This window comes from Aliiglaciecola sp. CAU 1673 (genome assembly GCF_029223185.1).
Classification (GTDB): Bacteria; Pseudomonadota; Gammaproteobacteria; order Enterobacterales; family Alteromonadaceae; genus Bowmanella.
The window spans coordinates 115,344-230,686 of the sequence record NZ_JARHUG010000001.1; the positions used below are offsets into that span (position 1 = coordinate 115,344).

The 115,343-nt window shown below is 50.8% G+C and carries 95 protein-coding genes (2 of these 95 cut by a window edge); 51 read left to right on the forward strand and 44 right to left on the reverse strand.

From position 1 onward, the window contains the following. The 4 genes from P2G88_RS00485 to P2G88_RS00500 form a co-directional block, all read right to left on the reverse strand. On the reverse strand, window positions 1–3,902 hold the 5' portion of the coding sequence (locus tag P2G88_RS00485) for a response regulator (protein WP_275793609.1). 568 nt of this gene lie to the left of the window's left edge; 3,902 of the gene's 4,470 nt are visible here — the first part of the coding sequence; it begins with the start codon at window positions 3,900–3,902; its stop codon lies off the left edge, out of view. 116 nt (window positions 3,903–4,018) lie between these two features. Continuing rightward, the gene (cydB, locus tag P2G88_RS00490) at window positions 4,019–5,017 is read right to left on the reverse strand and encodes a cytochrome d ubiquinol oxidase subunit II (protein ID WP_275793611.1); all 999 of its coding nucleotides are present in this window, start codon (window positions 5,015–5,017) and stop codon (window positions 4,019–4,021) included. Next, on the reverse strand, window positions 5,014–6,369 hold the full coding sequence (locus P2G88_RS00495; RefSeq protein WP_275793612.1) for a cytochrome ubiquinol oxidase subunit I: 1,356 nt from the start codon (window positions 6,367–6,369) through the stop codon (window positions 5,014–5,016). The genes cydB and P2G88_RS00495 overlap by 4 nt, the downstream gene beginning before the upstream one ends. A gap of 100 nt (window positions 6,370–6,469) precedes the next feature. Further along, a complete protein-coding gene (locus P2G88_RS00500; RefSeq protein WP_275793613.1) occupies window positions 6,470–7,027 on the reverse strand; it encodes a GbsR/MarR family transcriptional regulator in 558 nt (185 codons plus the stop codon). A 453-nt stretch (window positions 7,028–7,480) separates the two neighbouring features. On the opposite strand from P2G88_RS00500, the gene P2G88_RS00505 reads away from it, so the two are divergent. Next, window positions 7,481–7,900, forward strand: a complete 420-nt coding sequence (locus P2G88_RS00505; RefSeq protein WP_275793614.1) for a hypothetical protein — start codon at window positions 7,481–7,483, stop codon at window positions 7,898–7,900. A gap of 91 nt (window positions 7,901–7,991) precedes the next feature. On the opposite strand, the gene P2G88_RS00510 is transcribed toward P2G88_RS00505, so the two are convergent. Then, window positions 7,992–8,318, reverse strand: coding sequence for a gamma-glutamylcyclotransferase family protein (locus P2G88_RS00510; RefSeq protein ID WP_275793615.1), 327 nt, complete (start codon window positions 8,316–8,318; stop codon window positions 7,992–7,994). Window positions 8,319–8,355: 37 nt separating this feature from the next. Next, the gene (locus P2G88_RS00515; RefSeq protein WP_275793616.1) at window positions 8,356–8,583 is read right to left on the reverse strand and encodes a ChaB family protein; all 228 of its coding nucleotides are present in this window, start codon (window positions 8,581–8,583) and stop codon (window positions 8,356–8,358) included. Between the two features lie 107 nt (window positions 8,584–8,690). Between P2G88_RS00515 and P2G88_RS00520 the strand changes: the two genes are divergently transcribed. The 3 genes from P2G88_RS00520 (at window position 8,691) to P2G88_RS00530 (ending at window position 15,656) form a co-directional block, all read left to right on the forward strand. Further along, a complete protein-coding gene (locus P2G88_RS00520; RefSeq protein ID WP_275793617.1) occupies window positions 8,691–11,138 on the forward strand; it encodes a winged helix-turn-helix domain-containing protein in 2,448 nt (815 codons plus the stop codon). A gap of 111 nt (window positions 11,139–11,249) precedes the next feature. Further along, a complete protein-coding gene (locus tag P2G88_RS00525) occupies window positions 11,250–12,152 on the forward strand; it encodes an ATP-binding cassette domain-containing protein (RefSeq protein ID WP_275793620.1) in 903 nt (300 codons plus the stop codon). Between the two features lie 9 nt (window positions 12,153–12,161). Further along, window positions 12,162–15,656: a M1 family aminopeptidase gene (locus P2G88_RS00530; RefSeq protein ID WP_275793621.1), complete on the forward strand. Its 3,495-nt coding sequence runs from the start codon at window positions 12,162–12,164 to the stop codon at window positions 15,654–15,656. A 160-nt stretch (window positions 15,657–15,816) separates the two neighbouring features. Here the strand turns inward: P2G88_RS00530 and P2G88_RS00535 are convergent, their stop codons facing one another. The 6 genes from P2G88_RS00535 to P2G88_RS00560 all read right to left on the reverse strand — a co-directional run bounded on the left by P2G88_RS00535 (window position 15,817) and on the right by P2G88_RS00560 (window position 19,937). Beyond that, window positions 15,817–16,542 carry a serine protease gene (locus P2G88_RS00535; RefSeq protein ID WP_275793623.1) on the reverse strand — a complete coding sequence of 242 codons (726 nt, stop codon included), beginning with the start codon at window positions 16,540–16,542 and terminating at the stop codon, window positions 15,817–15,819. Between the two features lie 208 nt (window positions 16,543–16,750). Then, the gene (locus P2G88_RS00540; RefSeq protein ID WP_275793624.1) at window positions 16,751–17,809 is read right to left on the reverse strand and encodes an acyltransferase; all 1,059 of its coding nucleotides are present in this window, start codon (window positions 17,807–17,809) and stop codon (window positions 16,751–16,753) included. Window positions 17,810–18,071: 262 nt separating this feature from the next. Then, entirely contained in the window at window positions 18,072–18,395 is a 324-nt protein-coding gene (locus P2G88_RS00545; protein WP_345798864.1) for a DUF1272 domain-containing protein, read from the reverse strand. Then, a complete protein-coding gene (locus P2G88_RS00550) occupies window positions 18,373–18,684 on the reverse strand; it encodes an antibiotic biosynthesis monooxygenase (protein ID WP_275793626.1) in 312 nt (103 codons plus the stop codon). The genes P2G88_RS00545 and P2G88_RS00550 overlap by 23 nt, the downstream gene beginning before the upstream one ends. Before the next feature lie 9 nt (window positions 18,685–18,693). Further along, on the reverse strand, window positions 18,694–19,293 hold the full coding sequence (locus P2G88_RS00555; RefSeq protein WP_275793627.1) for an FMN-binding negative transcriptional regulator: 600 nt from the start codon (window positions 19,291–19,293) through the stop codon (window positions 18,694–18,696). Further along, window positions 19,293–19,937, reverse strand: coding sequence for a pyridoxamine 5'-phosphate oxidase family protein (locus tag P2G88_RS00560; RefSeq protein ID WP_275793628.1), 645 nt, complete (start codon window positions 19,935–19,937; stop codon window positions 19,293–19,295). The genes P2G88_RS00555 and P2G88_RS00560 overlap by 1 nt, the downstream gene beginning before the upstream one ends. Window positions 19,938–20,026: 89 nt before the next feature. On the opposite strand from P2G88_RS00560, the gene P2G88_RS00565 reads away from it, so the two are divergent. The 5 genes from P2G88_RS00565 (at window position 20,027) to P2G88_RS00585 (ending at window position 27,875) form a co-directional block, all read left to right on the forward strand. Then, complete coding sequence (locus P2G88_RS00565) at window positions 20,027–21,511, forward strand: PLP-dependent aminotransferase family protein (RefSeq protein ID WP_275793629.1); 1,485 nt, start codon at window positions 20,027–20,029, stop codon at window positions 21,509–21,511. 173 nt (window positions 21,512–21,684) lie between these two features. Further along, the gene (locus P2G88_RS00570; protein ID WP_275793630.1) at window positions 21,685–22,746 is read left to right on the forward strand and encodes an efflux RND transporter periplasmic adaptor subunit; all 1,062 of its coding nucleotides are present in this window, start codon (window positions 21,685–21,687) and stop codon (window positions 22,744–22,746) included. 2 nt (window positions 22,747–22,748) lie between these two features. Next, window positions 22,749–25,892, forward strand: coding sequence for an efflux RND transporter permease subunit (locus tag P2G88_RS00575; RefSeq protein WP_275793631.1), 3,144 nt, complete (start codon window positions 22,749–22,751; stop codon window positions 25,890–25,892). Between the two features lie 109 nt (window positions 25,893–26,001). Further along, window positions 26,002–27,042: a dihydroorotase gene (gene pyrC, locus P2G88_RS00580; protein WP_275793632.1), complete on the forward strand. Its 1,041-nt coding sequence runs from the start codon at window positions 26,002–26,004 to the stop codon at window positions 27,040–27,042. Continuing rightward, window positions 27,039–27,875 carry a transporter substrate-binding domain-containing protein gene (locus tag P2G88_RS00585; RefSeq protein WP_275793633.1) on the forward strand — a complete coding sequence of 279 codons (837 nt, stop codon included), beginning with the start codon at window positions 27,039–27,041 and terminating at the stop codon, window positions 27,873–27,875. The genes pyrC and P2G88_RS00585 overlap by 4 nt, the downstream gene beginning before the upstream one ends. On the opposite strand, the gene P2G88_RS00590 is transcribed toward P2G88_RS00585, so the two are convergent. Then, window positions 27,862–28,677, reverse strand: coding sequence for an ion transporter (locus P2G88_RS00590; protein ID WP_275793634.1), 816 nt, complete (start codon window positions 28,675–28,677; stop codon window positions 27,862–27,864). The genes P2G88_RS00585 and P2G88_RS00590 overlap by 14 nt on opposite strands. A gap of 130 nt (window positions 28,678–28,807) precedes the next feature. Here P2G88_RS00590 and dbpA point away from each other — a divergent pair, with 130 nt between their 5' ends. Beyond that, complete coding sequence (dbpA, locus tag P2G88_RS00595; RefSeq protein ID WP_275793635.1) at window positions 28,808–30,184, forward strand: ATP-dependent RNA helicase DbpA; 1,377 nt, start codon at window positions 28,808–28,810, stop codon at window positions 30,182–30,184. 152 nt (window positions 30,185–30,336) lie between these two features. Further along, window positions 30,337–32,166, forward strand: a complete 1,830-nt coding sequence (locus P2G88_RS00600; protein ID WP_275793637.1) for an ABC transporter ATP-binding protein — start codon at window positions 30,337–30,339, stop codon at window positions 32,164–32,166. A gap of 2 nt (window positions 32,167–32,168) precedes the next feature. Here the strand turns inward: P2G88_RS00600 and P2G88_RS00605 are convergent, their stop codons facing one another. Next, on the reverse strand, window positions 32,169–33,287 hold the full coding sequence (locus P2G88_RS00605; RefSeq protein WP_275793638.1) for a hypothetical protein: 1,119 nt from the start codon (window positions 33,285–33,287) through the stop codon (window positions 32,169–32,171). Window positions 33,288–33,602: 315 nt separating this feature from the next. Between P2G88_RS00605 and P2G88_RS00610 the strand changes: the two genes are divergently transcribed. The 3 genes from P2G88_RS00610 (at window position 33,603) to P2G88_RS00620 (ending at window position 37,511) form a co-directional block, all read left to right on the forward strand. Continuing rightward, window positions 33,603–35,180: a M28 family metallopeptidase gene (locus P2G88_RS00610; protein WP_275793640.1), complete on the forward strand. Its 1,578-nt coding sequence runs from the start codon at window positions 33,603–33,605 to the stop codon at window positions 35,178–35,180. A 247-nt stretch (window positions 35,181–35,427) separates the two neighbouring features. Continuing rightward, entirely contained in the window at window positions 35,428–36,582 is a 1,155-nt protein-coding gene (locus P2G88_RS00615) for a tetratricopeptide repeat protein (RefSeq protein ID WP_275793641.1), read from the forward strand. A gap of 5 nt (window positions 36,583–36,587) precedes the next feature. Continuing rightward, the gene (locus tag P2G88_RS00620; RefSeq protein ID WP_275793643.1) at window positions 36,588–37,511 is read left to right on the forward strand and encodes a M20/M25/M40 family metallo-hydrolase; all 924 of its coding nucleotides are present in this window, start codon (window positions 36,588–36,590) and stop codon (window positions 37,509–37,511) included. On the opposite strand, the gene P2G88_RS00625 is transcribed toward P2G88_RS00620, so the two are convergent. Together P2G88_RS00625 and P2G88_RS00630 are read right to left on the reverse strand one after the other, a co-directional pair. Further along, entirely contained in the window at window positions 37,508–38,284 is a 777-nt protein-coding gene (locus P2G88_RS00625) for a transporter substrate-binding domain-containing protein (RefSeq protein ID WP_275793646.1), read from the reverse strand. The genes P2G88_RS00620 and P2G88_RS00625 overlap by 4 nt on opposite strands. A 94-nt stretch (window positions 38,285–38,378) precedes the next feature. Further along, window positions 38,379–39,311: a phospholipase A gene (locus P2G88_RS00630; RefSeq protein ID WP_275793648.1), complete on the reverse strand. Its 933-nt coding sequence runs from the start codon at window positions 39,309–39,311 to the stop codon at window positions 38,379–38,381. Window positions 39,312–39,552: 241 nt separating this feature from the next. On the opposite strand from P2G88_RS00630, the gene glnK reads away from it, so the two are divergent. From glnK to P2G88_RS00650, 4 genes are all read left to right on the forward strand, one after another. Next, complete coding sequence (glnK, locus tag P2G88_RS00635; protein WP_275793649.1) at window positions 39,553–39,891, forward strand: P-II family nitrogen regulator; 339 nt, start codon at window positions 39,553–39,555, stop codon at window positions 39,889–39,891. Between the two features lie 17 nt (window positions 39,892–39,908). Continuing rightward, entirely contained in the window at window positions 39,909–41,177 is a 1,269-nt protein-coding gene (locus P2G88_RS00640) for an ammonium transporter (protein ID WP_275793650.1), read from the forward strand. A gap of 175 nt (window positions 41,178–41,352) precedes the next feature. Further along, window positions 41,353–43,041 carry a gamma-glutamyltransferase gene (gene ggt / locus P2G88_RS00645; protein ID WP_275793652.1) on the forward strand — a complete coding sequence of 563 codons (1,689 nt, stop codon included), beginning with the start codon at window positions 41,353–41,355 and terminating at the stop codon, window positions 43,039–43,041. Window positions 43,042–43,055: 14 nt separating this feature from the next. Continuing rightward, window positions 43,056–43,979 carry a Dyp-type peroxidase gene (locus tag P2G88_RS00650; protein ID WP_275793654.1) on the forward strand — a complete coding sequence of 308 codons (924 nt, stop codon included), beginning with the start codon at window positions 43,056–43,058 and terminating at the stop codon, window positions 43,977–43,979. Here P2G88_RS00650 and P2G88_RS00655 read toward each other — a convergent pair whose 3' ends face one another. The 6 genes from P2G88_RS00655 to P2G88_RS00680 form a co-directional block, all read right to left on the reverse strand. Further along, a complete protein-coding gene (locus P2G88_RS00655; RefSeq protein WP_275793656.1) occupies window positions 43,980–45,599 on the reverse strand; it encodes an alkaline phosphatase family protein in 1,620 nt (539 codons plus the stop codon). It abuts the gene before it with no gap. Between the two features lie 17 nt (window positions 45,600–45,616). Further along, a complete protein-coding gene (locus P2G88_RS00660; RefSeq protein ID WP_275793658.1) occupies window positions 45,617–46,456 on the reverse strand; it encodes a 2OG-Fe(II) oxygenase family protein in 840 nt (279 codons plus the stop codon). 58 nt (window positions 46,457–46,514) lie between these two features. Then, on the reverse strand, window positions 46,515–47,723 hold the full coding sequence (locus tag P2G88_RS00665) for a NupC/NupG family nucleoside CNT transporter (RefSeq protein ID WP_275793660.1): 1,209 nt from the start codon (window positions 47,721–47,723) through the stop codon (window positions 46,515–46,517). Between the two features lie 12 nt (window positions 47,724–47,735). Further along, complete coding sequence (udk, locus tag P2G88_RS00670; RefSeq protein ID WP_275793662.1) at window positions 47,736–48,359, reverse strand: uridine kinase; 624 nt, start codon at window positions 48,357–48,359, stop codon at window positions 47,736–47,738. Window positions 48,360–48,513: 154 nt separating this feature from the next. Next, entirely contained in the window at window positions 48,514–49,461 is a 948-nt protein-coding gene (locus tag P2G88_RS00675) for a hypothetical protein (RefSeq protein WP_275793664.1), read from the reverse strand. Beyond that, entirely contained in the window at window positions 49,445–50,320 is an 876-nt protein-coding gene (locus tag P2G88_RS00680; protein ID WP_275793665.1) for a PhnD/SsuA/transferrin family substrate-binding protein, read from the reverse strand. The genes P2G88_RS00675 and P2G88_RS00680 overlap by 17 nt, the downstream gene beginning before the upstream one ends. Window positions 50,321–50,624: 304 nt before the next feature. Here P2G88_RS00680 and P2G88_RS00685 point away from each other — a divergent pair, with 304 nt between their 5' ends. Both P2G88_RS00685 and P2G88_RS00690 read left to right on the forward strand, forming a co-directional pair. Continuing rightward, on the forward strand, window positions 50,625–53,756 hold the full coding sequence (locus P2G88_RS00685) for a TonB-dependent receptor (protein ID WP_275793667.1): 3,132 nt from the start codon (window positions 50,625–50,627) through the stop codon (window positions 53,754–53,756). Window positions 53,757–53,888: 132 nt separating this feature from the next. Beyond that, entirely contained in the window at window positions 53,889–55,052 is a 1,164-nt protein-coding gene (locus P2G88_RS00690; protein ID WP_275793668.1) for an endonuclease/exonuclease/phosphatase family protein, read from the forward strand. Between the two features lie 50 nt (window positions 55,053–55,102). Here P2G88_RS00690 and argR read toward each other — a convergent pair whose 3' ends face one another. After that, a complete protein-coding gene (gene argR, locus P2G88_RS00695; protein ID WP_275793670.1) occupies window positions 55,103–55,564 on the reverse strand; it encodes a transcriptional regulator ArgR in 462 nt (153 codons plus the stop codon). A 232-nt stretch (window positions 55,565–55,796) separates the two neighbouring features. Here argR and mdh point away from each other — a divergent pair, with 232 nt between their 5' ends. Next, on the forward strand, window positions 55,797–56,732 hold the full coding sequence (mdh, locus tag P2G88_RS00700; protein WP_275793671.1) for a malate dehydrogenase: 936 nt from the start codon (window positions 55,797–55,799) through the stop codon (window positions 56,730–56,732). Between the two features lie 225 nt (window positions 56,733–56,957). Beyond that, entirely contained in the window at window positions 56,958–57,389 is a 432-nt protein-coding gene (locus P2G88_RS00705) for a hypothetical protein (protein ID WP_275793674.1), read from the forward strand. Window positions 57,390–57,424: 35 nt separating this feature from the next. Here P2G88_RS00705 and P2G88_RS00710 read toward each other — a convergent pair whose 3' ends face one another. Beyond that, window positions 57,425–58,873 carry an amidohydrolase family protein gene (locus P2G88_RS00710; RefSeq protein ID WP_275793676.1) on the reverse strand — a complete coding sequence of 483 codons (1,449 nt, stop codon included), beginning with the start codon at window positions 58,871–58,873 and terminating at the stop codon, window positions 57,425–57,427. Window positions 58,874–58,927: 54 nt separating this feature from the next. Continuing rightward, a complete protein-coding gene (gene ispB, locus P2G88_RS00715) occupies window positions 58,928–59,899 on the reverse strand; it encodes an octaprenyl diphosphate synthase (protein WP_275793677.1) in 972 nt (323 codons plus the stop codon). A gap of 275 nt (window positions 59,900–60,174) precedes the next feature. Between ispB and rplU the strand changes: the two genes are divergently transcribed. The 4 genes from rplU to folA all read left to right on the forward strand — a co-directional run bounded on the left by rplU (window position 60,175) and on the right by folA (window position 62,561). Then, a complete protein-coding gene (gene rplU, locus P2G88_RS00720; protein ID WP_275793678.1) occupies window positions 60,175–60,486 on the forward strand; it encodes a 50S ribosomal protein L21 in 312 nt (103 codons plus the stop codon). A gap of 15 nt (window positions 60,487–60,501) precedes the next feature. Further along, complete coding sequence (rpmA, locus tag P2G88_RS00725; RefSeq protein ID WP_275793679.1) at window positions 60,502–60,759, forward strand: 50S ribosomal protein L27; 258 nt, start codon at window positions 60,502–60,504, stop codon at window positions 60,757–60,759. Between the two features lie 122 nt (window positions 60,760–60,881). Next, window positions 60,882–62,069, forward strand: coding sequence for an Obg family GTPase CgtA (cgtA, locus tag P2G88_RS00730; protein WP_275793681.1), 1,188 nt, complete (start codon window positions 60,882–60,884; stop codon window positions 62,067–62,069). A gap of 3 nt (window positions 62,070–62,072) precedes the next feature. Further along, complete coding sequence (folA, locus tag P2G88_RS00735) at window positions 62,073–62,561, forward strand: type 3 dihydrofolate reductase (RefSeq protein ID WP_275793683.1); 489 nt, start codon at window positions 62,073–62,075, stop codon at window positions 62,559–62,561. A 62-nt stretch (window positions 62,562–62,623) separates the two neighbouring features. Here folA and P2G88_RS00740 read toward each other — a convergent pair whose 3' ends face one another. The 7 genes from P2G88_RS00740 to lptD form a co-directional block, all read right to left on the reverse strand. Further along, window positions 62,624–64,648: a methyl-accepting chemotaxis protein gene (locus P2G88_RS00740; protein ID WP_275793684.1), complete on the reverse strand. Its 2,025-nt coding sequence runs from the start codon at window positions 64,646–64,648 to the stop codon at window positions 62,624–62,626. Window positions 64,649–64,880: 232 nt separating this feature from the next. Beyond that, complete coding sequence (locus P2G88_RS00745; RefSeq protein ID WP_275793685.1) at window positions 64,881–65,693, reverse strand: symmetrical bis(5'-nucleosyl)-tetraphosphatase; 813 nt, start codon at window positions 65,691–65,693, stop codon at window positions 64,881–64,883. A gap of 6 nt (window positions 65,694–65,699) precedes the next feature. Continuing rightward, complete coding sequence (gene apaG, locus P2G88_RS00750) at window positions 65,700–66,080, reverse strand: Co2+/Mg2+ efflux protein ApaG (RefSeq protein WP_275793686.1); 381 nt, start codon at window positions 66,078–66,080, stop codon at window positions 65,700–65,702. A gap of 4 nt (window positions 66,081–66,084) precedes the next feature. Continuing rightward, a complete protein-coding gene (gene rsmA, locus P2G88_RS00755; RefSeq protein WP_275793687.1) occupies window positions 66,085–66,888 on the reverse strand; it encodes a 16S rRNA (adenine(1518)-N(6)/adenine(1519)-N(6))-dimethyltransferase RsmA in 804 nt (267 codons plus the stop codon). Further along, on the reverse strand, window positions 66,885–67,868 hold the full coding sequence (pdxA, locus tag P2G88_RS00760; protein ID WP_275793688.1) for a 4-hydroxythreonine-4-phosphate dehydrogenase PdxA: 984 nt from the start codon (window positions 67,866–67,868) through the stop codon (window positions 66,885–66,887). Before pdxA ends, rsmA begins: the two co-directional genes overlap by 4 nt. Continuing rightward, window positions 67,869–69,152, reverse strand: coding sequence for a peptidylprolyl isomerase SurA (surA, locus tag P2G88_RS00765; RefSeq protein WP_275793909.1), 1,284 nt, complete (start codon window positions 69,150–69,152; stop codon window positions 67,869–67,871). A gap of 25 nt (window positions 69,153–69,177) precedes the next feature. Then, window positions 69,178–71,481: an LPS assembly protein LptD gene (gene lptD, locus P2G88_RS00770; protein WP_275793689.1), complete on the reverse strand. Its 2,304-nt coding sequence runs from the start codon at window positions 71,479–71,481 to the stop codon at window positions 69,178–69,180. 274 nt (window positions 71,482–71,755) lie between these two features. On the opposite strand from lptD, the gene djlA reads away from it, so the two are divergent. Next, complete coding sequence (djlA, locus tag P2G88_RS00775) at window positions 71,756–72,598, forward strand: co-chaperone DjlA (RefSeq protein ID WP_275793691.1); 843 nt, start codon at window positions 71,756–71,758, stop codon at window positions 72,596–72,598. A 62-nt stretch (window positions 72,599–72,660) separates the two neighbouring features. Here djlA and P2G88_RS00780 read toward each other — a convergent pair whose 3' ends face one another. Both P2G88_RS00780 and P2G88_RS00785 read right to left on the reverse strand, forming a co-directional pair. Next, window positions 72,661–73,254 (reverse strand): peptidylprolyl isomerase, encoded by a 594-nt coding sequence (locus tag P2G88_RS00780; RefSeq protein WP_275793692.1) that lies wholly within the window; start codon window positions 73,252–73,254, stop codon window positions 72,661–72,663. Window positions 73,255–73,268: 14 nt separating this feature from the next. Further along, window positions 73,269–74,411, reverse strand: coding sequence for a methyltransferase (locus P2G88_RS00785; protein ID WP_275793910.1), 1,143 nt, complete (start codon window positions 74,409–74,411; stop codon window positions 73,269–73,271). Between the two features lies 1 nt (window position 74,412). Between P2G88_RS00785 and P2G88_RS00790 the strand changes: the two genes are divergently transcribed. The 17 genes from P2G88_RS00790 to P2G88_RS00870 all read left to right on the forward strand — a co-directional run bounded on the left by P2G88_RS00790 (window position 74,413) and on the right by P2G88_RS00870 (window position 96,150). Next, on the forward strand, window positions 74,413–75,057 hold the full coding sequence (locus P2G88_RS00790) for an alpha-ketoglutarate-dependent dioxygenase AlkB (protein ID WP_275793693.1): 645 nt from the start codon (window positions 74,413–74,415) through the stop codon (window positions 75,055–75,057). 279 nt (window positions 75,058–75,336) lie between these two features. Further along, window positions 75,337–75,660, forward strand: coding sequence for a transcriptional regulator BolA (gene bolA, locus P2G88_RS00795; protein ID WP_275793694.1), 324 nt, complete (start codon window positions 75,337–75,339; stop codon window positions 75,658–75,660). A 138-nt stretch (window positions 75,661–75,798) separates the two neighbouring features. After that, a complete protein-coding gene (locus P2G88_RS00800) occupies window positions 75,799–76,311 on the forward strand; it encodes a TRAP transporter small permease subunit (protein WP_275793695.1) in 513 nt (170 codons plus the stop codon). Continuing rightward, a complete protein-coding gene (locus tag P2G88_RS00805) occupies window positions 76,311–77,684 on the forward strand; it encodes a TRAP transporter large permease subunit (RefSeq protein WP_275793696.1) in 1,374 nt (457 codons plus the stop codon). Before P2G88_RS00800 ends, P2G88_RS00805 begins: the two co-directional genes overlap by 1 nt. 18 nt (window positions 77,685–77,702) lie before the next feature. Then, window positions 77,703–78,815 (forward strand): TRAP transporter substrate-binding protein, encoded by a 1,113-nt coding sequence (locus P2G88_RS00810; RefSeq protein WP_275793697.1) that lies wholly within the window; start codon window positions 77,703–77,705, stop codon window positions 78,813–78,815. 69 nt (window positions 78,816–78,884) lie between these two features. After that, window positions 78,885–79,061 (forward strand): YqaE/Pmp3 family membrane protein, encoded by a 177-nt coding sequence (locus P2G88_RS00815; RefSeq protein WP_275793698.1) that lies wholly within the window; start codon window positions 78,885–78,887, stop codon window positions 79,059–79,061. A gap of 118 nt (window positions 79,062–79,179) precedes the next feature. Beyond that, entirely contained in the window at window positions 79,180–80,358 is a 1,179-nt protein-coding gene (gene fabV, locus P2G88_RS00820; protein ID WP_275793699.1) for an enoyl-ACP reductase FabV, read from the forward strand. Between the two features lie 213 nt (window positions 80,359–80,571). Beyond that, window positions 80,572–86,121 (forward strand): hypothetical protein, encoded by a 5,550-nt coding sequence (locus P2G88_RS00825; protein ID WP_275793700.1) that lies wholly within the window; start codon window positions 80,572–80,574, stop codon window positions 86,119–86,121. Between the two features lie 553 nt (window positions 86,122–86,674). Further along, the gene (locus tag P2G88_RS00830; protein ID WP_275793701.1) at window positions 86,675–88,015 is read left to right on the forward strand and encodes a Na(+)-translocating NADH-quinone reductase subunit A; all 1,341 of its coding nucleotides are present in this window, start codon (window positions 86,675–86,677) and stop codon (window positions 88,013–88,015) included. A gap of 3 nt (window positions 88,016–88,018) precedes the next feature. Continuing rightward, complete coding sequence (locus P2G88_RS00835) at window positions 88,019–89,224, forward strand: NADH:ubiquinone reductase (Na(+)-transporting) subunit B (RefSeq protein WP_275793702.1); 1,206 nt, start codon at window positions 88,019–88,021, stop codon at window positions 89,222–89,224. Beyond that, complete coding sequence (locus tag P2G88_RS00840) at window positions 89,214–89,969, forward strand: Na(+)-translocating NADH-quinone reductase subunit C (RefSeq protein ID WP_275793703.1); 756 nt, start codon at window positions 89,214–89,216, stop codon at window positions 89,967–89,969. The genes P2G88_RS00835 and P2G88_RS00840 overlap by 11 nt, the downstream gene beginning before the upstream one ends. A 12-nt stretch (window positions 89,970–89,981) precedes the next feature. Continuing rightward, window positions 89,982–90,614 carry an NADH:ubiquinone reductase (Na(+)-transporting) subunit D gene (locus tag P2G88_RS00845; RefSeq protein WP_275793704.1) on the forward strand — a complete coding sequence of 211 codons (633 nt, stop codon included), beginning with the start codon at window positions 89,982–89,984 and terminating at the stop codon, window positions 90,612–90,614. A gap of 3 nt (window positions 90,615–90,617) precedes the next feature. Continuing rightward, a complete protein-coding gene (nqrE, locus tag P2G88_RS00850) occupies window positions 90,618–91,226 on the forward strand; it encodes an NADH:ubiquinone reductase (Na(+)-transporting) subunit E (RefSeq protein WP_275793705.1) in 609 nt (202 codons plus the stop codon). Window positions 91,227–91,247: 21 nt separating this feature from the next. Further along, complete coding sequence (gene nqrF, locus P2G88_RS00855) at window positions 91,248–92,474, forward strand: NADH:ubiquinone reductase (Na(+)-transporting) subunit F (protein WP_275793706.1); 1,227 nt, start codon at window positions 91,248–91,250, stop codon at window positions 92,472–92,474. A gap of 273 nt (window positions 92,475–92,747) precedes the next feature. Continuing rightward, the gene (locus P2G88_RS00860) at window positions 92,748–93,758 is read left to right on the forward strand and encodes an FAD:protein FMN transferase (RefSeq protein ID WP_275793708.1); all 1,011 of its coding nucleotides are present in this window, start codon (window positions 92,748–92,750) and stop codon (window positions 93,756–93,758) included. Window positions 93,759–93,768: 10 nt separating this feature from the next. Beyond that, the gene (gene nqrM, locus P2G88_RS00865; RefSeq protein WP_275793710.1) at window positions 93,769–94,002 is read left to right on the forward strand and encodes a (Na+)-NQR maturation NqrM; all 234 of its coding nucleotides are present in this window, start codon (window positions 93,769–93,771) and stop codon (window positions 94,000–94,002) included. A 150-nt stretch (window positions 94,003–94,152) separates the two neighbouring features. Next, on the forward strand, window positions 94,153–96,150 hold the full coding sequence (locus P2G88_RS00870; RefSeq protein ID WP_275793711.1) for a methyl-accepting chemotaxis protein: 1,998 nt from the start codon (window positions 94,153–94,155) through the stop codon (window positions 96,148–96,150). A gap of 50 nt (window positions 96,151–96,200) precedes the next feature. On the opposite strand, the gene P2G88_RS00875 is transcribed toward P2G88_RS00870, so the two are convergent. Continuing rightward, entirely contained in the window at window positions 96,201–97,655 is a 1,455-nt protein-coding gene (locus P2G88_RS00875) for a DUF1996 domain-containing protein (protein WP_275793712.1), read from the reverse strand. 244 nt (window positions 97,656–97,899) lie between these two features. Between P2G88_RS00875 and dinB the strand changes: the two genes are divergently transcribed. The 3 genes from dinB (at window position 97,900) to P2G88_RS00890 (ending at window position 100,838) form a co-directional block, all read left to right on the forward strand. Beyond that, a complete protein-coding gene (gene dinB / locus P2G88_RS00880) occupies window positions 97,900–98,976 on the forward strand; it encodes a DNA polymerase IV (protein WP_275793713.1) in 1,077 nt (358 codons plus the stop codon). A gap of 74 nt (window positions 98,977–99,050) precedes the next feature. Continuing rightward, a complete protein-coding gene (locus P2G88_RS00885; protein ID WP_275793714.1) occupies window positions 99,051–100,607 on the forward strand; it encodes a leucyl aminopeptidase family protein in 1,557 nt (518 codons plus the stop codon). Between the two features lie 3 nt (window positions 100,608–100,610). Continuing rightward, entirely contained in the window at window positions 100,611–100,838 is a 228-nt protein-coding gene (locus P2G88_RS00890; RefSeq protein ID WP_275793715.1) for a DUF1653 domain-containing protein, read from the forward strand. A gap of 47 nt (window positions 100,839–100,885) precedes the next feature. Here P2G88_RS00890 and P2G88_RS00895 read toward each other — a convergent pair whose 3' ends face one another. Then, window positions 100,886–103,933 carry a TonB-dependent receptor gene (locus P2G88_RS00895; protein WP_275793716.1) on the reverse strand — a complete coding sequence of 1,016 codons (3,048 nt, stop codon included), beginning with the start codon at window positions 103,931–103,933 and terminating at the stop codon, window positions 100,886–100,888. A 309-nt stretch (window positions 103,934–104,242) separates the two neighbouring features. Here P2G88_RS00895 and P2G88_RS00900 point away from each other — a divergent pair, with 309 nt between their 5' ends. The 4 genes from P2G88_RS00900 to P2G88_RS00915 all read left to right on the forward strand — a co-directional run bounded on the left by P2G88_RS00900 (window position 104,243) and on the right by P2G88_RS00915 (window position 107,482). Further along, on the forward strand, window positions 104,243–105,349 hold the full coding sequence (locus P2G88_RS00900) for a histidine kinase (protein ID WP_275793717.1): 1,107 nt from the start codon (window positions 104,243–104,245) through the stop codon (window positions 105,347–105,349). Next, entirely contained in the window at window positions 105,342–106,097 is a 756-nt protein-coding gene (locus P2G88_RS00905; protein ID WP_275793718.1) for a LytTR family DNA-binding domain-containing protein, read from the forward strand. Before P2G88_RS00900 ends, P2G88_RS00905 begins: the two co-directional genes overlap by 8 nt. 65 nt (window positions 106,098–106,162) lie before the next feature. After that, entirely contained in the window at window positions 106,163–107,014 is an 852-nt protein-coding gene (locus P2G88_RS00910) for an MBL fold metallo-hydrolase (protein WP_275793720.1), read from the forward strand. 39 nt (window positions 107,015–107,053) lie between these two features. Beyond that, window positions 107,054–107,482 carry a GNAT family N-acetyltransferase gene (locus tag P2G88_RS00915; protein WP_275793721.1) on the forward strand — a complete coding sequence of 143 codons (429 nt, stop codon included), beginning with the start codon at window positions 107,054–107,056 and terminating at the stop codon, window positions 107,480–107,482. On the opposite strand, the gene P2G88_RS00920 is transcribed toward P2G88_RS00915, so the two are convergent. The 8 genes from P2G88_RS00920 to P2G88_RS00955 all read right to left on the reverse strand — a co-directional run. After that, a complete protein-coding gene (locus P2G88_RS00920) occupies window positions 107,479–108,819 on the reverse strand; it encodes an NAD(P)/FAD-dependent oxidoreductase (protein ID WP_275793722.1) in 1,341 nt (446 codons plus the stop codon). The two genes, P2G88_RS00915 and P2G88_RS00920, sit on opposite strands and share 4 nt — an antisense overlap. After that, complete coding sequence (kynU, locus tag P2G88_RS00925) at window positions 108,816–110,093, reverse strand: kynureninase (RefSeq protein ID WP_275793723.1); 1,278 nt, start codon at window positions 110,091–110,093, stop codon at window positions 108,816–108,818. Before kynU ends, P2G88_RS00920 begins: the two co-directional genes overlap by 4 nt. Window positions 110,094–110,194: 101 nt before the next feature. Further along, a complete protein-coding gene (locus P2G88_RS00930; RefSeq protein ID WP_275793724.1) occupies window positions 110,195–111,022 on the reverse strand; it encodes a cyclase family protein in 828 nt (275 codons plus the stop codon). Next, entirely contained in the window at window positions 111,019–112,032 is a 1,014-nt protein-coding gene (locus P2G88_RS00935; RefSeq protein ID WP_275793725.1) for an amidohydrolase family protein, read from the reverse strand. Before P2G88_RS00935 ends, P2G88_RS00930 begins: the two co-directional genes overlap by 4 nt. 9 nt (window positions 112,033–112,041) lie before the next feature. Then, complete coding sequence (locus P2G88_RS00940; protein WP_275793726.1) at window positions 112,042–112,584, reverse strand: 3-hydroxyanthranilate 3,4-dioxygenase; 543 nt, start codon at window positions 112,582–112,584, stop codon at window positions 112,042–112,044. 2 nt (window positions 112,585–112,586) lie between these two features. After that, window positions 112,587–113,009, reverse strand: a complete 423-nt coding sequence (locus P2G88_RS00945) for a RidA family protein (RefSeq protein WP_275793727.1) — start codon at window positions 113,007–113,009, stop codon at window positions 112,587–112,589. A 330-nt stretch (window positions 113,010–113,339) separates the two neighbouring features. Beyond that, window positions 113,340–114,785, reverse strand: coding sequence for an aldehyde dehydrogenase (locus P2G88_RS00950; protein WP_275793728.1), 1,446 nt, complete (start codon window positions 114,783–114,785; stop codon window positions 113,340–113,342). Between the two features lie 9 nt (window positions 114,786–114,794). Further along, window positions 114,795–115,343, reverse strand: partial view of an SDR family oxidoreductase gene (locus P2G88_RS00955; RefSeq protein ID WP_275793729.1) — the 3' portion only. It continues 237 nt past the right edge of the window; only the last 549 of its 786 coding nucleotides appear in the window; its start codon lies beyond the right edge, outside the window; its stop codon occupies window positions 114,795–114,797.

Sequence of the window (115,343 nt, forward strand, 5' to 3'; positions counted from 1 at the left end):
TCTTCGCTTGTCTCCGACAGCTTATTTTCGGCAGCATTGTCATTATGTGGAAGCCAACGCAGCAACTCGTCGGCGAGTTTTACCACATCGATAGGCTTGGAAATATGCCCGTTCATTCCGCAGGCTTCGGTTTGCTTCTTATCTGAGAGCATGGCGGCAGCAGTCATCGCCAGAATGGGGATATCCTTACCCTTGTCGGTAGCTCTTATGGTTCGGGTAGCATCGAAGCCGTCCATTACCGGCATTTGCAGATCCATCAGGATCAGATCGAAGTCAGCTTGCGCAAACTGCTCTACGGCTTCTGCACCGTTTTGCGCCACTTCCGCTGTTAATCCCAAGGCAACCAACATATCGTGTCCGACTATCTGATTGACGGGATTGTCCTCTACCAACAGGATCCTGGCCCCTTGCACCGGCTTTAGCATGGCTCTCACCTCTTTGAGATCTGAGGTGCCGGATGTGCTGGTGGATATTTGCCCGCTTTGCAGCTCATACAAGGCATTTTGCATTTGTGAGATCAAGATAGGCTTTTCCAGTATCAGGCAGGAAGGCAGTTCTTTAGCAGCAGCTCGGGCGCTTTCCTTGCCAAAGGCGGTCATCATTATCAGTTTGGCTTGTTGATGTGCCTTTTGAGCCAGAATTTGTCTGCCTAGCTCGAGTCCCTCAATATCCGGCAGTTTCCAATCCAGCAGCAGTAGTTCAAAGGGAGTATTGGCTTTTTCAGCCTGAATGATGGCGGCCATTGCTTCCTCGCCAGATGCGGCAACCTGGGTTTGAAAATGCATGCTTTTCAGCATATTAACCAATAAGTCACGATATTCGGGCAAATCATCGACAATCAATGTACGCAGTGGCTGGATGTTGTGTTTGTCTCCTTCAATCGGGTGTTTTGCCGCAGACAAAGGCAGGTCCAGGGTAAAAACAGAGCCTTGGTTTAGCTTGCTGCGGACATCAATATCACCGCCCATCAAAGTGGCCAGATGTTTGGAAACGGTCAGACCTAAACCGGTGCCGCCAAATTGGCGGGTAATGGAGCTATCTGCCTGCTCGAAGGGTTGAAACAGCTTTCGCACCGTGCCTTCTGTCATGCCAATGCCGGTATCTGACACGTTGATGCCCAGTGCAATATTGTCTCCATCAACCTTCTCTTTGATACCGATGCGCACATAGCCCTGCTCGGTAAATTTAATTGCGTTGCTTAACAGATTGGTCAGTATTTGGCTGATACGCAGGCTGTCGCCATGGTAATAACGGGTCAGATTTGGCTGACTGTCGACGATAAGCTCTATCTGTTTTTCTTCTGCTTTGAGTGAGAACAGATTGGTACAGCCCCGCAAGACGTCCTCAATGTCGAAATCGCTCTCATAAAGTTCCAGTTTATTGGCTTCTATTTTCGAGTAGTCCAGGATGTCATTGAGGATATTAAGCAATGCCTGAGAAGAGCCTTGTACTCTTTTCAGGTAGGAAAGTTGTTGAGGATCGAGTGGGGTGTTGAGCACCAATTGTGTCAGCCCAAGTATGGCATTCATGGGGGTGCGTATTTCATGACTCATATTGGCCAGGAAGTCGGATTTGTACTGACTGGTCTTACGCAGAGCCTCTTCTACCGCTTTACGTGTGCTGATATCACGAATAATCATCAGGATACGGTCACGAGGAATATTGGCCAGGCGGGCTTCCAGGTAACGTTGAGCGCCATCGGCATCGGTTAGTTCGCACTCAACCTGGCATATCAGCTTTGGATCTTGCTGTAAGGAGATAATGGCGTTTTTGATTTGTCTGACCATGCTGGCCGGAAAAATGGCGTCTATGGGTTTGCGGTTAATGTCATTGGCACTGCAATTCAACAAATTCTGCTCGGCGGCCCGATAGTCCTCGATAGTGCCAAGGTTATCTATCCAGAAATACATATCGTCGAAGGTTTTACAGATCGCTTCCAGATTGACAGTCTTTTCTTCCAGCTCCTGTTTGCGTTTCAATTCTTTCGTGATGTCTTCGGATATTCCGAGTATATAACGGGCATGGCCGGCAGAATCCCTGACCGTTGTTTTGCGTGTATGTAAATAACGCATGCCTTGTGGGGTCTTTAATGATTCTTTGGGAATATCGACGATATTGTTTGTCGTCAGGGCTTGTTGGTCGGTTTCTTCAGCAGCTTTGGCTTCAGCATTAGAAAATAAATCGACAGCTTGCTTACCCTTGTATTGACTGGGGGTGAGACCGAGCAGCGTTTCGCCTTGTTTGTTTAACTCAACAAACTTTAGTGAGTCGGCGTCTTTAACAAACACCATTAGCGGCAAATTGTCCAAGATGGACCGCAGGAAAGTCTGGCTGTCGTTTAATTCGATGGTGCGAGCCCTCACCTCCTTCTCTACATGCAGAGCTCTGCTGGCCAGATTGATCATATACGCCACCAAAAGGCCGACCAGCCCCATACCCGCAGAGAGGGTTAGCCATAATCTGCTGAAGAAAAAATCAAATACATACGGGGCTTGCAGCCAGGTTTGAATCTGCCATTCTCTTTGTGCAATGGTTAACTCCACACGCTGCTTAAACGCCAGCTGCTCAAACTCACGTCCAGCGATATCAGCTGGCCAGGCAAATAGGTTATCTTGTGATTCGCTGTCTGTTACGCGAAAGCCTACCCTTGATGGGTCAAGGATATTGGTGATATCTGCGAAGATGGGGTCTAGCAAGAAAACACCGGACACCAAGTCTGGCCTTGTTCCCGGCTGCAAAGGCAAATAGATTATGAATGATGACTCTTGTCTATCGGATTGCACCAGCTGTAACGGCGGCGTTGCTGCCGCTTGTTCAGTCTCAATCGCGCGTTGGATGGTCGCCCGGCGATCAGGCTCTGAATAAAGGTCAAAGCCAAGAGCGGCTTGGTTAGTGGCCTGGGGCTCAATAAAATATACTGGATAATAAATGTCTTTCTGTGGGCTGATCCGCAACTCACCATCGACCCTATTTTTGAAGTGAAATTGTGGCACTTCCTGCCTGGCAAGTTCTTCCCAGGCTAAACGCTCATCAGCAGGCACTGCGGGTATCCATGACAGAGCCTTTATGAATTGGTGATGCTCCAGGGTGATACTGGTAAATTTGGCAAATGCTTCACGACTCACCGTTTGCTCTGCATCGAAATAGGCTTTCAATGCCACCAACACATCTGTATACACCGACAGTTGGCTTTCCAAATTTTGCTTTAGGTTTTGCGTTCTTTGAGTCAAAAGCCGATCAAGCTCTTCCTCTGCACTACGCAGATCTGTTTGGTAAAGTGAAACTAGGGCGGCCAGTAACAGCAAGAAAGAGCATGTTGTGATCAGCTTTTCTCGCAGACCAAAGAACCCCCGGCTAAAGACCAGAAGCAGAAGTGGGGCAAAGACGAAAACACCCAGGCTATCTCCAGCCCACCATGTCAACCAGCTCCAAAATAACTGCTCCTGCGGCACAATGTTCATAGCATATAAGAACAGGTGACCATTGCTGGCGGATACAAGGGACGAGACCAGCCCCCCGAACACAATTAGCTTTAAAAGGAAAACAGTGTCCCACAGTTGAATGATGTGATGATTGCGTCTGCCAGTAATCAATAATCTGGCAATCCAAGCTTGAATGCTCGAGCCTATCGCTATGCCACCGGCCAAAACAAAGGTCATGCCATCAATGTCAGAGGCGATGTTTTGCCAGGAAATAAACAGGTTGATGGCCAATGAACCTAAAAACACGCCAATGCACAGATGGGTACCGCGTGCGATCACACCTGCCACAGCCACCCCCGCCGCCGGCCAAATAGCGGTGGAGTATCCTGGCGGAATGGAGAGAAATAAGCTGAGACGCGCAGCAATAAAATAGGCCAGCGCCATCAACAGTATTTCCAACAGGATCTTTCTCTTTTTCATTGGCTTAGGTGTATGCCTTTGGCAATCCAATGATAAACATACACCATAGATTCTGAATACGATCTCCTCTGTGGACGAAATCTACTAAATTTTCCTATCTTTTTGATTTGTAGGGGTTAGTAATATCGCAAGTCGCGTACCTTGCCCCAAAACACCCGGTAAGAAAACGCGGTGTAGGCAAGGATACAAGGCACCACCACTATCGCCCCCACCAAAATAAAGCGCAGCGACTCCGGTGCGCTGGCAGCCTGCCAGATATCCAGTTGTCCCGGCACTATATAGGGGAAGAAACTCACTGCCAGACCCTGGAAGCAGAACAGGAAGATAAACAACGCAATCATAAAGGGCACCCAACAACCGGCGTCATCGGCAAGGGGCAGGCGTTTAAGTACCAGATGGCAAAGCACAAACAAACAAAAGCACACAAAAGGAATCGGCCAGATAAACAAGGCGAAGGGCAGGCTGATCCAGCGGTCCAGTACCCCAGGGTTGATCAACGGGTTAACCAGACATACGGCCAGCACACCGGCGAAACACATCCAACTGGTTTTACGTGCCCAATAAACGGCTTTGATCTGCAATTCACCGTCGGTTTTCATCACCAGCCAGCAGGCGCCGATAAAAGCGTAGGCCGCGGTCACACCGATACCGCTTAACAGTGAAAAGAGCGTGGCCGCCAGGCTGTGCTCGAAGCCCATGATATAGCTGCCCAGCATCACCCCTTGCATAAAGGCGGTGAGGATAGAGCCGAACTTAAAGACTTTGTCCCACAACGCTTTTTTCGTGAAAGCCACTTTGGCGCGAAAATCAAACGCCACACCACGCATAATCAGGCCGAAGAGCATAAAAGTGGCGGGCAGGTAAAGTTCGCGCAGCACCAGGCTATGGGCGCTGGGAAAAGCGATCAGTAGCAGCCCGACGGCCAGCACCAACCAGGTTTCATTGGCGTCCCAGAACGGCCCGATGGAAGCGATCATCTGATCTTTACGTGACTCGTGGCCCAAGGGCAGTAGTATGCCCACTCCCAGGTCATAGCCGTCCAAAATGGCGTAGAGTAATACGGCCAGGCCCATCAGGCCGACGAAGATAATCGGCAAGGTTGCATCGCTGATCATGCCTGAACTCCCATAGGTTGTGAGAAGGGGTTTTCCCCGGGCTGATATTCTTCGATTTCCACCGCTTTTCTGGCCAGTAGAAACAGGGTGTGCAAATAGGCACCAAGCAGCACCACATACAATGTGATGTACAAACAGAAGGTTAACAGCACATTGCCTGGTGCAATGCCGGTGACGGCATCGGCGGTCCTGAGCACACCGCTAACCAGATAGGGCTGGCGGCCGACTTCGGTGACATACCAACCAGCCAGAGTGGCAATCCAGCCGGAGAATGTCATGGCCATCACGGCTTTTAGCAGCCAAGACGGCAATTGGCCCTGGCGCAGCAAGCTCCAGCTACCCAACCAGGCGGTGAGCAGCATCAACATGCCCACACCCACCATAATCCTAAAGCCATAGAACACAGGTTTAACCGGCGGATGTTCACCGATAAATTCATTCAGCCCGCGAATTTCGCCGTTGGGATCGTGGGTGAGGATAATGCTGGCCATATTCGGAATGGGTATTTCGAAGTGATTGGTGCGCGCTTTCTCATCGGGCACGGCAAACAGCAGCAGCGGTGCGCCTTTTTCAGTGTCCCAAACCCCTTCCATGGCCGCGACTTTCTGCGGTTGATGTTCAAAGGTATTCAGACCGTGCATATCCCCCACCAGCACTTGTAATGGGGCCAGCACCGCCGCCAGGACCAGCGCGGTTTTCAGGGCCAGACGCGGCGCATGTTTGGCGTCACCACGATGAATACGATAGGCCGACAGGCCGGCCATCAAAAACGACGCGGTCAGACCGGAAGCCAGCAGGGTATGAGTGAAACGGTAAGGGAAGGAGGGGTTAAAGATTACTGCCCACCAATCGGTGACATAGGCCACACCGTCAATCAGCTTGAAACCATCCGGGGTTTGCATCCAGGAATTGAGGGCCAAGATCCAAAAGGCAGAGAGACTTGTGCCGATGGCCACTAAGAGGGTCGAAAGGGTGTGTACCCAGCCCGGCACCCGTTGTTGGCCGAATAGCATAATACCGAGGAATGTGGCTTCCAGGAAAAACGCGGTCAGCACCTCATAGCCCAGCAAGGGGCCGGCGATATTGCCGACTTTTTCCATGTAGCCCGGCCAGTTGGTGCCGAATTGGAAAGACATAGTAATGCCGCTGACCACGCCAAGGGCAAAGGTCAGGGCGAAAATCTTGACCCAGAAGCGATAAGCCCGCATCCATACCGGCTGCTTGGAAATATCAAAGCGGATCTTGAAATAACACAGCAGCCAGCACAGGGCGATGCTGATGCTGGGAAACAGGATATGGAAGCTGATATTGGCGGCAAATTGCAGCCGGGATAACAGGAGTACGTCGTCCATCAGGATCTCCGCAGGATGCCGGGCAGGGCAAGGTGGGCCATTCGCCCGGGATTTTAAATCTTGTCCAGGTCTGTCGGCGGCTTTTGGCTAAGCCGACTATTTAGGCGCTGTCTTTATCTTTGCCCAGGAATTTGTCTTTCATATCCAATACCTTACCCACCCCTGAACTGAGTTTTAGTAGGGTGTTAAGGTTATCCGGGCTTAAGCGCTGCAGTTCATTGGTCCACTGCGTGACGGCTTCGAGCAGGTCGTGAATTTCCTGCAATTTATCCTGAGCATGACGCTCATGCTCATTGGCAGGGGCATCCAGCAACATATCCCGCAGCAGCGATAACGTGGGGTCAATTTCCCGCTTGCGGCGCTCTTCCATAACCTTTTTGGCCATATCCCAGATACTGCCAACGGCGCGAAAGTAATCTTTGCGATCACCCTGCTGGTGTTGGACTTGTACCAGCTGCCAGGACTGCAGCTCTTTAAGGCCCATGCTCACATTACCGCGGGAGATATTCAGGGTTTCCGCCATATCCATGGCGGTCAAAGGCTCCGGACTTACCACCAGCAGGGCATACATCTGCCCTACGGTGCGATTAAAGCCCCAACGGCTACCCATCTCACCGAAGTGCATCACAAAGGAGGTCAACATAGGGGTCAGTTTCATGTCTTTTCATAAGTTTCAGAAATTATTGAAACATTAAATCCTTTTATTGATCTGGTGCAAGGACTTTCAATAATTTTTTGTGGCTTCTCAGGACGGTTGTCATGGGCTTTTCACAGTTTGCCATGATTGCAGCTGCTTGATGACCATGGGAAAGTCATGCTGATTAATAATGGTGAGGTGAGGATCTTAAGGTCTGCACTTTGGGTAGGGAGACACAGTATTTACCGGTCATACCGAGGCGCTAGTGCACATGATTGAGCGCGGACAATTTTTCCCTGAGGAACTTGAAAAAATCCAAGCATCAGTGAATGCAAAGCGTTTATCCTGCCTTGTGTCTACAGGCTTGGTTAGCTGTACCCTTCTCCCAGATGATGTATTCTAGCTGGGTCAGAAAGAAACCATTGGCTACCACTTGCCAAGCAGAGTAGCGGGCCAGGGAGGGGAAATTTAAAAATGTCTGAACAGAACATCACTGACGATCATAAGCGCCTTCCCCATTACCAGAACCTCATTTTTCATCATGTAGGCATTCCCGTCAAATGTGGCCTGCCGGCAGAGAGCTATAACGCCCAGCAACAGATGAAAGCCGTCGGTTATTTCGACTCCCCCTATGCAGTCGAATGGATGGAGTTTGATGAGGACTGCGAGTTGCCCGACATCATCCAGACTCAACCCCATATTGCTTTTGTGGTTGATGACCTGGCGGCCGCTATCCGTGGACGAGAATTGGTGCTGGCTCCCAGTAGTCCCGCCGAGGGTGTAACAGTCGCCTTTGTGTTGGAGGGGCGAGACTTAGTGGAGTTTTTGCAATTCGATAAACCTGAACAGGAAGTCTGGCCTCATTCCCAAAAGTTTATGCTGAAATGTCTTTGAATCATCTTCGATGGCTCAAGAATAGGAAGTCGCCAATGCAATGGAACAAATTGGGACCGGAATTGATGATTATCGACTACCCCAAGATGAGCTAATCGCGGATTACATAAACAAAAGCGCTGACGGTATTTCCCGTCAGAAGCTGCACACTGGTTTCTACTCGTTGGTAGCTACTGCCTTCAAACTTATCCAGTGCTGGCCAGTATTGAATGAGACGTTCTGAACTGAAAAGCTCACCTTTTACCGTTTGTCCGTTGGGGTTAAGGATCAGGCCAGGAAAGACGATATCCCTGCCAAAACGCAATTCCACTAATTGGCCCTGAACTTTGGCCGGTTGCCAGCTACCTCGCAAGTGGCTCAGCACATGTTCATTGGCCTGGCCCTGACGCAGACTACCGTACACAAAAAGTCTATGCATAACGGTACTATTCCTCTATTTGAGGGGGCGATAAGTGTTACTTTTTTACCCACTTACCGTTTTCGCGCTGGCGGTAGTGGTCTTTTATTTCCCGCCAGGCGGCCATATGGGACAGTTCTTCCCTTGTGTAGTCCTTATCTCTTTTTTCCTCATCTTCATATTTGTCCCAGGCCAGGTTGAAAGCCACACGATAGAGTTCCTGTCCCTCAGGTGGTAAGTCGTCCTGAATGTAGTCTGGTAAATGGGCACAATCTACATATGACATATGAACCTCCAAAGAGCTTCTTCGTTATTAGACTGCACTAATAGTGAGCCATAAATAGTTATAGCAGGCTCTTGGCCAGGCTCAACTGGCTTAGGAGATGAAGCTGCATGGCTTTCTACGGAGCATGTCGTTATCCTCAAAACCACCTTCCCCATGCCGTGTTTTCTTTTATTGATTTGACTGGCCGCTCTTCGAATATGCTTTGGGCTGGATTAGAATCACCTAAAGACCTATTCAGCGCCTTCAATTTGATCATTTTTCGTTTCAGACAGTTTGCGTTTTCTCCCGACGATGGCATATTGAAGGGACCTGAGGGGCAAGTCAGGTTGCGCCCGAAAACCGCTGAATTGCTGACAATTCTATTGCAAAGTCAGGGGCAAATTGTCACCAAGCAGCTGCTCTTTGAACAACTTTGGCCCCATACCCATGTTACCGAGCATACCTTGTCACAGAGCATTAGAGATCTGCGGGTGGTGCTTGGCGACAATCCCAAAGCCCCTCTGTTTATTCAAACCTTGCCCAAGCGAGGGTTTCGGTGGTTGGTCGAGGTCGACGCCAGTGACATCGAAAGAAACAGCCCAGTACAGACGCTAACCGCTTCGCGCCACCCTGTCAGTCTTTGGTTTAGAGCAGCACTGCTTTGCCTGCTGTTATTCGGTCTATGGGCTGTCATTGTTTTTCGCCCAGCGCAAGACAAGCCAGTTAGTCAGGCCGATCAACTTAGATTGGCCATATTGCCGACCATCAATGCCACCGGAGACCAGCAGCTGGATTGGGTGCGCTTAGGATTCAGTCGTTGGTTGGCACAGGAGGTGGCTCGCTCTGAATCGGTCCAGGTAATGGATTCATACCATCTGCCAAACAAAGCGCTGCGAAATACAGACTTGCATCCCATCTCCACAAGCAATGTTGGCGATATGCTGCAGGTGCTTGAGGCTGATGCGCTAGTGCAAATGCGATTGGAAGGGGCTGAACAAGGATATCGCCTATATTACTTTTGGTCTGCAAACCGGCACGATCAGCTCTCCGGGGAGGGGGTCATTCACTTTCCAGAACTGCCTGCAGATTTGGCCAAGTTCGCTGTGCATATCCTGCGAAACGTCCTGCAAGACCCCAGCATATTGCTTACTTCAGCCCCCCCTAAAGACGCTGAAGCAACACAGGATTTGGCCAAAGGTGTCTTCGCTTACAACAGTGAAAGCCTGAACCTGGCCAAAGGCTATTTTGAGGCGGCGTTGATCCGTCAACCACAGTTTTCTCAGGCAACTCTTATGATAGCCAAGACCTTATTCAGAATGGGGCAGTGGCACGATAGTCTGACGTATCTTAATTCGTTGTCGGCGCTACCCGCTGATGATGAGGACTATTTATCCGGGCAGATCCTGCGGGCCCGTATGGAAATTCGCCAAGGAAAATTTCAGGCTGCAGAGCATCGCCTTGGCAGCGTGAAGGCGGCAGCAGAGCTGTCCGGTAATAATATGCTGCTTTCTGAATGCCTGTGGGCGTTGGGAGAACTGCGCGGTAGACAAGGGCGTTGGCAAGAGGAGCAGCGTCTTTTGCAACAAGTGAAGACTCTTAATGCTGAAGGGCAGAACGCCGGGTTGCTCTACCAAGGGTTGCTTAACTACGCCAAGCTGGACAGTCCCGGCATTTCCGGCCCTGACATTATCAGTGATCTGCAAAGCGCCATGGTCTATTTCCGCCGCTGGCAGCAGAAAGCCGGGGAAGTCGCTACCCTGCACGCCTTGGGCAGTAAAGGCGAATTGCCGATAAAGGAGCGAATTGATTATCACCACGCCGCGCTTGGCGGTTATCGGCAGATGGGTGACTTGCTGGGCGAAGCTGACACCTTAAGGTCACTTGCCTGGCTGTATTTGCAGATGTTTGAACCGCAACAGGCACAACAGCATGCTTCGGCCGCACTGGCGCTTCATAACCAAATGGGCGCCATGTCAGATGTTGCGCAGGATCGTTTTTACCTTGGCTTTGCCTATCTGGATACCGGCTCCAGACGTGGAGACGTTTACGATGGGGCAATGCTGTCATTGGCCCAGCAGCAGTTGCAGCTTGCTGTGGACGCATTTATGCAAGGCGGCATGCCTGAGCGCATCCCCCTAAGTTATCTCCTGCTTTCCACCATTGCCGCTGAGCAAGAGGACTATGAGCGCGCATCAGAATGGTTAGTGCAGATGCAACTGCAAGCTCTGGAGGATCAGCAGTCAACCGCTGCTTGGTTAAGTGCCGTTGGCAAGGCATTTATCTTCTTACGCCAGAGTCAGTGGCAACAGTGTATTACGCAACTGGCAAAGGCCGAGACATTGATGCCTGATTCTCCATTGGTGTTGCATTATCTGACCCGCTGCCAACTGCAAGAGGGTAACTTTGATGGCGCATTGCAGAGCATCGAAAAACTAAAGCGCATATTGAATGATAAATGGCAGGATGATCTTCAATCCCGGCTAATGCAGATCCGCTTGGCTCATCAAAACCAAACCATTCCCCCCTTGTCACAAGAACCTAGCCCCTACCTTCTGATGATTCGATACATTTTCTAAATCATTGAAAATAAAGAATTTGATTTTTCTTTGAAGTTTATTTCAACGGCAATTCAAGATTTATTCAGGCACTTCATTACCTTGGCACTCTGATTCAATAGGGAGATAGCCATGCTTCAGCTTCATGAAGTCAGTAAGACCTACAGCGGTGGTGTTTTGGCCCTAAATCACGTCAGTTTACAGATTGAGCAAGGATTGTTCGGCTTGCTCGGCCCCAATGGGGCCGGCAAATCATCGCTTATGCGCACCCTTGCCACGTTGCAGCAACCTGACAGTGGTAGTATTTCCATGCGGGTAGGATCTGGCGAAACCTTGCAATGGCAGGGCAACGACCAACAAGTGCGGCATTTACTGGGCTATTTACCCCAGCAATTTGGTGTGTATCGGGGCATTTCCGCCCTGCGGCTGTTGGATCATCTGGCACTGCTTAAAGGAATTGTGGACAGTAAAATCCGCAAAATGGAAGTGGAAGCGCTGCTGGATATGGTCAACCTGTGGGAGCGGCGGCATGACCAGGTTGCCGAGTTCTCCGGGGGAATGAAGCAGCGTTTTGGTATTGCCCAGGCATTGTTGGCACAGCCGGAATTGATTGTGGTAGACGAACCTACCGCCGGTTTGGATCCACTGGAGCGAAACCGGTTTCATAACCTGCTCGCGGAGTTGGGACAGCAGGCCATTGTTATCCTGTCTACCCACATCGTGGAAGATGTGGCCGACCTTTGTGATCAGATTGCCATCCTCGCCAACGGCAAAGTCATGGCCCAAGGCGATATCGATACCCTGACTGACCCCAACGCGACCACCATCTGGCAACTGATCCTAAGCCGTGAAGAGGTTGCACTTTTTGAAGAGCACCCCCGCCTGATCTCCAAGCAGCTCAAACGAGGACAGTTTGAACTGCGATTTTACGGCCAGCATTCACCTGCCCCTCAGGCCAAGCAAGTGCCTCCTGCTCTGGAGGACATCTATTTTACCGTCTTGGCCCAACACCAGCTGTTGCAGCCCTCTTCATAAGGAATAATGATGCTCACTTCTCTTATTCGCTTTGAACTGCATTGGCAATTAAGACAGGCTTCGCTGTGGGCGGGATTCGTCGTTCTCGGGGGCTTGGTCTTTCTTGCCAGTGTGGGCAATATCGATTTTGGCGCCGGCGATCAGGTCAATATCAATTCACCCTATGCCATTGCCGTCAATGTGCTGATGTTTGCCGCTCTTGCCGGCTTTTTCATCCCCATGCTCGCCGCCAATGCGGCGCTGAAAGACCATAGCGTGAGAATGGATGAACTGGTGTTTACCAAGGCGGTGTCACGTCGCCAGCTCTTTACCGCGCGTTATCTGGGGGCGCTGCTGGCGGCAAACATCATGTTTTGTGGCGTATTGCTGGGTCTGCTGCTTGCCGAGTTCGGGCCTTTTGCTGAGCCAGGCAGGCTGGGTGACTTTCACCCTGAGTATTATGTTAAGGCATGGTTGTTCCTCGCCCTGCCATCCCTGTTATTCGCTACCAGCTTGTATTTCTTGGTGGCAAGGCTGACAAGCAGTCTTTCCGCCACCTATTTTGTGGTGCTGCTGGTGACGGCTATGTTTCCTATCTGGCAATCGGTGTACAGCGCCGACACTAAGGATCTGGTAGCGCCGTTGGATACCATAGGTATTTTCGCCTTTCTGGATATGACCAGATATTGGAGCCTCGAACAGCGCAACCTTGAGTTGTTTGAAATGACAGGCCCCTTGGCTTTAAACCGGGGGCTTTGGCTACTGGTCGGCGCGGTACTGATGGCCAGCTCCTTCATTTGTTTCAAGCCCAGAATGCCAAACATCCAGCGGCCCAAAAAGTCTGTGCGTTTTCAGCGTTTTGATGGCGCCAGGCCGCCATTACAGCAGCTAAAACGACCGATCATGGGCTGGCTGTTTCATTTTTACTGCTTTGAACTGCGCAGCAGCGCGAGCAGCTTGGTTTATATTGGTCTGATAGTGGTTTTTTGTCTCAATCTGTTGCTGGGCACCAATGCCCATCTGCTTGGCGTGGATGGAGTGGCCCACCGGCCGACAACGCAATTCATGCTGGCCAGAATCAACGAATCTTTCGTTTTCTCTGCCTATCTGATCATTATCTATTTTGGTGCCGCTTTGGTCCATCGCAGCAAAGACAGCGGCTTCGACGCATTATTGGATGTTCAGCCACTAGTCAATGCTGTCAGGCTATTGGGGCATTATGCCGTTTTGGTAAGTATGCTTTTGATAGCCTTACTGGTGTCCATTGTAGTTGCACTTTGTGTGCAACTGCTGCACGGCGAGGGCCCTGTTGATCTGCTGGCATTTGGCTATGGGGTGTTGGTAAACCGGGGAGTCAATCTCTACCTGCTAGCAGGATTATCAGTTCTGGTGGCGACATTGCTGCCCAATAAATATCTGGCCATGGTGATAACCACAGGCCTTATTTTATTACAACAGTATGCCGGTGAGCTGGGGGTGGAGCATCATTTGCTGGACTTTTCTATTCCAACTGCCGTTTATACCGGGCTCAATGGATTTCATCCCTACCTGCAGGCACAAGGATGGTTTGCCGTTTTTTGGTTCTTAGCATTGGCGGTGCTGTTCAGGGTTTTTCTGCCCTTTTATCCCAGAGGCAATGAGCCGCAATGGCGCTTTGCCAAGCGAAAATTCTTTGCTGGGGTCAACCCGGTTTCGATAAGTTGCTTTGTGCTGATGCTGGCCACGGGGACCTACATCTATTTCAATACCAATATATTAAATCAGTACTCGCATACTGATGCTTTGTTAGCCAACAGGGCCCAGGCAGAGAGACTCTTTGCAAGCAGTCAGCATAGCGTTGGCTTGCAAGTAACCGATGCCGATATTGCCATTGACTTGTACCCGTCAAGCCAAGAAGCAAAAGCGCGCGGCGTTCTGCACATTAGCAACGTATCAGCTGAATCCGTTAACTCTCTTTTGGTAAGGGTTAACCCAGCACTGAAGCTGCAGGCGTTAACCATTGATGGCAAAGTACCGTCCAGCGCAACGCCAACGCTTGGCTACTATTTGTTTGAGTTTGATAATGCCATTGACGCCAATCATCAGGTGGCATTGCATTTCACCACCCAGTGGTTGCGGGACGGCTTTAAAAACCATGGGGAGTCAACGAGGTTAGTGAACAACGGCACATTTTTAACCCCGTTTGACCTGCTACCCAGTCTTGGCTTTTTTAACGCAGAGCGCATCCATGACAAGCATCTTCGTCAGCGCCATGGTCTTGGGCCACTTCCGCCGCTGCCAGATTTGGATGATAAAGCTGCACAGGCCAGCACCTACCTGGGTAATCTGGGAAGGCTGAATTATCATGCCGTTATTTCTACTGAGCCCAATCAGCGTGTAGTCAGTTCAGGTGAGCTCATCAACACATGGGAAGCCAATGGCAGAGCCCATTTTGAATTTCTTTCATCGCATCCTATCGGCATGATGTTCCCGGTGTTGTCCGGTGACTATCAGAAAGCCAGCCGCATTTGGCAGGGCGTTGAGCTGGCAGTGTATTTTCACGAGGATCATGGCACCAATGTGGATGCAATGCTGAACGCCATGACAGCTTCAATGCAATATTACACGGAACAGTGGGGAAGCTATCCCCATGCTTCACTTTCTGTGGTGGAAGTGCCCGGCTATCAGGCCAATGCCATGTCCCTGCCGGGTGTGATCACCATGGCCGAGAATCATGGCTTTGATGAAGCAATACCCAGCAAGCAGAAGAGCAGCAGAATGTTCTTTACTCTGGCACATGAGATAGCGCATCAGTGGTGGGCAAATCAGGTGATAGCAGCCAACACCCAGGGGGCCAGACTGCTCACCGAAACCCTTGCCCAATATGGGGCAATGAGAGTGGTACAGCGGACTTTTGGTGAAGATGCGGTGGTTGACCTCAGAGGTTATGAGCTCGACCAGTATTTTTCATCCCGGGGTCATGTGGAGTCTGAGCACCCCCTGTTCCGGTCTCAGCAGGATCATGTTGCTTACCATAAGGGCGCGATAGTACTGGAACGCATAGTCAGTTTGCTGGGGGAAGAAAAACTGAACATGGCGCTGGCTGAATTTTTTGTGCAACACCGGCATAAAATCAGCGATTACCCTACTTCCAAGGCGTTGCTGGCACAGATTTATAGCATTACTCCACCACAACATAAGCAAGAGATTCATGCATTGCTTGAGCAACGACAATGGTTTGATTTTTCAATAGATTCGGCAGAGATGGTTGAATCCAAAGCCGGGTTTACCCTGCATATTGACCTTGTTAATCAAGGCTGGATGAGCAATGCCTCCGAACAGCACATCAAGCTTAACCAAGAAGCCTTAACCAACTTGAGTGTGCGCGATGAGCAGGGTACTGAAATCTATGTCCAGGCGCTGAAGCTAGCGCCCGGAGAGTCAACAATTGAGGTGACTGTGTCGCAGAAACCGGCATATCTGCTGATAGATCCGGGCATTTTGTGGCTGGACATCAACAGACAAAATAATCAATGGCGCTTGTGAATCAAGTGCCATATTTTAAGGTTTTTCCCTCCCCAAAGGGCTGGCGGGGGTAACCCCAATGCGGGGGATATTGGTCAGCCACGGGGAAATGATTGTCCCTGTGGCCGACCACACTGCCAAGCCAAAGACCAACAATGTGATCTGCAGCTTAAGGCGTCGCCTAGCCCCGTGCAGACAGGATATTTAGCAAGTAATCCAGTCTTGCCGGGGCAAAGTCCATGCCCTCACCGTCTTCTGCAGGCAGGACATTGGAAACGATGCCCACGACTTTGCCTTGTTTATCTAACACCGGCGATCCACTTAGTCCCCTGAGTTTGCTCATATCCACACCGTCAAAGTGAATGCGTAGATTATGCTCAGAATAGCCTTTAAAAGTGCCGGTGTAGCGGTCATTCTGGCAATCTTCGGCAGAAAGATAGGTACAGCCGATGGCCGTCAGTTCTTCGCCAATTTCCACCGGTGTCTCACGCAGCGTCAATGGTCGCAAGGCTTCGGCCGGTCCGTTAATGGAAAACAGCAAATAGTCTTTTTCCAGCGTCTTCATATCCAGCACTTCATTGGCATCGGCATTAAGCAATTGCCCAAATTTCACGCTTTTTGTTGGCATGGATCTGGGTGATAGCACCCAACTCTCAATATGGGGGGCAATATCGGTACTTTTCGGTGCCGGCAACTTTACTTCAAACAGGCTGTGTTTGACGGTAACGCCGTAGAGCATGTCCTTGTAACTTAGCAAAAACCCATTGCCCACAAATTCTTGCACCTGGCCCGATGTTGTATGGGTCAGGGTATTAATGCCCGATACAAATTCAGTGGTCTGGTCGGCCCATACTGATCCTATGTTCAGTAGCGCGGACAGCAGAGAAAGATGTACAAGGTTTTTCATCGTTAATTTCCTTAAAAAGTGCCGACCCACCACCTTACTAACAGCAGGCCGGCGAAAAGTTGCAGAGATGTCTGCATAGCGTTAGTGGTGATGGTTGGGAGCATCAGCAAAAAGGGTGGTCGGGTTGTTAAACTCGGTGCAAATTTACAGTTGGTACACTGCATTGGGACATGTAGAGGTTGTCTTAGGTGTCGCCTGGGGAATGGTGCTAAACGCCGATAAGCTTGCGCGAATGCCGCCCAAGGAGTTTTTGCAGAATTTTGGCCAGCAGTATACTGCCCAATATGCCCGCTAGCAGGTTCGCGCTACCCAATACTAAGGTCCAGGCGCCTTCCCGGTGACTACTGTACCAGTCTGCTGAAGCCATAATCACAAAGCCGATAAAGGTCACATGCAAAAAGTAGATGGCGAAGGAGTAGGTGCCAAGGGTCATCAGCCATTGTGGCAAGCGTGCTTCAACGCGGCAAAACAGCGCCAGGACCAGCAGGGCGGCCAATGCCTTTTGCCCATAGAACAGCGTCTGATACACAGAAAACAGGCCGCCAGTTGGGTACTCCCATTGGTACAGCAGAAATAAGGTAACGGATATCGCCAAGCAAATAAGCAGCATCGACAGCCAATATCTTGTTACATAGCGCTGCACCTTTAGGTAGTGCAGACCAATGCCCATTCCCAAGGCATAAGCACCGGCAAAAAAGACAAAGGTCTGTAACTGGATAAAATCCGGGAAAGGGCTTCTGGAAATGACCAGTGGCGACAAGCTAAACAACCAAAACGCCCAACGGACGCGTTTGTGCAGCCATACCAGCAAAGGGGTTAGGGCAAACAGCACCATCAGTACCGGAATATACCAAAGGTGGATGGAAGCCTGACCCAGCAGTAAATTGCTGCCAAGGACAGGCAGAAAGGCAATGTCCTTTCCTTGCCCTTGCGCATATTCCAGCGCATAGGGCCAATAAATGCCGGTCAATATCAGGGATATCACCAAGTAGGGAAGCAGGACATTCACTACCTTGCTGATGAAAAAACTATGCCAAGGCTTGCCCGATAGTATTTGACTGAACAGCAACCCGGAGATCAGGGTAAAAAACAAGGTGGCGTCGTGGAACAGGGTTTCGGTCAGGTGAAACAAGGTGGTAATGCCGCCAGGCTTAAGACCACCGGTCCAGAAAATCATAAAAGACCAGGCATGGGCGCCGATGATGCACAATATGGCAAAGCCGCGAAAGGCATGCAGATGAGGGATAAAGCCAGTTGCTGGCGCCACGGTTGCAATCCTTGGGAAATAAAACGCTATATCATCAGCCTTGGCAGACAGAGGCAAGGCGCTGCAAACGTATGCACCTAAACTTTTCCTGTTTAAATCCCTGTTGATGCGTCGCTCATCCACCTGTTAGGTATAGGAATAAAGGCCTGAGTTATGCGGGTCTTATCCATATTCTTGCCGGACTAGGATTTGTCAAACTGGCCGGCTACTTTTGTTGCTTGTGAGGTATATGCCAGCAAAGCAAATCTGAATGATAATAGGCCTATCGCTCTGCGGGCGGGGTGGTCTTTAGCTTGCTGACCAAAGACTGTACCTTGGCGCTGTTACAATCCAGGATTCTGCGCTTCGTTGACGGTCCCTGGAATGTCAGGCTAATACCTGGCCTGTGGGCGAACTTGGGCCTAATGGGCCTGGGCACAAAGCCGCCGCCGCAGTTGGGGCAGACATTGTACAGTAGCTTGTCCACACAGTCAGTGCAGAAAGTACATTCGTAACTACATATTCTTGCATCTTCTGCCTCGGGTGGCAGATCCTTGTCACAGCATTCGCAATTAGGCCGCAATTCAAGCATGGCAAGCTCCAGCATTTGGAAATGAATATTCTCTTTTAACTTTTACCACCTGTACCTGGTAGCTTTTATACCAACGGGCTTGTCCCTGTTGCTGAGCCTGGCGATGCTGTACATCCTGTTTCCAGGCCAAAATTGACGCTTCATCGGGCCAGTAGGAAATGGCAATCTCCTGATCGCCTTCGGTGACGGCAATAAATTCCAGGCAACCATATTGGCTGATGGCTAACTCCCGCATTTTAGCTGCCGTATCGCTGTATTCCTGATCTTGATCGCCTACTTCTGCCCGGAAGATCACTGCATACATAGCTGCTCCTTATCTAAACCATTTTTGCTGCCAATTCATATAGTCAAGCAATGCACCGGTCTGCCACTGGGGTTGTGTGGCCAGTGCATGTTGAACGCCCATCTGGTCTGCCTGGCTGCGATGCAGCCCGAGCTTTTCCGTGCCTTCCAGGCTGCTTAATCTCAGGCGAAATCCCACTATCGCCTCAGCCAGCTTTTCAATGTAAGCCTCTGGCATGATCTGCTCCTGATTTACCATATCCGGCTCCATCTGCGTGGTCTGTTGCGTGAGCATGTCCAGGATGCTGGTCTTATCCAACAGCTCGGCATGGCCCCTGGCCCTGACCATGGCATAGTTCCATGTAGGCACCGCTGGCTGACTCTGATACCACTGTGGCGAGATATAAGCATGGGGGCCCTGAAAGAGGACTAAATGTTCTTCTTCCTCAAGGCGCTGGCAATGAGGATTGTTTTTGGCCAGATGTCCTAAAAGACAAGGTGTATTGCCTTCTTCCACTATAAAGGGCAGGTAGCTAACGTGCCAGTTTGGACCCACCATAGTGGCAAAGGGGTAGCGGCGGATAAAGGCGGTTATCTGCTCTGAAGCCATCGCCGGTTTTCTTTGCATCATCAAAATCCTTTTGGTGCTTGCGGTAAAGGATAATTCTCCATATTGACTAGTCTGGGATCGGGCAAAGGCGCAGCCCACTGCCGCTGTAAGGGCAGAACACCCGCCCAAACCGGCCACTCATAGTCCTGCTCTTCGTCCACTGGTGGCGCAGACCGCACTTTCACCGAGACCTCTTTGATAGGGATCCAGGCCATGGCCGTGATCATCAGCTCGTTATCGGTCATTGGTCGCAGCGTGGGCCATCGTCCCGGTGAAACCCTTTCCACAAAGCGGCGCAGTTGCAGGCGTTTTTCGCTCTCTTCGCTGACCAGTTGCGCCTTGCCAAACACAGTGACACTGCGGTAATTGACCGAGTGATGGAAAGCCGAGCGAGCCAGCACCAACGCGTCTAACTGACAGATATTGATGCAAACATCTTGCTGGTCCACCCCATACACATTGCGGGCTCTGGCATGTCCGTGCCAATAAAGCCTGTCACCGTCGCGCCAGTGACAGGTTGGGGTGACCACGGGTTGACCATCGACGTTTTGCGCCACATGGCAAAGCAATGTGTTGTCAATGATGTCATTGGCCAAAGCCAAGTCATAGCAGGCACGCTTTCTACCGCGTTTGACCTGTGTCAGAGGTGAGGGGCATTCAGACATTGAAGAAATCCGTCGAGTAAGTTGACGACAGAATAGATTGAACTGGTTATGATAAAAATATCCAGAAATGCAGAATATAACCATACCAGATGAGCCTCGCAGCCAGCCTCAGCCTCACTGTCGATGAAGACAATGCAGTGCCTATTTATCTGCAGATCCAACAACAGATTTGCCAACTAATACAAGGTGGGCGTTTGCACGCGGGCGACAAGTTGCCTTCCAGCCGGGAGCTTGCAAAAAGCCTTGGCGTTTCGCGCACAACCAGTCTCAAGGCTTATGACAACCTGGTGGCAGAAGGTCTGTTGCTAAGCTTGCCCAAGCGCGGCGTCTTCGTGGCCAGAGCATTGCCGCCAATGCCAGGGGGGCGTTTTGCTGACTCAAGGGTGCATCTCTTACAAAATAATGTGTCACCCCCCGAAGACGCCTTTGACTCGGGCGCCGATGTCTGTGCGTTTCCGGCCAAACGCTGGGCCAACAGTCTCAGGCGCAGCTGGTTGGCCCCCGATCCCGTGCTGCTCAGAGGGGATTATGTTGCTGGGTACCCCGCGCTGAAGCAGCAAATAGCGATCTATCTGAATAGCCTGCGCGGCATCGACTGTGAGCCCGGACAAATTTTACTAACCGCCGGTAATCGGGATGCTTTGACGATTATCAGTCACGCCGTGCTGAAACAGCAGGAAGGACTGTATTTGGAAAATCCTTGCTACCGGCAGATGACATCTTTGTTTCATCATCTTGGGAAAACGCCGCTGCCCTTGTCCGTCGATGCAGAAGGCGCGCTACCCCCAACTGATATCCCCTTTCAGCAGGCGTTAGTGGTGCTGACGCCTGGGCGTCAGTACCCACTCGGTATGCCTATGAGTTCGGTGCGTCGGCAGGCATGGCTGAATACTATCGCGAACCAGGAGGCTAAAGGCGCCCAACTGTGGGTGGTGGAAGATGACTATGACTGTGAGTTCTTGTATCAGGGACGTGCCCACCTGCCGCTGATACAACAAGATGGACAGCGCCATGTGTTTTTTGTGGGTAGCTTTTCCAAGGTGATGTTCAGAGGTCTGCGCCTGGGATTTATTGTGGCCCCGCCAGATAAGGTGCAGCTGCTTGAACAAAGTCAGGCGCGGCTAGGATCCTCTGTTTCGTTAGGGCTGCAGTCGGCATTGAGCGAGTTTATGGCAAGCGGCGAGTTCGCCGTGCACCTTCGGCGTATGCGTCGACATTATTTGCAGCGCCGGGATTGGTTGTGTGAGCAATTAAGCGAACTATCACCTTGGCTTAACTTTGAAAAGCCGGGGGGAGGAATGCATTTAGTCGCCTATTTGCATGAACCCTGGCAAACCATGCCTGACGATAATCAATGCTGGGACAGCAGGCTTGCAGAGGCCGCCGCCCGAAAAGGCCTGCATTTACCCATCCTATCCAATTGTTATTTCACATCCCCTTATCGTCAGGGATTGTTGCTTGGATATTCAGCTGCCGAAGAGGGCACCTTGCTACAGGCGGTAAAGACTCTGAAAAGCTGTTTGCAAGCTACATTGGGTAGTGCCGCTGGCTTAATAGATGACTTCACCAACTGATCCCTTTCTCCACAACCCTTGTACCTATTCGAACCTGTTCAGCTGTCCTTATTGAATTTGCCGACTACCATTAAAGTCGCAAAAAACAGAATAATAACAAGGAGCTAAATGTGAACTGCGAGGCCGGAGGGTGGCACTTTTCATTCGCTGGTAGCAAAACTGCCAGCCTCTCAATGAGCCTATGGCTAACGCTGGTGGCGCCAAGTATGGCAGAGGATGTCAGCGTTGAAGCCCTGGTGGTCAAGTCCCAACCCATCTTTGAAGAGGTCTCGTTAAGCGGCACATTGACCTCACCTCATCTTTCTTTGGTATCGACGCAAATCGCCGGATTGGTGGAAAAGATCTTGGCAGATGCCACCGACGAGGTAAAGGCTGGACAGCCCTTGCTGATGCTTGATTCCGAGCTCAGTTCAATTGCTCTTGAAGCAGCTAAGGCGCGATTAGAAAGTGCTCGTCAAACCTACCAAGACAGTCAGCGACGGTATCGCGAAGCCCAGGCGTTGGTCGGCGATAAAAGTATCGCTCAAAGTGAAGTCGATGCCCGAATGGCGCAGATGGGCATTGATGCAGCCAGACTAAAGGAAGCTGAAGTGGAAGTGCAAAACCAACAGGCGCGCCTGGCGCGTCATACTATTCGGGCTCCTTTTGATGGCGTGATAAGCCGACGTCTTGTGGATATTGGTGAGTGGGTCGCGCCTGGAGAGGGATTAGTCGAACTGGTGGGGCGTGAACGGTTGTGGGTGGATTTTCAGGTACCCCAGCGATTTTACCCCCTGCTTGGCGGCGACAGTAAAGTACAACTTCGTTTTGATGCATTACCTGGCCTGACGCTGGAAAAGACGCCGCTTGGTCGGGTACCGCTAAGTAGCGGCAGTGCACGCACCTTCTTGCTGCGCGTGGAAATGCAAAGAAGCAAGCTTGCCTCTCTTATTCCTGGGATGTCCTCCAATGCTGTGCTGCAACTGGATTTAAAGCGAGAAAACGTGGTGGTGCCCAGGGATGCGCTGATCCGTTATCCAGACGGACGTATTTCGGTATGGGTAAGCCAGAAACATGTATCCTTTGGGCAAAGCGCAGAGGTGGTTGAGCGAATGGTAAACCTTGGCTTGGGCTTTGGCGACTGGGTGGAGATAACAAGCGGTCTGGCAGCCAATGAACTGGTGGTTGTAAAAGGCAATGAAGCACTCAGAGAGGGCAAAACCGTGCGCTTTCTGGCCTATGAAAAGGGGCGTTAGCGATGTTTGCCAGCATCGTTCGACACGGCATCCTGGTAACCGTTATTGTCCTGATTGTGGCAGTGCTTGGCATCGTTGCCGCCATGCGTATCCCGGTGCAGATGATCCCGGATCTCGAGGTACGCACCATCACAGTGCAAACCCGCTGGCCCGGCGCCACACCCCAGGATATCGAAAAAGAAATCCTTATTGAACAGGAAGAGTTCCTGCAGAATATTCCGTACTTACAGCAATTAACCGCCAGCGCCAGCTTGGGGCAGGCGGAGATAGAGCTGGAATTTCCCTTCGGCGTGGACATTACCGAGACCCTTATCCGGGTAAACAACGCACTCACGCAGGTGCCTTCTTATCCCCTTAATGTGGATGAACCCAGGGTCTATGCCACCTCCTTTTCGGCCAATGCCTTTATGTACTTTCGCGTTTCTCCGCTTGAGGGCAATCCGCGCAATTTGGATATGGATATGATGCGGGATTATATCGAGGACCAGGTGCGTAACCGTATGTCATCGGTGCCTGGGGTAGCGGAGGTGAATGTCGGTGGCGGTGCACAGCGCCAGATACAAATCCGACTCGATCCTGAGCGCCTCGCCGCCAAAGGGTTGACCCTGAATCAGGTGCGTAGTGCCATCAATGCGCGTAATCGCGATGTTTCCGCCGGTGAGGTGGAAAGCGGCAAACGGCGCTACTTGCTGCGCACTATTGGGCGATTCAGCGACTTGGAGGATATCCGCAAACTGATATTAGTGCGTGAGGGCGACAGTCTGGTGCGCCTTGGAGACGTGGCCACCGTGACCCTTGATCACTTTAAAATCCGTCAGGCTTCTTCGGTTAATGGCAAGCCCGTGATCAGTTTATCCGTGCGCCGGGAAAGCGGCTCCAATGTGATTACCATTAAAGAAGCCATGATGCAGGAAGTGGCGCTGATAAACAGCGAGTTGCTCGGCCCTCGGGGTATGGTGCTGGAGCTGACCGCCGATGATGTGGTGTATGTTGAGGATTCGGTTTTCAACGTCTGGAAAAATCTGGCACTGGGTGCATTGCTCGCCACTGTGGTGATGTTTTTGTTTTTACGCTCTTTTCGGGCCACAGCCCTAGGCGTAGTGGGGATCCCTATCTGTACCATTGCTGCCTTTTTGGGGCTTTTGCTGGCCGGGCGCACCATCAATGTTATTTCTCTGGCCGGAATCGCTTTTGCCATTGGCATGACTCTGGATAACAGTATTGTGGTGTTGGAAAGTATCGAACTGGAAAGGCGCAAGGGGCTGGACAGATTAAAAGCCGCTGTGGCCGGCGTGCAAAAGGTATGGCCGGCGGTATTGGCATCCACCTTGACCACGGTGATGGTGTTTTTGCCGGTGATTTTTATCCAGGAAGAGGCCGGGCAGCTTTATTCCGATGTGGCCATTGCTATCTCTGCCGCCATCCTGGTTTCCATGTTGATTGCCATCACCGTTATTCCCACTGCCAGCGCCAGGCTCTCTTTTGGCAGTAGCCTGTCTGACAAAGATTCGAGTCGTGCAAGCAGCATATTGGCCGCGTTGTTCTGGCTGATCGAAACACCAAAACGTCGCTTTGCCTGTGTGGGAGTCACGGTGTTGATTAGCACAGCCATTGTCTATTTCTTAACGCCACCGGCGGAATACCTGCCTGAAGGAGAAGAGCCAAAAACCTTTGCCTTTATGAGCGCACCGCCAGGTTACAACTTAAAGACTATGGAGCAGATTGGCCAGGAGCTGACAGATTACTTTATGCCGTTCGTGGGCGATGATCCGAAGCGTTTTGCACGTGGCGAAACAACCGTCCCGGCCATGGCCTATCTGAATATGGGCATTTCCCCCAATGGTCTTCGTATCATCAGTCAAACCATCGATCCGGGTCAGATAGATGCACTGATGCAAGCCATTGTGCAAAAGTACGAGTCCTATCCCGGTATGCGAGCCTTTGCCGCCAGGGGCTCGATTATCAGCAGCAATGATGGTGGTACCCGTAGCGTTAATCTGGACATATCCGGTCCTAACCTTGCCGATCTTTTTAATGTGGCCAGAAAGGCGTATGACCGGGCCAAGGAGGCATTTGAGAACCCCAGTATTCAGTCAAATCCCTCCAGCCTGACCTTGGCTCAACCACTTCTGCAAATTGAACCTGACTGGGACAGACTGGCAGAAGTGGGCATGAGCGCTCAGGATATCGGCTTTGCGGTGGCTGCCCTGACCGACGGGGCTTTTGTCAGTGAATTCTTTATGGGCGATGACAAGATTGATATGTATCTCTACAACAATCAGGGCCCAGGCGCGGATATCGGCACCCTGAATGCCATTTTACTGCAAACGCCAAGCGGGGATGTATTGCCCCTGTCTGACTTGGCCTATGTGCGGGAGATTGTCGATACCAGCACCATTCGTCGTGTGGATGGGCGACGCACAGTGACCCTGAATATTATTCCGCCGCGCACTACTGCGCTGGAGACGGGGGTTGCCATGGTCAAAGAAGAGGTGGTTGCGGCCATGCGCGAAGCCGGTGATATTCCCCTTGGTGTAGAACTGGGAATTTCCGGTGCCGCCGATCAACTCGATGCCACGCGGGAGAGCCTGAGCAGCAACTACATAGTTGCGTTAGTGATTGTTTACTTACTGATGGTGGCCATATTTAACCACTGGGGCTATCCCCTGTTGATTATGACCAGTATTCCCCTTGGCGTTGCCGGTGGCATTGCCGGCTTGGCTCTGCTCAACGGCGTTGGGCAGACGCTATCGTGGCTGGGATTGGGAGGTGTGCATCAGCCCTTTGATATGATCTCTATGCTCGGCTTTTTGATACTGATGGGCACGGTGGTGAATAACCCAATACTGATAGTGCACCGGGCCATTGATAATGTGAAAGAGCAGGCCATGGATGCGGTAGAGGCAGTTAAAGAAGCGGTGCAGTCACGCTTGCGTCCCATTGCTATTTCTTCCATTACCACTATCTTCGGGTTGGCGCCGTTGGTGTTTTTACCCGGCGTCGGCAGTGAGCTTTATCGCGGCGTGGGGGCGATAGTGATGGCAGGCATCATCGGTGCTACCTTGGTTACCTTAACCATGCTGCCCGCGCTGACGGTGATGGTCCTCCATCGATGGCAGGAAAATACCACCACCAGAGAGTTGTAATTGTTGGCAAATTCGAGAGTTTCAACCTTCATATCGACTAAAAAGCCATTCAGTGGCCCCCGGATTTCTGCAATAATGTAGGCTGTAGTTTAATCCTGCCGGGGCCGCTATGACCGAACTGACTATCACCACCCCAGATGACTGGCATCTGCATTTTCGCGATGGCGACATGCTAAAGGAAACCGTGCCGGCCACTGCGCGGTGTTTTAAGCGGGCCATCTGTATGCCCAATCTGGTGCCGCCTGTAACCACCGCCCAGATGGTCATCGATTACCGCGCCCGTATTCTCGATGCAAGACCGACAGGCAGTGACTTTGAACCGCTGATGACGCTGTATCTAACCAACTGCACTACCAAGGAAGATATCCGCCAGGCCAAGGCCGCTGGCACGGTTGCCGCCAAGCTCTATCCAGCTGGCGCCACCACCAATTCCGATGCGGCGGTATCAGCCCTTGAAAGCCTGTATCCGATTTTTGAAGAAATGGCCAAGCAGGGGATGCTGTTACTGGTGCATGGCGAAGTGACCGACAAAGATGTGGATATTTTTGATAGGGAAAAAGAGTTTATTGACCGTCACTTGCAGTCGATTGTCGCCAAGTTCCCCGAACTCAAAGTGGTATTTGAACATATCACCACCGCCGATGCGGTGCAGTTTGTGAATGAAGCATCTGAGAGAGTAGGCGCAACTATCACACCGCAGCACTTGATGCTCAATCGGAACGATTTATTGGTTGGTGGTGTACGCCCCCACAATTACTGTTTACCTGTGCTTAAGCGCCGCACCCATCAGGAAGCCTTGCGAGCGGCGGTTAGCACCGGCTCAAGTAAGTTCTTCCTGGGCACCGATTCGGCCCCTCACGAGAAGCACCGCAAGGAATCTGCCTGCGGCTGTGCCGGTTGCTATAGTGCCTGGAGTGCGTTGGAGTTGTATGCACAGGTATTTGAGGAACTGGGGATACTGGATAAGCTGGAAGGTTTTGCCAGTTTCCATGGCGCGGATTTTTACGGTCTGCCCCGCAACAAAGGCACAGTGACCCTGGTACGTGAAGCCTGGCAGATCCCCGAGCAAATTGTCCTGCCAAATGGCAATCCCATTGTGCCTTTCTTCGCAGGACAAACGGTTAACTGGAAGTTGAAGCCGTCATCATGATCTGCAGCGGACGGCTCCTCGGCTTGTTTTTGTGTCTGGCCACCATCAGTGTCCAGGCCCAGCAGCGAGTGGCCGCCGTACTCACACATGCTGATAAGCCATTTGTTTATCAAGACAGTAAAGATGGTCTCACCGGCTACGCAGTGGAGCTGACTAGGGAGATCCAGCAACAGGCAGGCAGTGATGTTCCTATTCAAATGCTGCCCTGGGAGGCAGTGCAGGAGCGGATGCAACAAGAACCCAATCTACTCGCTTTTGCCGTTGTCAGAACCCCTGAGCGGGAAGAGCAATTTCACTGGATAACACCTATTACCCGCAATATGCATGGGCTGTTCACCACACAAGCGAGAAGCGACAGAATGGACAGCCTGCAACAGGCCGGGAAATTGTCATCCATTGGTGTGCAGGGTGAAGATTTTCGTGAGCGGTTATTGAAGCAAGCGGGACTGAGCAATGTGGTTAGTTTTGACGATTGGCCACAGGCTGTTGAGGCCCTTGCAAAAGGGGAGATAGAGGCGATTTTCTATTCCGCCGCCGGCTTGGATTTTCATTGCCATCGTATGAACCTGGACTGCAGCCAATTGTCCAGTATCTATGTCCATGAAGAGGTAGCCACCTACCTGGTCTTATCAAAAGGGCCTGATAGTGAATCACTTGCTAAGCAGTGGCAAAAAGCGGCACAGGCTTATAAAGCCAGTGCCGCTTTTCAAAAATTGGCCAATGCCTGGTTAATTCATTATCAGCGCCAATACCATCTACCTCTGCATATTGCTGATGGCACTATGAATTTCTGGCGCTTATCAGAAGACTTTCCGGCGACTATTTCCCATTAAGCTTCGCCAACACCTCATCCAGTTGTTTCTTTAAGGCATCGATATCCGCTTTGCTTGCCGCTTGAGGAAGGTCTTTTTGCTCTTCCTCATGCATCACTTGCATGGCATCGACGATAATGCCGATAAAGAGGTTCAGCACTGCAAAGCTGGTAATAATGATAAATGGCACAAAAAACAGCCATGACAGTGGGAAAAGCTCCATCGTGGGACGCACAATACCCATGGACCAGCTTTCCAGCGTCATCACCTGAAACAGGGTATAGGCAGAGGCGCCGATACTGCCAAACCATTCCTGCATATTCGCATCAGGGTGGTTGCCAAAGAGTTTGGTGACCAGCACCGCAGAGACATAAAAGATGATGCCCAGCACCCCTACTACCGATGCCATACCGGGTAGCGAATGACCCAAAGCACCTATTACCCGGCGCATCTGCGGCACCACGGAAAATAACCGTAGCACCCGCAATATGCGAAATGCCCGCATCACTGACAGCGGTCCGCTGGCCGGTAACCAAGAGGCCGTGACGATAATCAAATCAAACCAATTCCAACCGCCTTTGAAAAAGGTGCTCCGATAACAAATAAGCTTTAGTACCAGTTCCAGGGTAAATACGCAGAGAATCAGGGTATCCAGGGTATGCAGCAAGGTACCATGGCTTCGCATCAGGCTGGTGGTTTCCAGACCCAGGGTGACCGCGTTAATCAAAATTAAAGCAATGATGCTGCGTGTAAACAGCGGATGCTCTACCAGTATTTGCAAACGATGTTGCGGCATAGGAAGGCTGAGTTCTTGCGATGCCATGATGACTCCATGGGAATTGAAATAGGCAGCCACAAGATAGGGACACGTAGCATTTTTACAAGAGGGCAAACACTGATTTGTGACGGAATTAGGTTTAGAATAGGCGCCCTTTTGATTTGCAGAGATCCCCATGAGCCTTGATTTCTCCTCCCTCCCTCTTTCCGAAGCCATGTTGGATAACCTCAACAGTCTGGGTTACCTGCAAATGACGCCGATACAGGCCGCGAGTCTTCCCCTGATCTTGTCCGGGCGTGACGTACTGGGCAAGGCCAGCACCGGCAGTGGTAAGACAGCCGCTTTTGCCATTGGTTTGCTCAATAAAATCAATGTGCAGGATATGAGTCCGCAAGCCTTGGTGCTTTGTCCCACCCGAGAGCTGGCCGAACAGGTCGCGGCGGAAATTCGCCGCCTGGCTCGTCATCTGGCCAATATCAAAGTGCTGACTCTTTATGGTGGCACGCCTATGGCCCCACAGGTGGCTTCCCTTAAACATGGTGCCCAAATTGTGGTAGGGACGCCTGGAAGGGTGCTGGATCATCTTGGTCGCCGCAACCTGGATGTGAGCAGAGTTGGCTGCCTGGTGTTGGATGAGGCCGATCGTATGCTGGATATGGGCTTTGCCAAGGATATGGCTGCGGTCATCGCGTTGTTGCCCAAATCCAGGCAAACTCTGTTGTTTTCTGCCACCTACCCAAAAGAAATCGCAGCCATCAGCGCTGATATTCAACAGCAGCCCGAACAAGTTGAAGTCTCTGCAGTGCATGGTCAGGAGAAAATCACCCAGTTCTTCTATGAAGTGGCTAATGATAAGCGTCTGCATGCGTGCATGAGTTTACTGACTCACTTTGAGCCAGAGTCGGCCATGGTCTTTTGTAACAGCAAGGTCGAGTGTCAGCAGGTGGCAGACAGTTTGGCTGAGCGAGGCTTCAGCGCGCTGGCCCTGCATGGCGATTTGGAGCAATGGGAGCGTCAACAGGTGCTGCTGCGTTTTGCCAATGGCAGTGCAAGGGTATTGGTGGGTACCGATGTGGCGGCTCGCGGTTTGGATATCCCTGCCGTCGGTGCGGTGATTAATTACCATGTGACACCCGATCCTGAGGTGCATATTCATCGTATCGGTCGCACCGGCCGAGCTGAGGCCAGCGGTGTGGCGCTGACCCTGTGTTCACCAGAGGAGGTGTCCCGGGCCAATGCCATCGAAAACTATCAGCAAAAGCCAATCCAATGGGCCGATATCAGCCGTATCCCTTTTAAAAATCACAACATTAAAGAAGCGGCTTTTGTGACCTTGTGCTTGGACGGCGGAAAAAAAGCGAAGATTCGTGCAGGCGATATCTTAGGTGCATTGACCAAAGATGCCGAGGTGCCTGGCGTGGATATTGGTAAAATAGACCTCACAGAGACCCATGCTTTTGTGGCGATTAAACAGCGCAGCGTTAAGCGGGCTATGGCCCATTTTCGTGAGGGCAAGCTCAAAGGCAAGAAAGTAAGGGCCCGAAAGTTATAAATACATGACCACAGAGTCACGACAAGAACTGGAATTGAAGTGACTTGACACTGTTTTAGTCGGTCATCGTCGGGATAAGTCAAAATGTCCATGAACCTTGATGCTCTCTTATCCTCTGTGTCTCTGTAGTAAAAAACTCATAAAGGAATGCGATGTTTTCTTTTTTTGAAAAGTTGGTGCAGCCCTTCCCGCAGCAAGCACCTGCACAACCGCCCAAAAACCTGCTGGCGTTTTGCCTGCATTATTCGAGGGGCATGAAGCGGGCGTTGATTAGTCTGTCTTTACTAAGTGCATTGATAGCTGTTTTGGAAGTGAGCCTTTTTGGCTATTTGGGACAGCTGGTCGACTGGTTTGCCACCCGTGATAGGGCAACATTCCTGTCTGAAGAAGCCCATAGCCTGATGTGGATGGGGGCGGTGATCCTGATATTCTTGCCGGTGAGTATCCTGCTGCATTCCCTGGTCAATCATCAAACCCTGCTGGGCAACTTCCCTATGCGAATTCGCTGGCAGGCGCATCGGTATTTGCTGGGGCAGAGCCTGGGCTTTTTCCATAATGAATTTGCCGGGCGGGTTGCTACCAAGGTCATGCAGACGGCGCTGTCGGTGCGTGAAACCGTGCGTAAGCTGCTGGATCTGATGGTCTATGTCGGCGTGTATTTCCTCAGTGCCTTATGGCTTATTTTTTCAGTCGACTGGCGATTGGGAATACCGCTGGTGCTGTGGTTGCTGGTTTATATAGGTATCCTGCGACTACTGCTGCCCCGAATGCGCGCCGTATCTGAGCGTCAGGCCGATGCTCGCTCTGTGATGACCGGGCGCATCGTCGACAGCTACACCAATATCGCTACCGTCAAACTCTTTGCCCATACGCAGCGGGAAAGTGAATATGCCCATGAGGGTATGCGCAGTTTCCTTGGCACTGTTTATCCGCAGATGCGACTGGTCACCTGGCTTAACGCCGCTGTGTGGTGCAGCAATGCTCTGTTGATTTTTATTACCAGTGGCCTGGCGATTTATTTGTGGCTACAGGAACTGGCCAGTCCCGGTGATATCGCCATCGCCGTCAGTTTAACCCTGCGTTTGAACGGCATGTCGCAATGGATCATGTGGGAAGTCTCCGACCTGTTCGAAAATATTGGTACGGTTCAGGATGGCATGAATACCTTGGCCTTACCGGTAGCTGTGCAGGATAAACCCCATGCTGGCGCTATGCAGGTGAAAGGCGGCGCCGTTGAATTTAAAGCCGTGGGCTTTGCCTACGACAGTCGCAACCGGGTGTTTGAAGATCTGAATATTCACATTCGCCCCGGTGAGAAAGTCGGGCTGGTAGGGCGCTCCGGCGCTGGTAAATCGACCCTGGTGAATCTATTACTGCGCTTTTACGATGTGCAGTCGGGACAAATCTTTATTGACGGACAAGATATTCGTGAAGTGTCCCAGGAAAGCCTGCGTGAAAAAATCAGCATGGTAACCCAGGATACGTCCTTGCTGCATCGCTCGGTGCGGGAAAACATATTGTATGGGCGCTTAGATGCCAGCGAGGAGGATATGATCCGAGCTGCCAAACAAGCCGAAGCCCATGAATTTATTCAGAAGCTCTCCGATGGTCACGGCAATACCGGTTACGATGCCCAAGTGGGAGAAAGGGGGGTAAAGCTCTCTGGCGGTCAGCGCCAGCGCATTGCTATCGCTCGGGTAATGCTTAAAGATGCGCCAATACTGATTCTGGATGAGGCTACCTCGGCGCTTGATTCCGAAGTGGAAGTGGCCATTCAGCAATGTTTAAACCGCATAATGGAAAACAAAACCGTGGTCGCCATTGCCCACCGCCTTTCCACCATTGCGGCGATGGATAGGTTATTGGTGCTGGATGAAGGACGTATTGTTGAAGCCGGTACTCACAGCGAGTTACTCGCACTTAACGGTATCTACGCCAAGCTATGGGCCCATCAGACAGGCGGATTTTTGGGATTGGAGTAGCCCTAATGGGCTACTCTGCTTATGTTTCTGGAACTCACCACGAGTATCAGAATGCCCAGTGCAAAAAGCAGAAGGGCTTGGGGTTCGGGTACTCGTGGGGTGTCCAATGATGCTGTCGCAATAAATAACTGCTCATAACCATTATTCAGGTTCTTGCCGAATCCTGAAACAAGGCCTGAACATATTTCATCGCCTTCAGCACCGAAGCCTGGATCGCAGCCTAAACGTAAATCAATATGCATTGTGTAGTCGGCCAGGTCAGTATCGCTGACACTGGTAAAAAGACCGTCTAGCAAGCTATTCAATTCAGGGCCAATAATTGCGTAGGCCGCAGTATCTGCACCCAAATTATGATTGATTGGCCCCTCGTCTGCGTCCAAAGAGGTACAGGATACTGGGACTGGAGTGCCTGGTAATGCGTCATTATCAATGCAAATAGGACCACCGGAGAGCACATAATCTGTACTGGTGTTGTCACCCAAGGTAGGACCGCTCCCGGAACTGGTATAAAGGCCTGGATCACCTAAAAAGTTTCCGCCACCGCCCTCCGAGATAAGGGCATAGGCGCCACCGTTATTAGTGAAATCAAAAATGCCAAGGGTGCCACCCACGTTATTAGTGACTGTGATTTGGGCCCAAGCTGCCAGGCTCTGTTCGTTTTGACCATTTAAATTATTGTTATTAAAAAGGAAAACCATAGCTTCACCGGCCAGAAAATCCTTGAGCGATAGGAGAGATGCATCCCAGGTGTCACTGCTATCACCCGAAAAAGCCGATACTTCACCAGGGTCAGGCTCACCACCAGTACTGAAAAAGTTGGGATCACCCTGACCATTAGGAGTGGCGTAGGCGTTGTCCATTCCGGCAAAGTTTGTATTCACACCCTGACCGCTGGCCCCTGTAGCCACTACAACCAAATCCTGAATTTGACCAGGACCTGACTTTACCGTTAACGGACAATTTCCAGTAGTGCAGCCTAATTGAAGATTACCAATGGGTAGCGAATAAGAATTGAAGTCGCCGTAGGTTGCATACCCAATACCTGTCAAGTTTATGAGGGCGGCGTTAAGTGGCATACTTGCCAGTAGAGCGAGGGTGCACAGAACTTTAAATTTTGTCATAACAGTATCCTTAATTTGTTAATCAAGGATCACATACCCAAGTTTTTGCATAGTTGGGTAACTTCGGGATCAGGTCATAAACGCTGCTAATCTAGTATGGCGAAGCAATAATTAAGCCAGTTAAGAAGTCATTATAAATCATGCAGATAAAAAATAATGCTGCGCACAATTGTCAAATATTCCGACATTCATATTGAAGCTGCTACTGAATTTACAGTGATAAGGCGGTAAGCTGGTCGCTCAGTTTTAGCATCTGTTTGGCACAGTACTACTCCGATAATTGGTCATTCAGTTGTCTTTAGAAGGAAAAGGGAAATGAAAAAACTACTTATATTGTCTCTTAGCCTACTTAGTGGATGGTGTGGCGCAGAGGCAACTTTCTCTCAGCCGTATTACAAATCACAAGTGAAAACCATCGCCTCCGATGAATTCGAAGGTCGAGCGCCGATGTCTGAGGGGGAAGAGAAAACCATTCAGTATCTGGTTCAGGAACTCAAGGCCCTGGGGGTTGACCCGGGATACAAAGGCGGGTTCGTGCAGACCCTGCCCATGGCTGGTATTGCCGCCTACCAAGATATGCAACTGAAGCTGGGCGATATGGTGCTTAAGCCTGGACAGGACTTTGTTTCCCGTACACAAAAATGGACCACCAGTACTGAGCTTAAAGACTCCGAGGTGCTGTTCGTTGGCTATGGCATTGATGCCCCTGAGTACGGCTGGAATGACTATGAAGGGGTGGATGTTAAAGGCAAGACCTTGCTGATGTTGGTCAATGATCCCGGCTACGCTACCCAGGATCCAAAGGTGTTTCGTGGTAACGCCATGACCTATTACGGTCGCTGGACCTATAAATACGAAGAGGCCATCCGCCGTGGTGCCGCTGGCGTCTTTATCATTCATGAAACCGGTGCCGCAGGTTACCCCTGGTCGGTGGTGGAATCCGGTGCGACAGGCACCAAGTTTGCCTTGGTGGATAATACCGGAAACGCCGACGAGCTGGAGGCCATGGCCTGGATACAGACAGAGGCCACCCGGGCCTTATTTAAGTCTCTTGACCTGGATTATGACAAGATCAAAGCTGCTGCCGCTAAGCCTGGCTTTAAGGCAATGGATTTAGGCATCAAAGCGAATCTGAAAACTCGCTATTTCCGTCAGATGGGTGAAAGTCGCAATGTCGTGGGCCTGATCCCCGGTAGCAGCAAGGCTGACGAATATATCGTGTTATCTGCTCACTGGGACGGTTTTGGAAAAAAGGCCGGCGTAAAAGGTGACAATATCTTTAATGCAGCGGTAGATAATGCCACCGGTGTTGCTGGCGTTCTGGAGCTTGCCAGAAGACTAAAAAGCCGAGAAAAGCCGTTGGCGCGCTCCGTGATTTTGGCCTTTTTCACCGCCGAGGAAACCGGCCTGCTGGGGGCTCATGCTTTTGCCAACGAGCCGCCGGTGCCCACCAATAAGATGGTGGCGCTGTTGAATATAGACAGCATGAATATGGCTGGTGCCAAAGACTACGTGCTGCAATATGGGGACGGTTTGCAGGAGCTGGAAGATTGGCTGGCTGAGGCAGCCAAGGCTCAGGGACGTCACGTGGTGCTTGATCGCAACCCGCAAAACGGCCTGTTTTTCCGTTCAGATCATTTTGCCTTGGCACAAAAAGGCGTCCCGGGACTGTTGTTTATGGATCTGGGTGACAGCGACCCTGATTACATTGCCAATCGTTATCATAAGCCCAGCGACGAGTTCCTGGAAAGTTGGCAATTCAGCGGGGTAGAACAGGATCTTAATCTTATTTACAGCCTTACTGAAAAACTTGGGAATTCAGATGCCTGGCCGGCTTGGAAAGATGGGGCCGAATTCAAACCGGCCCGCGATGCGGACCTGGTCAAGCCATAAGTTCCAGAAAAATGCCGCCTCCGGCGGCTTTTTTAGTATATGAAGACAGCGATTATTAAAAGAATGAAACCACTTCAAGAAAATATTGGTCTTATGTTTGAACCATCTGATACGCCAACTGACAGATTAGTGGGATGAAAGGGGTTGTTGCAACATTGTTGAGTATCTAGGGTTAAGTAAAAGGAGTGATTAGGCTGCATAGGAAGACGCGTCTTGCAGCCACCGGACAAATTTTTGTGGAGGTACCATGAAGCCAATCTTTGTCTTTGTGTTAGGTAGTTTGCTTCTATTCTCAGGTTGCGCTGCCAACATTAATAGTACTCATGTGGAGCCTCATGACGGTCTCCATGACTATGTCTTCCCCGACTACGAAAATGTTCCTATCGAAAGTGAGGATGAAGTCTTTGCCATCAGTAGGGAAATGAAATCCTTTGTAAACCGGCTCATCGCCCGGGAGGATGATCCTGAGAAACGTATTCGTTTGTTAGCCAAAAGTATCTTCGACCATTCTGATATGAATCTGCTTTATTCTGGCGCTGCCAATACGATCGCCAGTGAAACCTTTGAAATTGGCGCTGCAAATTGCCTTTCTATGTCAATCATGACCTATGCCTTGGCATCATACGCAGGAATGGATGTGGCTTTTCAGGAAGTTGATATTCCAGAGTTTTGGACCCGACGAGATGGCTTCAGCATGCTCAACGGTCATATCAATTTGCGCATTGTACCTAGAGACGAGAGAGACAGATTGTTTGTAAGTCGGAGCGGCCTAGAAGTAGATTTTAATCCTCTCGAGCGCCGTACAGAGTTTCCTACTAAGGTAATCAGCAAACGCCGCGTGCTTTCTATGTTTTATAACAACAAGGGTGCTGATGCACTGATGGGTGGTGAGTTTGATAGAGCATACGCTTACTTTAGACAGGCTTTGATTACAGAACCCAGTCTGAGTGAAGCGTGGGTAAACTTGGGAATATTATACCGCTTTAATAATCTGTTTGAGTGGGCTGAAGATAGCTATGAGATAGCGATAAGCTTGACGAATGACCGAAGTGCCCAAGAAAACTTAGCCATATTGTACACATACATCGGTCGGGATGAAGAGGCACAGACAATCCTTGCCAGACTAGAACGGAGCAGGATAAAGAACCCTTACTACCATTTCCTGCTGGGAGAGCAGGAATATGATTATGGTCATTGGCGAAAGGCGATCGGTCACTACAAAGATGCTTTGTCTTTGGATGAATCAGTCCATCAGTTTTACTTCGGTCTTGCGAAAAGTTATTTCCACCTCGGAAAGTTGGATGCTACAGAACGCTATTTAGAAAAGGCAAAACGTCTCTCAGTGAACGACCAAGACGAAGGGCGCTATCAGATTAAATTGGATCTCCTGAGTAAGATATAGTGGGCTTGAAGTTGTTTGTTAGCTTTTGGATGCTGGCGTGGCCAGTGCTGGTGGCCGGTGCGAGTGTTGATGAGAAAACACTATGGCATCACCTAAGTACTCTAAGCGCGGATGTCATGGAGGGGCGTAAAACAGGATCTCGGGGGGCAATGCTGGCGCGTCAGTATATTCAGGACGTTTATCAGAATATCGGGCTACTGTGCTTCGGGGATGATTACTTACAGCCGTTTAAACTCAATGGTCTGTTTACCGATTCCACTGCCTATAACCTGGTCGGTTGGGTGAAGGGAACGGCGCCAGAGGATGAGGATGTAATTGTTGTATCTGCCCATTATGACCATTTAGGGAGCAAGGGCCGACGCATCTATAACGGTGCCGATGACAATGCCTCCGGTGTAGCGGCAATGCTGACCTTGGCCAAAGTGATTGCCCATTCTCCACTGCAACATCATGTGATTTTTTTGGCTACCGATGCGGAAGAAAAAGGCTTATATGGCGCCAAGGCTTTTTTAGCACAGTCGCCTGTGCCGCTGGACAACATCAAGGCCAATCTCAATTTGGACATGCTTGGTCAGGGGGGGAAAAAAAGACGCCTTTATCTTGCCGGGGCGAAATATTATCCGCAGTTTCAATCGTTGGTAGACAGTGCCATCAGAGATGCTCCGCTTAACCTTCTACAAGGACATGAAGGCCGGGCCAGGGGCTATGATCGTAAAACCACCATTGATTATCGTGATGCCAGCGATCATGCTGAGTTTCATGAACTGGGCATCCCTTATCTTTTCTTGAGCGTAGCCGATCATCGCGACTACCACACAGAGCATGATACCGCCGAACGCTTAGATCCACAGTTTCTGCATCAAGCGGCACAAACGGCATTAATGGTGTTACAAAGGATGGATAAGACGCTGGCGTCAGATCCGTTTTAATCTTGCAAACTGCGCCAGCTGGCTATGATGTGTCGGTAAGTTCCTCTGGAAATCAGCCTGATGTTTGCTTCTTGAAAAGCCAGAAATCGCTCCTTGGAGACAGATTTTTTGCTTAATGCAAAGAAGGTGGGCACAGAGGAAATCTTAAGTGGAAGAATGCGCAGTTCTTGTGAATATTTAGGGTTCTTTTTCAGCATATAGGCAGCAAAATCGTAAGTGGTGATGGCGCCTGACAAGCGTTTCAGATAGACCGATTCAAAATTGGTTTCCACCGCACTGGGTACTACTTTTTGGCTGAAGGCTTCGCTGCTGCTGAGTTTGTCGGTAAAAGCCTGATCAAAGATAACCCCTTTCTCATAGACGATATCCAAGGGCAAGGATATTAAGTCATCCAGGGTTTCTATCTCTATTTCGGCGTCGTTTCTCGTCACCAACACCTGCTCTTCATAGGTATCTGGGGAAATAAAGTAGTAATGTTGGGCTCTGGAGTCGCTATACCCCACATTCATCATGATATCGATGGTGCCCTTTTCCAATTCCATTATTGCGCGTTGCCAAGGCAATTTATGATACTCAGCCTTGCACCCCGCTTCTTGCAGCAGGGCTTCAACCATCTCGACGGCAATACCAGTCCACTTATCCTGTTCGTTGAAATATTGCGGCGGCGCATAATTGACCCGGACTTTCAGGATACATTGTGCCTTGAGGGGCAAGGCGAAGAACAATGTGCACAACAGCAACCCGATTTTTGTCATATCTGAATACTTCGCCATGTTCGTTGTTATCACCTGTTGCTCTATTCAGACGATTTAGCCTCAGCTTCCATCATGCCTTTAAATGGTTGGAATAAAAAGCGAACCCTGAAGATCAGAAGAAGGCTAATTGAACACCCAAACTAATTCGCTGCTGGTGGCGGTTATAGTCGATCAGCGAATCGCCATAGCCGTTAAAGTATTGCAACAGTAATTCATAACGGTCTGACAAGGGATAACTCAGATGCAAGCCTATGCTGCCTTTGTTATCACTGGTTTTTAGGTTATTCCGAATAAGGGTCATAAGGTTGAAATTGCCTAAGCGGGTGCCATAACCAAATTCAAAATGGCCTAAATAATGTGTGATATCCGGATTGTCATCGCCCATAGGATCCAGTTCATCTTCCTTGGCGTCTTCTTTAAAGCGATACCAGGCACGCAAGTAATACAGGGATTCTTCATCACTGAATAGCAAGGTGCCAATCAGACGATTCCAACTGCGCGAACGTAGCTGGTTTTGGCCGTTAGACTGATGATTGAGGCCAATCTGGGCCAGATTAAAGCGATATCCGAGCAACTTGATTTTGGTTTGGAAGGTATAAAAGAGTTCAGGTTCGTAATTGGTTTCCCGAAAGGGCTTGGAAATTTCATCGTTATATACCTGCCAGTGAGACAGCGCGGTGAAACCGAAAAAAAGTCCTTCTACCTCGCTGCCACTTTCAGGGAGGTAGATGGGCATCTTTACGCTGATCTGAAATCTGCTTTCCAGATGGTCGATATTGTCTTGGGTAAAGCCGTCACTGCCAATCTGATTGGGGTTGGACTGGTAGCTTACTGGTAACAGGAAGTTCGGATGAAGCTGGGTGATGGCATAAGGGTTTACCAGAGCACTGGCATCGGATCGAAGGCGTTTGTCAACGATACTGTCTTGTGAGACATCCTGTTCTTCGGCTGTTTCCGGGTTGTCCTGCTGCTCCTGCGCCTGACACAGAGCGCTCCCCCATAGCAGTATCAATGACACCAGCGCGATACAGCTTCTATTGTTCATTTCGCCTTCCCCTGAGCCTTTCTTTAGGACGCCAGTGTAGCTAATCAATGAAATTGCCTCCAACGGCTTTTGCTATGCACCAAGTTGGGGCGTTCAGGTTTTGCTGCACGTCAGTGGTGCAAAAAATAGACTATCCTTGTGGCGTTTTATTTTTATCTTTATGAAAAATAACAAAAAAACACGATGGCACAGCTCTTGTTAGAGAGTAGTGCCACACATAAGAACTACCAGGAGCAACAAGATGAAACTAGTCAGCGCCATCATCAAGCCGTTTAAGCTTGATGATGTCAGAGAAGCGATATCTGACATCGGTATCGACGGTCTGACCGTTACCGAAGTCAAAGGTTTTGGTCGCCAGAAGGGCCATACAGAACTCTACCGTGGTGCCGAATACCAGGTGGATTTTTTGCCTAAGGTAAAGCTAGACATCGCCGTGCAGGACGACCATGTGGATCGCCTGGTAGAGGCTATTGTCAAAGCTGCCAAGACCGGCAAAATCGGTGACGGTAAAGTGTTCGTGTTTGACCTCGAGCATGCCGTCAGGATCCGCACTGGCGAAGTCGACGGCGACGCCATTTAAGCAAGAGGAGTATGAACATGGAACAGACTTTCCACCTGCAATATGCCATAGATACCTTCTATTTCCTGGTCTGTGGCGCCTTGGTCATGTGGATGGCCGCCGGCTTTGCCATGCTCGAGGCCGGATTGGTCAGAGCCAAGAACACCACAGAAATCCTCACTAAAAACGTCGCCTTGTATGCCATAGCCTGCATCATGTATATGATTTGTGGCTACGCCATTATGTATGACGGTAGCATCTTCCTGGCCGGTATTGCCGATGTTGATGTTGCATCCACGTTAGGCGAATTCTCGGACCGTGAAGACGGCTTCGAAGGAGGTGCGATTTACTCCTCTGCCTCTGATTTCTTCTTCCAGGTGGTATTTGTGGCCACCGCCATGAGTATCGTTTCTGGTGCCGTTGCTGAACGCATGAAACTGTGGACTTTCCTGATTTTCTGCGTGTTTATGACTGGCTTTATCTATCCAATGGAAGGTAGCTGGACATGGGGTGGCCAGGCGGTATTTGGTATGTACACCCTGGGTGACCTTGGCTTCTCTGACTTTGCCGGTTCTGGCATTGTGCATATGGCCGGTGCCGCTGCAGCCTTGGCCGGCGTGCTGTTGCTGGGTGCCCGTAAAGGCAAGTACACCAAAGATGGTAAGGTCAACGCTATCCCTGGTGCAAACCTGCCTCTTGCAACACTGGGGACCTTTATCCTGTGGATGGGCTGGTTTGGTTTCAACGGTGGCTCAGTATTAAAACTGGGTGATATTGCCAATGCCAACTCCGTGGCCATGGTATTCCTTAACACCAATGCGGCGGCTGCGGGTGGTGCTGTTGCAGCATTGCTGCTGGCCAAAGTGCTGTTTAAGAAAGCTGACTTAACTATGGCTTTGAACGGCGCGCTGGCAGGCTTGGTGGCCATCACCGCAGAGCCCTCAACCCCTAGCGCTCTGGAAGCTACTCTTTTCGGTGCTGTGGGTGGCCTGATTGTGGTGATCTCCATCATTACTCTGGATAAGCTGAAGATTGACGACCCGGTGGGTGCCATTTCTGTTCACGGTGTGGTGGGCCTGTTCGGTTTGTTGATTGTGCCTATTACCAACAGCGGCGCTACCTACAGTGGCCAGCTGATTGGTGCGGCGACTATCTTCGTCTGGGTATTCGTGACCAGCCTGATTGTCTGGGGCGTACTTAAGGCCGTGATGGGGATTCGTGTCAGCGAAGAAGATGAATATCAGGGCTTGGATATGGTGGATTGCGGTCTGGAAGCCTACCCTGATTTCACCGGTTCACGCAAATAAGGTTATGTCTTGGGCCAGCTAGAATAATAACCATAGTGCTGGCCTGAGATAGCCTTTAAAACTAAAGCAAGCCCCGGATTTTCCGGGCTTTTTCTTTTTTGCAAAAGCATAAAGATTTGCTGCAAAAGGGCCCCTTCCGATAGGATGCAAGTATCGAAATTTGACGAGCTTTACCATGCGCCCTGTTCGTTCCCTCTTTGCCACGTTGTTGCTGCTTCCTGTTCTTGCTCAGGCCTATGATCGTATTACCGGCGAACCTTTTGCCAGTCGCTCCGAAGTTATCGCACAAAATGGTATGGCGGCCACCAGTCAGCCTTTGGCTACGCAAGTCGCACTGGATGTTCTAAAGCGTGGTGGGAATGCCATTGATGCGGCGATCGCCGCCAACGCCATGTTAGGACTAGTCGAGCCCACCGGCTGTGGTATTGGCGGTGACTTATTTGCCATAGTGTGGGATGCCAAAACCTCCAAACTCTATGGCCTTAATGCGTCTGGGCGTTCGCCACGCTCACTGACCCTAAAATATTTCAAAGACAAGGGTATGACCAAGATCCCTGCCCATGGTCCCTTGCCTGTATCAGTGCCGGGGGCGGTGGATGGCTGGTTCGAGCTGCATCAGAAGTTTGGTTCGCTACCGATGACAGATATCCTGTCACCGGCCATCGGCTATGCCAAACAGGGTTTTCCGGTTTCAGAACTCATCGCTTATTACATGGCCAAAAGTGCGCCTACCCTGGGCCAATTCCCTGGGTTTAAGGAAACTTATATGCCCAATGGAAGAACGCCGCGTAAAGGGGAAGTGTTTAAAAATCCGGATCTGGCTGCCACCTACGAAAAAATTGCCACCGGCGGACGTGATGCTTTCTATCGTGGCGACATCGCCCGAGTAATTGCTGCCTATATGAAAGAGCAGGGGGGCTTTCTCAGTTACGATGACTTAGCTGCCCATAAGTCAGAGTGGGTGGAGCCGGTGTCGACCAATTATCGTGGCTACGATGTGTGGGAACTGCCACCAAATGGGCAAGGTATTGCGGCACTGCAAATTCTCAACATTTTGGAAGGCTTTGATATACCAGGTATGGGCTTTGGCTCTGCCGACTATATCCATACCTTTGTAGAGGCCAAAAAGCTGGCCTTTGAAGATCGCGCCAAGTATTACGCCGACCCAGCCTTTAACCAAATCCCGGTGGATTGGTTGATCTCCAAGGAATATGCGGCCAAACGCCGTCAGCTGATAGAATCAGGCAAAGCGGCCAAGCGTTACGATGCCGGTAAATACCAGGGTGACACAATCTATATGACGGTGGCCGACAAAGACGGCAACATGGTGTCATTGATCCAAAGTAACTATCGCGGCATGGGGTCTGGCATGACCCCTACCGGATTAGGTTTCGTGTTGCAGGATCGCGGCGAGATGTTCTCTTTGCAGGAAGAGCATTTTAACGTTTACGCGCCTGGTAAACGCCCCTTCCATACTATTATCCCTGCCTTCGTTACTCGTCATGGTCAGCCTTGGTTGAGCTTTGGGGTGATGGGGGGCGGCACCCAACCGCAGATGCATGCACAGATCATCATTAACCTCATCGATTTCGGTATGAATCTGCAAGAAGCGGGCGATGCCCCGAGGATTTTGCATAGCGGCTCCAGTGAACCCACTGATGAAAAGATGACAGACGGTGGCTATGTCAGTCTTGAGAGTGGTATTGATTACAAAGTGCGCCGTACGTTGATGGAAAAAGGCCATACCCTGACCGATGAAGTAGGCTCTTTTGGCGGCTATCAAGCCATTATGCGTGACCCGCAAACTGGCGTATATTATGGCGCTTCAGAAAGCCGCAAGGATGGTCAGGCGGCTGGCTACTAGTCAATAGAGGACTGATGTCACAACCACAAAAAGGGGTTTGTGCGGAGCCCAATCTGCATGCCCTTTATCTGCTGTTCAACATTATCGACGATGATGCCGCCAAAGTGCGTCGTAAGTTGGCGAGGATGCTCGACATCTTCGATTTTTACGATGAAGACCACTATGAAGCCATGGTCTCAGGCATGGTGGCGATTGGTAGCAGCTACTGGCCAGAACTCTATCCTGGCCCTATGCCCAGGCGCCTGGCCCCGTTTCCTGATGTGCGCAGTGAAGATCGCGTCGCGCCGGCTGAGCCTTTCGATCTTTTTATCCAAATCCGTGCCGACAGAGCGGATGTTTGCCACGCCATCGGTATGGAAATCACCGCCTTATTAGGCGAACAAGCAGAGCTGATGGAACAGGTTAAGGGCTTTCGCTATATGGATGGGCGCGACCTGACTGGCTTCGTGGATGGCGCCGATAATCCTAAAGGCATGAAGAAATTTGATGTGGCCCTAGTGGGGGATGAGGACGAGGATTTTGCTGGCGGCAGCTACGTGCATTTCCAGCGCTTTCGCCACGATATGGACCGCTGGAGCAGTCTGTCGGTGGCCGAACAAGAGATGATTATGGGTCGCTACAAGGCTGATAACAGGCCATTACCGCCCACACAGATGCCCGCTTTTGCACACGCTCGTCGCTGTAGTTTACGCGACAGTCATGGTGAGCCTATCGGGCTACTGACGCAAAACATGCCTTACGGCGATATGAAAGTGCAAGGATTGATGATGGTGGCCTGCTCCAGGCTGCCAGAGGTGTATCGTCACCTGCTACAAAGTCGCATTATTGGTGATAAGCAAGGCCACTACGACAAGCTGTTGGATTATAGCCGGGCGGAAGCCGGGGCGGCCTTTTTTGCTCCGTCGGCCAGTTTTATCAAGCGCCATAAAGGCGGTTGATTACTGCAACACTTCTTCAAGCACCTTTCCGGTGGCTTTGTCGGGCTGACTTATCTGTAACAACACTGAAAGCGTCACCGCCAAGTCTTCCGGTGATACTTGCCGGCTAATGGTGCGAGGGCGGATATTCCAACCCGCAAAGTAGAGGGGCACGTGCGTGTCATATTTATAAGGCGAACCATGGCTGGTAGCGGACTTAACATTTATCAGGGTTGATGCATTTTGCACCAGCACTACATCACCTGAGCGGGCCGGATAATAACCGTTTTGGACCATGGCACCGATGCTGTCTGGTGCAAAGCTTTGTGTCATCAGTTGAGTGCGGGTGAAAGCCGCAGCCACACCTGGGAGTTCCAAGGTCTTGGTGGCCAGGACCTGCTCCACTTGCAACGCTGATAGCCCCTGCTTAGCAATAAGATCATGATTGAGGTAGAGGAAGGGTAATTGCACCTTCTCTATTAGCTCTCCTTCTACCTTGAACTGTCCTGAAAGGGCCTGATTCAGCTGCGTCAATGACTCACTGAAAGTGCTACGAAAGCCACCAAAACCGATGGATTTCTTGTATTCGGGGATGCTATCGATACCGTGATCGGCCGACAGCACCAACAGAACATTGTTTAAACCAACCTGCTTATCGAGAAAATAGAAAAAATCCGCCAGCGTCTTGTCCAGATGCAGCAGATTGTCTTCAGCCTCCAGGCTGTTAGGACCAAACTGATGACCTACGTAGTCATTGGTGGAGAAACTGATAGACAAGTAGTCCGTGACATCGTCCTTGCCCAATTTATGTTGCTCAACCAGCAACCGGGCGAAGTCAGCCGTTAACTCATCGCCATAAGGACTGTATCCCAACAACTTGTAGTAACCTGTATCATTTGTTGCGGGCATTTGATGAGGAAAGCCTGTACTAAAGCCCATCGGTGGAATTTGAAAAGGACGGTTAGCCGCATCATTGACGTAAAGGTGTTGCGGCAGGCTAAGCTCCCAGGTCTTGCCCAGATAGTTATCTTTCAGGCCACTTTGATTAAAACCTTGCACATAGTCTGGCAGTGCGTCGAAGTAGTAGCTGCTGCTGACCATATTGCCGCTTTCTTTATCCATCCAGAACGCCTTCCCCAAACGTCCTGCTGTCAATACCGCACCGCGATCTTTAAGGGATACTGAAAATATCTTGGCATTGCCTCTGGTGGCAAAATACAACTCGTCTGCGAAGGTGGAGGCATCCAGATTAGCCGGAGAGGCACTGTAACCATCAAAGCCCAGAGGCTGAGTACTTGCGTCTGCCGTGCAATACACAGGCTCGCCTGATTGGCGATCGATCCACTGGTTTGCAATGACCCCGTGTCTGGAAGGCAATGCGCCTGTCGCTAGCGTAGCGTGGCCCACTGCGGTCAACGTTAATGCGTGACGATAGTGAGCGTTGGTGTATAACGTGCCTTGCTGCAAAAAGCGATTAAAGCCTTTGCGATTACCTTGGTTGATAAAGTTTTTCTGGTAGCGCTGCAGTAAGTCGCCGCGTAGTTGATCTACCGTGATCTGCACGATTAGCTTGGGCGGGTCAGCCCAGGCAGTCATACTGCCCAGGCTTATACATAAAAACAGCCAAAGGTGCTTCATCATTTGGCTTGTTATACCTGCTAGATAACGCCGAGTTCGCGCAGACGCTCTTTAAGATAGCTGTCTGCGGTATGACGTTCTGACAACACCACATCGGGACGCGGGTGCAGGAACAGTGGTAGTGAAATACGTGAGCGACTTTGGTCCTGACCTTCCGGGTTGATCACGCGGTGGGTGGTGGAAGGGAAGTAACCGCCAGAGGCTTCCTGTAACATATCACCGATATTGATGATCAGGTTGCCGAAATCACAGGGAACGTCAATCCAGTTACCGTCTTTGCCCAGTACCTGCAGACCAGGTTCGTTGGCGGCCGGTAACACCGTCAACAGGTTAATATCTTCATGGGCTGCAGCGCGGATGGCGCCAGCCTCTTCGCTGCCGGTTAATGGCGGATAATGCAGCACGCGAAGCAGAGTCTGCTCGCTGTTTTCAATCATCTTCGATAAGGGCTGCGAATAACGCGCGGCCACATCGTCAGGACTATGTTTCTCAACCCAACCCAACAGGGTCGCCGCAAAATCAGTGGCGGCCTGGTAATAGTCTGCTAGTTGCTGACGCAGTTCTTGTGGGCAACGGCCCCATGGATAGTAGTGGAAATACTCTTTGATATCTTTGACCTTGTGGCCTTTGGCCACTTCAGATACCGAAGGTGGGAAATAACCATCCTGGGTTTTGGGATCAAACGTAAACTCATGCTTTCGCTCGGAAGCGAAAAATTCACGCCAATTGGCGTAAATACTGTCCACCCATTCTTGCTTAATGGGATGGTTTTTAAGCACACCGAAGCCTGTCTGATGCAGGGATTCCACAAAAGCCTGTTCGGCATTATCTGCGGTAAAATCTACGGCTACGAGTTTCATACACTTACCTACTCTTCAAATTCGGGCTGTGACGCCAGCCCGTTCCACGGCCTGCACCCTAGAGGTACAAGAAAAATCCGGCAATGGCTGCGCTCATCAGGTTGGCCAAAGAGGCCGCGACCACCGCGCGTAATCCGAGGGCAGCGATATCATGGCGACGACTTGGTGCCATGCCGCCCAGCCCACCCAGAAGGATGGCAATAGAGCTGAAATTAGCAAATCCGCAAAGGGCAAAGGTAACAATGGCCTGAGTGCCCGCGCCCAGTTGGTCCTTGTAGTTAACAAAATCCAGATAGGCGACGAATTCATTGACCACAATCTTCTGACCGATAAAACTGCCGGCCATTCTGGCTTCTTCCCAGGGCACACCAATAACCCAAGCCAGAGGTTGGAATACAAAGCCTAAAATCAGCTGCAAAGTAAGCTCTTCCTGGCCGAACCAACCACCTACCCAGCCGATAAGGCCATTAACCAGACCAATCAATGCCACAAAGGCCAACAACATCGCGCCGACGTTGAGCGCCAGCATCATGCCGCTGGCAGCACCTGAGGCCGCAGCATCAATCACGTTGACGCTTCTGTCTTCCTTGGTGTTGAGCTCTTCCAGGTCGTTTCGCGGGTGCTCAGTCTCTGGCAATATCAACTTGGCCATCAACAAACCACCAGGCGCTGCCATAAAGGACGCGGCTATCAGGTATTTCAGCTCCACACCCAAACCTGCGTATCCCGCCAATACAGAGCCTGCCACCGAGGCCAGGCCGCCCACCATCACCGCAAAGAGCTCGGAGCGCGTCATGGTCGGAATAAAAGGTTTCACCACTAAAGGGGCTTCGGTTTGGCCAACGAAAATATTAGCGGTGGCCGACATGGCTTCTGGACGGCTGGTTTTAAGCAGGCGTTGTAGTGCGCCACCGATAAGACGAATCACCCAGCCCATAATGCCCAGGTAGTAGAGCACGGCAATAAAGGAAGAGAAAAACACAATAATAGGCAGCACATGTATGGCAAACATAAAGCCATATTTTTGCGCGCCCATATCACCGAACAGGAACACCACGCCTTCTTTTGCATAACCTATGACCTGCGCTACTGTGCCGGAGACTGCCAGCAACATATCTTTACCGACAGGCACATAAAGCACTAGTGCACCAAATCCTACCTGCAGGGCGAAGGCGCCGATAACGGTCCGCCAGTTAATCGCCTTGCGATTAAAAGAGAGTAAATAGGCAATGCCGAACAGCAGTAAGATTCCTAGCAAACCCGTCATTAGACTTCCTTATTATTTTAATACTTGCTGGATATGGGATTTGAGTACGTCCAAAGCGATACGATTCTTGCCACCTTGTGTCACTATCACATCGGCAGTGAAGCGGCTTGGAGCTACAAAGCGGTGATACATGGGTTTTACGGTGGATTCGTATTGTTCAGTGATGGATTGCAAAGACCTGCCGCGCTCCTGCATATCCCGGTTGATACGGCGCAACAGGCAAATATCCAGTGGCGTATCAATAAAGACTTTAATATCAAACAGCGGCAGCAATTCAGGGCTGGCCAGCAGCATAATGCCTTCGACGATAATCACCGAGGCGGGCTCAACCTTCTGTGTTTGCGGCAGACGCGTATGGGTTTTAAAGCAATATTCGGGGTAGTCGATGCTTTGCCCGGTTTTGAGCTGCTCCAAATGACTCAGCAGCAGTTCATGCTCGAAGGCCGCTGGGTGGTCATAGTTGGTCAGCAGGCGTTCATCCATGCTCAAGTGTGTCTGATCGCGATAATAGTGATCTTCACACAGCACCCGGATATCCATGCCTGCATCGAGGATTTCGGTAATAAGTGTTCTGGTAAACAGGGATTTCCCCGAACCTGAACCGCCGGAAATGGCGATGATTCTCGTATTTGGCATGCTGGGCGTGAGTCTTCATTAAACAGGAGTGGCAAGAGTACCAGCGAAACAGAAAAAAGCCAGCCATGGGGCCATTTTTGGCCTAATTAGCTTTACGTAAAGATAGTTTTTCCTGAAGAAGCTGAATTGTCATTTACCGAAGAGAATGCTGAAGTTATTTTCCGATGATTTCGATGTCTGCGCTTTTGATATCATCCAGGGCATAGCTGTGAACTTTGGAACGTGAACCTTCTCCTTGGGCCTTGGGAGGGTAGAACACCATCTTAGCTTCCGGATTTTCCTTGAATGCCTCATCTAAGGCCGCGCGCACTTCACTGAGCATCTTATCCAAGTTGCTGCGAAAATCCGGTCGTTTACGGATGGTGTGGCCCAGCTCTATCAGCCTGGAGAAGTAGCGATTGGCGCTGTCCAATAACTCCTGCGGCATATCCTTATTGTGACTCAGGCTGGCTTTGTCGTTTTGTTGGCAATACTCAAGCACCGCTAAATAAAAGCACAATGGCTTATTAGAGAGTTGTACAGGATGGTGGCCCTTGTGACAGCTCAGGCTGCGGTCGTGCAGGTTGATAATCAGGCGCGGACGCTTTGGCTGAGCGTTTTCACTCAAAGACTGCTGTAGTGTGGGACTGTAATCCATACGCCCTTTACTGAGCAAAAACAGCAGCGCGGTGGCCAGAAAAGGCCAAACGGAAAGATTGGCCAATAAGCTGAAATTTGCTGTTCCTACCTGAAGATTGAGTTCCTGACCGGGAGTTTGTAACTGCCTTTGCAATGCATGGTTAAATTCAATCGGACTTTGAACCTGAATGCCTTGTAGGCTGTGAATTCTGATTGGCATTTGCATCTGCTTGGCTTGTTGGTTCAGGCTTTGCAGGTAGCGCCTTACCGAGGGCTCATCGGCAGCGGTATTCATCGCTTCGTTGGGGAGTTGCAACCAAGGAACATCCAGGGCAATGCGTTTTTCCAAGGCGACAATTGAGCGTTCGATGGCTTGAGTATGGCTCTTCTGTGAAGACACCCAAAACAATGTCTGAAATAACAGATAAGCCGACAGGATCAGTAACGTATAGCGAAAGGCTGGATTTTCAAGACTGGCTTTCATTGGCAATATCACAGCTGGGTTCAGGTGCCAGTTGGTTGTAATAACTGGAGTTCTGCTTCCTTGCTATTTCTATCAGACTTTCCTGAATGGCGCAGAACAAATTAACGTTATTGGTTTGCATCTTCAGGTACCACTTATTCCCGCTAACTTGTTGTTCCAGTGGAGTAATGTAGTTTTTGGAGAGGATTTCACTATCGCTCTCCTGCCAATAGGACGAGATCATATCCACTTTACCACTGATCAGCAGTTGTCTTAACTCCGTGTGTGAGTTGGCGTAAACGAATTGAAGCTGTTCGGAAGATAGCCCCAAGGACTTAAACAAACCCATTGGGATAATATGACCCGAGCGGCTGGTAGGGTAGTCAAGCAGTCCTATTCGTTTACCTAAAAGGTATTCTTTAGTCAGCCTTGGCTTTTCTCGGTTGGCAATCAGATACGCCGAGTAGTCCGGGTAGGAAGCAATCATCCTGTACCCATAACTGTTTTCTGCTCGCAGCGCTTGCATCAAATTTTCTTTCACCAAGGCCAGATCGGCAATACCTTTGCCGACAAATTGCAGTACCTGATCTTCATATTGATTCCAGTAGATTTTGACTTGACCGAACTGCTTAGCCACAATGCTGTTGGTACAAAGAGTCTGAGACAGGACTTGCGCGAGACCAGGAGTGTTAATGAAGGTCGTTAAAGTAGCCTTACTATTGCTTCCTGTTTGGCACTCAAGATGAGTTTGGATAACGGGACTGAATTCTTGTTCTGTAGAAACCAGTTCGCGACCAGCAATCCACCAAATAAGCAAGGACAGACTCACTGCTACCAATGCCAGCAGGGTTTTTGGCAATACAAGATTCAGTTTAACCATGAGTGGGATAGCATGTTGTTAAGTGCGGCTAATTTCACCAGCTAATCTTACTTGTTGCAATGAGTAATTTTACTGATGATGCGTAACTCTTTGAAAAATAAGATTTATGAATAAGAAGTTATGAATCTTTTTAGGGTCTTCCTTTTTTTTTAAAAGAACGCACAATTTGTCCCGACTTTTTAACGACGGGCAAAGCCGCAGAATAGTCTTTTCGACCTCGTCACGGGGGGCGAACAAGGTGAAATCGCTTTGCAACAATGCTCCCGTAAAGTGAACACACACAATAAACCACTAGGAAAGTACAATGTTTAACAACTCCAAGCTTAATCGCGTAGCGTTGGCTGTGGCACTGGCTGCCGGGGTCTCCTCCGGAGCACTGGCTCAGGAAACCTCGTCAGGCATTAACGGAAAGGTTTTAGGCCCTCAGGGCAATGCTGCCGCCAATACCAAAATCACTATCACTCACGTTCCTTCCGGTACCACCAGAACTGTTACTACCACAGAGGCTGGTAACTTCTCTGCCAAAGGCTTACGCGTAGGTGGTCCTTACCGCGTAGAAGTCGATTCTGACAAGTTTCAGGATACCGCGGTCAGTGATATCTACCTGACGTTGGGTGACGCTTACACGCTGGATCTAACGCTTGAAGAGCAACAAGCTATTGAAGCTATCGTGGTGACGGCCAGTCGCATTACCGGTAACTATGGCCAAACCGGTCCATCCAATAACTTTGACCTGACCAGTCTGCAAGCTGCGCCTTCTGCAAGTCGTGACATTAAAGATGTGGTGCGTATCGATCCCCGTGTTTACATCAACGAAGCGGGTTCAGATGCCATTCAATGTGCCGGTGCCAACCCACGCTTTAACAGCTTAACTGTTGACGGTGTGCGTATGAACGACAACTTCGGCTTGAATAGCAGCGGCTATCCGACAGAGCGCATTCCCTTCTCCTACGACGCCATTGCCCAGGTTGCCGTAGAATTGGCGCCATTTGATGTGCAGTACGGCGGTTTCACTGCTTGTAATATCAATGCTGTTACCAAGTCTGGTACTAATAAAGTCCGTGGTGGCGTTTTCTACGATTACACTAGCGATTCGCTAAAAGGTGACAAGCTGGAAGGCGACAAGATCGCCACAGGTGATTACACCGAGAAACGTTACGGTTTTAATGTTGGCGCTCCGCTAATCGAAGATACCCTGTTTATCTTCGCAGCCTACGAAAAGCTGGAAGGCGCGCAGATTTTTGAATATGCACCTTTTGACAACGGCAGGGTTTCCCAGACTGAGATTGATCAAATTGCTCAGGTCGCTCGCGATGTTTATGGCTACGAGCCGGGTTCACTGCTGCCCAGCATGCCGGTAGAAGATGAAAAGGTCCTGGTTAAACTGGACTGGAACATCAACGATTACCATCGTGCCAACCTGGTTTACAACTACAACGACGGTTTCTCCATCGATCAGTCGGACTCCGGCTCAGATCGTATAGCTCTATCGAATCACTTCTATGAGCGAGGCGCTAAGTTTAACTCTGTAGTCGCTTCATTGTACTCAGACTGGACTGACAGCTTCTCAACGGAACTGCGTATCGGCCACTCCTCATTGGATAACCGCCAGATCTCCATTGACCAAGCCAGCGGATTTGCAGAAGCGCAAGTCACAGTGTCAAACGGCGTAGTAGTTTATATTGGTCCCGATGACTCTCGTCAGGCCAACAAGCTGAAGTATGACAACTTGTCATTCAAACTAGCCGGGACATATTATCTTGATGAGCACAAGTTGGACTTCGGCTATGAGTTCGAAGAACTGGATGTGTTCAATATGTTCGTTCAGCACACAGTGGGCGAATACCGTTTCGACAACATTGACGCGTTCCGTAACGGTGTGGCCCGTGTTTACTATGGTAATGCCGCAAGCCACAATCCTCTTGATGCGGCCGGTGAGTTTGAATACACGCTGCACACCGCTTATGTACAGGACGAATACAGCTTCAGTGACGTAGATCTTAAAGTTATGTTCGGTCTTCGTTATGACTGGTATAGCAGCGACGACCTGCCTAAGCACAATCAGAACTTTGAAGATCGCTATGGCTTCTCCAATAGCCAGAACCTGGATGGAAAAGACCTGCTGCAACCCCGCTTTGGCTTCAACTGGGCGGCCAGTGACGATGTAGAAATCCGTGGTGGATTCGGCCTGTATTCCGGCGGTAACCCCAACGTTTGGATTTCTAACAGCTATTCCAACGACGGTGTGCGCAATATTCAGGTTAATAAGCGCGGAATGCAGCTGCTTGGTCCTAATGCTGTAGCTCTGACTGGTCAGGGAAATGCGATTTATGATATTCCCGTTGAGTTGTATAATCTGGTTGGCGGCGGTTTAACCGATGCTGGCGTTGATGCCACCGATCCAAACTTTGAGATTCCATCTGAGTGGAAATACGCTTTGGGTCTGACCTATACCTCGCCCGATGACTATATCGTAACTGCGGACATCCTATACACGGATAAGCAAGACTCAGCGATAATCAAGAATCTGGCCAACGTAAAAGTCGGTGAGGCTCCAGATGGTCGTCCTGTCTATGCAGACACTAATCACCCCGGTCAATCTGACTTGTTGCTGACCAATGTTGAAGGTAAGGATGGAGAATCCACGGTATTCTCCGTGGGTGTGAGCAAGCAGTATGACAACGGCGTGGATATGGCGTTTTCTTATGCCTTTACCGAGGCCAAAGAAGTGCACCCCATGACCAGTTCTGTGGCTTTCTCTAATTATCATCGTATTGACACCGCTGATCCGGAAAACCCAGGTTTAGCCCGCTCTAACTATGAGATCCCGCATCGCTTTACCTTGAACCTGGCGTACACCACACAGCTGTTCGATGGACTGGATACCAAGTTCAGTCTGTTTGGTCAGGCTAACGAAGGTCGCCCTTATGGCTACACCTTTAATACTGCAAGGAACTTCCTGGGTTTCAATGATGAGCCAAGACAGTTGCTGTATGTTCCGTTAGAAAATGATCCTAATGTCGTTTACACGCCAGCTGTATATGATGAGCAGGGTAACTTGGTTAGCGGATTTGATCTTAATGCCTTTAATGCCTTTATCGAGTCCGAGGGCTTGACCCGTGGCGAGATCCTGGATCGCAATGCTCTGAGCAGCAGCTGGTGGGTGAAGTTTGACGTTAAAGTCGAACAGGAATTCCCCGGCTTCTACGAAGATCATAAAGGTAGCGCTTATTTCGTTATCAAAAACATCGGTAACATGATTAACGATGATTGGGGCGTATTGAAAGAAGGTGGCTCTTTGCAGCCAGCTGTAACTGCTGGCATCAATGCTAACAATCAGTATGAGTACAAAGAGTTTCTGAATCCGGCAGGCCAGAGCCGTGAGATTACGCCTTCTCTGTGGGAAGTGCGCTTGGGCGTGAAGTACAGCTTCTAATCCCAACCTGTCTCCCTATAAAGCCGGCCTAGCGCCGGCTTTTTTCTTTTTTGGTGAGAGCGTTACGGCTTTCACGCATAATACCTGTCCAGTAACCCGTTAAGCCGTTCAAATATGATAAGAACCATTGCAATGACACTGACTCTGGTAAGCAGTTTCTATGGTCAAGCCGCCGCTGAAAAGGCCGAGCTACGTATTGCGACTTTTAATGTCAGTATGGAAGCCACCAATTATGTGGATAGAGAATCCAAGGCTACAGGCAATGAACTCTTCGAGCGACTGGCCGACGGCCAACATCCACAAATCCGTAATACCGCTGAGATCATCCAGCGAGTGCGCCCCGACATTGTGCTGCTTAATGAATTTGACTATCACGCCGACCCGCAAAAAGGCGTGTTGGCTTTCGTTAAAAATTACCTTCAGCACAGTCAGAACAATGCCGAACCCATCGATTATCCGTATTTTTACATTGCGCCAGTCAATACCGGCGTAGATTCTGGGGTTGATTTAAGCGGTGATGGTATAGCCTCTGGCACGGGTGATGATGCCTTTGGCTATGGCGTCTATCCGGGGCAATACGGCATGGTGCTGCTAAGTCGTTACCCCATTGATAAGGAAAATGTGCGTACCTTTCAGTATTTCCTGTGGAAGGATATGCCAGGCAACCTGATGCAAACTGTGGTGCATCAAGATGGTCGCCCCTGGTATGGCGAGCAAGCCCGGCAAGTAATGCGCCTGTCGTCTAAATCTCATTGGGATATTCCGGTAAAGGTCAACGGCAAGACTATCCACGTGCTGGCCAGCCATCCTACGCCGCCGGTATTCGATGGTCCCGAGGATAGAAACGGTAAACGCAACCATGATGAAGTGCGCTTTTGGGTGGACTATTTGTCGGCAGGCGAACAAGCAGCGTATTTGTACGACGATAAAGGACAGCGCGGCGGCATTTCTGGTGAGACCTTTGTGATTGTGGGGGATCTCAACTCCAATCCCGTGGAAGGAAATGCACATAAAGAGGCCATTTCTGCCTTAATAGGTCATGAAAAGGTGGCAGGGGACTTTATCCCCACTAGCGAAGGTGGTGAGCTGCATTCGCCGGATAATCCCCGGGGCAAAAGTCATACAGCCGGGTGGCGTATGCGTGCCGATTATGTGTTGCCTTCCAAAGCCGGGTGGGACATTCACTCTGGTGGGGTATTCTGGCCCAAAGAGGGAGAGGAGCTTTATCGATTGGTGAAGGACAGACAGTCTTCTTCAGACCATCGGCTGGTGTGGATGGATTTGCAATTTCAATGAACAGATCTTTATCAGCAGTGAGGTTATATCACCTCACTGCTCACCGGTATTTACACATTCTCAAATAAGTCTTCAACCCGTTTACGGGTTTCCTCGATACGCGTCACATCGGCCGGGGCGATAAAAATGGTATCGTCACCTGCAATAGTGCCCAGCACGCCATCTGACGGACTCAGTGAATCCAGCAGTCGGGCAATCAACTGAGCAGCCCCGGGGCTGGTACGAATGATGATCATCACGTTGTTATGGATAATATCCAGCACCAGTTGTTTGAGTGGGCTTTTGGCAGTAGGCATGCCCAATTCAGGGGGTAAACAGTAAACCATCTCGCCACGGGCGTTACGGGTGCGCACCGCACCGAACTTACTGAGCATTCTGGACACTTTCGATTGACTGATATTGTCAAATCCCTGTTCTTTAAGGGCATCCACAATTTCTCCCTGAGAGCCAAAACTCTCGCCTTTAAGGATTTCGCGGAAGGCTTTAATCAGTTCGTCTTGTTTGCTCGCCATGCTCGTTGTGCTCGTTACTCTGTGTGGTTATTAGGAAAGTAGGCCGTTACTTTACTCGCCATCCTCAGACAATCAATAACTTTGCTGCTAATCGTCGCCAATTGGAAGCAAAACAGCCTGTTTGAAGTCCATCAGAAAAATGACACTAGACCAAGGGTGAACTTGCTATGCACAGCGCCAGCCAGTAGACTTTGCCAGCACCAATCTGGTCCAATTTCCCAAGGAGAACAAGATGAAAGTTGCAGTGTTGGGCGCCGCCGGCGGTATCGGTCAGGCCCTGTCCCTATTGCTTAAGACCCAGCTGCCTGCTGGCTCTGAGTTGTCTCTGTATGACGTAGCGCCCGTGGTTCCCGGTGTTGCTGTGGATCTGAGTCATATCCCTACCGATGTAAAAGTAAAGGGTTTCGGCAAAGACGATCTGGCCACGGCCCTGACAGGTTGTGACATTGTACTGATCCCAGCTGGCGTGCCTCGTAAGCCTGGTATGGATCGTTCTGACTTGTTCAACATTAATGCCGGTATCGTGAAGAACCTGATTGAAGCCATTGCTGACAACTGTCCCAAAGCTTGTATCGGTGTGATCACCAACCCGGTTAACACCACTGTGGCCATTGCCGCAGAAACCCTGAAAGCCAAGGGCGTATACGACAAGAATAAGCTGTTCGGTGTGACCACCCTGGATGTGATCCGTGCAGAAACTTTCGTTGCCGAACTCAAAGGTCTGAATCCTGCCAATGTGCATGTGCCTGTAATCGGCGGTCACTCCGGCACCACTATTCTGCCTCTGCTGTCGCAGGTTGAAGGCGTGAGCTTCAGCGATGATGAAATCTCCAAACTGACTCACCGCATCCAAAACGCCGGTACCGAAGTGGTGGAAGCCAAGGCCGGTGGCGGTTCAGCAACCCTGTCTATGGGGCAGGCAGCAGCACGCTTCTGCCTGTCTTTGGTTGCTGCCATGCGTGGTGAAAACGTGGTGGAATACACTTACGTAGAAACCAACAGCGCAGACGCCCGCTTCTTCGCTCACCCTGTGCGTTTGGGTAAGAACGGCGTGGAAGAAATCCTGCCTTACGGCAAGCTGAGTGACTTCGAGCAAAAGGCTAAAGACAGCATGCTGGAAGGTCTGCGTGGTGATATCAAGCTGGGCGAAGATTTCGTTAACGCCTAAGAGATACCATTCGCCTCTGAAAAACCGGCCAACTGGCCGGTTTTTATTTTTTGAGGTCAGGTCTTGAAATTTGCATAAAATCTGCAAAATTCAAGACCTGACCCCAAATACTTTTAAGCTTACCAATACTTTACCTTTCTTTACCAAATCTTGACCCACTTAGGCCCTGCTATTGCTGACACTAATGTACCGCCAATCCGGCGGTGTCAAAAAAGGAGCATAACAATGCAAATCCAAGCGATGTCAGGGGCCGCCTATATGCAAGGTGCCCAGATGGGACAGGTAGGGCAGGGACAACGTCCACCACCGCCTCCTAAGGATGGATTGTCCGGTTTCATGGACACGGCGAAAGATGACCCCGAAATAAGGGATTTCCTGCAGAGTATCCGCGAAGCCTCAGACAGCGGTGAGTTTGATGCGCAGGCCCTTGCCGAGCAGGCCCCTGACTCATTGAAGTCTTATGCTGAGGAAAACGGCATTGACCTGGCGTCCATGTTTCAGAAGAAACATGATGCCCATCAGGAGCGAATGGCGTCATCAGAAGGGGGACGGCAACCTATTGCCGGACGTTTTGCCCAACTGCAGTTTTCGACATCCAGTGAAGGCATTCTGATGTCTGCCTTGCAGCGAAGCACTGGGGTTGAGACGGCCGCTTAAGCACTGAGGCACTTGGCTTGTCAGGGAAGACAAGCCTAGCCGGACTGCCAGCGTAATAAGTTCAGAAATTCCCGTCGGGTTTTAGGTCCATAGGTTTGAAAGTGCGGTGATGTCTTTTCCTGAAGTTCAGCTTTGTGTAGCGCTACCTTGTCTTTACTTGTATGTCTGGCCACTTCCTCAGGGCTAACCTGATAGGGTTTGCAGGCGTTAAGACCTAAAATCTTGGTTTTGAGGGAGGTGCTCAGTGCCGGGTAGCCATATTGTTCCTGAAAGGCCTCGCTAATCTGAAAAGCTCGGAAGGCCTGGATCTGATCCTGCGGCGAACCATACCAGATGCTGTCAGTACCCCACAGCACGTTGTCTTCTCCCACAGCCTGCAATAATTTACCCAGAGCATGGGCCGCTTGCTCGGGATGGCGCATTAAAAAACGCCAGGTGGAACCAAGTTCTGCATAAACATTGCTGTTAGTTTGTACTTCATTGTCCCTGATTGACTGCACCAGGCTGTCGATACCGGCGCGGCCTTTGCCTGGCGCAAAAGACTGCTCTTCTAATCCTGGCTCAAAACCACTGTGGTAGATGATAAAGTTCACATCGGGATAACGCTTGGCCACGATGCCGATATCGGTGCACAGACTGTGCTCGTAAGATTCACGGCCAAAGGGAATGCCTTTGTGGATGCAGATATTTTTGATCCCCAACTGTCTGGCCTTTTCGATAAAAGGAATACCCACCTTTTCGTCATGCAGATAGAAGCCTTTACCATCAGGCCCCCATTGGGTATAGGTCTTCCAGGCGCTGACTTTCCATTTCTCTGCCAACTCGTCCATGCCCTCTAAATCACCGGTTTGATTGGGATTGACCCGGCCATGCAGCAACAGCCGATGTTCGCCTTCCAACTCATCGACGATGCGTCTGGTGGCATCGGCTTCCTCAATGGTCAACGGCTCCCGCTCCCGATGTGAAGGCACAAAGGAGAGCACCATCATGCTGGTATCGCTGTCCATAAAGACGTCTTTGACGAATTGTTTCGGCCCGAGACATTGCAAATAGGAGCGATCGCCAGGCAAGTCAGCCAAGGGACAATCCGCGTAGGGCATACCGGAAAATGGTTTGGCATCGGCAGGAACTTGATTGAGCCAACGACCATTGGGATCGACAAAATGCCCCTGAATATCAAAGATAAACTCTTCTCCTTCCAGCACCGCGGCAGCAGCAGGCTCAACCGCGGCATCCTGATGCAGGGCGAAAAAGCCGCCGTTAAGTCCGTGAGCAGCATTGACCTGATTGGCACACAGCAGGGTTGCGGCAGCGGCGCAACTGGATATTAGAAATTGGCGTCTGTCCTGGCCAAGATAGTGGCTTAGCCGAACTATCTCCTCGCTGGCTTGTTGGTTAACCTGGCATTCTCTGGGGCTTAATGGGATAGGACAAAACTCACCATTGGAGGTGCTGTCCAATTTGATCGGCAGGGGCTGGTGCATTGAGGGACTCCTTCATCGGTGTCCCTAAACATAGTCGACTTGTTATGGTCTTGCTTAAGCGGCGCGTTCGACGGAAATACGGGCCAGATGAATAAGCGCCTGCTTGTATTCAGACTCTGGCAAGCAAGCTAGCGCTGACACCGCCTGCTCAGCTGCTTCATGCGCTTTCTTCTTGGTGTATTCCAGAGCGCCGGTGCGCTTCATTGCCTGATGGATAGTGGCAAGGTGAGGTAAGCCGTTGGCGTTTTCGATGGCGTCACGGATTAACGCCGCCTCATCCTCGTTGCCATGCCACATGGCGTACAGCAGGGGTAGGGTAGGTTTGCCCTCAGCCAAATCATCACCGACGTTTTTACCCATTTCTTCGGCATCGGCATCGTAATCGAGAATATCGTCTACCAACTGGAAGGCGGTACCCAGATAGCGCCCATAATCCTGCATCGCCAGTTCAATTTGCGAAGGTTGATCGGTAAGCACCGCTGCCAATTGCGTGGCGGCTTCAAACAACCTCGCCGTTTTGCTGTAGATAACCTGCATATAGCTGTCTTCGCTGGTATCCGGATCATTACAGTTCATCAACTGCAACACTTCACCTTCGGCAATCACGTTGGTGGCATCAGACAGAATTTCCATCACCCGCATACGCTCAAGGCTTACCATCATCTGGAACGAACGGGTATAAAGGAAGTCGCCCACCAGCACACTGGCCTGATTGCCAAATAGCTCATTGGCTGTCTCGCGGCCACGGCGCATAGTGGATTCATCCACCACATCATCATGTAACAGGGTGGCGGTATGGATGAATTCGATAATCGCCGCCAGTGTGTGATGGTGATCGTTCTTTATTCCCAGCGCACGGGCTGCCAGTACGCAGATCATCGGACGGATACGTTTGCCGCCGCTGTTGACGATATAGAAACCCAATTGGTTGATCAGCGCCACTTCGGAATTGACCTGTTGCTGAATCAGCAGGTTGACGGCCTGCATATCTTCTTGTGCTAATTGGCGGATCGTTTGGATATCCATCGGGCTATTGCTGCTCCTGTCGAAGTTGGCGGCATTTTTACAGAAAATGACGTTGTGTTCCAGTAATGCCCAAGCAACTCTGATTTGTGAGATAATAACAGAGTTAACACTGATGAATTAACCACCGTCAGGCTCCATCACCACTAGCTTACAGGCCTGTAACAGCGACCGCGATTTTTTCAGATTTGCTCTTGCGGCGTTTGCACACTTCACGTACAATTCGCGCCCTGTTTTAGAATTGTGGCGTCAAGCAGACGCAATGAGCGGAGTATAGTATGTACGCGGTTTTCCAAAGTGGTGGTAAACAACACCGTGTGGCTGAAGGTCAGACCGTTCGCCTAGAAAAGATTGAGATCGCTCCAGGTGAAACTGTCGAATTCGACAACGTATTGATGGTCAGCAGCGGTGACGACGTTAAAATCGGCACCCCTTTCGTGGCTGGTGGTAAGGTTACTGCTGAAGTGGTAACTCATGGTCGTGGCGATAAGGTCAAGATCGTGAAATTCCGTCGCCGTAAGCATTCACGCAAGCAAATGGGCCACCGTCAGTGGTTCACTGAAGTCAAAATTACTGGCATCAGCGCTTAATAGGAGTATTGACAGATGGCACACAAAAAGGCGGGTGGTAGTACTCGTAACGGTCGTGATTCAGAAAGCAAACGTCTTGGTGTTAAGCGCTTTGGCGGCGAATCTGTTCTGGCTGGCAGCATCATCGTGCGTCAGCGTGGCACCAAGTTCCACGCCGGCACTAACGTAGGTCTGGGCAAGGATCACACTTTGTTCGCTTTGTCTGACGGCAAAGTACAGTTCGAAGTAAAAGGTCCTCAGAACCGCAAGTTTGTGAGCATCGTTGCTGAATAAGCAACGTCTTAGCAAACTTGAGAAGCCCCGCTCCATGCGGGGTTTTTTTTAGCTACTATTTGTGATGGTTTTCCAGATGTCAGGTACATTTGGGCAGATACTTGTGTTTCGCGGGGGCGTTTATGAAGTTTGTTGATGAAGCCGAAATTCGTGTTGAGGCCGGTGACGGCGGCAATGGCGTTGTGAGTTTCCGCCGTGAGAAGTATGTGCCCAAAGGTGGTCCCGACGGCGGTGACGGCGGTGACGGTGGCAGCGTCTATCTGCTCGCCGATGAAAACCTTAACACCTTGATTGATTACCGCTTTGAGCGGGTTCATCGTGCCGAACGTGGCCAGAATGGTCAGGGCGGTAACTGTTCCGGTAAAGGTGGCGCCGATCTGGAACTGCGCGTGCCCGTGGGAACTCGTGCTACCGACGAAGACACCGGTGAAGTGCTGGGCGATCTGACCCGTCATGGTCAGCGTTTGATGGTGGCCAAAGGCGGTTTCCATGGCTTAGGCAATACCCGTTACAAAAGCAGTACCAACCGTGCCCCGCGGCAAAAGAGTAACGGTACCCCTGGCGATATTCGCAACCTCAAGCTGGAATTAATGCTGCTGGCTGATGTAGGCCTGCTCGGCCTGCCCAATGCCGGCAAATCGACCTTTATTCGCAGTGTATCGGCAGCCAAGCCCAAAGTAGCGGACTACCCTTTCACGACATTGGTGCCCAACCTCGGCGTGGTTCGTGTGGAAAGCAGCAAGAGCTTTGTGATTGCCGATATCCCCGGATTGATTGAGGGTGCTGCCGAAGGCGCCGGCTTGGGGATTCAGTTCCTTAAACATCTTGAGCGCTGTCGTGTGCTGTTGCACCTGGTGGATGTACTGCCTGCAGATCAATCTGATCCTGCATATAATGCCAAAGCCATCATCAACGAGCTGGAAAAATACAGTCCAAAACTGGCTGCCAAACCTCGTTGGTTGGTGTTTAACAAGACCGATCTGCTGTTGGAAGATGAACTGCAGGAAGTGATTGACAAAGTACTGGCTGAACTTGAATGGGAAGGTCCGTATTTTCAGATATCCGCTATCCAGCGTCAGGGCACAGATAAAGTGTGCCGCGAAATCATGACCTTTATCGATGCCTTGCCGGCGCCGACTGAAGAAGAACTGGAAGCCGAGAAACCCGAATTTAAATGGGATACCAAGCGTCAGGTGGAAGATGCTGCCGATGATTGGGACGATATCGACGAAAATTATGACGAAGATTTCGATGATGACGACTGGGATGAAGATGACGACGATGGTGTCGAAGTTATCTATCGGAGGTAAGGCGTGAGGATTGCTATGATTGCCGCAATGGCCAGGGACAGGGTGATTGGCGCTGACAATCAAATGCCCTGGCACCTTCCGGCCGATCTGAAGCACTTTAAAGCTGTGACTTTGGGTAAACCTGTGGTGATGGGCAGAAAGACCTTTGAGTCCATTGGCAGACCCTTACCGGGAAGGCGCAATATCGTGATTAGTCGCGATCCCGGCTTTAACGCGGCAGGCATTGAGAAGGCAGAAAGCCCGGAGCAGGCGATGGCCATGGCTGGCGATTGCGAAGAGCTGATGGTGATTGGTGGGGGGGCTGTTTATCAGGCGTTTTTGCCTCTGGCAGTACGCTTGTATTTGACTGATATCGAACTGTCCGTTGAAGGGGACACTTGTTTCCCTGACTACCAGCAAGCCGCTGATTGGCAGCTGATTGATGAAGTGTTTCGTCCAGCCGACAGCGATAACCCCCATAATATGTGGTTCAGGACGCTGGAACGGCGATAAGCAGATAAAAGATAAACATAAAAAACGCGACCCGAGGTCGCGTTTTTTATTGAGCGTTTACCTTAGACTCTGAAGGTGCGGATGGAGCCTTGCAGCTCATCTGCCAGGCGCGCCACTTCATGGCTGGAGTCGGAAGTCTGTTCTGCACCGATAGCCGTTTCTTCGGCGATAGCGACGATGCTTTCCAGTTTTTCGCTGATCTCCTGGGATACCTGGTATTGCTCACGAGCCGATTGTTCAATCTGGCTGCTTACATCATGGGCTTTGTGTACGGCGTTGGTAATCAAATCCAGGGCAGAGGTGGCTTTCTCGGTTTGATTCACACAAGCCTCGGCCTGAATTTTGCCTTGCTGCATCACGCTTACCGCCTTCTCGGCGCCAGCTTGCAGCATCTCGATCATTGAGTGGATTTCCTGGGTCGATTGCTGCGTGCGGCTGGCCAGGGTCCTTACTTCGTCGGCTACTACCGCGAAGCCTCGACCTTGTTCACCGGCACGCGCAGCCTCAATGGCAGCGTTCAGGGCCAGCAGGTTGGTCTGGTCGGCAACGCCACGAATTACATCCAGGATACCGCCGATACTGGCGCTGTCCTGATGCAGTTTGTTGATAACTTCGGCCGCTCTTTCCACTTCCTGAGCCAGCTGCATGATAGTTTTCTTGTTCTCCATGGAGATGACTTTGACCTTTTCGGCTTCGGCATCGGCATGACGAATCTGATTGAGGGTATCTTCTGCGTTTTGTGTGACCAGCTGTGAGGTGCTGTTCATCTCAGTAGTGGCCGCTGCCACCTGACCCACCTGCGACTTCTGTTGCTGGATAGAGGTAGTGGTTTGCGCGGTCACCGCGGAGGTTTGCTCTGATGCGGCCGCTAATTGGGTCGCTCTGGAGCTGATACCGGAGATAAGCGACTTCAGGCTATCAATCAGGTTGTTACAGTTGCGGGCGAGCTCGCCGAATTCATCTTTGGAGCTGTCATCCAGCTTACGGGTCAGGTCGCCGGAGGAGACCACTTTGAGCATCTCGTTGACTTTGTTCAGCGGTACCGTGATAGCGCGCACGCTGAAGAAGGCGATGGCACTGGCGGCGACAGCCGAGATCAGCATGATCACGATAGTGCTGGAGGTACCACCAGATACGGCGTTGGAAACATCAGTTTTTGCTTGAACCGTGATAGCGTTGGCCAGCTTCAGCAGGTTATCTAACTCCACCATGCCAACTTCAATGTCTTGTTCCGATGCACTTAAGGCTTGAGAAGCCTGATCCTGGCTTTTTAACCTTGCTACCTGGTTAGCCAAAATACCCTGACCAGAGCCTATCGTGCTGTTCAGGTCTTCAACCAGGCCTTGCACTTCTTCCAGCATACCGCTGCTGTCGCGGTCATTGGCGGCATCTATCATCTCACCAGTCACCTTGACTACATCAGCAAGTATTAATTTGAGCTCGTTACCAATGGTTTCGGCCTTGGTTAAATCCCTGGTGCCCAGATATTGGTTACCTACAGTCACCATAGACATTAAACGGGTTTCCAGTTGGGAGCCAATCTTGGCGGCGGCGGCCAATGCGCCATTGCCTCGGGCAGCATCCAAGTCAGAGAAATCCAGTAGCATAGTAGAAGTGTCATCGGTGTTATCTTCTACATCACCCATCTGTGAGCGTAACTTACGAGCCAGTCCCAGGTCGGTGCGTCGATTATCAAACATCTTGGTGACGTTCTTTAAGTAATCGACATACACCTTTTCGACTTTGTTCAGGGTTGCTTTCAACTCAGCCTGTTCAGCAACTGTACCCTGCAAGGTCTCAAGTGTCTGATCAAAACTGGTTCTGCTGGCGTCAAACTTTGTCTGCAAGGAAGCAAGATTGTCTAATTCAGTTTCGTAGTAGGCTTCAACCGTCGCTCTACCCATACTCACGAAAGCCACTTTGAGTCCAGTGCTGCCTTGTAAGGTGGGTATGGCCAGATTGTTAACTTCATCTGTTTTACTACTCACGCTATCTAAATTGAGCAATGAAGAGATACTGACGATAAATAAGAGCAGCGTAATGATGGCAAAACCACCGATAACGCGCATTGCAACAGTTAGTTTCATTGACACTCCACTCTTTCCCGGGACCTCACATTGCAACAATTCTGCAACGGGCTTTAACTAAAAACCAGAGACAATTCGTAATAATACCACTGTCATGACCAGTATAGGTGACTAAGTTATTGTATCTTTTAGGAGTTATGTCGTCTTTTATGGCAGTTTTTTCCTTGAGACTGACTACTCGCCAGCAGTTTGAGTTACACAAATGGCGCGTGCGCCCCAAATTCCCTGTGACTTACTGAAAACCTTTTATCTGGATGCGATCACCAGACTCCAGATGCAATGCCGTCAAGGCGCCTCCCCAAATGTAGCCCGTATCCAGTGCGATGCAATGTGGATTACTGCTATTGCCTTCCAGTGATGCCCAGTGGCCAAAAAGTACTTTTAGCGGGGAGCAAAGGGGGAGCGCAGGATGAGCAAACCAGGGAATGAGGTTGATAGGTGCCTCTGCTGGCGGGGATTTCACTTTTAGATCCAGTCGTCCGTCTTTGTCCACGTAACGCATTCTGGTAAGAGCATTAATGATAAAGATCAGGCGCTCTTTGCCCTGCAGTCCCTCTTGCCAGGCTTGAGGCTCGCTGCCATACATTTGTGCTAGGAGTGTTTTCCAGTTGGGACCATTCAGCATATCGCCAACTTCTTTGGATAACGCTATAGCTTGATCCGGCGTCCATAACGGATAGAGTCCGGCATGACTTAAAAACGTCTGCTTATTAATCCATACAGCCAGCGGTTGCGCGCGCAGCCAGTCGGCATATTGCCGGCATTTTGCAGAGCCAAGCAGCTGGTCAAACTTATCGGCCGCTTTGGGCGCCTTTATGCCGGCATAAACAGCCAGAAAATGCAGATCATGATTGCCAAGAACCGTGCTGAAGCTGTCTTCAAGGCCATACAGAAAACCAAGAGTTTGCAGGGCATCTGGTCCGCGGCCAATCAAATCGCCAACTGCCCAAAGTTTGTCGATACCGGGTTCAAAACGGACTTTGTCGAGCAATTTGCATAGCCCGTCATAGCAGCCCTGGATGTCGCCAACGACATAAGTGGCCATGGTGGTTTAGTTAACCAAGTGCGGGACAGCCAGGCTAAAGATTGGAATTGCAGCGTTGAACTGGCCGCCATCCAATCTTTCCATGGTGTAAAATCCTTGCATGGTGCCCACAGGGGTTTCGAGCATGGCGCCACTGCTGTATTGGTAGTTTTCGCCAGGCATGATCACCGGTTGTTTGCCCACAACCCCCTCACCGGAGACTTCCATCTTATTGCCGTTGCCATCGGTGATAAGCCAGTATCTGCTGAGTAGCTGTACCCCCTCATCCCCCTGGTTTTTGATGGTGATGTGGTAAGCAAAAGCGAATTTGTCGCGAGTAGAACTGCCTGGCAGAAAGTTGGTCTCCACTTCGACCTTGATAGCTTGCTTGATGTCAGCCTCAGACATGCTGTTACTCACCCTTTTTGGCGGCCAGATTGGTCAGCGCGGCATAATCCGACAACGACAGATTTTCAGCCCGAAGCTCGGGGTTAAGCCCAACCGATTGGATCTCTTCTTCACTCAGCAGTGATTTAAGGCTGTTGCGAATGGTCTTTCGACGCTGATTAAAGGCGGTGGCGCAGACTTGATTGAGCAGACCGGCATCGGCGACTTCCACAGGCTTATTCTTGTAGGGAACTAACCTTACTACCGCTGAATCCACTTTAGGGGCCGGCTTAAAGGCGCCCGGCGGCACACTGAGCACCGGAATGACCTGGCAGTGATACTGTGCCATCACTGACAGCTTGCCATAGTCTTTGCTTCCAGGACCGGCAGCCAAACGCTCTACCACTTCTTTTTGCAGCATAAAATGCATGTCTTGGATCTGCCCGGCAAACTCGAACAGATGAAACATCAAGGGCGTGGAAATATTGTATGGCAGGTTGCCAAACACCCGCAGCGGGCGTTCATCGTTGATAAGGGTAGTGAAATCAAAGCGCATGGCATCGGCTTCGACCACATTCAGCTTGGGTCCTAAAAACGGGTGGCTGCGTAATCTGGCGGCGAGATCCCTGTCCAGTTCCACAACGGTCAGTTTGTCTACCATGTCACACACCGGCTCGGTCAGTGCAGCCAATCCCGGACCGATTTCCACCAGGTTCTGTCCGGGCTTAGGGCCAATGGCATCGACTATCTTGCCGATAATATAGGGGTCATGCAGAAAGTTTTGGCCGAATCGTTTGCGTGCCGTATGACCTAAGTGTTGTTTACTCATCTTGCTATTCCGGCCATTTCAATGGCTTTTTCTAATGCCAATACAAAGCTTCCGGCGTCAGCCTGTCCACTACCGGCCAAATCCAGCGCTGTGCCATGGTCTACCGATGTGCGAATAAAGGGTAAACCCAGAGTGATATTCACCGACGCACCGAATCCTTTGTATTTGAGTACCGGCAAGCCCTGATCGTGATACATGGCCAACACCGCGTCCGCTTCTTTCAAATATTTAGGCTGAAAAATGGTATCCGCTGGCAGCGGTCCAATCAGGTTGATCCCTTCCTGACGCAGCTCTTCCAGGGCCGGGATCATCACTAACAGTTCTTCCTTGCCGATATGGCCGCCTTCACCGGCATGGGGATTGAGGCCGCAAACAAAGATCTTGGGCTTTTTGATACCGAATTTGAGTTTCAAATCGGTATTCACGATATGGATCACCTTGTGCAGCCGCTCTCTGGTAATGGCTTTAGCCACGTAAGCCAGAGGAATATGTGTCGTGGCCAGTACCACGCGAAGACCTTCGGTCGCCAGCATCATCACCACATCTGGGGTATTGGATTGCTGAGCGAAATACTCGGTGTGGCCGCTGAACGACACGCCTGCTTGGTTGATAATGCCTTTGTTAACCGGGCCTGTTACCACCGCATCAAATTCGCCACTGATATTCTTTTCGCTGGCTTGGCGCAAAGTTTCTACTACGTAGCGGCCATTAGCAGCGTCCAGCTTGCCAGCTTCAACCGCAGTATCGGCTGGGATATTTACCAAAAACGCCTGTCCCTTTCCCAACAGGCGTTGATCATTGGCATCGTAGTCCACCAATTCCAGTGGCAGATTTAAAAGGGCAGCCCGTTGTTTGAGCATATTGCCGTCGGCAAATAGCACAAGCTGGGCAGGCCAGCTTCGCTGCAGTAAGGCCAGGGTGAGGTCTGGACCTATCCCGGCAGGCTCACCTGGGGTAATGGCAATACGAATCGGCGGCATTTATTGCTGTTGCTCCAGCACTTCGATATAAGCCTGGTCGCGCATTTCACGCATCCAGTTGTCTGCTTCTTCGGCAAATTTACGACTGAACAACAACTGATAGGCTTTATCTTCTTGCAGCTTCTCTGTGGCATCGCCTACCCGACGGTCCAGCAGTTGCACCAAGTGCCAGCCAAGCTGACTGCGAAAAGGTTGGCTGTATTCGTCTTTTTCCAGGTTGTTTAAGATATCCCTGAACGCGGGGACGTAGATAGTTGGATCGGCCCAGCCCAATTCACCGCCTTTAAGCGCAGAGCCTGGGTCGGCTGAGTTGTCTTTGGCCAACTTGGCAAAGTCGGCCTCGCCCTTGATCAGCTTTTCGCGGAAGTCTTTGAGCATCTGTTCGGCTTTTTCCTCGCTGAGAATGACTGAGGGTTTGATCAGAATATGACGGGAGTTCACTTCGGTGACTTCAACGGTTTGCAGACCACGGGTATCAAAAATAGTAAGAATATGGAACCCGGCGCCGCTGCGGATAGGACCGATCAAATCTCCCTTTTTCTTTCCCTGTACCGCTTCGGCGAACAGCGTAGGCATGGCGTTGATATTCATCCAGCCCATATCACCCCCTTCCAGGGCTTTTGCGCCCGAAGATGAGGCAATGGCGATCTTGGAAAAGTCTGAGCCGCCGTTCAGCAGTTCGATAACTTTGTCTGCACGTTCACGGGTGGCGTCAATATCGGCGTCAGTGGGCTGTGCCGGGAAACCAATCAGGATATGACCCAAGTGATACTCCGCTTGCTGCATGCCTTGTTCTTCCATCAGGCTAACCAGGCTCTCCACTTCTTGCGGGGTGATATAAACACGACGACGTACATTGGCACGACGTACCTCACCCATAATCAGTTCGCGACGTACTTCTTCACGGTAGCTGTCGTAGCTGACGCCTTCTTTAGTAAGCTTTTCGCGCAGCTGTTCTTTGCTCATGCCATCACCCTGAGCAATATTGGCAATGGTTTGTTCCAACTGTGGATCGCTGATTTGGATGCCCATACGCTCAGCCATTTGTAGCTGCAAGTTGGTCAGGATCAGGCGCTCGATAACCTGTGTGCGCAGGGCGCGTTCGGAAGGCAGTTCTTGCCCGGACTTCAGCGCATTACGCTTGACGCCTTCAAGCATTTCATTGATTTCGCTCTCCAGGACTACGCCTTGATCAACGATGACCGCAACCTTATCCAATTCAACAGTATTCGCCGAAAGGCCAGCACTTAGTAGTAGCAAGAAGGAACAACAAAGGAATTTCAATTTCATAGTTAGCAATCACACATCATCAATTGTTTAAGAAATAAGGTTGGCGATATCCAAACAAGCCCTGGTTAAGTATTGAGCGGGCATTTCTGCTGCCACCCAAGCCTTTTAACACAAACTGTAAGGCAATACCGGATTCAAATTCATTTTCCGAACGTTCACCTAAGGCATCGAATCTATTACTCAGGTTTCGCTGTGCAACCAGTTGAATGGCCCAGCAGCAAGACTCATACTGAATACCGGTAAAGGTCTCAATGCTACGATTCCCCTTCACATCCTCATACCAGCGCCCCACCCATTGCCAGCGATCCGCGATGGGCCAACTGGCGGTAAGGCCAAACTGGTCTATCTGTTCACCGGAGATATCTCTGACATAGCGGTGGTTTATTTGTACCAGACGATTGGGACCAATTTGGTAGTCCAAAGACAGGTTACTGCGATCTACCTTCTGGTTGGAACTGGAGAGCTGAACTTCAGAGTGCAAGAACCATTTACTGCTCAGTCGCCAGTCCACTTCGGCCGCCAGCGCTGAACGGTCTGAATTACGCTCATTCTCAGTCAACTCACTATCGGAAAAATAGAATATCTGACCCACGCTTAAGCGTAATTGTTCCCGGTTGCTTTGATCTACAAAGCGGGTGGCTACCCCCAAGGTCAGATGATTGGAATCGCTGATGCGATCCAAACCGGTAAACTCCTGTCCTCTGAACAGGCCGATATAGTCGTTAAGCAACCGGTTGGTATCATACAGACCAATATCGTCCTGATTTTCGTAAGTGGTGTAGAGATATTGGAACTTGGGCTCCAGAGTTTGGGTCATCTCTTCGCCAAAAAAGCGGGTCTGTCTTTCCAGATTAATGGCGCCGTAGAGGCGGCCCTGGCCAATGGTGCGGCTGACCGTTTCAGACAGTAACGACGCCTCAGGTACATCCTGCCAGTAGAAGGTTTGCAGCAAGCTGGTTTCTGCCACCAATTCCCCCCAGGCGTTGGCCAGAGGCAGGCTCAGGGTGGGCGCCACGTGAAAGCGGGTTGCTGTTGGGCTGTTAATATCGCCGTTGTCGAAGTAGGCCAGTTCTGAGTTAAAGCTGAACTTGAAATGGCTCAACAGCGGCTGGCGGTATTGCAGACGCAGCTCAGGGATGGCCCGATAGCTGTTTGGATGATTGCCGATGATTTCAAAATCACGGATTTCGGCGCTGAAGTTGAGCTGGTTAGAGAAATAATTCAGACCCACATTCTGATACAGGTGAGTGTCGGCGCGACTGTAATAGTCAGAGCCCAAATCGACGATGTAGTTATCGTCACTCAAGCCGTTGTAATCGGCGCTGACCTGCCAGTTTTCATCCAGCTCGCCCAAGTGTTGCAGGCGATAAAAATAACGCGCATCGTCAAATTCATAGCGGCTGTCTGCGTCCAGATATTCCAGATCCACTTGTCCCCGGTGGGCTTCAGTCAGATAACGGAATTCTGTTTGCAGCTGCACGCCGCGATCGGTCATCAATCTGGGGGTGATAGTGGCGTCATAGTTGGGCGCCAGGTTCCAGTAGAAGGGCTGGGCATAGCTCACCCCGACCCTGTCGGAGGTAGACACCTCCGGAAAAAGCAGGCCGGTCTGGCGTTGATCGGTAACCGGAAATTTAAAGTACGGCAGATACATCACCGGCACATCGCCCAAATAGAACCGGGTATGGCGCACGGTTCCCCACATATCGCCGGGCTCTATGGTCAGGCTACTGGCTTCAATACGCCAGTCCTCGGCGCCCTTGGGGCAGGTGGTAAAGCTGAGATCATTAAGACTTATGCCATTGTCGCCATTAATATTGATATTGCCGGCTTGGCCGCGGCCATTGAAATTAAGCATGCGGTATTGGGTTTCCTGCATGTTTAATTCACCAGATTTGAAATCGAGCAGAATATCTTCGCTGTCCACCCGGATTTGCTGATCAAGGTAGCCAATTTTCCCGCTGGCTGTCAGTTGCCCCGCATCTTTGTCAATTTTGGCCTGCTGGGCCTTGATTCTGGCGCTGCTGCTATTTATTTCCACATTGCCGGAGAAGGATGCTTGAGTGTCCTGCTGGATTTCAGCTTTTTGGGCTTTGACCATAATGTTGTCACCCATATCGGTCATGGGCTCAAAGACATTTTCAACCGGCGCCAGGCAAATGGGTTGCTGCGCCATGGTGACGCATGGAAATAGCCAAAATGAAAGTGTAATTGCGCGCCGTAAATTCATCAGGAAATGTTTAGTATTCTTATGGGGTTGGAACTGGCCGGACAGTTGGGCAATTTTAAGGGTTTCGACCAGATTTACCAGCAAAGTTCCCATATTTTATCCTGTTCCTGAGCAAGGGCTGATGGCCGCCCTATTTCCCTGTATTCACCAAGCTATCAGGGCTTGCCCAAAAATGCAGCCGGCGGCAGTGAAAATCCGAAACAAAAAACGGCAAAGTGGCAGTAGGGTGATTGGCAATGAACTTATCAACATGCGCTGTGCTTCTTTTCATGTAAGCCTTTGGTTATAGTTCCGGTCAATTGTTTCCCGATGGTTTTTCGCTAAAGGGGAATGGTCATTCAGCGATTGGGTTAAGGATCACAACGGCATGCCAATTTGGGGCAAAGTACTGGGTACGTTTTTCGGTTTTATGTTTGGCCGTATTCCCGGCGCGATTCTGGGATTTATTGTTGGACATCTGTTTGACCGCGGTTACAGCCAGAACTTCGACCAACTGGGCGGTTTTGGGCGGTTTTTCGGCCAGGGTGATGATTTCCAGCGCCAGGCCGTCTTCTTCCATGCCCTGTTCTCCAGCATGGGCCATGTGGCCAAAGCCAGCGGCCAGGTCACCAAAGAAGAAATCCAAATGGCCACCTCCTTGATGGACCAGATGGGTCTCTCTGGTGATACCCGATTAGAGGCGCAACAAGCCTTTCGCGAGGGCAAAGCGGCAGATTTCCCGCTTAAAGAGACGCTGATGGAATTTCGCCAATCCTGTCACGGACGCCGTGACATCATGCAGGTGTTTCTGGAGATCCTGATCCAGGCCGCCTATGTGGATGGCAGTCTCGACAGTGCCGAACACAGGGTGTTGGAGAATGCCGCTGCCCATTTAGGCTTTCGCCGCCATGAGCTGCAGTATTTACTCTCTGTTTATGAAGCAGAAATGCGTTTTCGCACCCGGGGGCGACGCCAGCAGAGCAGTCAGGGGCGCAGCAGACCCGCCTATACCGAAGCCAACAGCCTGGATGACGCCTACAAAATTCTTGGCGCAAAAAAGACCGATGATATGGCCACCATCAAGAAAACGTACCGCAAGCTGATGAGCGAGCACCACCCCGATAAGTTGGTATCAAAAGGCTTACCTAAACAAGCCATGGAAATTGCCAAGGCTAAAGCCCAGGATATCCAGGCCGCTTACGAGATGATTAAGAAGACTCGGGGAGAGTAGTTGGGGGTCAGTACGAAGATTCCCGCTAACGACATGCGGGAATCCCTATCTACAATCGTGCATCAAAACTGCTGCGGCAAGATAGTCGCCTTTTTAATCACAACAGGCTCTACCGGCACATCTGACCAACCAAAGGTCGGGTCGATATGGGTTTCCACGGCGGCAATCTTGTCCAGTACATCCATGCCTTCCGCTACCATGCCAAATACGGCGTAGCCCCAGTTACGGCCCGGATCGAGGCTGGGATTGTCCTGCATATTAAAGAAGAACTGACGGCCAGCCGAGTGGGGATCGTTTTCCCTGGCCATGGCGATGGTATACATGCCGTTTTTATTGCCGTTTCCGGATTCGTTAAAAATGGTACCCATCACCGGCTGGGTGTTGAATTCCTTGTCATAGCCGCCGCCTTGCACCACAAAGTCTTTGATGACGCGGTGAAAAATGGTGTTTTCATAGGCTCTTTTGTCCACATAGAGCAGAAAATTATTGCTGGTAATCGGGGCTTTGGCGCGATCCAGTTCCACCACAATATCGCCCATGGTAGTTTCCAGTTTTACCCTGGGGAACAGATTATCAGGCTGAATTTTGCTGCCGTCGGCGGCTGCGGCCAGTACCTGGCTTGCCAGGAACATGAGGGTGATGGTCAACCATTTCATAAAGTTAGCTCCGCTTATCGTTTGCTGGCCGATAGAATACTGAATTTGGCGTTGCCCGCAACCAGGCGACAGCCGCCAAACAAACGCTTTAGTTTTTGAAAGTAGTCCAGGTGGCGGTTGCCGACAATACATAGCTCACCACCAGGTTTAAGGGCCTGTTTGGCATCATTAAACATCTGCCAGGCAATATGATCGGTAATACGATTTTGTTGATGAAAAGGCGGATTGCACAGCACCAGGTCGATGGTTCTGGCCACTGAATCATTCAGCTGTTCAAGGCAATTGCTGACCACAAATTCACAGTCTTTCATTCTCTCTGGCAGATTCGATTGCACATTGAGTCTGGCGCTTTCCACCGCCATAAAGGATTCGTCCACAAAGATTACCTGTGCCTCGGCAAAGCGTTGCAGGATAGACAAGCCCAATACGCCGTTTCCACAGCCTAAATCGATGACCTTTTTGCCCTGGCAATCGGGCATATGCTCCAGCAGAAAACGGGCACCGATATCCAATTGCTGACGGGCAAACACATTAGCGTGGTTGTGAATAACAAAGGGCGTTCCAGCCAATGGCCAACTGGTGGGGAAGGTCGAGGGCAGAGGGCTGTGGGCCTGTGGTGTGCAAAACACCAGCCTGGCTTTTTTCTTGGCCAGGGAGGTCTTGGTGGGACCTAAGTACTTTTCAAACAGTGTAAGAGTGGATTTTTGAATAAGCTGTACCTTACCGGACGCGACCACCCGCGTGTTGTCATTCACTTTGCTTTGTAGCATTTGCAATTGATGCTCAAGTAACGCCAGGGTCTTGGGGATTTTAATCAGCACCCAGTCCGGCTTATCGTCCGGGCAATGCAGGCTGTCATAAAAGGTGACTTGTGCTGGCGCAATGTGGTTTAGCGCCAGGTTTTGCTCACAAGCCAGCTGCGACACTTTGGAGTCACCGATCCAAATTGGCTCGAAGTGCGAAAAATAACTGGTCAGCGCGCCGCAATCGTCATTCAAGATCCACACTTTTCCTAATGATGGGGCCGGGGCATCCTGCAACTCGCCGATCAGCAGTTCATCGGCGGCATCCCAGGCCTGCTCGTTCTTATCCTGCAGATGGGCCGGATAGCGGCGAAGTGTGAGGCTGCGGTCGAATAAGGTTAAAATGGTGTTCATCATGGTTTATGAAAGCGGGCAAAGGTTGCAATCAGGGTTATTTGACGAGCCGGCGATAGCGCTCCCGGACGCCGCGTTGGCTTACTGGCCACATTGGCTGTCTGGCAAAGACGCTTGGGCTTATTTCAATTCACTAAGACAAGCGCTGGCTTGGCGACAGGATCATATCAAACTCTATGGCAAAGAGGTGAAAATACCCCGTCTTCAGGCATGGTATGGTGAGCCAGAGGCAAGCTACCAGTATTCTAACCTGGTGATGCGGCCATTACCCTGGCATCCCGTCCTTCTTGCTATTAAACAACAATGCGAGGCACACACCGGTTATCGCTTTAACGCCGTGCTGGCCAATTGCTATCGGGATGGGCAAGACAGCATGGGATGGCATGCGGACGATGAGCCGGAACTTGGCCCAAATCCTGCCATTGCCTCTGTGAGTTTAGGGGAGGGGAGGGACATGGATTTTCGGCATAAGCACACCCAGGAGCGCTATCGCTTGCACCTTGAACATGGCAGCCTGCTGTTGATGTCGGGTCACACCCAACATTTTTGGCAGCATGCTTTACCAAAACGAACCAAATCAAAAGGTGAACGTATAAATTTGACCTTTCGCTGGGTATACCCTAGCGAAAGTACGCGTTATAGATAGGCAAAAAACAGGCCGTAAAAAATATATCTCGAGAGGTCAGAGAGTTAACTTAAGTCAATAGGCAAACCTGCAAAAAGAATCTTGTTTCGCGTTGGCGGACAACTAAATTTAGACATTAGGAAGTGACATTGTGACGTGGGAAAAGCGGTAAGAATGAGGACGGTCACTTTCTGTATGTAGTTGTATGGTATGACTTTTTAGGCCGATGTTAGGTGATACGGTAGCAAGGGGAAGAAGGAGGGAAACCTTATTCCACCAGCTGTATAAGAGGGGACGTTGATGAATATCCAATCCACAATTGAAAAGAAGTTATTGGAGCACTTTCAGCCAGCCTATCTAGAGGTAGTCAATGAAAGCGGCCAACACAATGTACCAATGGGAGCAGAAACTCACTTTAAGGTGGTGTTGGTGTCTCCTTCGTTCAAAGGTGAGCGTTTAATCAATCGCCACCGGGCGGTTAACGCCATCTTGCGGGATGAATTGGCCAATCATATTCATGCCCTGGCGCTGCACACTTACACCGATTCAGAGTGGGAAGGGCTGTATGGTTGTTCGCCTAACTCCCCAGCCTGCCTGGGCGGCATGAAACGTCAGGCTTCCTGAAAGCTGCACCTTATTCTATTACGCCGGGTTATCCCGGCGTTTTTCATTGTGTCCTGTGTAAACGCAAACATTCCCTTTTGCCGGGCGATTTGTTAAAAGCTTGTTCACAAAATAACAAAAACAACTCCAAGGATTGTCATGTCCATTGCCGCTTGCAGGCAGGTTATCGATAGTGCCAACGGCTATCTGGCCAAAGGGGTAAGTTGGCTTACCCTGTTAATGGCTATTCTGGTCTTTACCATTGTATTGCTGCGTTACGGCTTTAATCTGGGCTGGATTGCCATGCAAGAGTCCGTGATGTATTTGCATGCCATGGTCTTTCTGCTCGGGGCAGCCCATACCCTGAAAGTGGATGAGCATGTGCGGGTAGATATTCTATACCGGCGCATGAGCATGAGGGGACGTGCTTGGGTAGATTTACTCGGCACGCTGGTATTGTTAGTGCCGCTGTGTGTATTTATCCTGATTTCAAGCTGGGATTATGTGGCCAGTTCCTGGCGTTTGCTGGAAGGTTCGCCAGAGGCAGGAGGCCTGCCGCTGGTGTACTTTTTGAAATCATTATTGCCTCTTTTCGCTATTACCCTACTTCTGCAAGGCGTTGCACAAGCCATATCCAGTGTATTGCTACTTTTGTCTGAGGAATCTGCCTGATGGAATGGCTGGCTTTATTGCTGTTTGGAATGGTCTGCCTGGTATTGATGCTGGGCTATCCGGTGGCCTTCTCCCTTGCTGGCACCTCATTACTCTTTGCCTGGGTCAGCGCCTATTTTGGTTATTTTGATTTAGCTTACCTGCGGGCGTTACCGTCACGTTTATTTGGCATTATGACCAACCAAACATTGCTGGCGGTGCCCCTGTTTGTATTTATGGGCGTGATGCTGGAAAAATCCCGGGTTGCAGAACAATTACTGGGGGCGATGGCAGGGTTGTTCGGGCGATACCGTGCGGGGCTCGCGGTGTCAGTGATCCTGGTCGGCATGTTAATGGCAGCCAGCACAGGTATTGTAGGGGCCACAGTGGTCACTATGGGCCTGTTGTCTCTGCCGGCTATGTTAAAGCATGGCTACCAACCCGCATTAGCTACAGGCACTATTTGTGCTACCGGCACCTTGGGGCAGATTATTCCGCCTTCCATCGCGTTGGTGCTGCTTGGCGATGTCCTTTCCAGCGCCTATCAGCAGGCGCAGTTGGATATGGGCATCTTTTCGCCCGAATCGGTATCGGTGGGCGACCTGTTCGTTGGTGCCATCATTCCCGGCTTGCTGCTGGTGCTGTTATACCTGGCTTATGTGTTGGCTATCGGTCTGTTCAAACCGCAAGCGATGGGCCAAAGCCCTGAGACCGAGCAAGCCCCTGGGCAAAATAAATTGATGTTACTTAAAGCCCTGCTCCCGCCATTGCTGCTCATGTTGATTGTCTTGGGCTCCATTCTGGCTGGGGTGGCAACGCCAACGGAAGCCGCTGGTGTAGGTGCAGTGGGTGCGTTGCTGTTAGCGATGGCTTACCAACAACTCAGTATTGCACGCCTTAAAGACGTTATGCAAAGCACCACACGTATTACCTCCATGGTCTTTCTGATCCTGATTGGCGCGTCCGTTTTTTCTCTGGTATTTCGTGGGCTGGGTGGCGAAGAACTGATTGAACAGGTCTTTTCCGGATTGCCCGGAGGTGTCTTTACTGCAGTGCTGTTGGTCATGCTGGTGATTTTCCTGTTGGGCTTTATTCTCGATTTTATTGAGATCACCTTCGTGGTGGTGCCGATAGTGGCGCCAGTGCTACTGGCCATGGGCGTAGATCCGGTATGGTTGGGGATCATGATTGCCGTTAACCTGCAAACCTCATTTTTAACCCCGCCTTTTGGTTTCGCCCTGTTTTATCTTCGCGGGGTGGCGCCGGCCAGCATCAAAACCTCGGATATGTACCGGGGTATTGTGCCCTTTATCCTGATTCAGTTGCTTTTACTGGTGTTGATGGCCATCTGGCCGCAACTGATTACCTGGCTACCCGATCAACTTTATGGTTAATAACAAAGAGATGGACCCATGCTAAAAAATACTTTCTTTGCCGTGCTGATTAGCATTCTGCTAAGTGGCTGTGGGCAAAATACCCCTTCAGGGAATACAAGCACCGACGCATCGGCGAGCAAAGCACAGCAGCAATATGAATGGAAATTGGTGACCTCCTGGCCGAAAAACTTCCCCGGTCTTGGCCACGGCCCTGAAACCTTCGCCAAATTGGTGGAGCGCATGTCCGATGGACGACTCAAAGTAAAGGTTTATGGTGCCGGTGAGTTAGTGCCGGGCTTTGAAGTTTTCGATGCGGTTTCCAGCGGTACGGTACAGATGGGGCATGCCGGCAGCTATTACTGGAAAGGCAAGGCCCCTGCCGCACAGATTTTTTCTGCCATTCCCTTTGGCATGAACGTGACCGAGACCAATGCCTGGCTTCATTATGGTGGTGGCATGGCGCTGTGGCGCGAAGTCTACAAGCCTTTTGGCGTTATCCCCTTTGCCGGTGGCAATACCGGCGTGCAGATGGCAGGTTGGTTTAAAAAGGAAATCAACAGCGTTGAGGATCTCAAAGGCTTGAAAATGCGCATGCCGGGTTTGGGCGCGGAAGTGCTGAAAAAGGTGGGGGCAGTGCCGGTGGCATTAACCGGCGGTGAGATTTTCACCGCACTGCAAACCGGCGCCATCGATGCCACAGAATGGGTGGGGCCTTACAATGACCTGGCCTTTGGTCTGCACAAAGCGGCTGACTATTACTACTACTCCGGCTGGCATGAGCCTGGCACCATGCTCGAATTTATCGTTAACGAGCAGGCCTATAATGCCTTACCCGCCGATCTGCAGACCATCGTCGAAGTGGCAACCAAAGCGGTTAATCAGGACATGCTGGATGAATACACGGCCAAAAATAATGAAGCCATGGCAGCCCTTCGCGACCAGCACAAGGTAGATATTCGCCCCTTGCCTGATGATGTGATGCAAGCCCTTTATGCAGCATCCGAAGAGGTGATGGCTGAGCAGGTAGCGCAGGACCCTCAATTTGCCAAGGTGTATGCCTCGTATCAGGCGTTTTTAAACAAGGCCAGTCGCTATCACAGTCTGTCTGAACAGGAATACTATAAAAACAGAGCACGCTTAAGAAATTAATCGCGCACAACGCATTTCATCAAAGCGATCTATGCTTGGCATGGCGCAATTTAACAAAACGAGAGAATAATGAAGAAAGTTAATCCATTGAATTTGATCCTGGCTATCTTCCTACCGCCCATCGGGGCCTTATTGCAAGTCGGTTTTAGTGCACACTTTTTTATCAATATTCTTCTGACTATTCTGGGTGTTTTGCCCGGCATTCTTCACGCAGTGTGGTTGGTATTAACCGACAAGAAAGGGTGATCTGATCATGTACAAGCAGGCCGCTCAGCGGCCTGTTTCTTTTTCTGCCGCTGCTCAGAGTTGTTTATCCGGGTATCGCCCTTACAATGAGCGCAATTTCTAACAAGGAACCAAAGATATGGTAATTCAGCCCAAGATCCGTGGCTTTATCTGCACCAATGCCCATCCGCTGGGATGTGCTGCCAATGTTCAGCAACAAATTGATTATGTGAAGGGCCATCCCGTACAAGGCCAGGCCCCAAAGAATGTATTGGTTCTGGGCTGCTCCACTGGCTATGGCCTGGCCTCGCGCATTGTGTCTGCCTTTGGTTATGGCGCCAAAACCCTGGGTGTGTGTTTTGAAAAAGAGCCCAGTGACAGAAAAACCGCTACCGCCGGTTGGTATAACACTGCCGCTTTTCATGACAAAGCCAAGGCCGCAGGATTATATGCCCGCACCTTAAATGGTGATGCCTTCTCCAATGAGATGAAGGCCGAGGTGATTGAGGCCATTAAGCAGGATTTAGGACAGGTGGATCTGGTGATCTACAGTCTGGCTTCCCCCCGTCGTACCGATCCCAACACCGGTGAGACCTACAAGTCTACGCTCAAGCCTGTAGGCAAGGCATACACCACCAAGACCTATGATACCGACAAGGATCTGGTGCATGAAGTAACTCTGGAGCCTGCCAATGAAGAAGAGATCCAGAACACCGTGAAAGTGATGGGTGGTGAAGATTGGGAAATGTGGATTGATGCCCTGGATAAGGCCGGTGTGCTGGCCGATGGTGCCAAAACCACCGCTTATACCTATATCGGCAAAGAGCTGACCTGGCCCATCTATGGTCATGCCACTATCGGCAAGGCCAAAGAAGACTTGGATCGTGCTGCGGCCGCTATCAACAGTGAATTTGCCGGTAAACATGTGAAAGCCTATGTGTCTTCACTCAAGGCCCTGGTGACTCAGGCCAGTTCAGCCATTCCGGTCATGCCTTTATATATTTCTTTGATTTACAAGGTGATGAAAGAGGAAGGCACACACGAAGGTTGTATCGAGCAGATTCATGGCCTGTTTAGTGAAAAGTTGCTGGCAGAGAATCCGCAAATGGATGAGATGAAGCGCCTGCGAATGGATGGCAAGGAAACCAACGACGCTACCCAAGCCAAAATCAAGGCGCTGTGGGAGCAGGTGACCCAGGACAACTTCCACGACCTTAGCGACTATAAAGGCTACCATCAGGAATTCCTGCACCTGTTTGGCTTTGGTTTTGACAATGTGGACTATGGTGCCGATGTCGATCCCATGGTGAATTGGTAACTCATACCAATCTATAAAAAACCGCCTTCGGGCGGTTTTTTTGTGCTTGTGGCGGACTGTTCACGGCTAGCCAAGGAAATTTGCCGATTAAGCACTACACTAAGTTCTGAAACCTCCACCAACTCGCTGATTTACAAGTCTATTACGCTTTTGCTTGGTGTCGAACGGTGGTCATTGGTCCATTCCCACAATAAAAAAGGGCAGGGATTGCAAATGACTAAACAGCGCCGTCTTTCCGGAACATTGTTGGTGTTCTTCAGTGTCGCCGCCATCTTAGGTATTGGTGGTCTGCTGTATTACTTCAATATCGAAAAGAACGAGGAATACCAAAACCAGCTGCATTTTCGCGAACTGACTACCTTCACCCGCTCATTGGACAATGGTGCACAGGGCGTTAAAGCGCTGTTTAAGAACTTCCAGGCCAGCTACCGTCCCAAAGCGGATCTGGTCAGAGCCATCGAAGACAGCTTGCAGCGCTTGGACAAGGAATTTGCCAGTGACGAAGTGGAGGGTCGGAAAACCCTCTCTGGTTTGATCAATGAGTCCGATTCGGTGCTGTATAAATTAGACGATTTGCATTGGCAGTTTAATGAACTCTGGCAAGAGGGAAGTGACCAAATTCCTGAGTTCGAAGAGCTCAATACCAAGATTAAACAATGGCAACAAAAAATTGCCGATCTTGCTGAGGGCACTGACCAGCAGCCCGGTCTGGACGTGCTGGGAGCTGAATTGAGTGAAGCTGATGACGCCTACTATGATCTGATCTTCGAGGTTGAGTCTATCGTCGAGGCGGCTGGTGAGGAACTCTACTACCGGGAAGAGCAGGATTGCTCCACGATCAGGGACTTTTGCTCTTGGCTGGACAATCTCGAATTTGACACCTTGGATCTCGATTTCTATGAGGTCAAACCGAAAGACGCCTCGTGGTTAACTGCCAGACTCAGCCGTCTCATCGAGGAGGGAAAAGCGTTTCAGGAAGGTTTTAAAGACCAGCACAATAAGTTGCTGAGTACGCAAAAGCAACTTGAGCAACTGAAAGAGGGGCAAATAAACCAAGATGCGCAATGGCATTGTCAAATGCGTAGCCTTTGGCAAGACCATATTAACGCCTGCCTTCGTTTTGAAAAAATCACCCAGGAACCGAATACCCCCGCTGCCGACAACACTTTTTTGGATGAGCAAATTGCGACAGAGCAACAGCGCATTGCAAAGCTGATTAGCTTAAGCAGCGTGAAACAAGATTTGCTGTCGAACTTGCTGCTTAAATTGCAGGATGAAATGTTTGCTGGGCAACTCATAGAAGCTTTTAACAAGGTTAATTCGCTGATTAGGAAAACCAGCGCTTTGTATGAGCAGGAAGATGCTGCCTATAATGCAATAGAGGAGCTTGAAGATAAGAAAAGGGATTTGCTTGAAAGCACAAACTTTAGTGGAGAATTCGCCGACAGGGTCAAAGCGAAGCAGAAAGAAATAGCCAGCGCCAAAGAGAGATTGGCCAACATCGAAGAGGAGTATTATCGGAAATTTGAAAGTTTAAAGTTAAATGAGGAAGATATTTACCCTGGCTCTGGCAAAGGTAAGAAGCGCACGGAAAGTGGGCGTAAAGTGCTTAGTGCCTACAATGATTATATTTACTGCATCAGCGACTTCTCGCCAGACTATTACGACTGGTATCAGTTCACGCCCAACTTTTGTGATGTCCCAAGAGAAGAGTTAGACAGGGTGCTAAAGAAGCATCTGACGGTTAAGCGTTTCTCTGCCTATCAATTCCCCAGACTAAAGACACAGCGCACGCCAGCCATCGAGGTAGAAAAGAATGGCGAATGCCCGGTGGGGATTGCCCAAGGACGCTACTGCAATCCGTATTACGATTTGCCGATGATCGCGCCCTATCATCCGCTATTGGAAAATCAGGAGGCGGTGATCGCCGGCTCTTTTGTTAACCCTTCCGCGCGCGAGGTGGAGATTATTCAGATCCCGCTGTCGTCTGTGGTAAAAGACTTTCGCTTTCAGCTTTTTCCCATGACTCTGCTGGTGGATGAGCAAGGGCATCGTTTAATGCGCTCCGAAGAGGTAAAGCATGCAGCTTTCCAGTCGGGTTTGCGCTTTGAAAAGGTGGATTTGCTGCTGCAGAAGTTGGCCAGCAAGCAGCAAGAGGATAAGAAGCGGGAAACCGGCGATAAAGCAAAGAAAGACTCACTAAAGGATACAAAGGGTGAAGGGCGTCCGGGGTATTCGGGCTATGTGGATATGGATATCGCCGGTGAGTCCTACCGGGTGTTTATCATGCCGTGGCAGGGGTTGGTGAACTCCAAATCGGCACAAACCTATTATTTACTGGGTTTTAAACCTATTGCCGAGCTCACCAGCCGTAAATTAAGTATATCCAGCACCAGCATTACGTTGCTGGTGTCCGCGCTTCTGGCTTTCTTTGGCATATTACCGCTGCTGAAAATCCGCCTGATTTCCAAGCATCAGGGGATCACACCCAGTGATCGCAAATGGGTGGTCGCCGGGCTGGCAATGCTAACTGCTGTGGGCACAATCGTTCTTTGTCAGCACTTGCTTTACGACCAACTTAAATCGCGGTTGACGGCTCAGGCGCAAGCTGTTGTGGGGCAAATTCAGGCCAACTTTTCCCAGGAACTTACTGCGCTAGTTAGTCAAATCACACAACAAGGTGATGTATTCGCTATGCAAGACTGTGTTGGTGAAAAGTGTCCGGATAAGTTGCTAAGGCGGCAAAGCACTGAACAGGGCTATTTTCTGGAATCTCTATTCCTGCTGCCCGAGGATGGCCAATTGCGTTATTCGGGGGATTCGCCCACGACCGTTCTTTGGTCATCAAACAAGTTGTTCAGGGAGAGAGATATCGACCTGTCAGCGCGCAATTACTACACCAAAGCACTGCATAAGGATACCTGGTCCAATGATGAGGTTGAGGTTTGCCTGACGGTTGATATGGCACTGCCAGATAAACCTAAGTGCTTTAAAGAGTTTGTGGTAGAGCGGATTCTAAATAAAACCGATGGACGCAAGAACAGTCAATTTGCCATGCCCTTGTTTGACCAAAGTACCCAGCAGGACAAGCATATTTTAAGCTTCGGCACCCAGCTGCAGACATTCCTCTCACCATTGTTACCTAATCAGTTTGGCTTTCTGGTCTTCGACAACGACTCAGGACAAGTGCTGTTTCACAGCGATGACAGTCGCAGTCTGACAGAGAATATTTACGTTGAGACCGACAACAGCCTCAAGCTGAAGAGTCTGGTGGAAAACATCCCGCAGATTAAACCAGTGAGCTTTGTGACTAATTACCGGGGTGCAGACCACCTGTTTCAAGTCGCTTCTTTAATGAACGGGGTGCCATGGACACTGGCCGTTTATTATCAAAAAGATCAACTGCGTAATCTGCTGATGTTGCTGGCCTTTACCACCTTTATATTGACCTTTTTGCTGATTGGCCTGGCGCTCCTCCTATATGGCATCTTGCAGGGATTCGGGAAGTCACATTTACTCAGGCAATTTCTATGGTTCAATCCATTGTTGGTGCGATTCAGGGCCTATCCATTATTTAGTGTCTTTCTGCTGGGCACCGCTATTGTCGAATTGACGCTGTTTGCTTGGCTGACTGAGCACACCCCCGGCGCACTTTGGTGGCAACTGCTGATACTGGTTCTTTTCGTTCCTGCGCTACTTTGGATGGTGGCATGGCGGTGGCAGCGCCGTAAATTGGCCGGTGAGTCTTCGCATCAGCCAGCGGAAAAACGAATTTCACCGCTTATACTGCGCCAATACTGTCATTTTCTTATTTGCCTGTTGCTGTTTGTGGTGAGTATCCCTTCCTTATTGATCTATGTGCATGTTGGAGACTTCTATCTTTCCCGTTACAGCCAACTGGAAGCCAGTCATCTGCACGAGGATTACCAGGCATCGATGTCTGCCCGAAAATCTTACTTTGCTATGGTGCTGGATAGTCCAACACCGTCAACCCAAGGCGCATCAAGAGGTCCATGTTACCTGGGGCTAGAACCGGCATCTGAGACTATGGCCACAGGAACCTATGGATGTGAAATAGAGGCAGGCCAATCACAAAATGATGGGATTTTGAAACCCTATTGGTTCGCTGAATCTGCTGTCGGCGCAAAGCCGCTCAGTGACAACAACCTGGCCGCCATGATCTGGCGGGTTGTAGATATTCAACAACCCATTGCTGCACTGATTTGGCTTCACAGCCAAAGCCAGGTCAAAACCGAGTATGAAAATCTGACTCTGTATAAAGGCACATCGCTCTTGGGCAACCTGGCTTTGCCTGTTTCGGCATCGGTTACTGGTTTGTTGTCAGAATCGCTCAGATCGCATTGGTTAGTGGTCGCATTTATACTTCTGACGGTTTTTCTTCTTTATTGGTGGATGATCCATAACTGGCTGTGCATGCGTTTACTGGGTATTAATATCCCTCACAATTTCAGGGTGGGGGATAACCTTCCACCAGCGGACTCCAAACCAGAAATTCCGGTGGTTAACCAAGACCAAACCGGTCCAGGCAAATATCAAATGCTGATGGCGTATTTGACCGCGAAGCCCACACAGACCGCCTTTGCCAACAATCTGCATATGCAAATTATCAGACCAAGCCCAGTGACATTAAGTGTGTTAGATCCGAAACGTTATGAGGCGCTGGCAAAAAACAAACGGCTGACGGAACAAATGGAGCAAGTGGAAATCATCACCGGCTCGGCCGTTTCCCTGTCCGAATTATCCGCGGTTTCTGAAAGTAACGCTGAAGCCTTGGTCGCTCATCATCTTGATCTGCACAGAGAGAATGAAGGCGGATTACTGGTGCTGAAAGGCTTTGAGGGCTTGCCCTTTGAACGCGAACAACGGCGCAAAGCGTTGGAAATTATGGAATATCTGCTGAGCTTGCCGAAGTTAAGAATAGTCTTGCTGGTGGATATTTCTCCCTTGTACCGATTGACCCAACAAGACGCCTATCCTTTTGAAAGCAGTGCCAAGCAAAAGGCCGATGCTGAGGAGGTGGTGCGTTGGTGCCGGGTGATGAAACGCTTTACCAAGTTTTATGATTGGACGCCTGGCGAGCGAACCGCATTGCCTAAGTTTGTTAGTGCCTCTGAATTGCTGCTTCACGAGAGTGGGTCCTGGCCCGAGTGTGAAAAAATCGCCATGGAGTTTTTAGATTACCATCGCGCCACCCGTGATCCAGAGCTAGCCATGGGGGAGGGCATGACACTCAGAGATTTACATTCTGTCTGGCTCGAGTCCATCGATCGTCACTGGAGTCCTGAACAAGTGATGGAATTCTTTGCCGCCAATGCCGGCGCCCATTACCGCTATCGCTGGGAGCTATGCACCAAAGAAGAGCGCTTAATGCTGCTGCAGGTAGCCGTTGGTATGACCCCCAATCCCATGAATATTGAGCCTTTGGAACACTTGGTTCGACGCGGTTACCTGTTTCAGGACAATGGCTGGCATATGGTCAATCGCAGTTTTTCCCGCTTTGTGCTGACGGCAGAGGGCGAGCAGCGTGTGGCTGATTGGTTTGGCGAAGCGGCGGAAAGCAGCTGGAAATACATCCGCATCCCCATTTTCTTGTTGCTGTTTGTGCTGCTGGGGATACTGGCCTATTCCGCCACAGAAGCTTTTGAGTCAGTGATGGCGCTGCTAACCGCCTCATTGGGATTGATCCCCTTGCTGCTGAGGAACATTAATTTACTGCGTGGCGGCGGGAACGCTGAAAGCTAATCCAATTAGTGGTTTTTGTAGCTGTTAGGGGCAGAAAAGAGGATAACAACCCGCTAAACCAAGATTGCTGGTGAAAAGACAAGCAAATCATTGCTATGCAATGGTATTACCACTGTTGTGTTGATATTTTGCATGGCGAAAAGCAGGGGTTTAATGCTAAAATGCCGGGTTTAGGGGCGAGTCTCGTCGCCACTTAAGTAAAGACCTTTTTCGCGGGTGACATTCTCAGAGTTTTTATTATGTAAGCTGGCCTTAAGGACGCCGGCATAGCGTGCATGTAAAAACCCTGTTGTTGGGAAAAGGTACATAGCAATGTTAGTTCTGCAACCGGCAGAAATTGTTATGTCTGGCTTGCGCTGTGTCGCAAAGCCTCACCGGTGCCTTTGATCAGACTGGAGGCTGTATAAAGGCGAGAAGAGAATTGCAGGTGCTTGTTGCTGGATAACAGAAAACAGGTGGAACTCGTGTGAATACTCATCAGAATTGGCCTGCCGAATATCGCAGTGGCCGTTAATCCTGATGAGTATTTAGTTAATAAGTAGTGCAATTACCTATGATAAAAATCACTAAAGGGTTGGATCTCCCTATCCAGGGAGCACCACAGCAGTCCATCCAGGAAGGCCCCCGGATTACCCGGGTTGCCATTTTGGGTGAAGAATATGTCGGTATGCGTCCCACCATGTTTGTGCAGGTGGACGATCGCGTCAAGAAAGGCCAGGCGCTTTTCGAAGACAAGAAAAATCCGGGCGTGAAATTCACTGCTCCGGCTGCCGGCGTCGTCAAAGAAATCAACCGTGGCGCCAAGCGCGTGCTGCAATCCGTGGTTATCGAAATGGATGGAGAAGAGCAAGAGCAGTTTGCCAAGTTCGACGCCGCCCAACTCGCTAATCTGGATCGTGCCGAGGTGGAAAAGAATTTGGTCGAATCCGGCCTCTGGACCGCCATTCGCACTCGCCCATACAGCAAGATCCCCAAGCTTGGCTCAAGCCCCCGCGCTATTTTCGTCAGCGCCATGGATACCAATCCATTAGCCGCTGACCCTGCTGTCATTATTAACGAGCGTAAAGACGACTTCGTTAACGGCTTGGCCGTATTGCGTCGTCTGACTGACGGCAAGCTATATGTCAGCAAAGCCCCTGGCGCAGATATCCCGGTTGGCCAAACACAGGCCGAGGTGAATGAGTTCGCTGGTCCGCACCCTGCGGGTCTGGTCGGTACTCATATTCACTTCCTGGACAGTGCCGGTGCGGGTAAAACTGTATGGCATGTGGGTTATCAGGATGTAATCGCTATCGGTCATTTGTTCACTACCGGTGAACTGGACAGCCGTCGCGTGGTGTCGTTGGCCGGTCCTGCCGCCAAGAACCCGCGCCTGGTGCGTGCTTTAGTCGGTGCCAGCATCGAGCAGTTGACCGCCGGTGAACAAGAAGGCACTAACGTGCGTAGTATTTCCGGGTCGGTACTTTGCGGTACTAATGCCTATGGTGTGCACGGCTATCTGGGACGCTATCATCTTCAGGTTTGTTTGCTGGCCGAAGGCAATGAAAAGCACTTCCTGGGGTGGATCACGCCTGGTAGCGACAAGCACTCTATTACCCGTGCTTATCTGGGCCATCTGAACCCCAAGCGCTTGTTCAGCATGACTACTACCACCAATGGTTCTGACCGGGCCATGGTACCCATCGGTAACTACGAGCGCATTATGCCGCTGGATATCCTGCCCACTCTGTTGCTGCGGGACCTGCTGGCTGGTGATACCGACAGCGCCCAACAATTGGGTTGCCTGGAATTGGATGAAGAAGATTTGGGTCTTTGCACCTATGTCTGCCCCGGTAAGTACAACTACGGTCCTGTGTTGCGTGACTGCTTGGCCAAGATTGAGAAAGAGGGCTGATCCATGAGCATGAAAGAATACCTGGAAAAAATCGAACCCAACTTCGAGCCAGGCGGTAAGTATGAAAAGTGGTATGCCCTCTACGAGGCTGTTGCCACCATTTTGTATACCCCTGGTAAAGTCAATAAAACCCATACCCATGTGCGTGACAGCATTGACCTCAAGCGCATCATGATACTGGTGTGGATGGCCACCTTCCCAGCCATGTTCTATGGCATGTTTAACGTTGGTGCCCAAGCGCATGAAGCTATGCTCAACGGCGCTACGCTGCCAGCTATGTGGCAGGCTGACCTGTTTACTGCGCTGGGCGGTATGCTTGGACAGGAGTCGACCTCTTGGTTGGCCATGTTTGGCTATGGTGCCTGTTTCTTCCTGCCTATCTACGCGGTGACCTTCATCGTGGGTGGTTTCTGGGAAGTCTTGTTTGCCTCTATCCGTAAGCACGAAGTGAACGAAGGCTTCTTCGTCACCTCTGTACTGTTCGCCTTAACTCTGCCGGCGACAATTCCACTGTGGCAGGTCGCTTTGGGTATCACCTTTGGTGTCGTGATTGCCAAGGAAGTGTTCGGCGGCACTGGCCGTAACTTCTTAAACCCTGCCTTGTCTGGTCGCGCTTTCCTGTACTTCGCCTATCCGGCGCAGATCTCAGGTGATGCTATCTGGACTGCTGCTGACGGCTTCTCTGGCGCAACTATGCTGGGTCAAGCTGCTGCCGGTAACCTGGATTATGCCAACACCGCTCTGTGGTGGGATGCCTTCTTCGGCAATATCCAAGGTTCAGTGGGTGAAGTCTCTACCCTGGCGCTGCTGATTGGCGGCCTGTTTATTATCTATTTGCGCATTGCCTCCTGGCGCATTGTGCTCGGCGTGCTGTTTGGCATGGCCTTGTTCAGCACCTTGCTGAATATGATCGGCAGTGAAACCAATCAGATGTTTGCCATGCCCTGGTACTGGCACCTTGTCACCGGCGGTTTCGCTTTCGGTATGTTGTTTATGGCTACCGACCCGGTATCCGCCTCTTTTACCAACAAAGGTAAATGGGCGTACGGCCTGTTGATCGGATTCATGTGCGTGATGATTCGTGTGCTTAACCCTGCTTTCCCTGAAGGCATGATGTTGGCAATTCTGTTCGCCAACTTGTGGGCACCCTTGTTCGACTACTTTGTCGCACAGAGCAATATCAAGCGGAGGATGGCGCGTGTCAGCTAAAAAAGAAACTTTGGGTCGCACGGTCGGCGTTGTTGTCGCCGTCTGCCTGGTCTGTTCAATTGTAGTATCGGGCGCGGCCGTTGGCCTGCGCTCCTTGCAAACGTCTAATGCGCAATTAGACAAGCAATCCAATATTTTGGCCGCTGCCGGTTTGCTGGAGCAAGCCAAAGGCAACATTGCTGGAACCTATGAGCAGTTCATAGAAGAAAAGTATGTGGACCTGGAAAGTGGTCAGTATGTGGAGAAGGAGGCTGGTTACGACATGTACAAAGCCGCCCGTGATCCACAGCAGAGCATTAAGCCTCAGCCCGACACAGCGGGTATTTTGCGTCGAGCCAATGTGGCCAGTGTTTATCTGGTTAAAGACGAAGCCGGCAATGTGTCACGCATCGTTCTGCCTGTCCATGGTAGCGGCTTATGGAACCTGATGTACGGTATGTTAGCTATCGACAGTGACGGCAACACCGTGCGCGAGTTTGTTTACTATGACCAGAAGGAAACCCCTGGGCTGGGTGGCGAAGTGCAGAACCCGGAATGGATGGCCAAATGGAATGGTAAAAAGCTGTTCAATGACGGTGAATTGGCGATTCAGGTGAGGAAGGGTGCCAATCCGGACAATCCATACAGCGTTGATGCGCTGTCGGGCGCGACGCTGACCAGTAATGGTGTGCAACATACACTGGATTATTGGTTGGGTAGCGAAGGCTTTGGTCCATTCCTGGCCAAGCAGCCCTGGAAATCTTAAGGAGCGACCACAATGGCAAATAGCAAAGAAATGAAAAAGGTGCTGTTCGGGCCGATCCTGGACAACAACCCTATTGCCCTGCAAATCCTGGGCATCTGTTCCGCCCTGGCGGTGACCACCAAGCTCGAAACTGCGTTGGTGATGTCGTTGGCACTAACCGCGGTTACGGCCTTCTCAAACCTGTTTATCTCGTTGATCCGTAACCAGATCCCATCAAGCGTGCGGATCATCATCCAGATGACCATCATTGCTTCTTTGGTAATCGTGGTGGATCAGATTCTTAAGGCTTACTCCTATGAGATCTCCAAGCAGCTATCGGTATTCGTTGGTTTGATCATTACCAACTGTATCGTAATGGGCCGCGCCGAGGCCTATGCCATGAAGAGTCCACCATTAATGAGCTTCCTGGATGGTATTGGTAACGGTCTTGGCTACTCTTTTGTACTGATTGTGATCGGTACCATTAAGGAACTGTTGGGATTTGGCACCATTCTGGGCTTCGAAATTCTGCCGTTGGTACAAAACGGTGGCTGGTATCAGGGCAATGGCTTGTTGATTCTGCCCTTCAGCTCATTCTTCCTGATTGCTGGTTTGATTTGGGTCATTCGTACTTACAAGCCCAGCCAAGTAGAGCCTAAGGAGTAACCTGTGGAACATTATATCAGTCTGTTTATTCGCTCCATCTTCCTGGAGAACATGGCGCTGTTCTACTTCTTGGGTATGTGTACTTTCCTGGCCGTGTCCAAGAAAGTAAAAACGGCAATGGGCCTTGGTGTGGCCGTAGTAGTCGTACTGACTATCTCCGTGCCTGTTAACCAGCTGGTGTACGCCAACATTCTTGCCCCCGGCGCGTTAGCCTGGGCCGGTTTCCCCGATGCGGACTTGAGCTTCCTGAGCTTCCTGACCTTTATCGGTGTTATCGCCGCCTTGGTGCAAATCCTGGAAATGGCGTTGGATAAGTTCTTCCCTGCGTTATACAACGCACTCGGAATTTTCCTACCGCTGATTACCGTTAACTGCGCCATCTTCGGTGGTGTGGCCTTCGCAGTTCAGCGTGACTACAGCTTTACCGAAAGTATTTTCTATGGTGCCGGTAGCGGTGTGGGTTGGGCGATTGCCATTACCCTGCTGGCAGCGGTGCGTGAGAAGCTCAAGTATGCCGACATGCCTGATGGCATTCGCGGTCTTGGCTCTGTATTTATGATTGCTGGTCTGATGGCGCTGGGCTTCCAGTCGTTCTCAGGCGTGGCCCTGTAAGCGAAACCAAGGAGTAAAACAATGACTGAGATTTACCTTGGCGTAGGCATGTTTATCGCCATCGTACTGGCCTTGGTTTTCATTATTATGTTTGCCAAGTCTAAGCTGGTACCTTCTGGCGAAGTGACCATTGGTATCAACCATGATCCCAGCAAGGCCATTAAAGCGCAGCCCGGCAGCAAGCTGCTTGGCGCTTTGGCCAATAACGGTATCTTCGTTTCTTCTGCCTGTGGTGGCGGCGGTTCATGTGGTCAGTGCCGTGTGCATATCAAATCCGGCGGTGGCGAAATTCTGCCAACGGAGTTGGATCACATCACCAAACGTGAAGCTAAAGAAGGTTGCCGTCTTTCCTGCCAGGTTGCTATCAAGCAGGACATGGAAATCGAGCTGGAAGATGAAATCTTCGGTATCAAGAAGTGGGATTGTGAAGTTATTTCTAATGACAACAAAGCCACTTTTATTAAGGAACTGAAACTGGCCATTCCAGCGGGAGAAAGTGTGCCTTTCCGCGCAGGTGGTTATATTCAGATCGAAGCGCCGCCTCACCATGTGAAGTACAAAGACTTCGATATTCCTGAGAAGTACCGTGGTGACTGGAACCGTTTCGGTTTCTTTAACCTGGAGTCCAAGGTAGATGATGAAACCATCCGTGCCTACTCCATGGCTAACTACCCGGAAGAAAAGGGCATTATCATGCTCAACGTGCGTATTGCTACGCCGCCACCTAATAACCTGAGCCTGCCTTGCGGCAAGATGTCTTCTTACATCTGGAGCCTGAAGCCCGGCGACAAGGTCACCATTTCTGGTCCCTTCGGTGAATTCTTCGCTAAGGAAACTGATGCTGAGATGGTATTTATCGGTGGTGGTGCCGGTATGGCGCCCATGCGTTCACACATTTTCGACCAGCTGCGCCGCTTGAACTCCAAGCGTAAGATCAGCTTCTGGTACGGTGCCCGTTCACTGCGTGAGATGTTCTATGTAGAGGACTTCGACACCCTGCAGGCCGAAAATGAAAACTTTAAGTGGCATGTTGCCTTGTCTGACCCTCAGCCAGAGGACAACTGGACAGGTTACAAGGGCTTTATTCACCAGGTATTGCTGGAAAACTACCTGAAGAACCACCCGGCGCCGGAAGACTGCGAATACTATATGTGTGGTCCGCCGATGATGAACGCTGCGGTTATCAATATGCTCAAGGAATTGGGTGTGGAAGATGAAAACATCCTGTTGGATGACTTCGGTGGCTAAACAGCAAAAATTATAAAAAGGGGCTACGGCCCCTTTTTTAATGTTATTGAACCACGGAGACACAGAGCGCACAGAGGTTTTTAGGTCGAATGCTTTGTATCAAAAAGACCTTACCAACCCTCTGCGTACCCCGTGTCTCTGTGGTGGAAACTTGAATTAACTAACCAATGAGACACGGAGCGCACGGAGATTTAATTGGGACGAATGCTTGGTATCGAAGTTTTATCCACTCTCTGTGTCCTCCGTGTCTCTGTGGTGAATAGAGATAGTTAAATGAAAAAGACAGTGCTGCGTATTTTTTCGGTTCCGTTATTGTTGTTGTGGCTATTGGCCTGCAGTCAACCGCCGGCAGAGGTATTGCTTAGCGGCAAGACCATGGGCACCACTTACAATATTAAGTTTGTGAATGACCTGGCGCTCGATGAACAGGCTTTGCAGATGGAGATCGATCAGGCGTTGGTGTTAGTGAACAAGCAAATGTCTACTTACGATCCCGAATCGGAACTGTCACGCTTTAATACCTGGGATAGTACTGAACCATTTGCGTTATCAGCCGCTACCCTTGGCGTGATGGCAGAAGCCAAGCGCCTCGGCAAACTCAGCGATGGTCTGTTAGATGTGACAGTAGGACCGCTGGTCAATTTGTGGGGCTTTGGTCCTAACGCCAAGCCAGAAATTATCCCGACCCCCGAGGAGATTGAGGCAGTGCGTGCACGCACCGGGCTGGATAAATTGATCCTGGGCGATGGCTGGGCCAAAAAAACGCAAGCCAATCTCTATGTTGATCTCTCCACCATTGCCAAGGGCTATGGCGTGGACGTGGTCGCCGATATGCTGTTGGCTAAAGGCTTGCAGCATTTCCTGGTAGAGATCGGCGGTGAAATGCGTTTATCCGGTGTTAAGGCCAGCGGTCAGCCATGGCGTGTGGCTATCGAGAAGCCCGTCTCCGGGGAGAGAGCGGTGGAGAAAATCATCAGTGTAGGCAACAATGCAATTGCCACTTCTGGTGATTATCGCAATTACTACGAGCAGGATGGGGTGCGTTATTCACATCTGATCGATCCTACTACCGGCGCTCCGATCAAGCACAATTTGGTGTCGGTGACAGTAGTGCATCCTTCGAGTATGACAGCCGATGGCCTGGCTACCGCGATCAGCATTATGGGACCGGATAAAGCCAAAGCCTTCGCTGAAGAGGAAAATTTAGCGGTATTTTTGATAACCAGAGAAAAAGACGGCTTAAAAGAGTATAATAGCCACGCTTTTGAACCTTATTTGCAATAGAGACAGGCCCGTGACAACGTTTTTCCTCGCCTTTGGCTTTTTCCTGCTGGTTGTGGCTGCGATGTCGGTAGGATATTGGATGCAGAAGAAAACCATCTCCGGTAGCTGCGGAGGCCTCGGTGCCTTGGGCATCGAAAAGGCCTGTGACTGCCCAGAGCCTTGTGATCGCCGCAAAGCCAGAATGGCAAGGGAACAAGCCCGCCAGGAAAAGCTCGCTGAGTGGCAGAAAAATAAGATTATATAAGATATCGACTAAAAGGGGCCTCAAGGCCCCTTTTTTGTAGGTTTTTCAGGCGAGTGGGTTTACATCCCTTGTTATAAAACTGCAAAATGATTCGCCGATGGCGATCCCCTCTATCGCTACAAAAAGAATAATAACGAGAAGCGAGTGTCTATGTGGTACCAAAAATCCTTAAGTCGTCAGTTAATTCTTGCCTGTGTGCTTTGTGTGGCATTGCTCTTCTCCCTCTATGGCTTCTGGCAAATTCAGCAGGTTAAATCGGATACCCAAGAGCAGGTTAAGCAGGATATCGGATCGCTGGTCAGCTTGAGCGCAACACAGATCCGCGGCTTTTTTGAAGCCAAAGGGCAGATAATTCATAGCGTCTTTGCTAATCCGCAAGTGCTCGACTGGTTTGAGCGGTATGACGATCGTGGTGGCGCCATTAACCAAGACCAGGATTATCGGGCCGTTTGGCAGTATTTTAAATTTTTCTCCGATAAGGACACATCCATCAAGAGCGTGTTTTTCGGCTCAGCCAATACTTTTGAGTATTTTGATTTAAATGGTCGCTATGACGGCGACCCCAATTACTACACCAACAAGCGTCCCTGGTGGGCCGAGGCTCAGGGCAAGGGCCGCCTGTACGTATCTGACCCAGCGGTAGATGCCAACGATGGCTCCATTTCCGCCACCGTAAAAACGCCGGTAACCCGTGACGGACGCTTTCTCGGTATCGGCGGTATGGACATTCTGATCACTACCATCGGTGAGCAACTGCTGGGCAAAATCAAATACCAAGGCGTAGGTAATGCCTTTTTGGTCACCGATAAAGGCGTGCTGGTGTATTTCCCTGGTTTTGGCAAAGATTTCCCGCCCGGTAGCGATATGGCTGATGTGGATAGCAAATTTGCTGATACCAGCGGATTCAGTGCCCTTAAAGCCATGACCTTTTCCAAAGATAGCGGCAACGCAACAGTGACCTGGCAAGGGGAACAGTTTCAGGTGCTATTTGAGCCTGTACACAGTGAGTATCCTTATATGGATTGGAAGCTGGGCTTTATGGTACCGGAGTCAGTGATTGAAGAGCCGGTGATCGATGCCATGCTCTCCACCCTAACCTACCTCATGTTGATGCTGGTAATTATCGCGGCCGGTGTGGCGGTGATTATCAAGCCCATCTTGCGTCCATTGAATGTGATGTTGCACGCCATGGCGGATATTTCCCGCGGCGAGGGGGACTTGACCAAGCGCCTGGATATTGAACGTGCGGACGAAGTCGGGCAGTTGGCCAAGGAATTTAACGGCTTTATCGCCAAGATCCAGGATTTGGTGGCGCAGACTATGGATATCACCACCGAAGTCAATCGCGTTACGCAAACGGTATCCAAGCTGATAGAGAAAAACGTCAAGCTGGTCAGCAAGGAAAAAGCCGAGATTGAGACAGTGGCGCAGGCCAGTCAGGAGATGGCGCAAACCAGCCGCGATGTGGCCATGAGTACTGAAAACGCCATGGAAGTGTCCGATCGGGCCAGAAAGCAAATGGACGATGGGTCACAGGTAGTGCGCGGGGCTGTTTCAGGCATCGAAGCGCTTTCTCATGAAATAGGCCGCTCTGCTGAAGTGGTGTCTGAACTGGAGAAGCAAACGGATAGCATTGGCGCGGTATTGGAAGTGATCAATAACATTACCGATCAAACCAATTTGCTGGCGCTTAACGCGGCTATTGAAGCGGCCAGGGCCGGAGAGATGGGACGGGGCTTCTCGGTGGTGGCGGACGAAGTGCGCACGTTGGCCAGTCGCACCCATGACTCCACCCGCAGTATTCAGGAAATTATCTCTAAATTGCAGCATACCGCTCGTGAGGCCAGCCAGGCCATGCAATCCAGCAGCCAGCAGGCAGGGCAAGGTGTACAGCAGGTTGGCGAAATCCAACAGGTACTGGACGATACCCTGGCCAATATCGGCCAGATCCAGGAACGCATGCACAATATCGCCGCCGCTAACAGCCAACAGGCCGCCATTGCCGAAGAAGTCGCCAAGAACGTGGGGCAAGTGCATGAATTGGCCGACGAGTCGGTGCACGAAACTGCCGATGTCAAAGACAGCATGCGCCAATTAGAGGAGTTATCGAGCGGCTTAAATCGGGTACTTAAACAGTTCAGAGTCTAGAGATCGCTCTTGTGAGACAAAAGCCCTGCCTTTAAGGCAGGGCTTTTTACTTAGTATCCCTGACCGTTATTGACTATTGGCGCTTCCTGCTGAGTACCAGGTCGGGTGCCAGATAAGCGGTATCCATTTGCCAGGTTACCATCATGGCAATCCAGGCGGCCCTTGATACAACCATCGACGATTTCTTCCATGATTTGCGGATGCCAGGCATTAAACCAGTCACCATGCAGTGAAATACCACCAGGAATGGTATCGGTCACCTCATACATATCGGCTGCCAGGCGCCAGCCACGGGTGCTACGATCGGTGGGGTGCTCATTCTCGGGTTTTACCGGAAAGGCGTAGTGGAAAGAGGGTCTGGCCAGCGCTACCGGATGGCTGGAAGGGCACTCCATCTTGCCGGTGGTTGCATTTTTACCGGGATAGGCCATATGACTCTTATGATCGGCTGAATCCAGATCGGTACCGTTCCAGCAACTGGGAAAGAAAATATCCAGACGCAGCCTGTCGGGCGTGCGACAGATGGGAATGCTGGCGCTCCACTGTGGATTGCTGCTGTCGTCAGACTGCCAGGACTGGCAATGCCAGCGCACGATAGAGGTATCCTGCTCCATGCCCGGCATCGCCATATGGTTACCGGCGATGATTCGAAGCCCTACTGGCACCGGCTGAATACTCTCGAGATCATCCACCGCCGCTGAGTAATAGAATATCTCATGGGCCACATCGTCATTGCCCACCACCGCCTTGACCACCTGCCAGGCTGGCTCTCCGTTTTCATCGGTCAGGCGTTCGCCGCTCTCCAGATCGTATGCCGGGGCCAGCAGTGATGGCATCCAGTAGGCACTGCGGTTTAGCGAGTTGCCCTGACAGCTGGATTCGCCGGTCGTTAGCAGTGACTCTGCTGTGGAGTCATGATCAGCCAGGGTATTTCCGTAGAAGCTATGCAGATGGGCGGCATTTTCCTGTCCCGGGAAAACAATGGGGTCGTTATAGCTGGAATGGGCAAAGTCACAGTTTATTCTCAATATACCGCGCCAACTTTGATTTTCCGTGGGGCTGGGCATTACCTCTGTGGCAATAAGCTCCTGATCACCCTCTTCGAAAATGTCCCGGGTTTGCCAGCTATGTTGTAGCCAGTCTCCCTCGGTATTGTCAGACGCCAAGGCACGGATTTGCAGATTATGTTCGCCTTCTGACAGCGGCATCAGCATCAGGGGCGATTGGCAGCTATCTATGCTTTCACCATCAAACAAACATTCATAGGAAGCAGCATCCGGAGCTGAGAAGGTGACCTCCACAAAAGCCGCCGTGCTGTCAGTAGGCAGCGCGTCGGAAATAATGCCCAGGTCATATGTTGGGGCAGCAGGTGGGGGCGTTACAGTGTCTACTGGAGTCTCGACAGGGCTTTCAGCGCTCGACTCAGCACTGCTGCCACCGCCGCAGCCGCTTAATAGTATTGCGATGGTTGTGCCTATCAGTAGGTTGCCAGTTGCTCGGTTCATTGGAATATCCTTTTGTTGCCATTGGATTGGCTCAATAAATGCGTGAGCCTCGATGGCAGCAAAATTAGCAGCACAATTGGCAAAAAAGGTGCAGCAAATGTGCAAAGAATGTGGAAACAAATCCATCGTTCGCAAGTCGACAAATGAATTCATCGTTGTATAAACGAACAGCGAAAGAGTCCTCTTGACTTATTCCGGTGTTAACGCAAAATAACTGTATAAATAAACAGTTTTATTGGGCCTTGTGCGTAAGATTATCCATATTGATATGGACTGCTTTTTTGCTGCGGTGGAGATGCGTGATGATCCCTCACTCAAAGAGGTGCCGCTTGCCATTGGTGGCAGTGCAGATCGACGTGGCGTGATTGCCACCTGCAATTATCCGGCGCGCCGCTTTGGTGTGCGTTCTGCCATGGCCACCGCCCATGCGCTTAAACTCTGTCCGCAGCTGGTATTGCTGCGTGGACGTATGGATAAGTATGTGGAAGTGTCTAAGCAAATCCGGCAAATCTTCGAACGTTATACCCATAAGATTGAACCCCTGTCGCTGGATGAAGCTTATCTTGATGTCAGTGACTCCGAGCTTTTCGGTGGTAGCGCCACGCTGATTGCCGAGGATATTCGCCGCCGCATTTTCGCCGAGACCGGATTAACCGCATCGGCAGGGGTGGCCCCCTGTAAGTTTGTAGCTAAAATTGCCAGCGATGAAAATAAACCAGACGGGCTTTGTGTGATCCCGCCCCAAAAATTGGACAACTTCGTCAAGACGCTACCCCTTAAGCGTATCCCCGGTGTTGGCCAAGTCACCTGGGAAAAATTGCAACACCTGGGGCTACGTACCTGTGAGGATGTGCGTTGTTATCCTTTCGATCGGCTGGTTAAACAATTTGGTAAGTTTGGGCCGGTACTGTGGCAACGGGCCCATGGTCAGGATGAACGCTTGGTCAGTAATGACCGCCAGCGCAAATCTGTCGGCGTAGAAGTGACACTGCCGGAGGATATCAGGGGCTTTGAACAATGCTGGTCGGTTATTGAAAGCCTTTATCCCAAACTGGAAAAACGCCTGAAAGCCCATCAGCAAAGTCATGCCGTGCAAACCCAGGGTATTAAAATTAAATTTGCCGACTTTCAGCAAACTACCGTAGAGCATCGCCATGGTCGACTTGAAAAAGCCTACTTTAAAGACCTGTTGAGTGAAGCTCTGGAGCGTCAAGCCGGCCGCGGCATACGTTTGGTTGGTTTGCATCTGGCCTTGCCAACAGAAACTGACAGTCAGCAGTTACCGCTTCCTCTGCCACAAGTTGAGACGCTGGCGGGATAAAGGCACAATAGCTTTATCCCTGCAGGCTGCCCCTGGTGGCGGTCTCTGTATCAAAACAGAATAAGAGGCTTTCAATGGCATTTCCCCTTCCTATCAATGAATCCAACCTTGAGCAAAGCATCCAGTCTGCCAGTCAGTGGGACGCAGTGATCCTGATCGCACCTGATACGAGCAGCCTGGACAGTCTTCTGCTAAAGCAAACCATCGCCGCTCATCAGCGCTTAGATGCCCGCATCGGCAAAGAGCCGGTGTTGATGGTCTCCAGCGAAATTGCGGGTGGTCGTTTGGTGTTTGCACCAACGGGACCTTTGGGTCGCGATTATGATGATGTGCGCCGTTTTTCCGATGCTGCCAAAAAGGCCATTGTAATAGCCCGCGATGCTGGTGCCCGCAAGCCACTATTAATGGTAGCGGGTGTGCCTGACAGACAAGACTATGCGCATAGCCTGGAAGTGGCCTACTTGGGTGCCTGTCAGGCGCTTTGGCAGCCTCTGGAGGCGCGCGAAGCACTAGGCGAAAAAGAGATTGAGCCGGTAGAAGCCATTGGTTTATTGGCCCGAGACAAGCTGGATATGGGCCGTTTGGTTGCATTGGAAGCCGGTAAGCGGGTGGCCCGCGACTTGTGCGGTACCGAGCCCGAACGCATGGCGCCACCCCGTTTTGCCGAGTACTGCGAAAAGGCGTTTACGGGTAGTGCAGTAAGCGTCAGTGTGCTCAGTGACGATACCAAAATTCGTCAGGATTACCCTTTGTTGCATGCTGTGGCACGTGCCTCTACCCATGTTGAGCGCCATCAACCTCGCGTTATTCGCCTCGAATACCAGGGCGAGGGCGAGATACAACAAACCTTGCTGTTTGCCGGTAAGGGTCTGACTTATGACACCGGTGGTGCCGATCTAAAAGTGGACGGCCATATGGCCGGTATGAGCCGGGATAAAGGCGGCGCCGCCGCAGTAGCTGGCTTTATGCAAACTCTGGCACAGATCAAGCCCAAAGGTATCCGCGTGATCGCCGAAATTGGCGCGGTGCGCAATAGCATAGGCTCTGACGCTTTTGTGGCCGATGAAATTATCACCAGCCATGCCGGCAAGCGCGTACGTATCGGTAATACCGATGCCGAAGGCCGTCTGGTATTGGCAGATCTGCTCTCCCATCTGCGTGAAGATGCGAAAGCGGCGGTGAACCCCAGCTTGTTTTCCATCGCTACCTTGACCGGCCATGCTGCCAGAGCGGTGGGTGGTTATACGGCTTATGTGGAGAACGGGCCAGCTCGTGCCGCCAAGTGTTCACAGAAACTGACCGAAATGGGCGATTTGTGGGGTGATCCCGGCGAAGTATCACGCTCTCGTCGTGAGGATTACCACTTTATTCGTCCGCGCAGCAAAGCCGACGATTTACTGTCCTGTAACAACGCCCCTTCTTCTGCTACACCCCGTGGTCACCAATTCCCCATGGCATTCCTGGCAGTAGCTTCGGGCCTTGATGCTCATGGAATTGACAGCACATTGCCGATGCCTTACGTGCATATCGATATTGCCGGTAGTGGCGTAGACGGTGGTGATTGGCAACATGATATGCCATCTGGTGCGCCTGTGGTGGCGCTGGCTGCCCGCTATCTGGGACAGGGCTGAAGCATGGCCCTGCAGCCTGGGCGCTATCGCCATTACAAGGGCAAGGATTACGAGGTGCTCGGCGTTGCCCGCCACTCGGAAGATGAATCCGAGCTGGTGGTTTACCGCCCTTTGTATGGCGAGGGGGGCCTTTGGGTCAGGCCGCTGACCATGTTTTTAGAGCAGGTAGAGGTCGACGGGGTTAAAGTGCCCAGATTCCGGGCTGTGCCCGAGAACAGTCAAGAGTTTTGAAAATGAAAAGCGGGACATGATGTCCCGCTTTGTTTTGTTATCAATTATTAGAACTTCAGATTAGCCGACAGTGTGATACGTCTTCCCACTACATCATAAAGTGATGGGTCGGTACCAGATTGCACATTCGGTGCGTAAAGCTCTGGTTCGGTGTCAAACAGGTTGTTGACGCCCAATCTCAGCGTGTGGTTCTCCGCCAGGTGGTAGGTTACCGAGGTATCCCAGTACATGGTGGAGCCGGTACCGCTAGGCGCAGGTTCACCAATCATTTCCACCGCCAGGCGGTTTTTCATACCATCAATATAACGGCCACGCAGCGCGATATCGAAATCACCAATATTAATGTTGGTATTCAGATTCGCTTTCCAGGATGGGAATGACTGACCCAGACCGGCACCGAAGTAAGCAACCGTATCGGCATAGTCGATGGCCGGAAGGAAGTCACGTTCTTGGGTTTTGAACTCTAGGATATGGTTCAGGTAGAAGTCCATTTTGATAAAGGCGCCACCTAACCAGTCTGTGTCAAAACTCCAGGACGCCTGCATATCGATACCCGAGGTTTTGATAAAGCCGGAATTGATGCCTGGCAGGCTGCCGTCAGCCGTGTTGGGATCGGCGAGGAAGAAAATGTCGCCGCCTCCCCGGACAATATATTGACAGGAATCCTGGCTTGCACTGAGGTTAGGGTTATTGCCGTAGTAGTTATAGCAATCGGCAATAATCAAGTTGACGTTGGGCGCGATGATGGCGTCTTCCACATCGATGTTGTAATAATCCAACGACATGGTAACGCCGTTCTCAAAGCTCTGTACCGCACCAAGGGTAAAGGTGTCGGCCGTTTCAGGTTTCAGCTCTACGTTGCCGGCAGTGCTGATTGAGGCTTGTGTGCCAGGTGTTTGCACATAGGTCGCCGGTGAGGATACACCGGTAGCTTGGCAAAGCGCTGCGCCTTCTGCACCGTTGTCAGCCCTGAACTGAGTACCGTTTGAGCATGGATCGAAGTACTGCGGGGCGCTGCCGCCACCGTCAAACAACTCGGTAAAGTTGGGCGCCCTGACCGCACGTTGATAGGAGGCGCGGATCCTGGGCAGACTGTCATCGATATTCCAGCTGAATTCAGCTTTGTAAGCGGAATTACGATCCTTCTCACCTTCAATGGCATTAACCACATCGGTAAACTTGGATTCGGATGTGCGATAACCCAGACTCAGGTCGATAGATTCGGCAAAGCTTGCATCTTCTACCAGGGGAATAAAGGCTTCCAGGAAAATGTCGTTAAATTCGTTTTCGCCGCCTGCAGGGTTTTGCGTGTTAAAGCCGGAGACGGGGCCGCTTAATGCGCCGGGATCCAGTTCATATTCGAACTTGCGACTTTCCATACCCAATACCACACTGAGCATGCCGGCCGGTAATTCGAACAGATCGCCAGTGACATAACCTTGCATGATTTGCTGGTTAAACTCACGGGACAATGTGGCATCCAGGGTCAGATAGTCTGCACATTCCTGAGATACCGAATTCCGGCCAAAGGGATTGTATCCACCGGAACAGATACTGGCGCCGCCATCCGGTGCTGCCAGAAGATCCATCATACGCTGAGTGTCCAGGTTGCCTGTCTGGGTTTGTTTAATAGTGGTTTTGCCCTGCATGGCATAGACTTCCCAGCTCCAGAAGTCGTTAATGTCTCCTTTGAAGCCGAGCATATATTGGACAACGGTGTTGTCACGCTGTGACCCCCGCAGACCACCCCACAGAGATCGCTGTCTCATCAGGAAGGGTTCGGTTGCCCCTGAACCCACCAGTGAGGCGTTGTCGCCGGTACGGGAGTTAAGCAGGGTCATAAAATCATCAGGGATAAAGGGGTTGGTCACAGGGATCACCAACTGATTGGCCACAACGCTGCCCGGCTCAACCAAATCTGAATTCACCCGATCGGTTGCTGTGCCGCCAGGTCCCTGGGTGCGGACGGTGGGGAAAGGCGTCGGCGCAAGCGCTGTCTCCGAGTTGTAATTGGTCCAGGAGGCGGAGGCAAATACTTCGACACTGTCGCTGATGGCATAGTCAAACTTGGTCGAGAAAGTCTTTCTTTCAAGCGGCAGGGTCAGAATGTTTACGGCGTCAAAGTTATAGCTGTATACATCCGGGAAAAGTGGACCGTTGACCGACAGGTCCACCGGGTAGCGCCAGTTCTGTACATCCAGGGGGCTGTTAAATACACCGGCAGAGAACATAGTGCCATCGGTATTAAAGCCCATAATGCTGCCGTTCGCCGGTACTGCACCGGCATCTACGCCATAACTACCGAAAACAGCGTCCACAGCGGCCTGACTGGGGTGGTTACCCGAGCTGAAGTAGCGCCCTTCAGGGAAGAAAGAGGTAGTGGAGGTGGCATTGGCGGAAAAGTCCCGTTGGGACTTGATCATGCCTTCACGTTTTGAATAGTCAAAGGCCATAATGGCATTGCCTTTACCTTCCTCAAAATTGGCTCCCGTGACTACAGAGAAGCCATATTCTTCGGCATCCCTTTCCTCAATGTGGTTGGAGTGAGTGAGTCTGAAGTCAAAGCCCTCAAAATCGTTTTTCAGTTTGAGGTTCACCGCTCCTGAAATGGCATCGGCACCGTAGGTGGCGCCCGCACCGCCGGTGATAACCTCAATGCTGTCAATCATGGCAGCAGGGATGGTGTTTAAATCCACCGTCATATTAGATGCTGATACCATGACCCTGCGACCATCAACCAGCACCAAGTTGCGGTTGGAGCCAAGGCCGCGCAAATCAATATTGGACTGGCCACCATTACCTGGGTTGTTGGATGTGGTAGTACCCGCAGGGTTGACCTGGGGCAAGGTGTTCATATAGGTATCCAGTGTAATGTCTGAACGGCTGTTCAGCTCTGCCGAGTCCACTGTCAGCATGGGACTGTTCGCAATGAGATCCGGATTCTTGATTCTTGAGCCGGTAATGGAAATTTTTTCCACCGCCGCTGTTTCTTCCTGGGCTTGCGCAATGGCCTGCAATGACATGGCGTATGCAGATACGCCTCCTAGCGTTAATGCCAGTCGCACGGCGGCCGATAGTTTGGTCCTGTTGTGCATGGTTTTCTCCGATTGTTGTACGAGGTCATTTAGATAACCTTTGTTATCGATGACTACGCTAGAGCCTGCGGGGTCAAGGAAATACTGGCGATCCGCAGAAGGAGGGCGTTGCGTGATAAACGGCGGGAGCCGTGGGGTAAGCGGGTTGAACTTCGTTTGTTGGCACAATTAACATGGCTCAAGGTATTGATATATAAGAAAAATATTTTACTTTGGTACAGGCTGGTGGTTAGCTTTGACCAATCGTAGTTTGCCTTAGATGGCTTGGGTGGTGAATAATCGGGCTTTCGCAGTGAGTACTGTTTTCAGATGTATCAGTTATTACGCTCTTATTTTCCAGGTCGGCGATTCTTAACCGCTAACGTTGTCCTGTGGCTTTTTATGGTCACCTTTTCGACTGACCAACGCTACAGAGCATTGGTCAAAGCCGAACAGCAGGTAGATTGGCTGGCACTTTGGGTAGACTATTTTCCATGGTGGCTACCTTGGGCGATTTTATCGCCCATTATTGTCGCCGGAACCCGTGCGATTGCCTCTAAGCATAAAAGCTGGCTTAAAAGCGCTACGCTGCATTTACTCATGCTGACCTGTATTTTCTGGCTATATGGTCTGATGGCCGTACCGCTAGTAACGCTTATTGAAAACAGCAGTGAAGAATTTACATTAAGTGCTGTCAAAGTCGGCTTTCAAACTTGGCTGAGTTTCAATTACTGGCATCTGGATTTCTTAATCTATTTGTCAGTGATCAGTGCCGGGTTCAGCCTGCAGTACTACCAACGTATGCTCAACGAAAAAGCCCACAGTGAAACCCTGTCTCGGCAGCTTGTTCAGGCAGAGCTGCAGGCGCTGAAGTCACAACTAAACCCCCACTTCTTGTTTAATACTTTAAATACCATTGCCAGCCTGATTCGCTTGGAGCATAAAGACAAAGCCATCAGGGCCCTGAGCGAACTCAGTATGATGCTACGCAAGGTCCTTGAAAATCAGCGGAATCAGATGGTGAGGTTGAGTCAGGAAATGGAGTTTATCCAATGTTATCTGAGCATACAGCGGATGCGCTTCGAGGAAAAACTAGAAACCAAGGTGGAAGTGGATCCCGCCTGTTTGGAGATGGAAATTCCTTTTATGCTGTTGCAGCCATTGGTGGAAAACGCGGTGCAGCATGGCTCTCAGTTGGAATCCAATAAAAATCTGCTGAGCCTCAAAGTGCATTGTTCACAAGGACAACTGCATATTAAGCTGATCAACAAAGTGCCTAAGCAAGATGAGCACAAAGGCTTTGGTATTGGTATCAGCAATTGCCGTGAGCGACTTGAACGTTTGTATGGCGGACGTTTCAGCTTTACTCTGAAGGAATTGGAAGACGACTATTTTGAGACATTGTTGAGTTTTCCTGCTGGAGATTGCGATGATTAACGTGTTAGTCGCCGATGATGAAACCCTTGCCCGGCAGACCATCTGTCTGTTGCTGAAGGATCAGGAAGGAATCGGTGAAGTGTTTGAGGCCGCAGACGGTAATCAAGCCGTGGCCTTGTATCAAAAAGAACAGCCCCAGTTGGTGTTTCTGGATATCCAAATGCCTGGACTAACCGGCCTGCAGGTGGCGGAACAGATTGGCCGCAACAGCGTTATTTTGTTTGTCACGGCCTATGACCAATACGCCATACAGGCCTTTGAGCTAAGCGCTGTAGATTATCTGCTTAAGCCCTATGATGATGAGCGATTTCATACTGCCCTGGAACGCGCAAAGAACAGGCTGAAAGAAAAACAGTTTGGTGATCACCAACAAATTGGTGAGTTACTGCGGCATATGATGAGCGAACAGGACCGTCACTATAAATCCCGGTTGGTGGTGAAGGATCCCGGACGCATCCGCCTTATCGATGTGGCCGATGTGGATTTCATCCTCGGCGCTGGAAACTATGCGGAACTGCATTTGTTTGACGGTAAGGTGGTACTGCACCGCGAAACCTTGGGTAGCTTGGAAAGCCAGCTCGATCCCAGCGTTTTTGTGCGCATACACCGCTCTTCTATTGTTCGCCAGTCGCGGATTGCAGAGCTTAAGCCCAATGAAAAAGGCGACTATAGCGTGCTGCTGAAAAGTGGCCATGAGCTGACCTTGTCCCGACGCAACAAACACAAGTTATCTGACTTATTGGGCTGAATTTTTTGATCTTTGTGCCGATGTCATGGCTATAGTTTGGAAGCTCAACACAACAAGGAGTAACCATGAAAAGATCAATAATTCTCGCCACCGCACTCTTCAGTCTGCAAGGTCTTGCCCAAAACGACTTTGCCAATGTGGTGATTGAACCCATCCATCTTGCCGATTCTGTGCATATGCTCAAAGGCGCCGGTGGCAATATCGGTGTTTCAGCAGGCAGCGATGGGATCCTGATCATTGATGACCAATACGAGCCCTTGGCAGAGCGCATTGCCAAAGCGCTGGAAGGTATCAATAAATCCAAGCTCAGCTATATCGTTAATACGCATTATCATGGCGATCACACGGGCTCCAATGCCTGGTTTAAAGAGCATCATCACGCCACCGTATTTGCCCATGAAAATGTGCGGGTTCGTTTAGCCGGTAAAGAGGATGTGCAGGCCAATACTTTGCCTGTGGTGACCTACGAACAAGGCGTGAAGTTTCACTTTAACGGCGAGACTATCAATGTGATGCATCTGCCCAAGGGGCATACTGATGGCGACAGTGTAGTCTTGTTTGAAAACGCCAATGTGCTTCACACCGGTGATTTATTCTTCGAAGGTCGCTTCCCCTATATCGATCTTAACGGAGGAGGTACGGTGGCAGGCTACATAGCCAATGTGGAGAGCCTGATTAGCAAAATTGGTGATGACACCAAGCTTATTCCGGGTCATGGCAAACTTGCCAATAAAGCTGATTATCAGCGCTTCCTGGCGATGATGAAGGAAACCGCTGCCGATGTATTGGCCAGAAAAAACGCAGGACAGAGCCTTGAGAAGATCACCAAAGATGGCCTCGATGCCAAGTGGAAAGATTGGGGCTGGGAATTTATCAGTGAAGAAAAGTGGATCGCCACCCTGTATAACGGCCAGTGATCTTTCACCAGGGACGGCACGTCAAATAAAGGGATAGATATGACTACATTGTTCGTCAGGCAAGCAACCCGTCAGGATATACCCGCCATGTCGGCTATTCGCATGGCGGTGAAGGAAAACCAGCTCTCTGATCCTAACAAGGTGACCATGCAGATGTATGAGGATTACCTGGAAAAGCTTGGCCGTGGTTGGGTTTGTGAAGTCGATGGGCTTGTCGTTGGCTTTGCCTATTTGAATCTCACTGACGACTCAGTCTGGGCGCTATTTGTTTCGCCGCAATACGAGGGACGGGGTGTGGGCCGGCAATTGATGGATACCTTGCTTGCCTACAGCCGGGACAACAATATCGGCGGGCTTTCACTTTCCACCGGTGCCAACACCCGGGCCGATGCGTTTTATCAGGCCCAGGGCTGGCAGCGTGGAGATATGCTGGACGATGGTGAGGTGTGCTTTAGCCTGGCACTTTAAAGCCCCGCGCTGGCTAAAACAGATTCCGCCTGGGTTTTATCCAATTGTTCGGCAGAGCTTACGCCCTCTGCCAACTGTGCCAGAATTTTCTTATGGATCTCACCCAAACGCTGCGCTTCGGCATAGGGCAGATGATGGAACATAACCATGGCATAGCGCGGGGTAAAACGTTCGGGAAACCACTGCTCTAACTTAAAGGCGATTTGTTTTTTCAGCAGATAATCGCTTTGCAAAACGCTGTCGCGCATCTCCAGATAGTTTTCGATGGCCATATCGGCAATGGCATTGCCGTTGGCAAAACGCAGATTTTCGGTTTTCTCAAAAATCCTGGCCCAATCCTGTTCTTCGTCCAACACCTTGGAAAAATCCAGCGCATCCTCAAAACCACAGTTCATGCCCTGGCCATGAAAAGGCACCACCGCATGGGCGGCATCCCCTAACAGCAAGGCTTTGTCCTGATAGTGCCAGGGCGCACAGCGCACCGTGGCCAGCCTGCTGGTAGGATTGTCGAAATATTCCTGCTGCAGGTTGGGAATAAGAGCTTTGAGATCGGCAAAATACGTAGAGAAGAAGCTATCCAGTTTATCCGCTGTATCGATACTCCCGAAGCTGATGTCTCCTTGATTGGGCATAAACAGGGTAACGGTAAAACTGCCATCCAGATTAGGCAGGGCAATCAGCATAAAGCCGCCCCTTGGCCAGATATGCAGGGCATCTTTGGCAATCTGAAAGCTGCCGTTTGGCCCTGGTGGTATACACAACTCTTTGTAGCAGTGGCCCAAAGGCTCTTCTTTGTTATAGCGACCGGCCTTTGCCATCAGCGCTTCGCGCACCGCCGAGCCCGCACCATCGGTACCGATAATGCGATTAAATGGATGTTCGCGGCTTTGACCATCTGGTCCACTGACCGATAGCCTATTGCTATCCAGATCGAGGCCCGTCACCTGATGCTCAAAGTGGATCTTTACCCGACCGCTTTGTTCGGCGGCATTAAGCATTAATTTATTCAGTTCTGCGCGCGATACCGAGTAGATCACTTCATGGGGCTTCTGGCCATAAGCCTGAAAATTGCTGTTGCCTTGCAGATCGTGAACCATGCGCCCACGCATTGGCAGTAGCAGTTTGTTGACCTCTTCCATCAACCCCACCGCCTCCAGGGCGCGAATACCGCGATTGGCCAGGGCCAGGTTGATGGAGCGACCAGCAGAAATGTCGGTGCGGCGCATATCGGGGCGGCGTTCGAAAATCCCTACCTGATAGCCGCGTTTGGCCAAAAACACCGCCAGCAACGAGCCAACCAGACCGGCGCCGGCCAAAGTGATGCGGTTATCTGTCATGCCAGACACTCCTTGAGGATTTGCACGAAACGGTATACGTCCATAAAGCTGTTGTATAAAGGTGCCGGGGCACAGCGGATAACATTAGGCTCTCGCCAGTCGGTGACCACCCCGCGAGCTTCCAACTGAGCCATCAGGGCCTTGCCGTTAAGATGGGGAAGGGTGACCATCAACGACAACTGACAACCTCGTTCCTTTGGGTTGTCCGGGGTGATAAAGGCAATTTTACCGGCCAACTCGTTTTTAAGCAGATAGGCCAGATAGCCGGTCAGCTTGACCGACTTTTCGCGCATGGCCTGAATGCCACCCGCCTGCTCAATCACATCAAAAGAGGCGCGGATGGCGGCCAGGGATAAAATCGGCGGATTGGAGAGTTGCCAGCCTTCGGCACTGGCAATGGCATGGAATTGATTACCCATTAAAAAGCGGCTTTGTTTGTCATGCCCCCACCAACCGGCAAAGCGCGGTAGTTGGGTGTTATGAGCGTGGCGCTGATGCACAAAACAACCGGCCACCGAGCCGGCGCCGCTATTCAGGTACTTGTACGAACACCAACAGGCAAAATCTACCTGCCAGCTATGCAGCTCCATTGCCAGGTTGCCGGCCGCATGGGCCAGGTCAAAGCCTACCAGAATCCCTTTGGCATGGGCGCGACGGGTGATTTCCCGCATATCCAATACCTGGCCGGTGTAATACTGCACACCAGGTAACAACAGTAAGGCAATTTCGTCGCCTTGTTGTTCTATCAGATCATAGAGATCCTGGTGGTTCAGCAGCTCTTCACCGGCTCTGGGTTTCCATAGCAGTAAAGCCTCTTGTGGTGTCAGGCCATGATGGCGGATTTGCGATTCCACTGCATAGTGATCGGAAGGAAAGGCATGATCTTCCACTAAAATCTTAAAGCGACTGCTGGTGGGCTGGTAGAAACTCACCATCATCAGATGCAGGTTGGCGGTGAGGCTATTCATCATCACCACTTCATCGTCTTTCGCACCGACCAGTTTGGCTGCTTGTTGGGTCAGAAATTCATGGTAGGGCAGCCAGGGATAATCCCCCTCAAAATGGCCTTTCACACCGCGCTGCTGCCAGCTGGTCAGAAACTCCTGAACATAGTCTGCGGTCAACTTGGGTTGCAGGCCTAAGGAGTTACCGGTGAAATACAGTTCATCGTCGCCATTAGCCTGTTTGGGAATGTGAAATTGTTCACGCATGGGAGCCAATGGATCCTGGCTATCCATTTCTTGGGCGAAGGCGACGCCGGCTTGGTATTGCATAGATTTTCCTTTTTTCACCGCAGAGTCACAGAGAGTAGATAACGCTTTTTGTCACAGACCATGTAACTAACTACTCCGTGCTCTCTGTGTCTCTGTGGTTATTATTTTTCCAGTTCTACAAGTGGATACAATATCGGTCGACTTGGCGCGGCATCGCTGTCAAAGGCCGGTACCTGTAAATTCAGTAGATAACTGCCATCGGGGATGCCCTCATCGGCAAAGATCATTTCGGTAATGGTTTTATGCCGCAGTGTGTGCTCACTTAACTGATGCGTGCCCGGTGCCACCTGCCAGAAAATATGGTGATTGCTTAACAGGCCCTCGTCGTACATCTTGTCCACGCTTGGCAGGTCGGTCAGCAGGTGCTGTACCCCCAATTCATTGAGATAGCGCAGCGCATCCATACTAAAGAAAGCCGGCTCTTCATCCTGACCATAGCGGCGGGTGAGTTTGCTCCGGTCGTTAGGCAGGGTTCGCACCAACACCGCCTGTAGTACTTCGCCGGGATAGTCAGAGAGTTTTTCCTCAAGCATGGCGCGGGTGATTAAACGGTCATTTTTCACCGGCGTTGGCAAATATTCATCATTAGTCTCTGCGGACATTACCGGCGTAACACTTACCAGCACCGCCGCGAGTAATTGCTCAGGAGCGATCGCACCGACAGACACCGGCTCATCAAGGATATGGCCGCAGCTTTCCGTATGGGTGCCGTTACAATGGGGAATAAAGCGCAGTTCGCTGACATTGCAGCTGCCACCGCGTCGGGTATCTCCCACAAAGCCTTCAATTTCCAGGGGCTTGGAAATGGCCTGTTCAACACCGAAATGATTGGGTTGCTCACCGTTAAAGTGAAGGCCAATAGCCACCGACAGCGGACAATCCATATTGGCTTGGTAAAGATGCCCCTGTATTTCCACTACAACTCTCATCGGATAAACCTCTCCATGGGCAGATTCAGCCATTCCAACGCCGTGCCATGTAACAGGCGCGCCTTGGTCTCTTTATTAAAATCACTGCTTTCAATCAGTTTGCCGGGTTCAAGTTCACCCAGCGGAAAAGGGTAGTCGGTACCAAGGGCAATGCGCTCGGCGCCCATCAATTCGACCAGATAACGCAGCATGGCGGGGTCGTGCACCAGTGAGTCCAGATAGATACGTTTTAGATACTCTTTTGGGGCATGGGGATTGTCGATAGCGCAAAGGTCGGGTCTGACCTCAAAGCCGTGTTGAATACGGCCTAAAGTGGCAGGAAAAGCGCCACCACCATGGGCAAAGGCGATACGAAGCTTAGGCAAACGTTCCAGTACCCCGCCAAAAATCAAACTACAGATGGCCAGCGCGCATTCGGTAGGCATCCCTACCAACCAGGGCAGCCAGTATTTGCCCATACGCTCCTTTCCCAGCATATCCCAGGGATGTACAAAGACAGCGGCGCCAAGGGCCTCGGCCGCCTCAAAAACAGGAAAAAGTTCAGGCGCATCCAGATTCCAATCATTCACATGGGAGCCGATTTGTACCCCGGCAAGGCCCAACTCTTTGACGCAGCGCTCCAGCTCCTTGATGGCCAGACCAGGTGCCTGCATGGGAATGGTGCCAAGGCCAGCGAAGCGGCTGGGATGGGCGTCACAGACGCCTGCGAGATGGTCATTCAGCAGCATGGATAAATCCAGCGCATGCTCTGGTTTGGCCCAGTAGCTGAACATCACCGGCACGGTGGAGAGTACCTGCACATCCACCTGGTGTTGGGCGCAATCCTTCAGGCGTGCGGCCGGATCCCAGCAGTTTTCATCTATTTCACGGAAAAACTTCTCATCCTGCATCATCCGCGCACAGCCGCATTTATGATGATCCAGGTGGATAAAGCCACCATAACCGTAGCGCGCTTTTAAATCAGGCCAGGTTTTGGGCAGGATATGGGTATGGATATCGATTTTAAGCACCGGATGTCCTTATTCGAGCTTGTTACTGGCGGGCATCACGGTGCCACATTGGTCACAGGTGCGATGTTCTTCGCTTGAGAAAAAGCGCTCGAAGACCGCATGAAAGTCCTTCTCTATATTGCGAAGGGGAAAGTATTCTTCATACAGCTTGTGGTCGCAGTGGTCACAAAACCACATCAGACCATCCTTTTCGCCTTCATCCAGGCGGCGCTTTTGTTCAATCACCAAGCCCAGGGAGTTGGCAAAGCGCACCGGCGAATGGGGCGTCTTGGGCGGCAGTAGAAAAATTTCACCTGCACGGATGGGATAAACTACCCGTTTGCCATCCACCATCAGGCGAAGCTCCATTTCCCCCTCTAACTGATAGAAAAACTCCGGCCCTTCGTTGTAGTGATAGTCGCGCCGGCCATTGGGACCGCCTACAACCATCACAATAAAATCCCCTTCATCGAAGACCTGCTTATTGCAGACCGGTGGTTTTAATTGGTGGCTATGTTCTGCAATCCATTTTTGAAAATTAAGCGGCGGTACCATCTTGAATGTACTTTGCATAGCTAGTCCTCAATGGTGGCGATACATTTCAGTTCGATGGCGATGGGGGTGGGCAAACTGCTGATCTCCACCGTGGTACGACAGGGCTGATTATCGGCAAAATACTCGGCATAAAGGCGGTTGTAGGTGGCAAAGTCGGCTTTCATATTGGTCAGAAACACTGTCACATCCACCAACTGCTCCCAGCTTGAACCAGCTTCTTCTAAAATGGCGCGCACATTGTTAAATACGCTATGGCACTGTGCTTCGATATCGTAGGCGCTGATATTGCCGTTCTCGTCTAAGGTCACCCCAGGGATGACTTTGGTACCGCGCTGACGGGGACCTACGCCGGATAAAAACAGTAAATTGCCTACCCGCCTGGCATGGGGATAGAGGCCCACCGGCTCCGGTGCCTTTTGCGATTCAAATTTGGTTGCTTTCATTATTTTTCCTTTTCACCACAGAGACACAAAGACGTCAGGGTTTTTGGACTCGATCAATTTCATTGCATTGTTAATCTTCGTGTTCTTCGTGGTTTTTTAAGTCAAATTTCCACCACAGAGACACGGAGAGCACAGAGAGGGAGGTATTCTTGATTCTCATCCCCCTTAAAATCTCCGTGAACTCTGTGTCTCTGTGATATTTATCAAATACCGATTTTCACCACGAAGCCACAGAGAGCACAGAGAGGTTTGGATGTCAGATGTCGTGATCTTCACCTTTAAGATCTCCCTTTGCTCGGTGTCTCTGTGGTTCATAAAAATTCTTTTCGGTTAAATAAACGAGATACAGACGTTCTTTACTTCGGTGAAAAAGCGCATGGCTTCCAGGCCGCCTTCGCGACCGAGGCCCGAGCCTTTCATGCCGCCAAAGGGCGTACGTAAATCCCGTAACAACCAGCAGTTGACCCAGACAATCCCGGTTTCCAGCTTTTCGCCAAGACGATGGGCGCGCGCCAGGTCGGATGTCCATAAGGTCGACGCCAGGCCGTATTGGCTATCGTTGGCCATGACCAGCGCTTCCTCTTCTGTATCAAAAGGCTGCAAGGTTACAACGGGGCCGAAAATCTCCTCCTGATTAGTACGACAGCTATTGTCGAGGCCCTCAAAGACCGTCGGCTTCACAAAATAACCCTCCGCGCAGCGTCCAGGCACCTGGACTTGCTCGCCACCACAAAGCAGGGTACCGCCCTCATCTTTGGCTAATTGGATATAGCCAAGCACCTTATTCAGATGGGCCTGGGAAACCAGTGCTCCAAATTTGCACTCCACTTGCGCCGGATCGCCTGGAATAAGGGACACGGCCTTTTCCACAAAGGCGGCTTTAAAGCGATCATAAATAGGGCGCTCGATATAAAGCCTCGAAGGGCAAAGACAAATCTGCCCCTGATTGGCAAAGCTGGCGCGCACCAGGGCATCTACGGTCTTATCAACATCACAATCGGCGAACACCAGCGCCGGGTTTTTACCACCAAGCTCCAGGGAGACTTTCTTAAGCTGACCTGCTGTGGCCTGTGCTATGGCTTTACCGGTCGCGGTGCCACCAGTAAAGGAAAGCCCCTTGATCTTGGGATGACTGACCAGGGCTGCACCAATATCAGCACCGCGGCCATGCAGGATACTCAGTACCCCCGGTGGCAGACCCGCATCGTTACAGATTTCACCCAACAGATAAGCAGTTAACGGAGTGATTTCCGACGGTTTGGCAATCACACAGTTGCCTGCAGCCAAGGCCGGCGCGATTTTCCAGGTAAACAGATACAGAGGCAGATTCCAGGGGGAGATACAGCCGACAATGCCCAAGGGCTGTCGCAAACTGTAATTGATCGCACTACCGGCCATGGCATGGGCTTCGCTGGAAAACTGCGAGCAGGCATGGGCAAAAAAGGCAAAATTGCTGGCCGCACGGGGAATATCCACCATCTTGGCCAGACTGAGTGGCTTGCCGTTGTCTTTACTTTCGGCTGCGGCCAGCTCTTCCAAGCGCTCGAGTATTCGTTGCGAGATACGAGTGAGAATATCGGCGCGTTGCTCAAGTGGCATGGCTGACCAGGCGGGAAAGGCCTTATCCGCGGCATCGATGGCCAAGGTCAAATCCGCTTCATCGGAGTCGGGAATTTGCCCATAAACCTTGCCGCTGGCGGGCTCGATATTATCCAGATAGCGTCCGCCTTTGGGCGCCAAAAACTCACCATTGATAAAATTAGCCAGGATTTGCATATCAAATCCTTACAGACAGGCGGTGCGCCCGCCATCGACCGGCAGGTTAACCCCGTTGATATAACTGGCGGCGGGGCTGGCTAAAAAGGCCACGGCGGCAGCCAGTTCATGGGCTTCGCCAAAGCGGCCGGCCGGAATACCGGCTTTTTCATCGGCGATGACTTCCTCTATGGATTTGCCGCTTTTGGCCATTTTGTTTTGGATAATGGCCTCTAATCGCACCGTATTGGTGGCGCCGGGCAGCACATTGTTCACGGTGATACCGAATTGCCCCAGTTCGTTGGCCAGGGTCTTGGCCCAACTGGCCACCGCGCCGCGAATGGTATTGGATACTCCCAGGCCGACAATGGGCTGTTTTACCGAGGTAGAAATAATGTTGACAACGCGCCCATAGCCCGCCTTTTTCATGGCTGGAAAGCAGGCTTGCACAATATGCTGATTGCTAACCAAGTGCAGGTTAAAGGCATTGATAAAGGCTTGGGGGTCGGCTTGGTGCGCCGGACCCGGGGCCGGGCCGCCGGTATTGTTAATCACAATCTCAATAGAGTGGCTGTATGT

Bases quoted from the DNA above. Each gene is read 5' to 3' on its own strand.
- pyrC (WP_275793632.1), top strand. From the start codon at position 26,002: ATGACCGAACTGACTATCACCACCCCAGATGACTGGCATCTGCATTTT.
- P2G88_RS00910 (WP_275793720.1), top strand. From the start codon at position 106,163: ATGAAAAGATCAATAATTCTCGCCACCGCACTCTTCAGTCTGCAAGGT.
- ispB (WP_275793677.1), bottom strand. From the start codon at position 59,899: ATGGATATCCAAACGATCCGCCAATTAGCACAAGAAGATATGCAGGCC.
- P2G88_RS00875 (WP_275793712.1), bottom strand. From the start codon at position 97,655: ATGAACCGAGCAACTGGCAACCTACTGATAGGCACAACCATCGCAATA.
- P2G88_RS00630 (WP_275793648.1), bottom strand. From the start codon at position 39,311: ATGAACAATAGAAGCTGTATCGCGCTGGTGTCATTGATACTGCTATGG.
- apaG (WP_275793686.1), bottom strand. From the start codon at position 66,080: ATGTCTGAGGCTGACATCAAGCAAGCTATCAAGGTCGAAGTGGAGACC.
- P2G88_RS00800 (WP_275793695.1), top strand. From the start codon at position 75,799: ATGTCCATTGCCGCTTGCAGGCAGGTTATCGATAGTGCCAACGGCTAT.
- P2G88_RS00940 (WP_275793726.1), bottom strand. From the start codon at position 112,584: ATGCAAAGTACATTCAAGATGGTACCGCCGCTTAATTTTCAAAAATGG.
- fabV (WP_275793699.1), top strand. From the start codon at position 79,180: ATGGTAATTCAGCCCAAGATCCGTGGCTTTATCTGCACCAATGCCCAT.
- bolA (WP_275793694.1), top strand. From the start codon at position 75,337: ATGAATATCCAATCCACAATTGAAAAGAAGTTATTGGAGCACTTTCAG.
- kynU (WP_275793723.1), bottom strand. From the start codon at position 110,093: ATGCAATACCAAGCCGGCGTCGCCTTCGCCCAAGAAATGGATAGCCAG.
- dbpA (WP_275793635.1), top strand. From the start codon at position 28,808: ATGAGCCTTGATTTCTCCTCCCTCCCTCTTTCCGAAGCCATGTTGGAT.
- cgtA (WP_275793681.1), top strand. From the start codon at position 60,882: ATGAAGTTTGTTGATGAAGCCGAAATTCGTGTTGAGGCCGGTGACGGC.
- djlA (WP_275793691.1), top strand. From the start codon at position 71,756: ATGCCAATTTGGGGCAAAGTACTGGGTACGTTTTTCGGTTTTATGTTT.
- P2G88_RS00570 (WP_275793630.1), top strand. From the start codon at position 21,685: ATGAGCCTATGGCTAACGCTGGTGGCGCCAAGTATGGCAGAGGATGTC.
- P2G88_RS00610 (WP_275793640.1), top strand. From the start codon at position 33,603: ATGAAAAAACTACTTATATTGTCTCTTAGCCTACTTAGTGGATGGTGT.
- cydB (WP_275793611.1), bottom strand. From the start codon at position 5,017: ATGATCAGCGATGCAACCTTGCCGATTATCTTCGTCGGCCTGATGGGC.
- P2G88_RS00790 (WP_275793693.1), top strand. From the start codon at position 74,413: ATGGTTTATGAAAGCGGGCAAAGGTTGCAATCAGGGTTATTTGACGAG.
- P2G88_RS00545 (WP_345798864.1), bottom strand. From the start codon at position 18,395: ATGCTGGAGCTTGCCATGCTTGAATTGCGGCCTAATTGCGAATGCTGT.
- P2G88_RS00685 (WP_275793667.1), top strand. From the start codon at position 50,625: ATGTTTAACAACTCCAAGCTTAATCGCGTAGCGTTGGCTGTGGCACTG.
- P2G88_RS00575 (WP_275793631.1), top strand. From the start codon at position 22,749: ATGTTTGCCAGCATCGTTCGACACGGCATCCTGGTAACCGTTATTGTC.
- P2G88_RS00555 (WP_275793627.1), bottom strand. From the start codon at position 19,293: ATGATGCAAAGAAAACCGGCGATGGCTTCAGAGCAGATAACCGCCTTT.
- P2G88_RS00805 (WP_275793696.1), top strand. From the start codon at position 76,311: ATGGAATGGCTGGCTTTATTGCTGTTTGGAATGGTCTGCCTGGTATTG.
- udk (WP_275793662.1), bottom strand. From the start codon at position 48,359: ATGCCAAATACGAGAATCATCGCCATTTCCGGCGGTTCAGGTTCGGGG.
- P2G88_RS00825 (WP_275793700.1), top strand. From the start codon at position 80,572: ATGACTAAACAGCGCCGTCTTTCCGGAACATTGTTGGTGTTCTTCAGT.
- P2G88_RS00625 (WP_275793646.1), bottom strand. From the start codon at position 38,284: ATGGCGAAGTATTCAGATATGACAAAAATCGGGTTGCTGTTGTGCACA.
- P2G88_RS00520 (WP_275793617.1), top strand. From the start codon at position 8,691: ATGGCTTTCTACGGAGCATGTCGTTATCCTCAAAACCACCTTCCCCAT.
- P2G88_RS00915 (WP_275793721.1), top strand. From the start codon at position 107,054: ATGACTACATTGTTCGTCAGGCAAGCAACCCGTCAGGATATACCCGCC.
- P2G88_RS00780 (WP_275793692.1), bottom strand. From the start codon at position 73,254: ATGAAATGGTTGACCATCACCCTCATGTTCCTGGCAAGCCAGGTACTG.
- P2G88_RS00810 (WP_275793697.1), top strand. From the start codon at position 77,703: ATGCTAAAAAATACTTTCTTTGCCGTGCTGATTAGCATTCTGCTAAGT.
- P2G88_RS00945 (WP_275793727.1), bottom strand. From the start codon at position 113,009: ATGAAAGCAACCAAATTTGAATCGCAAAAGGCACCGGAGCCGGTGGGC.
- P2G88_RS00510 (WP_275793615.1), bottom strand. From the start codon at position 8,318: ATGCATAGACTTTTTGTGTACGGTAGTCTGCGTCAGGGCCAGGCCAAT.
- P2G88_RS00710 (WP_275793676.1), bottom strand. From the start codon at position 58,873: ATGCACCAGCCCCTGCCGATCAAATTGGACAGCACCTCCAATGGTGAG.
- P2G88_RS00870 (WP_275793711.1), top strand. From the start codon at position 94,153: ATGTGGTACCAAAAATCCTTAAGTCGTCAGTTAATTCTTGCCTGTGTG.
- rsmA (WP_275793687.1), bottom strand. From the start codon at position 66,888: ATGAGTAAACAACACTTAGGTCATACGGCACGCAAACGATTCGGCCAA.
- rplU (WP_275793678.1), top strand. From the start codon at position 60,175: ATGTACGCGGTTTTCCAAAGTGGTGGTAAACAACACCGTGTGGCTGAA.
- P2G88_RS00690 (WP_275793668.1), top strand. From the start codon at position 53,889: ATGACACTGACTCTGGTAAGCAGTTTCTATGGTCAAGCCGCCGCTGAA.
- P2G88_RS00640 (WP_275793650.1), top strand. From the start codon at position 39,909: ATGGAACAGACTTTCCACCTGCAATATGCCATAGATACCTTCTATTTC.
- mdh (WP_275793671.1), top strand. From the start codon at position 55,797: ATGAAAGTTGCAGTGTTGGGCGCCGCCGGCGGTATCGGTCAGGCCCTG.
- P2G88_RS00565 (WP_275793629.1), top strand. From the start codon at position 20,027: ATGAGCCTCGCAGCCAGCCTCAGCCTCACTGTCGATGAAGACAATGCA.
- P2G88_RS00895 (WP_275793716.1), bottom strand. From the start codon at position 103,933: ATGCACAACAGGACCAAACTATCGGCCGCCGTGCGACTGGCATTAACG.
- P2G88_RS00600 (WP_275793637.1), top strand. From the start codon at position 30,337: ATGTTTTCTTTTTTTGAAAAGTTGGTGCAGCCCTTCCCGCAGCAAGCA.
- P2G88_RS00615 (WP_275793641.1), top strand. From the start codon at position 35,428: ATGAAGCCAATCTTTGTCTTTGTGTTAGGTAGTTTGCTTCTATTCTCA.
- pdxA (WP_275793688.1), bottom strand. From the start codon at position 67,868: ATGCCGCCGATTCGTATTGCCATTACCCCAGGTGAGCCTGCCGGGATA.
- lptD (WP_275793689.1), bottom strand. From the start codon at position 71,481: ATGGGAACTTTGCTGGTAAATCTGGTCGAAACCCTTAAAATTGCCCAA.
- P2G88_RS00505 (WP_275793614.1), top strand. From the start codon at position 7,481: ATGTCTGAACAGAACATCACTGACGATCATAAGCGCCTTCCCCATTAC.
- P2G88_RS00930 (WP_275793724.1), bottom strand. From the start codon at position 111,022: ATGAGAGTTGTAGTGGAAATACAGGGGCATCTTTACCAAGCCAATATG.
- glnK (WP_275793649.1), top strand. From the start codon at position 39,553: ATGAAACTAGTCAGCGCCATCATCAAGCCGTTTAAGCTTGATGATGTC.
- nqrF (WP_275793706.1), top strand. From the start codon at position 91,248: ATGACTGAGATTTACCTTGGCGTAGGCATGTTTATCGCCATCGTACTG.
- P2G88_RS00525 (WP_275793620.1), top strand. From the start codon at position 11,250: ATGCTTCAGCTTCATGAAGTCAGTAAGACCTACAGCGGTGGTGTTTTG.
- P2G88_RS00605 (WP_275793638.1), bottom strand. From the start codon at position 33,287: ATGACAAAATTTAAAGTTCTGTGCACCCTCGCTCTACTGGCAAGTATG.
- P2G88_RS00655 (WP_275793656.1), bottom strand. From the start codon at position 45,599: ATGATGAAGCACCTTTGGCTGTTTTTATGTATAAGCCTGGGCAGTATG.
- argR (WP_275793670.1), bottom strand. From the start codon at position 55,564: ATGGCGAGCAAACAAGACGAACTGATTAAAGCCTTCCGCGAAATCCTT.
- rpmA (WP_275793679.1), top strand. From the start codon at position 60,502: ATGGCACACAAAAAGGCGGGTGGTAGTACTCGTAACGGTCGTGATTCA.
- P2G88_RS00680 (WP_275793665.1), bottom strand. From the start codon at position 50,320: ATGGTTAAACTGAATCTTGTATTGCCAAAAACCCTGCTGGCATTGGTA.
- P2G88_RS00900 (WP_275793717.1), top strand. From the start codon at position 104,243: ATGTATCAGTTATTACGCTCTTATTTTCCAGGTCGGCGATTCTTAACC.
- P2G88_RS00665 (WP_275793660.1), bottom strand. From the start codon at position 47,723: ATGACGGGTTTGCTAGGAATCTTACTGCTGTTCGGCATTGCCTATTTA.
- P2G88_RS00585 (WP_275793633.1), top strand. From the start codon at position 27,039: ATGATCTGCAGCGGACGGCTCCTCGGCTTGTTTTTGTGTCTGGCCACC.
- P2G88_RS00675 (WP_275793664.1), bottom strand. From the start codon at position 49,461: ATGAAAGCCAGTCTTGAAAATCCAGCCTTTCGCTATACGTTACTGATC.
- P2G88_RS00905 (WP_275793718.1), top strand. From the start codon at position 105,342: ATGATTAACGTGTTAGTCGCCGATGATGAAACCCTTGCCCGGCAGACC.
- P2G88_RS00920 (WP_275793722.1), bottom strand. From the start codon at position 108,819: ATGACAGATAACCGCATCACTTTGGCCGGCGCCGGTCTGGTTGGCTCG.
- P2G88_RS00835 (WP_275793702.1), top strand. From the start codon at position 88,019: ATGAGCATGAAAGAATACCTGGAAAAAATCGAACCCAACTTCGAGCCA.
- P2G88_RS00660 (WP_275793658.1), bottom strand. From the start codon at position 46,456: ATGAAACTCGTAGCCGTAGATTTTACCGCAGATAATGCCGAACAGGCT.
- ggt (WP_275793652.1), top strand. From the start codon at position 41,353: ATGCGCCCTGTTCGTTCCCTCTTTGCCACGTTGTTGCTGCTTCCTGTT.
- P2G88_RS00950 (WP_275793728.1), bottom strand. From the start codon at position 114,785: ATGCAAATCCTGGCTAATTTTATCAATGGTGAGTTTTTGGCGCCCAAA.
- P2G88_RS00890 (WP_275793715.1), top strand. From the start codon at position 100,611: ATGGCCCTGCAGCCTGGGCGCTATCGCCATTACAAGGGCAAGGATTAC.
- P2G88_RS00845 (WP_275793704.1), top strand. From the start codon at position 89,982: ATGGCAAATAGCAAAGAAATGAAAAAGGTGCTGTTCGGGCCGATCCTG.
- P2G88_RS00650 (WP_275793654.1), top strand. From the start codon at position 43,056: ATGTCACAACCACAAAAAGGGGTTTGTGCGGAGCCCAATCTGCATGCC.
- P2G88_RS00515 (WP_275793616.1), bottom strand. From the start codon at position 8,583: ATGTCATATGTAGATTGTGCCCATTTACCAGACTACATTCAGGACGAC.
- P2G88_RS00785 (WP_275793910.1), bottom strand. From the start codon at position 74,411: ATGAACACCATTTTAACCTTATTCGACCGCAGCCTCACACTTCGCCGC.
- P2G88_RS00830 (WP_275793701.1), top strand. From the start codon at position 86,675: ATGATAAAAATCACTAAAGGGTTGGATCTCCCTATCCAGGGAGCACCA.
- P2G88_RS00815 (WP_275793698.1), top strand. From the start codon at position 78,885: ATGAAGAAAGTTAATCCATTGAATTTGATCCTGGCTATCTTCCTACCG.
- P2G88_RS00500 (WP_275793613.1), bottom strand. From the start codon at position 7,027: ATGAAACTGACCCCTATGTTGACCTCCTTTGTGATGCACTTCGGTGAG.
- P2G88_RS00560 (WP_275793628.1), bottom strand. From the start codon at position 19,937: ATGTCTGAATGCCCCTCACCTCTGACACAGGTCAAACGCGGTAGAAAG.
- P2G88_RS00740 (WP_275793684.1), bottom strand. From the start codon at position 64,648: ATGAAACTAACTGTTGCAATGCGCGTTATCGGTGGTTTTGCCATCATT.
- P2G88_RS00495 (WP_275793612.1), bottom strand. From the start codon at position 6,369: ATGGACGACGTACTCCTGTTATCCCGGCTGCAATTTGCCGCCAATATC.
- P2G88_RS00705 (WP_275793674.1), top strand. From the start codon at position 56,958: ATGCAAATCCAAGCGATGTCAGGGGCCGCCTATATGCAAGGTGCCCAG.
- P2G88_RS00885 (WP_275793714.1), top strand. From the start codon at position 99,051: ATGGCATTTCCCCTTCCTATCAATGAATCCAACCTTGAGCAAAGCATC.
- P2G88_RS00530 (WP_275793621.1), top strand. From the start codon at position 12,162: ATGCTCACTTCTCTTATTCGCTTTGAACTGCATTGGCAATTAAGACAG.
- P2G88_RS00535 (WP_275793623.1), bottom strand. From the start codon at position 16,542: ATGAAAAACCTTGTACATCTTTCTCTGCTGTCCGCGCTACTGAACATA.
- P2G88_RS00745 (WP_275793685.1), bottom strand. From the start codon at position 65,693: ATGGCCACTTATGTCGTTGGCGACATCCAGGGCTGCTATGACGGGCTA.
- P2G88_RS00590 (WP_275793634.1), bottom strand. From the start codon at position 28,677: ATGGCATCGCAAGAACTCAGCCTTCCTATGCCGCAACATCGTTTGCAA.
- P2G88_RS00550 (WP_275793626.1), bottom strand. From the start codon at position 18,684: ATGTATGCAGTGATCTTCCGGGCAGAAGTAGGCGATCAAGATCAGGAA.
- P2G88_RS00860 (WP_275793708.1), top strand. From the start codon at position 92,748: ATGAAAAAGACAGTGCTGCGTATTTTTTCGGTTCCGTTATTGTTGTTG.